General features: G+C 44.1%; 121 protein-coding genes, 1 tRNA gene and 1 pseudogene (2 of these 123 running past the window's edge). 27 read left to right on the top strand and 96 right to left on the bottom strand.

Going from position 1 to position 115343, the window contains the following annotated elements:
- Positions 1-1225: the 3' portion of a tRNA (N6-isopentenyl adenosine(37)-C2)-methylthiotransferase MiaB gene (gene miaB, locus Q7U10_09850; protein MDO8282904.1), read on the top strand. The gene continues 77 nt to the left of window position 1, outside the view; the window shows 1225 of its 1302 coding nt (coding positions 78-1302); the start codon falls outside the window, past its left edge; its stop codon occupies positions 1223-1225.
- 362 nt (positions 1226-1587) lie between these two features.
- Here the strand turns inward: miaB and Q7U10_09845 are convergent, their stop codons facing one another.
- From Q7U10_09845 to Q7U10_09790, 12 genes and pseudogenes are all read right to left on the bottom strand, one after another.
- Positions 1588-2781, bottom strand: a complete 1194-nt coding sequence (locus Q7U10_09845; protein MDO8282903.1) for a hypothetical protein — start codon at positions 2779-2781, stop codon at positions 1588-1590.
- Between the two features lie 104 nt (positions 2782-2885).
- Positions 2886-4940, bottom strand: coding sequence for a phenylalanine--tRNA ligase subunit beta (pheT, locus tag Q7U10_09840; protein MDO8282902.1), 2055 nt, complete (start codon positions 4938-4940; stop codon positions 2886-2888).
- 4 nt (positions 4941-4944) lie between these two features.
- Positions 4945-5961 carry a phenylalanine--tRNA ligase subunit alpha gene (gene pheS, locus Q7U10_09835; protein ID MDO8282901.1) on the bottom strand — a complete coding sequence of 339 codons (1017 nt, stop codon included), beginning with the start codon at positions 5959-5961 and terminating at the stop codon, positions 4945-4947.
- Entirely contained in the window at positions 5958-6311 is a 354-nt protein-coding gene (gene rplT, locus Q7U10_09830) for a 50S ribosomal protein L20 (protein ID MDO8282900.1), read from the bottom strand. The genes pheS and rplT overlap by 4 nt, the downstream gene beginning before the upstream one ends.
- 190 nt (positions 6312-6501) lie before the next feature.
- On the bottom strand, positions 6502-6696 hold the full coding sequence (gene rpmI, locus Q7U10_09825; protein MDO8282899.1) for a 50S ribosomal protein L35: 195 nt from the start codon (positions 6694-6696) through the stop codon (positions 6502-6504).
- Between the two features lie 30 nt (positions 6697-6726).
- On the bottom strand, positions 6727-7260 hold the full coding sequence (gene infC, locus Q7U10_09820; GenBank protein MDO8282898.1) for a translation initiation factor IF-3: 534 nt from the start codon (positions 7258-7260) through the stop codon (positions 6727-6729).
- A pseudogene (gene thrS, locus Q7U10_09815) lies at positions 7247-8968 on the bottom strand (threonine--tRNA ligase). The gene infC and the pseudogene thrS overlap by 14 nt, the downstream one beginning before the upstream one ends.
- Positions 8969-9022: 54 nt before the next feature.
- Positions 9023-9097: transfer RNA gene (locus Q7U10_09810), tRNA-Val, on the bottom strand.
- Between the two features lie 80 nt (positions 9098-9177).
- Entirely contained in the window at positions 9178-9357 is a 180-nt protein-coding gene (locus tag Q7U10_09805; GenBank protein ID MDO8282897.1) for a rubredoxin, read from the bottom strand.
- 29 nt (positions 9358-9386) lie between these two features.
- On the bottom strand, positions 9387-10175 hold the full coding sequence (locus tag Q7U10_09800; protein MDO8282896.1) for a 6-carboxyhexanoate--CoA ligase: 789 nt from the start codon (positions 10173-10175) through the stop codon (positions 9387-9389).
- Entirely contained in the window at positions 10175-11134 is a 960-nt protein-coding gene (gene bioB, locus Q7U10_09795; GenBank protein ID MDO8282895.1) for a biotin synthase BioB, read from the bottom strand. Before bioB ends, Q7U10_09800 begins: the two co-directional genes overlap by 1 nt.
- Before the next feature lie 66 nt (positions 11135-11200).
- On the bottom strand, positions 11201-11485 hold the full coding sequence (locus tag Q7U10_09790; GenBank protein ID MDO8282894.1) for an acylphosphatase: 285 nt from the start codon (positions 11483-11485) through the stop codon (positions 11201-11203).
- A 134-nt stretch (positions 11486-11619) separates the two neighbouring features.
- Here Q7U10_09790 and Q7U10_09785 point away from each other — a divergent pair, with 134 nt between their 5' ends.
- The 5 genes from Q7U10_09785 to Q7U10_09765 all read left to right on the top strand — a co-directional run bounded on the left by Q7U10_09785 (position 11620) and on the right by Q7U10_09765 (position 14115).
- A complete protein-coding gene (locus tag Q7U10_09785; protein MDO8282893.1) occupies positions 11620-12012 on the top strand; it encodes a Fur family transcriptional regulator in 393 nt (130 codons plus the stop codon).
- A 93-nt stretch (positions 12013-12105) separates the two neighbouring features.
- Positions 12106-12480: a class II SORL domain-containing protein gene (locus Q7U10_09780; GenBank protein ID MDO8282892.1), complete on the top strand. Its 375-nt coding sequence runs from the start codon at positions 12106-12108 to the stop codon at positions 12478-12480.
- Between the two features lie 27 nt (positions 12481-12507).
- Positions 12508-13722 (top strand): FprA family A-type flavoprotein, encoded by a 1215-nt coding sequence (locus Q7U10_09775; GenBank protein ID MDO8282891.1) that lies wholly within the window; start codon positions 12508-12510, stop codon positions 13720-13722.
- 19 nt (positions 13723-13741) lie between these two features.
- Positions 13742-13873, top strand: coding sequence for a rubredoxin (locus Q7U10_09770; protein ID MDO8282890.1), 132 nt, complete (start codon positions 13742-13744; stop codon positions 13871-13873).
- Positions 13874-13890: 17 nt separating this feature from the next.
- Positions 13891-14115 carry a NifU family protein gene (locus Q7U10_09765; protein ID MDO8282889.1) on the top strand — a complete coding sequence of 75 codons (225 nt, stop codon included), beginning with the start codon at positions 13891-13893 and terminating at the stop codon, positions 14113-14115.
- Positions 14116-14138: 23 nt separating this feature from the next.
- Here Q7U10_09765 and Q7U10_09760 read toward each other — a convergent pair whose 3' ends face one another.
- The 10 genes from Q7U10_09760 to Q7U10_09715 all read right to left on the bottom strand — a co-directional run bounded on the left by Q7U10_09760 (position 14139) and on the right by Q7U10_09715 (position 23039).
- Complete coding sequence (locus Q7U10_09760; protein MDO8282888.1) at positions 14139-14978, bottom strand: MBL fold metallo-hydrolase; 840 nt, start codon at positions 14976-14978, stop codon at positions 14139-14141.
- A 9-nt stretch (positions 14979-14987) separates the two neighbouring features.
- Positions 14988-15839 carry a 2-oxoacid:ferredoxin oxidoreductase subunit beta gene (locus tag Q7U10_09755; protein ID MDO8282887.1) on the bottom strand — a complete coding sequence of 284 codons (852 nt, stop codon included), beginning with the start codon at positions 15837-15839 and terminating at the stop codon, positions 14988-14990.
- Positions 15817-17544, bottom strand: coding sequence for a 2-oxoacid:acceptor oxidoreductase subunit alpha (locus Q7U10_09750; protein MDO8282886.1), 1728 nt, complete (start codon positions 17542-17544; stop codon positions 15817-15819). The genes Q7U10_09755 and Q7U10_09750 overlap by 23 nt, the downstream gene beginning before the upstream one ends.
- An 8-nt stretch (positions 17545-17552) precedes the next feature.
- Entirely contained in the window at positions 17553-18008 is a 456-nt protein-coding gene (locus Q7U10_09745) for a ferritin family protein (GenBank protein ID MDO8282885.1), read from the bottom strand.
- A 31-nt stretch (positions 18009-18039) separates the two neighbouring features.
- Positions 18040-18528, bottom strand: a complete 489-nt coding sequence (locus Q7U10_09740; protein MDO8282884.1) for a ferritin family protein — start codon at positions 18526-18528, stop codon at positions 18040-18042.
- Between the two features lie 18 nt (positions 18529-18546).
- On the bottom strand, positions 18547-19182 hold the full coding sequence (locus Q7U10_09735; protein ID MDO8282883.1) for a nitroreductase family protein: 636 nt from the start codon (positions 19180-19182) through the stop codon (positions 18547-18549).
- Between the two features lie 112 nt (positions 19183-19294).
- Positions 19295-20002, bottom strand: a complete 708-nt coding sequence (locus Q7U10_09730) for an ABC transporter ATP-binding protein (GenBank protein ID MDO8282882.1) — start codon at positions 20000-20002, stop codon at positions 19295-19297.
- The gene (locus Q7U10_09725; GenBank protein MDO8282881.1) at positions 19995-20783 is read right to left on the bottom strand and encodes an ABC transporter ATP-binding protein; all 789 of its coding nucleotides are present in this window, start codon (positions 20781-20783) and stop codon (positions 19995-19997) included. The genes Q7U10_09730 and Q7U10_09725 overlap by 8 nt, the downstream gene beginning before the upstream one ends.
- 131 nt (positions 20784-20914) lie before the next feature.
- On the bottom strand, positions 20915-22126 hold the full coding sequence (locus tag Q7U10_09720; protein ID MDO8282880.1) for a branched-chain amino acid ABC transporter permease: 1212 nt from the start codon (positions 22124-22126) through the stop codon (positions 20915-20917).
- A gap of 10 nt (positions 22127-22136) precedes the next feature.
- Positions 22137-23039: a branched-chain amino acid ABC transporter permease LivH gene (locus Q7U10_09715; GenBank protein ID MDO8282879.1), complete on the bottom strand. Its 903-nt coding sequence runs from the start codon at positions 23037-23039 to the stop codon at positions 22137-22139.
- A 269-nt stretch (positions 23040-23308) separates the two neighbouring features.
- Here Q7U10_09715 and Q7U10_09710 point away from each other — a divergent pair, with 269 nt between their 5' ends.
- A complete protein-coding gene (locus tag Q7U10_09710) occupies positions 23309-23668 on the top strand; it encodes an endonuclease domain-containing protein (protein MDO8282878.1) in 360 nt (119 codons plus the stop codon).
- Positions 23669-23832: 164 nt separating this feature from the next.
- Positions 23833-24576, top strand: coding sequence for a radical SAM protein (locus Q7U10_09705; GenBank protein MDO8282877.1), 744 nt, complete (start codon positions 23833-23835; stop codon positions 24574-24576).
- Between the two features lie 26 nt (positions 24577-24602).
- Here the strand turns inward: Q7U10_09705 and Q7U10_09700 are convergent, their stop codons facing one another.
- Positions 24603-25118 (bottom strand): ORF6N domain-containing protein, encoded by a 516-nt coding sequence (locus tag Q7U10_09700; protein MDO8282876.1) that lies wholly within the window; start codon positions 25116-25118, stop codon positions 24603-24605.
- A 234-nt stretch (positions 25119-25352) separates the two neighbouring features.
- Here Q7U10_09700 and Q7U10_09695 point away from each other — a divergent pair, with 234 nt between their 5' ends.
- The 4 genes from Q7U10_09695 to Q7U10_09680 all read left to right on the top strand — a co-directional run bounded on the left by Q7U10_09695 (position 25353) and on the right by Q7U10_09680 (position 28969).
- Positions 25353-25859, top strand: a complete 507-nt coding sequence (locus Q7U10_09695) for an ORF6N domain-containing protein (protein ID MDO8282875.1) — start codon at positions 25353-25355, stop codon at positions 25857-25859.
- 166 nt (positions 25860-26025) lie between these two features.
- Positions 26026-27171 carry a DNA (cytosine-5-)-methyltransferase gene (gene dcm, locus Q7U10_09690; GenBank protein MDO8282874.1) on the top strand — a complete coding sequence of 382 codons (1146 nt, stop codon included), beginning with the start codon at positions 26026-26028 and terminating at the stop codon, positions 27169-27171.
- Between the two features lie 17 nt (positions 27172-27188).
- The gene (gene vsr, locus Q7U10_09685; protein ID MDO8282873.1) at positions 27189-27647 is read left to right on the top strand and encodes a DNA mismatch endonuclease Vsr; all 459 of its coding nucleotides are present in this window, start codon (positions 27189-27191) and stop codon (positions 27645-27647) included.
- Positions 27647-28969: an MvaI/BcnI family restriction endonuclease gene (locus Q7U10_09680; protein ID MDO8282872.1), complete on the top strand. Its 1323-nt coding sequence runs from the start codon at positions 27647-27649 to the stop codon at positions 28967-28969. Before vsr ends, Q7U10_09680 begins: the two co-directional genes overlap by 1 nt.
- A 90-nt stretch (positions 28970-29059) precedes the next feature.
- Here Q7U10_09680 and Q7U10_09675 read toward each other — a convergent pair whose 3' ends face one another.
- Positions 29060-29239, bottom strand: coding sequence for a ribbon-helix-helix domain-containing protein (locus Q7U10_09675; protein ID MDO8282871.1), 180 nt, complete (start codon positions 29237-29239; stop codon positions 29060-29062).
- A gap of 123 nt (positions 29240-29362) precedes the next feature.
- Between Q7U10_09675 and Q7U10_09670 the strand changes: the two genes are divergently transcribed.
- The 3 genes from Q7U10_09670 (at position 29363) to Q7U10_09660 (ending at position 30316) form a co-directional block, all read left to right on the top strand.
- The gene (locus Q7U10_09670) at positions 29363-29572 is read left to right on the top strand and encodes a hypothetical protein (GenBank protein MDO8282870.1); all 210 of its coding nucleotides are present in this window, start codon (positions 29363-29365) and stop codon (positions 29570-29572) included.
- A gap of 173 nt (positions 29573-29745) precedes the next feature.
- On the top strand, positions 29746-29970 hold the full coding sequence (locus tag Q7U10_09665) for a DUF433 domain-containing protein (GenBank protein ID MDO8282869.1): 225 nt from the start codon (positions 29746-29748) through the stop codon (positions 29968-29970).
- Positions 29960-30316 carry a DUF5615 family PIN-like protein gene (locus Q7U10_09660; GenBank protein ID MDO8282868.1) on the top strand — a complete coding sequence of 119 codons (357 nt, stop codon included), beginning with the start codon at positions 29960-29962 and terminating at the stop codon, positions 30314-30316. Before Q7U10_09665 ends, Q7U10_09660 begins: the two co-directional genes overlap by 11 nt.
- Before the next feature lie 6 nt (positions 30317-30322).
- On the opposite strand, the gene Q7U10_09655 is transcribed toward Q7U10_09660, so the two are convergent.
- Entirely contained in the window at positions 30323-31441 is a 1119-nt protein-coding gene (locus tag Q7U10_09655) for a branched-chain amino acid ABC transporter substrate-binding protein (protein ID MDO8282867.1), read from the bottom strand.
- A gap of 126 nt (positions 31442-31567) precedes the next feature.
- Between Q7U10_09655 and crcB the strand changes: the two genes are divergently transcribed.
- Together crcB and Q7U10_09645 are read left to right on the top strand one after the other, a co-directional pair.
- Positions 31568-31945 (top strand): fluoride efflux transporter CrcB, encoded by a 378-nt coding sequence (gene crcB, locus Q7U10_09650; GenBank protein ID MDO8282866.1) that lies wholly within the window; start codon positions 31568-31570, stop codon positions 31943-31945.
- Between the two features lie 11 nt (positions 31946-31956).
- The gene (locus Q7U10_09645; GenBank protein ID MDO8282865.1) at positions 31957-32298 is read left to right on the top strand and encodes a DUF190 domain-containing protein; all 342 of its coding nucleotides are present in this window, start codon (positions 31957-31959) and stop codon (positions 32296-32298) included.
- A 7-nt stretch (positions 32299-32305) separates the two neighbouring features.
- On the opposite strand, the gene Q7U10_09640 is transcribed toward Q7U10_09645, so the two are convergent.
- The 15 genes from Q7U10_09640 to rpiB form a co-directional block, all read right to left on the bottom strand.
- A complete protein-coding gene (locus Q7U10_09640) occupies positions 32306-32800 on the bottom strand; it encodes a CvpA family protein (GenBank protein ID MDO8282864.1) in 495 nt (164 codons plus the stop codon).
- Between the two features lie 15 nt (positions 32801-32815).
- Positions 32816-33439, bottom strand: coding sequence for a thiamine phosphate synthase (thiE, locus tag Q7U10_09635; protein MDO8282863.1), 624 nt, complete (start codon positions 33437-33439; stop codon positions 32816-32818).
- A complete protein-coding gene (gene accC, locus Q7U10_09630) occupies positions 33420-34808 on the bottom strand; it encodes an acetyl-CoA carboxylase biotin carboxylase subunit (GenBank protein MDO8282862.1) in 1389 nt (462 codons plus the stop codon). Before accC ends, thiE begins: the two co-directional genes overlap by 20 nt.
- Complete coding sequence (accB, locus tag Q7U10_09625; GenBank protein MDO8282861.1) at positions 34805-35257, bottom strand: acetyl-CoA carboxylase biotin carboxyl carrier protein; 453 nt, start codon at positions 35255-35257, stop codon at positions 34805-34807. The genes accC and accB overlap by 4 nt, the downstream gene beginning before the upstream one ends.
- The gene (efp, locus tag Q7U10_09620; GenBank protein ID MDO8282860.1) at positions 35257-35817 is read right to left on the bottom strand and encodes an elongation factor P; all 561 of its coding nucleotides are present in this window, start codon (positions 35815-35817) and stop codon (positions 35257-35259) included. The genes accB and efp overlap by 1 nt, the downstream gene beginning before the upstream one ends.
- 10 nt (positions 35818-35827) lie before the next feature.
- Positions 35828-36889 (bottom strand): Xaa-Pro peptidase family protein, encoded by a 1062-nt coding sequence (locus Q7U10_09615; GenBank protein MDO8282859.1) that lies wholly within the window; start codon positions 36887-36889, stop codon positions 35828-35830.
- On the bottom strand, positions 36867-37313 hold the full coding sequence (gene aroQ / locus Q7U10_09610) for a type II 3-dehydroquinate dehydratase (protein MDO8282858.1): 447 nt from the start codon (positions 37311-37313) through the stop codon (positions 36867-36869). Before aroQ ends, Q7U10_09615 begins: the two co-directional genes overlap by 23 nt.
- Entirely contained in the window at positions 37310-38485 is a 1176-nt protein-coding gene (gene coaBC / locus Q7U10_09605; GenBank protein MDO8282857.1) for a bifunctional phosphopantothenoylcysteine decarboxylase/phosphopantothenate--cysteine ligase CoaBC, read from the bottom strand. The genes aroQ and coaBC overlap by 4 nt, the downstream gene beginning before the upstream one ends.
- Positions 38485-38880: a DNA-directed RNA polymerase subunit omega gene (rpoZ, locus tag Q7U10_09600; protein ID MDO8282856.1), complete on the bottom strand. Its 396-nt coding sequence runs from the start codon at positions 38878-38880 to the stop codon at positions 38485-38487. Before rpoZ ends, coaBC begins: the two co-directional genes overlap by 1 nt.
- 31 nt (positions 38881-38911) lie before the next feature.
- Positions 38912-39541: a guanylate kinase gene (gene gmk, locus Q7U10_09595; GenBank protein ID MDO8282855.1), complete on the bottom strand. Its 630-nt coding sequence runs from the start codon at positions 39539-39541 to the stop codon at positions 38912-38914.
- A 12-nt stretch (positions 39542-39553) separates the two neighbouring features.
- On the bottom strand, positions 39554-40405 hold the full coding sequence (locus Q7U10_09590) for a YicC/YloC family endoribonuclease (GenBank protein MDO8282854.1): 852 nt from the start codon (positions 40403-40405) through the stop codon (positions 39554-39556).
- Positions 40406-40511: 106 nt separating this feature from the next.
- Positions 40512-42950 carry an ATP-dependent Clp protease ATP-binding subunit gene (locus tag Q7U10_09585; GenBank protein MDO8282853.1) on the bottom strand — a complete coding sequence of 813 codons (2439 nt, stop codon included), beginning with the start codon at positions 42948-42950 and terminating at the stop codon, positions 40512-40514.
- Positions 42951-43050: 100 nt separating this feature from the next.
- A complete protein-coding gene (nrdR, locus tag Q7U10_09580; protein MDO8282852.1) occupies positions 43051-43506 on the bottom strand; it encodes a transcriptional regulator NrdR in 456 nt (151 codons plus the stop codon).
- A 32-nt stretch (positions 43507-43538) separates the two neighbouring features.
- The gene (gene glyA / locus Q7U10_09575; GenBank protein MDO8282851.1) at positions 43539-44798 is read right to left on the bottom strand and encodes a serine hydroxymethyltransferase; all 1260 of its coding nucleotides are present in this window, start codon (positions 44796-44798) and stop codon (positions 43539-43541) included.
- On the bottom strand, positions 44789-45241 hold the full coding sequence (rpiB, locus tag Q7U10_09570; protein MDO8282850.1) for a ribose 5-phosphate isomerase B: 453 nt from the start codon (positions 45239-45241) through the stop codon (positions 44789-44791). The genes glyA and rpiB overlap by 10 nt, the downstream gene beginning before the upstream one ends.
- A gap of 146 nt (positions 45242-45387) precedes the next feature.
- Between rpiB and coaE the strand changes: the two genes are divergently transcribed.
- The 3 genes from coaE to Q7U10_09555 all read left to right on the top strand — a co-directional run bounded on the left by coaE (position 45388) and on the right by Q7U10_09555 (position 46792).
- A complete protein-coding gene (coaE, locus tag Q7U10_09565) occupies positions 45388-45933 on the top strand; it encodes a dephospho-CoA kinase (GenBank protein MDO8282849.1) in 546 nt (181 codons plus the stop codon).
- A 140-nt stretch (positions 45934-46073) separates the two neighbouring features.
- Positions 46074-46433, top strand: a complete 360-nt coding sequence (locus Q7U10_09560) for a type II toxin-antitoxin system RelE/ParE family toxin (GenBank protein ID MDO8282848.1) — start codon at positions 46074-46076, stop codon at positions 46431-46433.
- A complete protein-coding gene (locus Q7U10_09555; protein ID MDO8282847.1) occupies positions 46430-46792 on the top strand; it encodes a helix-turn-helix transcriptional regulator in 363 nt (120 codons plus the stop codon). Before Q7U10_09560 ends, Q7U10_09555 begins: the two co-directional genes overlap by 4 nt.
- Before the next feature lie 14 nt (positions 46793-46806).
- Here Q7U10_09555 and Q7U10_09550 read toward each other — a convergent pair whose 3' ends face one another.
- The 25 genes from Q7U10_09550 to Q7U10_09430 form a co-directional block, all read right to left on the bottom strand.
- Positions 46807-47718: a PfkB family carbohydrate kinase gene (locus tag Q7U10_09550; GenBank protein ID MDO8282846.1), complete on the bottom strand. Its 912-nt coding sequence runs from the start codon at positions 47716-47718 to the stop codon at positions 46807-46809.
- Between the two features lie 18 nt (positions 47719-47736).
- The gene (locus Q7U10_09545) at positions 47737-48774 is read right to left on the bottom strand and encodes a zinc-dependent dehydrogenase (GenBank protein ID MDO8282845.1); all 1038 of its coding nucleotides are present in this window, start codon (positions 48772-48774) and stop codon (positions 47737-47739) included.
- A 7-nt stretch (positions 48775-48781) separates the two neighbouring features.
- Entirely contained in the window at positions 48782-49573 is a 792-nt protein-coding gene (gene lsrF / locus Q7U10_09540; protein ID MDO8282844.1) for a 3-hydroxy-5-phosphonooxypentane-2,4-dione thiolase, read from the bottom strand.
- 23 nt (positions 49574-49596) lie between these two features.
- Positions 49597-50400, bottom strand: a complete 804-nt coding sequence (locus tag Q7U10_09535) for a YkgJ family cysteine cluster protein (protein MDO8282843.1) — start codon at positions 50398-50400, stop codon at positions 49597-49599.
- A gap of 51 nt (positions 50401-50451) precedes the next feature.
- Positions 50452-51255 carry an AmmeMemoRadiSam system protein B gene (amrB, locus tag Q7U10_09530; protein MDO8282842.1) on the bottom strand — a complete coding sequence of 268 codons (804 nt, stop codon included), beginning with the start codon at positions 51253-51255 and terminating at the stop codon, positions 50452-50454.
- Between the two features lie 30 nt (positions 51256-51285).
- Positions 51286-52650: a replicative DNA helicase gene (gene dnaB / locus Q7U10_09525; GenBank protein ID MDO8282841.1), complete on the bottom strand. Its 1365-nt coding sequence runs from the start codon at positions 52648-52650 to the stop codon at positions 51286-51288.
- Positions 52651-53100 carry a 50S ribosomal protein L9 gene (gene rplI / locus Q7U10_09520; GenBank protein ID MDO8282840.1) on the bottom strand — a complete coding sequence of 150 codons (450 nt, stop codon included), beginning with the start codon at positions 53098-53100 and terminating at the stop codon, positions 52651-52653.
- Between the two features lie 102 nt (positions 53101-53202).
- The gene (locus Q7U10_09515; GenBank protein MDO8282839.1) at positions 53203-54156 is read right to left on the bottom strand and encodes a transposase; all 954 of its coding nucleotides are present in this window, start codon (positions 54154-54156) and stop codon (positions 53203-53205) included.
- Between the two features lie 96 nt (positions 54157-54252).
- On the bottom strand, positions 54253-55401 hold the full coding sequence (locus Q7U10_09510; GenBank protein ID MDO8282838.1) for a WD40 repeat domain-containing protein: 1149 nt from the start codon (positions 55399-55401) through the stop codon (positions 54253-54255).
- 21 nt (positions 55402-55422) lie between these two features.
- Positions 55423-61182, bottom strand: coding sequence for a toxin TcdB middle/N-terminal domain-containing protein (locus Q7U10_09505; GenBank protein ID MDO8282837.1), 5760 nt, complete (start codon positions 61180-61182; stop codon positions 55423-55425).
- Between the two features lie 139 nt (positions 61183-61321).
- Positions 61322-62416, bottom strand: coding sequence for a hypothetical protein (locus Q7U10_09500; protein ID MDO8282836.1), 1095 nt, complete (start codon positions 62414-62416; stop codon positions 61322-61324).
- A gap of 25 nt (positions 62417-62441) precedes the next feature.
- Positions 62442-63161, bottom strand: a complete 720-nt coding sequence (locus Q7U10_09495) for a hypothetical protein (GenBank protein MDO8282835.1) — start codon at positions 63159-63161, stop codon at positions 62442-62444.
- A gap of 264 nt (positions 63162-63425) precedes the next feature.
- Positions 63426-64784, bottom strand: a complete 1359-nt coding sequence (locus Q7U10_09490; GenBank protein MDO8282834.1) for an FAD-linked oxidase C-terminal domain-containing protein — start codon at positions 64782-64784, stop codon at positions 63426-63428.
- A gap of 49 nt (positions 64785-64833) precedes the next feature.
- Positions 64834-65322, bottom strand: coding sequence for a hypothetical protein (locus Q7U10_09485; GenBank protein ID MDO8282833.1), 489 nt, complete (start codon positions 65320-65322; stop codon positions 64834-64836).
- Between the two features lie 94 nt (positions 65323-65416).
- On the bottom strand, positions 65417-68932 hold the full coding sequence (gene smc, locus Q7U10_09480) for a chromosome segregation protein SMC (protein MDO8282832.1): 3516 nt from the start codon (positions 68930-68932) through the stop codon (positions 65417-65419).
- 299 nt (positions 68933-69231) lie between these two features.
- Complete coding sequence (locus Q7U10_09475) at positions 69232-69327, bottom strand: aurora kinase A-interacting protein (protein MDO8282831.1); 96 nt, start codon at positions 69325-69327, stop codon at positions 69232-69234.
- Between the two features lie 131 nt (positions 69328-69458).
- Complete coding sequence (gene fusA / locus Q7U10_09470) at positions 69459-71534, bottom strand: elongation factor G (GenBank protein MDO8282830.1); 2076 nt, start codon at positions 71532-71534, stop codon at positions 69459-69461.
- Positions 71535-71586: 52 nt separating this feature from the next.
- Positions 71587-72018 (bottom strand): SoxR reducing system RseC family protein, encoded by a 432-nt coding sequence (locus Q7U10_09465; protein MDO8282829.1) that lies wholly within the window; start codon positions 72016-72018, stop codon positions 71587-71589.
- Positions 72019-72022: 4 nt separating this feature from the next.
- The gene (gene cimA, locus Q7U10_09460; protein MDO8282828.1) at positions 72023-73582 is read right to left on the bottom strand and encodes a citramalate synthase; all 1560 of its coding nucleotides are present in this window, start codon (positions 73580-73582) and stop codon (positions 72023-72025) included.
- Between the two features lie 42 nt (positions 73583-73624).
- A complete protein-coding gene (locus tag Q7U10_09455) occupies positions 73625-74842 on the bottom strand; it encodes an aspartate kinase (GenBank protein MDO8282827.1) in 1218 nt (405 codons plus the stop codon).
- Positions 74833-76059 (bottom strand): cofactor-independent phosphoglycerate mutase, encoded by a 1227-nt coding sequence (locus Q7U10_09450; protein ID MDO8282826.1) that lies wholly within the window; start codon positions 76057-76059, stop codon positions 74833-74835. The genes Q7U10_09455 and Q7U10_09450 overlap by 10 nt, the downstream gene beginning before the upstream one ends.
- Before the next feature lie 108 nt (positions 76060-76167).
- Positions 76168-76518 (bottom strand): hypothetical protein, encoded by a 351-nt coding sequence (locus Q7U10_09445; GenBank protein MDO8282825.1) that lies wholly within the window; start codon positions 76516-76518, stop codon positions 76168-76170.
- 122 nt (positions 76519-76640) lie between these two features.
- On the bottom strand, positions 76641-77531 hold the full coding sequence (locus tag Q7U10_09440; protein MDO8282824.1) for a hypothetical protein: 891 nt from the start codon (positions 77529-77531) through the stop codon (positions 76641-76643).
- A 290-nt stretch (positions 77532-77821) separates the two neighbouring features.
- Positions 77822-78178, bottom strand: coding sequence for an endonuclease domain-containing protein (locus tag Q7U10_09435; GenBank protein ID MDO8282823.1), 357 nt, complete (start codon positions 78176-78178; stop codon positions 77822-77824).
- 45 nt (positions 78179-78223) lie between these two features.
- Positions 78224-78613 carry a hypothetical protein gene (locus Q7U10_09430; GenBank protein ID MDO8282822.1) on the bottom strand — a complete coding sequence of 130 codons (390 nt, stop codon included), beginning with the start codon at positions 78611-78613 and terminating at the stop codon, positions 78224-78226.
- Positions 78614-78894: 281 nt separating this feature from the next.
- Here Q7U10_09430 and Q7U10_09425 point away from each other — a divergent pair, with 281 nt between their 5' ends.
- The gene (locus Q7U10_09425) at positions 78895-79101 is read left to right on the top strand and encodes a hypothetical protein (GenBank protein ID MDO8282821.1); all 207 of its coding nucleotides are present in this window, start codon (positions 78895-78897) and stop codon (positions 79099-79101) included.
- Positions 79102-79119: 18 nt separating this feature from the next.
- Here Q7U10_09425 and Q7U10_09420 read toward each other — a convergent pair whose 3' ends face one another.
- The 12 genes from Q7U10_09420 to bioD all read right to left on the bottom strand — a co-directional run bounded on the left by Q7U10_09420 (position 79120) and on the right by bioD (position 91664).
- Positions 79120-82071, bottom strand: a complete 2952-nt coding sequence (locus Q7U10_09420) for a DUF748 domain-containing protein (GenBank protein ID MDO8282820.1) — start codon at positions 82069-82071, stop codon at positions 79120-79122.
- A gap of 111 nt (positions 82072-82182) precedes the next feature.
- Positions 82183-83283, bottom strand: coding sequence for a redox-regulated ATPase YchF (ychF, locus tag Q7U10_09415; GenBank protein MDO8282819.1), 1101 nt, complete (start codon positions 83281-83283; stop codon positions 82183-82185).
- A gap of 139 nt (positions 83284-83422) precedes the next feature.
- Positions 83423-84490, bottom strand: coding sequence for a threonine synthase (thrC, locus tag Q7U10_09410; protein MDO8282818.1), 1068 nt, complete (start codon positions 84488-84490; stop codon positions 83423-83425).
- Positions 84491-84492: 2 nt separating this feature from the next.
- Positions 84493-84729, bottom strand: coding sequence for an NIL domain-containing protein (locus Q7U10_09405; GenBank protein MDO8282817.1), 237 nt, complete (start codon positions 84727-84729; stop codon positions 84493-84495).
- 55 nt (positions 84730-84784) lie between these two features.
- Positions 84785-85060: a MoaD/ThiS family protein gene (locus tag Q7U10_09400; protein ID MDO8282816.1), complete on the bottom strand. Its 276-nt coding sequence runs from the start codon at positions 85058-85060 to the stop codon at positions 84785-84787.
- 23 nt (positions 85061-85083) lie between these two features.
- A complete protein-coding gene (gene thrC / locus Q7U10_09395; protein ID MDO8282815.1) occupies positions 85084-86331 on the bottom strand; it encodes a threonine synthase in 1248 nt (415 codons plus the stop codon).
- A gap of 17 nt (positions 86332-86348) precedes the next feature.
- Positions 86349-87149, bottom strand: a complete 801-nt coding sequence (moeB, locus tag Q7U10_09390; GenBank protein MDO8282814.1) for a molybdopterin-synthase adenylyltransferase MoeB — start codon at positions 87147-87149, stop codon at positions 86349-86351.
- On the bottom strand, positions 87149-87397 hold the full coding sequence (locus tag Q7U10_09385) for a sulfurtransferase TusA family protein (protein MDO8282813.1): 249 nt from the start codon (positions 87395-87397) through the stop codon (positions 87149-87151). The genes moeB and Q7U10_09385 overlap by 1 nt, the downstream gene beginning before the upstream one ends.
- Positions 87398-88708 carry a homoserine dehydrogenase gene (locus Q7U10_09380; GenBank protein ID MDO8282812.1) on the bottom strand — a complete coding sequence of 437 codons (1311 nt, stop codon included), beginning with the start codon at positions 88706-88708 and terminating at the stop codon, positions 87398-87400.
- A gap of 146 nt (positions 88709-88854) precedes the next feature.
- A complete protein-coding gene (locus tag Q7U10_09375) occupies positions 88855-90030 on the bottom strand; it encodes an aminotransferase class I/II-fold pyridoxal phosphate-dependent enzyme (protein MDO8282811.1) in 1176 nt (391 codons plus the stop codon).
- A 63-nt stretch (positions 90031-90093) separates the two neighbouring features.
- On the bottom strand, positions 90094-90939 hold the full coding sequence (gene lipA / locus Q7U10_09370; protein MDO8282810.1) for a lipoyl synthase: 846 nt from the start codon (positions 90937-90939) through the stop codon (positions 90094-90096).
- An 11-nt stretch (positions 90940-90950) separates the two neighbouring features.
- A complete protein-coding gene (gene bioD, locus Q7U10_09365) occupies positions 90951-91664 on the bottom strand; it encodes a dethiobiotin synthase (GenBank protein ID MDO8282809.1) in 714 nt (237 codons plus the stop codon).
- 118 nt (positions 91665-91782) lie between these two features.
- Between bioD and Q7U10_09360 the strand changes: the two genes are divergently transcribed.
- Together Q7U10_09360 and Q7U10_09355 are read left to right on the top strand one after the other, a co-directional pair.
- A complete protein-coding gene (locus Q7U10_09360; protein MDO8282808.1) occupies positions 91783-92166 on the top strand; it encodes a YkgJ family cysteine cluster protein in 384 nt (127 codons plus the stop codon).
- Between the two features lie 226 nt (positions 92167-92392).
- Positions 92393-92722: a PilZ domain-containing protein gene (locus Q7U10_09355; protein MDO8282807.1), complete on the top strand. Its 330-nt coding sequence runs from the start codon at positions 92393-92395 to the stop codon at positions 92720-92722.
- Position 92723: 1 nt separating this feature from the next.
- Here the strand turns inward: Q7U10_09355 and bioF are convergent, their stop codons facing one another.
- Both bioF and Q7U10_09345 read right to left on the bottom strand, forming a co-directional pair.
- Positions 92724-93905 (bottom strand): 8-amino-7-oxononanoate synthase, encoded by a 1182-nt coding sequence (bioF, locus tag Q7U10_09350; protein ID MDO8282806.1) that lies wholly within the window; start codon positions 93903-93905, stop codon positions 92724-92726.
- Entirely contained in the window at positions 93886-94530 is a 645-nt protein-coding gene (locus tag Q7U10_09345) for a radical SAM protein (protein MDO8282805.1), read from the bottom strand. The genes bioF and Q7U10_09345 overlap by 20 nt, the downstream gene beginning before the upstream one ends.
- A 100-nt stretch (positions 94531-94630) precedes the next feature.
- Here Q7U10_09345 and Q7U10_09340 point away from each other — a divergent pair, with 100 nt between their 5' ends.
- The 3 genes from Q7U10_09340 to Q7U10_09330 are packed head-to-tail and all read left to right on the top strand — an operon-like array spanning position 94631 to position 97004.
- Entirely contained in the window at positions 94631-95911 is a 1281-nt protein-coding gene (locus Q7U10_09340; GenBank protein ID MDO8282804.1) for a nodulation protein NfeD, read from the top strand.
- A 43-nt stretch (positions 95912-95954) separates the two neighbouring features.
- A complete protein-coding gene (locus Q7U10_09335; GenBank protein MDO8282803.1) occupies positions 95955-96722 on the top strand; it encodes a slipin family protein in 768 nt (255 codons plus the stop codon).
- Positions 96723-96758: 36 nt separating this feature from the next.
- On the top strand, positions 96759-97004 hold the full coding sequence (locus tag Q7U10_09330) for a PGPGW domain-containing protein (protein MDO8282802.1): 246 nt from the start codon (positions 96759-96761) through the stop codon (positions 97002-97004).
- A 14-nt stretch (positions 97005-97018) separates the two neighbouring features.
- Here the strand turns inward: Q7U10_09330 and Q7U10_09325 are convergent, their stop codons facing one another.
- The 7 genes from Q7U10_09325 to kdsB all read right to left on the bottom strand — a co-directional run bounded on the left by Q7U10_09325 (position 97019) and on the right by kdsB (position 103533).
- Positions 97019-97702 carry a type II CAAX endopeptidase family protein gene (locus tag Q7U10_09325; GenBank protein ID MDO8282801.1) on the bottom strand — a complete coding sequence of 228 codons (684 nt, stop codon included), beginning with the start codon at positions 97700-97702 and terminating at the stop codon, positions 97019-97021.
- A gap of 16 nt (positions 97703-97718) precedes the next feature.
- Positions 97719-99050 (bottom strand): TldD/PmbA family protein, encoded by a 1332-nt coding sequence (locus Q7U10_09320; GenBank protein ID MDO8282800.1) that lies wholly within the window; start codon positions 99048-99050, stop codon positions 97719-97721.
- 72 nt (positions 99051-99122) lie between these two features.
- Positions 99123-99491 (bottom strand): 6-carboxytetrahydropterin synthase QueD, encoded by a 369-nt coding sequence (queD, locus tag Q7U10_09315; GenBank protein MDO8282799.1) that lies wholly within the window; start codon positions 99489-99491, stop codon positions 99123-99125.
- 13 nt (positions 99492-99504) lie between these two features.
- The gene (locus Q7U10_09310) at positions 99505-99783 is read right to left on the bottom strand and encodes a septum formation initiator family protein (protein ID MDO8282798.1); all 279 of its coding nucleotides are present in this window, start codon (positions 99781-99783) and stop codon (positions 99505-99507) included.
- A 59-nt stretch (positions 99784-99842) separates the two neighbouring features.
- On the bottom strand, positions 99843-101117 hold the full coding sequence (gene eno, locus Q7U10_09305; protein ID MDO8282797.1) for a phosphopyruvate hydratase: 1275 nt from the start codon (positions 101115-101117) through the stop codon (positions 99843-99845).
- A complete protein-coding gene (locus Q7U10_09300; GenBank protein ID MDO8282796.1) occupies positions 101114-102793 on the bottom strand; it encodes a CTP synthase in 1680 nt (559 codons plus the stop codon). The genes eno and Q7U10_09300 overlap by 4 nt, the downstream gene beginning before the upstream one ends.
- Positions 102766-103533, bottom strand: a complete 768-nt coding sequence (gene kdsB / locus Q7U10_09295) for a 3-deoxy-manno-octulosonate cytidylyltransferase (protein MDO8282795.1) — start codon at positions 103531-103533, stop codon at positions 102766-102768. The genes Q7U10_09300 and kdsB overlap by 28 nt, the downstream gene beginning before the upstream one ends.
- Before the next feature lie 115 nt (positions 103534-103648).
- Here kdsB and Q7U10_09290 point away from each other — a divergent pair, with 115 nt between their 5' ends.
- Positions 103649-105226: a radical SAM protein gene (locus Q7U10_09290; protein ID MDO8282794.1), complete on the top strand. Its 1578-nt coding sequence runs from the start codon at positions 103649-103651 to the stop codon at positions 105224-105226.
- 2 nt (positions 105227-105228) lie between these two features.
- Here the strand turns inward: Q7U10_09290 and Q7U10_09285 are convergent, their stop codons facing one another.
- The 10 genes from Q7U10_09285 to Q7U10_09240 form a co-directional block, all read right to left on the bottom strand.
- A complete protein-coding gene (locus tag Q7U10_09285) occupies positions 105229-106275 on the bottom strand; it encodes a hypothetical protein (protein ID MDO8282793.1) in 1047 nt (348 codons plus the stop codon).
- 5 nt (positions 106276-106280) lie between these two features.
- Positions 106281-107186 (bottom strand): dihydroorotate dehydrogenase, encoded by a 906-nt coding sequence (locus tag Q7U10_09280; protein ID MDO8282792.1) that lies wholly within the window; start codon positions 107184-107186, stop codon positions 106281-106283.
- On the bottom strand, positions 107186-107956 hold the full coding sequence (locus tag Q7U10_09275; GenBank protein ID MDO8282791.1) for a dihydroorotate dehydrogenase electron transfer subunit: 771 nt from the start codon (positions 107954-107956) through the stop codon (positions 107186-107188). The genes Q7U10_09280 and Q7U10_09275 overlap by 1 nt, the downstream gene beginning before the upstream one ends.
- Positions 107949-108422 (bottom strand): transcription elongation factor GreA, encoded by a 474-nt coding sequence (gene greA, locus Q7U10_09270; GenBank protein ID MDO8282790.1) that lies wholly within the window; start codon positions 108420-108422, stop codon positions 107949-107951. Before greA ends, Q7U10_09275 begins: the two co-directional genes overlap by 8 nt.
- Positions 108423-108498: 76 nt before the next feature.
- Complete coding sequence (carB, locus tag Q7U10_09265) at positions 108499-111744, bottom strand: carbamoyl-phosphate synthase large subunit (protein ID MDO8282789.1); 3246 nt, start codon at positions 111742-111744, stop codon at positions 108499-108501.
- A 1-nt stretch (position 111745) separates the two neighbouring features.
- Positions 111746-111967, bottom strand: coding sequence for a hypothetical protein (locus Q7U10_09260; GenBank protein MDO8282788.1), 222 nt, complete (start codon positions 111965-111967; stop codon positions 111746-111748).
- A 20-nt stretch (positions 111968-111987) separates the two neighbouring features.
- Positions 111988-112365, bottom strand: coding sequence for a hypothetical protein (locus Q7U10_09255; protein MDO8282787.1), 378 nt, complete (start codon positions 112363-112365; stop codon positions 111988-111990).
- Positions 112365-113486 carry a glutamine-hydrolyzing carbamoyl-phosphate synthase small subunit gene (gene carA / locus Q7U10_09250; protein MDO8282786.1) on the bottom strand — a complete coding sequence of 374 codons (1122 nt, stop codon included), beginning with the start codon at positions 113484-113486 and terminating at the stop codon, positions 112365-112367. The genes Q7U10_09255 and carA overlap by 1 nt, the downstream gene beginning before the upstream one ends.
- Complete coding sequence (locus Q7U10_09245) at positions 113477-114751, bottom strand: dihydroorotase (GenBank protein MDO8282785.1); 1275 nt, start codon at positions 114749-114751, stop codon at positions 113477-113479. The genes carA and Q7U10_09245 overlap by 10 nt, the downstream gene beginning before the upstream one ends.
- Positions 114748-115343: the 3' portion of an aspartate carbamoyltransferase catalytic subunit gene (locus tag Q7U10_09240; GenBank protein ID MDO8282784.1), read on the bottom strand. The gene runs 325 nt beyond the window's last position; 596 of the gene's 921 nt are visible here — the last part of the coding sequence; its start codon lies off the right edge, out of view — the gene reads right to left on this strand; its stop codon occupies positions 114748-114750. Before Q7U10_09240 ends, Q7U10_09245 begins: the two co-directional genes overlap by 4 nt.

The raw sequence follows: 115343 nt of genomic DNA, 5'->3' as shown, positions 1-115343 counted from the left end.
CCTGGAATCCGGTTATGTAGAGTCAGATGACGATAGGCAGGCTGATGTAATAGTTTTTAATACCTGCAGCATAAGGCAGAGGGCCGAGCAGAAGTTCTTCAGTGAACTTGGCAGGCTTAAGGATGCAAAAAAACATAATGCAAAACTTAGAATAGCAGTTGCCGGGTGTATCGCAAGGCAGGAAGGTGAAAAGATAATAAAGAGATTTCCTTATGTTGATTATGTATTCGGCCCTGATAATATTGACCGTCTTCAGTCATGGATAAATACAGGGGAGGGGAGGGTATCTGTTGAAGATAATCCTGAATATCACCTGAAGGTTCTCCCAATGAAGAGAGAAGGGGGGGTGAGGGCGTGGGTATCCATTATGTACGGATGCGATAATTTTTGCGCATATTGTGTCGTGCCTTATACACGCGGAAGAGAGAGAAGCAGGCCGGCTGAAGATATAATTAATGAGATCAAAGCACTTTCGGATGATGGTTGTAAAGAGGTTACATTGCTTGGCCAGAATGTGAACTCTTACGGGAAAAGCCTTTCTGCAAGATCTGAGTTTCCTGAACTTCTTGAAAATATCCACTTGATAAGCGGGATTAAAAGGATCAGGTTCGTGACTTCTCACCCAAAAGACCTTTCTGATCGTCTAATTAATGTAATGAGGGATATGCCAAAAATATGTGAGCATCTCCACCTGCCTCTTCAGGCAGGCTCTGATAACATACTTAAACTGATGAACAGAGGTTACACTTTTGATAATTACACACAAAAGATCGAGAGTATAAGGTCAGCTGTCCCTGATATGGCGATAACTACTGATATTATTGCCGGCTTCCCGGGTGAAACAGATGAAGACTTCAAAATGACTATGAAAGCCCTTGAAACCATTGGATTTGACGGCATATATGCATTTAAATATTCAAAGCGTCCTGGCACCAAGGCTGTTGAACTGCCAAGCCACATTGATGAAAATGTGAAATCTGAGAGACTTTTACTGATACAGGAACTTCAGGAGACGATAATATCAGAAAAAAATAAGAGGTTTAAGGGTGAGACTGTTGAGATACTCACAGAGGGCCTTAGCAAGGGTGATGCTGATATGCTTACAGGAAGGACAGCGAAAAACAAGATCGTGAATTATTGTGGGGATAAAGGGGATATTGGGAATCTTGTCCGAATAAAGATCCTTGAGATAAAGCAGCATTCGTTATTTGGAGATAAAATATAACGACAAGCTGGGCAGATAGGGAATAACCTTGATGTAATAGTTGAGAAAACACTTGCAACTACTTGATATACAACTGCAACATTTACTTACTATTTGAAGACCATACAATAGATTGGACTTATGGTAAACCAAAAAGCATTTTCTGATCCCGCTCTCAAGTAAATAAAGCGGGCTAATCGGCACTCCGCCTTTCAATCTAATTAGTATATTTAACCTATTGTATTACAAGCATATTTTATCTGCCTAAATATTGTGCAATCATAGGTAACTTCAGTATAGAAGCCGGTTCGTAGAAGGAGATACCCTTATTAACAACAATTTTCTAACAAGGTATAACTGTGTCTTACGTCTGATAATTTATATTATGTTAAATTATGTATTATCCATCTCTTTGCCTCAAGAACTGAGGAGATATTCCCCTTGAATTGCTCCTCTTCTAATTGGGTTAAAATAACACCTATTTTATGACCTGGTTCTATGCCAAGCATCTCCTGTATTACATCTCCTGACAGTAACGGATTATTTCTGATATATATAAACTCTTTTGCTTTCCTGATCAAAGGTAATATTTGACGCCTCATTATTATTCCTATTAAAACGGCTGCCTCGATTGAGTTTTCACCGGCCTTGTTGAATGCTCTATATAATACAGATTGATCCATCCTTGCAGATGTAGAGATATGAAAAGCTTCAAGTATCCTTTTTAGTGCAACAGCATTGGCTCTGCTGAATTTCAGCATTTTAATAGTAGGATGAGCTTGAGCTAATAACAATGCCAGCCTTATCATAGCAGACCTTGTCATGCCTTGGCTTATCTCAGATTGTAAGTAGTTACTCTCTGTACTTAAAGTATTATTTGACCTATCAAACGTCTTTATCAACCTAATTTTGCTCGATAAAGCATCTTGTTCAATATTCAAGATATGCGATAGCACATTATCATTAATACATATCTGAAGGTGTTTGCCTGCATTTGGATTATTCAAGAGCTTTACAAGTTCATCAGTGATCCTTTCAGGTGCTGTGAATTTTAAGTCTTTTGCAAATTTCTGAAGTTCCCTTCGGGTCTCAGGTGTTATAAAATATCCCAATTGAGCAGCAAACCTGTAAGCCCTGAGCACCCTCAAAGGATCAGATTTAAGATTAAGAGGGTTGATCATCCTGATTTTATTGCTTTTTATATCATTAAGGCCGTTAAAGGGGTCTAATAGGCCACGATTAGGAGACCATGCGATAGTGTTTATCGTGAAATCTCTTCTGGCAAGGTCTTCTTCTATAGGCGCAGTAAGATAATTTATATCAATAACACTCTTATCTTTCAGCACAATCCTGCATGTCAGGCCTTCCTTAAGCAAAATATATGTGCCATTGAACTTTCTTGCCACTTGTCTTGCCAATTTTTCGGCATCACCTTTAAATACAAAATCCCTGTCTTTAGATGTCCTCCCAATTAGAAGATCACGCAGATACCCGCCTACAAGATATAAATGCTTATTGGGCTGTTTGAACAACCATTTATTTACAGGGTCAGAGAGAATTTTCTTTGAAATATCCATTGACTAATAATACCTTCTTTATTAAATGGGGGCAAGCCTGACTACGGATTGGGAGTGATAGATTGTTAATTAATATTAGGATTAGAATGCAGATAGTAAGACTTTTAGCTTCTTAATTCAGCGTCAAGTTCAGACTTGATAAGATCGACTATTCTGGAATGAAGCCTATCCACTTCATCATCGGTCAATGTCTTGATTGAAGAACGATATCTGATCGCAAAGGCAAGGCTCTTTTTATCATTGGGTATAGGTTTACCCTTATAAACATCAAAGAGGGTCATAGAGTCAATAATATCTGATTCAACATTCATTATGACTTTTCTAATGTCAGAAACGGTTGTACTATCATCCACTATCAATGCGGCATCTCTCTCGACATAAGGGAATTTTGGCATCTGTTTATATGTTATCCCTGAAGGAATCGCATCAAGTATCATACTTAAGTCATACAGCTCAGCAATAGTTATGTCGCCTTTTATATCAAATTCCTTTGCAACTCCGGGATGGAGAACTCCCATGCTCCCTACCCTCTCATTACCGATCATAATCGAGCATGACTTTCCGGGATGAAGATATGGCTCAGGCGCGGTTGTTCCATGCTCAAAAGATACATTCTTTAAATTTAAATCAGTCAATATATTTTCAAAGAGACCCTTGATGTCATAAAATCCTTCATGTCTGTTCTCATATATTGATGCAGTCTTTTCTTTGCGGAATACCGCTCCCAGCTGAAGTATCTCTTTAGGCAGTTTATCATCTGAGGAGAGAAAGATCTTTGATATCTCAAAAAACCTTATCATCTTTTCGCCGCGATTCAGGTTTACGCTCACATTATTCAGCAGCGCCGGCACAATGGTAGTCCTCATTGCAGACTCCTCTTTTCTCAGAGGGTTCTTTATATAAACAAGCGCTCGCCTTTTGTCATCAGAAGAAAGCATTATTTTCTCAATTATTTCAGGGCTGAGAAAGCTGTAGTTGATTGCTTCATAATAGCCTGACTGCGCAAAAGATGTTTTCAGTGACCTGACAAACTCCTGGGAACGGTGCTCAGGAGCAGAGCTCATCTGCATTACCGGGAGAGTTGATGGAATATTATCATATCCATATAGCCTTGCTATCTCCTCAATTATATCCACGTCCATGCTCACGTCAGACCTGAAGCTTGGCGGCGTAACGGTAATCACATCACCGGATATCTTCGGATCAAAACCGAGACTCTTAAGTGTCTTTTCAACAAATGCTTTATCTATATCAACGCCGATAAGTGAATTTATCTTCTCAAAGGTGAGCGATATTTCTTCAGGCTTAAACTGTGTCGGATAAATATCAGTTGTTTTGGTTACCTTGCCTCCGGCAAGTTCTGATATCAGCTGTGCTGCCCTGTCCAGAGCGAGCGTTACAGCTTCTTTATCAATGCCCCTCTCAAACCTGTAGGATGACTCAGTCAGGAGGTTAAGCCTTTTTGATGTTCTCCTGATAGAAGAGGGTTTAAAATATGCGCTCTCAAGAAGTATGCTGGATGTTGAATCAGAGACCTCTGTGTTCTTGCCTCCCATAACTCCGGCCACGGCAACGGATTTATTAGCATCGCATATCAGCAGTATCTCATTATGAAGCAGCCTCTCTTCGTCATCAAGTGTGGTAAATTTATGTGCATCGTCAGCCCTCTTAACAACTATCCTGCTTCCTGACAGTTTGTCCAGGTCAAAGGCATGCATAGGCTGCCCTAACTCGAGCAGGACATAGTTTGTTACATCAACAATGTTTGATAAAGGCCTGATGCCGCATGCTTCAAGCCTCTTGACCATCCAGTCCGGGGATGGAGCAGGCTTGACTCCGGTTATAATGCGTGAAGAATATCGATGACAGAGGTCAGGTTCTTCTATCAGGATTTCAGGCCCGTCGCCTTCTTCGCATTCTATCTTTACGGAAACGTCTTTTAATGGCAGTCCGAGTATAGTCGATATTTCCCGGGCAATTCCCCTGATGCTCAGACAGTCCTGTCTGTTCGGGGTTATCCCTATATCAAAGACTGTATCACCTTCAATATTCTCTATCTCCTCGACCTCCAAGCCTGCCATTGTAATGGCATGCGCCAGTTCTTCGGGCGAGATATCAAAGTCAACAAACTCTTTCAGCCAGTTATAAGATGCTTTCATAGTTTTAAAATTGTTCTAAAAACCTTTTATCATTCTCAGGGAAGAGGCGGACATCATCAATGCTGTACTTGAGCATTGCAACGCGCTCTATCCCCATTCCGAAGGCAAAACCTGTGTATTTGTTCGGGTCATAACCTGCCTTTTCATAAACCTTCGGATTGATCATCCCTGCGCCAAGTATCTCAATCCATCCGGTGCTGCTGCATACATTGCATCCTTTTCCTTTACACATTACACATGAGATATCTATCTCAGCGCTCGGCTCTGTAAAAGGGAAGAAGCTCGGCCTAAGCCTGACCTTTGTATTGGGTCCGAATACCCGATGAATGAATAGTTCAAGCACTCCCTTGAGATCGCTCATCCGGATATTCTTGTCTACCATGAATCCTTCAAGCTGATGAAACATGGGGATGTGGCTTACGTCAGAATCGCACCTGTAGACCTTCCCGGGTGCGATTACCCGAAGCGGAGGAGCATTCTTTTCCATTATGCGAACCTGTACAGATGATGTATGGGTTCGCAATACAACATCATCGCTGACATAAAATGTATCCTGCATATCCCTGGCAGGATGATCCTTCGGCATATTCAGTGCTTCGAAATTGTAATAATCCAGCTCTATCTCAGGCCCTTCCTCAACAGTGAAGCCGAGCGTGACGAATATATTTACAATATGATCAAGAACCTGGGTGATCGGGTGAAGATGGCCAAACGGGATATAATTGCCTGGGATGGTTACATCGATCCGTTCACTATTCAGCTTTCTGTTGAGTTCTATTGTGCTGAATGAGTTTTCAAGCTTGCTGAAGAGTTCTTCCAGTTCATTCTTGGTTTCATTGATGACGCGTCCGTATTCGCGTCTCTCATCACTGGGGACTGAACTGATAGCTTTTAATTTTTCGGTGAGTATGCCCTTCTTTCCCAGATATTTTATCTTCAGGGTCTGGAGGGCATTCAGGGTATCGGCTTTTTCTATTTCTTTTATGGCAAGATTCTTTATGGAACCTGTTTCACTTGTCATTCAGCTTTTTTTGTCATCTCAACAAGCTGGGAAAAAGAATTCGGGTCGTGATAGGCCATATCCGCAAGAACTTTTCTGTCCATCTGAACATTAAGCTTCTTGAGGCTGTTCATAAACTGGCCGTAAGTAGATCCCAAAGCCCTGACTGCAGCATTTATTCGTACTATCCACAAAGACCTGAAATCCCGCTTCTTGAGCCTCCTGTCTTTATATGAGTTCAGCAAAGCCCTGTCAACGGCCTGCGTCGCCACCCTGAACAGACGGCTTCTTGCCCCGTAATAGCCTTTGGCCATCTTGAGCACTTTATTTCTTCTTCTGTTAGTTTTAAAACCACCTTTTGCTCTTGGCATGAATCTTTTCCTCCTGCATATACTTAAAAATTATTTGTTATATAAATTGACTGCTTATTATACAGTAAATTATATATTTTTTAAAACAGACAATAGTTATGGAAAAATGACAGATAACATCTATGAATGAAAATATAGATGCATACTGAGGATCCGGCAATTAAACCATTGCTTATCAGCGGTTAAGAAGTTAGTAAGGCAACATCTTTCTAACAGCGTCAAGGTTGGCATCATGAACCATACATCCCTGTCTCAGCTTCTTCTTTGTCTTGGCATTTTTGCATGTCATCATATGACTGGCAAACGCCTTATTTCTCTTAAACTTGCCTGTGCCTGTCTTTCTGAATCTTTTTGCAGCCCCTCTGTGTGTCTTTATTTTTGGCAAAACAGCTTCCTCCTTGGTTTCTGTATAAAATTATTTAGGGGAAAGAACCAGCATCATGCGTCGCCCTTCCATCTTTGCTCTCATTTCAATAATTGCAATATCAGCCAGAGCTGAACATACCTGGTCAAATATGTTCGTTGAAAACTTGGATGCATAAACTATCTCTCTGCCCCTGAACATCATTGATACTTTGACCTTGTTCCCTTCTTCAATGAACTTCCTGGCGTTCTTTATCTTAAATTCAAGGTCGTGCTCGCTTGTCTGAGGCCTGACCTTGATCTCTTTTAATGTGATCGTCTTCTGTTTTGTATGCTTTTTATTCAACTGGTAGAGATACTTGCCATAGTCAAGAATCTTGCATACCGGCGGATTTGTGTTTGGTGAAACCTCAACAAGGTCAAGGTCCTGATCAATCGCGATCTTCATCGCCTCGTTAACACTTAAAAGACCGAGCTGCGTCCCGTCGCTGTCAATCACCATCAGTTCTCTTGCACGAATCCGCCTGTTGATCCTCAAGCCTTTTGTGTCAGCGCCCTTTCTGGTTATTTTATTACCTGCGATCATCCACCTCCATTTTAAGTGTCGACAAAAACCTGTCAAGCGGCATCTCTATAGATCCCTCTTCGGTTCTTTTCCTTATATTTACAGTTTGGTTTTCTAATTCTTTGTCACCTATTATACACAGATACGGTGTTTTTAACATAGTAGCTCTTCTTATCTTATAACCTATCTTTTCATTCTCTGCATCGAGGTCTGCTCTTATCCCTTCTTTAAGCATTGATTTAAGCAGAGTCTTTCCATATTCAATATGCTTTTCGGAAATAATTAAAATAGAGACTTGCACAGGGGCGAGCCACAACGGAAATGCGCCTGCATAGTGTTCTATCAATATGCCGAAGAACCTCTCAAGCGACCCCATCAGGGCGCGGTGGATCATTATGGGCCTGCAATCCTTGTTGTCAGGGCTTCTGTAAGTAACGTCAAGCCTCTCAGGTATATTGAAGTCTACCTGAATGGTGCTGCACTGCCATTCCCTGCCAAGAGAATCTTTCACCTTGATGTCTATTTTAGGGCCGTAAAAAACTCCTTCGCCCGGGTCAATTGTATAGTCAATCCCTCTCCCAGTCAGAGCGTTCTTTAATGCGTTGGTGGATTTTTCCCAACTGGCTTCTCCGCCCACATACTTCTCAGGCCTTGTGGAAAGATAGATGCTGTAATCTGTGAACCCGAATGTCTGAAGTATAAAGAGCGTGAACTCCAGTACCTTCAATACCTCTTCTTCTATCTGGTCCTCTGTGCAGAATATATGAGCATCATCCTGAGTGAATCCCCTGACCCTCAAGAGGCCGTGAAGCACGCCGGAGCGTTCATAACGATATACCGTGCCAAGCTCTGCGTATCTTATCGGCAGCTCTCTGTAGCTGCGCATATGGCTCTTAAAAACAGCAACATGAAATGGGCAGTTCATCGGCTTTATCTCATACTCAAGATTATCTATATCCATAGGCGAGTACATGTTCTCTTTGTAAAAATCAGCATGCCCGGTCTTTTTCCAAAGATCAAGTTTTGCCATATGGGGAGTATATAGAATTTTATAATCTGATCTGATGTGCTCAGCTGTCCAAAAATCTTCAATAGACTTTCTTATGGATGCCCCGCGCGGGTGCCACAGGACAAGCCCTGCGCCGATATCGTCATTCATACTGAAGAGGTCAAGCTCTTTTCCAAGACGCCTGTGATCCCGCTTCTTTACCTCTTCGAGGAAGTCAAGATGTTTCTGCAGTTCATCTTTTGTAAAAAAGGCTGTGCCGTAAATTCTCTGCAGCATCTTCTTTTTTTCGTCACCGCGCCAGTATGCGCCCGCAACAGAAAGGAGCTTGAACGCTTTTATCTTCTTTGTGTAACTGACATGTGGCCCGCGGCAGAGATCAAGAAAGCCGCCCTCCTCATAGACAGTCACGGTTTCATCGTGTATCTCTCCAATGAGTTCAGTCTTGTATATCTCACCCATGCCGGCAAATAACTTCAGAGCCTCATCCTTCGGCATCTCATTCACCTTGAACGGATTGTTAGCCTTGATGATCTCCTTCATCTTCTTCTCGATCAGAGGGAAGTCTTCTTCAGTGAAAGAGTGACTGCAGTCAAAGTCATAGTAAAAGCCGTCAGCAATGGCGGGGCCTATTGCAAGTATCGCATCCGGGAAGAGTTCTTTGACCGCGTGCGCCATAATATGCGAGGTGCTGTGGCGGCAGACTTCCAAAGACTCCTTACTGTCTTCCTGCGGTTCTATGATCTCAAACCTCCATAAGAATAACTGTCTTAAAAATGGTAGGCACGGGCGGTATCGAACCGCCGACCTCTACCGTGTCAAGGTAGCGCTCTCCCCCTGAGCTACGCGCCTGAATAACTATTTAACAAACAAGTGATTATTATACATATGGTTTTAATAAAATAAAAGAAGCGTAACCAAATGTTAGAACACTATGCGAGAGGCTTGAACATATGCTTGCCTGCTCCGCACGACGGGCACTTCCAATCATCAGGCAGATCCTCGAACTTTGTGTCTTTAGGGATACCGCCTTTTCTGTCGCCTTTGTCCGGATTATATATGTATCCGCAATTAAGCTGCTGGCACTGCCACATCTCTTCAGGTTTAGCCATATCGTCTCCTCTCTATCTTTATTAAATTATTAATGATTGCTCAGGATATCACTTATTGTGACGATCCCCCTGCAGCGCATTATTTTATTTATTATAACAGGCATGCTTTGCAAATATAAAATCAGTTCTTTAGTTTTGACACCGTCAACAAAGAAGACCCGGCCGCCATGATCTGCTCCTTTCTTTTTGATGTGGGGCAGTCGAATATATCCATAGCCTGCGGCAGTAACATATCCGGTTGTGTAGCCTGGGTCATCAGAGATACATAACTCTGCTATTATCCCGGGATGATGCTGAACCTTGCTCGCCAGTATAAGCGCCTCCCTGACAGTAGCGTTGTTTATACCGAGCCTGCCGAGCCTTGCTGATAGAGACCTGAATGCGGTATTGGTTATGCCCATCCGGCTTGCCCTTACGCTTTTACCGTTATCCATCAAATGTCTGCCTTCTTTATCAAGAAGGAACGCGCCTGCTTTGACTTCCCCTGAGGTCAGCATGTTAAAGGCTGTTACAACTGCATTTTCAGATATACCAGATGATGACAGAATAACAGCGGCTGCATCTTTTGCGGAATGGGAGTTTAAAGAATTCATTGTGCAAAGAGGCAGGGAAGGAATAGTTTCAACGTCACACTTGACCTTATCAATGCTGATACAGATTTCATCCGGCCGGCCTCTTTCATGAGATAATGCCCTTGCAGAATATTTCTTTACAACCTTATCAATATCCTCTTTTATATATAATCCCTCAGCGCCTGAGATATGACTCCCCTGCTTTGACGCTCTCATCCTTATGCTGTAATATGGACTGCTGGACATTAGATTTTGAGCCCGAGGTCCTTGATCATGCGGATGTCATCATCAGGGTTTCTTCCTGATGTTGTCAGATAATTCCCAAGCAGGAGTCCGTCAGCTCCTGCGGTAAATATAAATGACTGGAGATCTTTCAGCGTCTTGTCTCTGCCTCCGCATACTCTTATACTGCGGTCAGGCAGTATAAGCCTGTATATTGCTATTATCTTTAATGCCTCTGCCGGAGTCATCGGATTAATATCGCCAAGCGGCGTTCCTGATACAGGCGTAAGGAAGTTTATAGGGACACAGTCAACATCAAGGTCTTTCAGTGCGAAAGCCATATCTATCCTGTCCTCCCATGTTTCTCCAAGGCCGAAGATGCCGCCGCTGCATACAGACAGCTTGAGCGTCTTTGCAGCCTGTATGGTCCTTATCTTATCCCAATATGTATGAGTGGTACAGATCTCATTGAAGAACTCTTCGGAGGTCTCAAGATTATGATGGTATCTGTGAAGCCCTGCCTCTTTCAATCTTCTCAGTGCTGTGATATCCAGGAGACCGAGAGTGGCGCAAGGCAGAAGCCCAAGGGTTCTTAATTCATAAACAAAGTAGCATATCTCATCAAGCTCTTTGTCAGAGGGCCTCTTGCCGCTTGTTACGATGCAGAAGCGTTTGACGCCAAGCCTCTTGGCAGCGATGGCTGACTCAAGCAGCTGCTTTTTAGTAAATAGAGGGTACTGATCAACTCCTGTATTGTTATGTACTGACTGCGCGCAGAAGTGGCAATCCTCAGAACATCCGCCGGACTTGGCATTGACAATTGAACAGAGATCAATAGTGTTTCCTATATTTTTGACACGAGCCATATTTGACAGCTCCATTAGTTCATAAACAGAGTCTCCGCTTAACTGAGATAAAAGAAGGGCTATCTCTTTGTCAATACCGCTGTTGGAGTCTCTTTTTTTCAGCAATGTTAGAGGCATGGCATTATTATCCCTTTATCATTTGTCAGAGTCAAACGCAGATACCGCATTATATATTTCTGATTTCTAATATCCATACCATATCTTGAATTCATCAAACTCACCGGCATATTCAGTCCATTTCTCATCAACATCAGATACCCTGGCTCCGGGCGGCCCATCATGACACCACTGCACCGCCTTTTTAACACTATCATGCTCACCCTCAAAGATCGCTTCAACGCTTCCATCCGGAAGGTTCCTGACCCATCCTTCCAAACCAAGTTTGTCAGCAGTCTCTTTTGTAGCTGCACGAAAAAAAACACCCTGAACTAAACCTTTGATATGAACCCTTACCGCACTTTTTTTCACGAATTAATTATAAACCATTTTATATCCTCATTAAAAAGTTATTCATTATATATAGTCCCTTGACTTGATTAATTCGGCTGTGATACTCTTTCTTAGAATCATTATTAACAAATATATTTTCTTGGAGGGAATATATGCAAAAGTATAGATGTTTAGGCATTAAGTTGACTCCGCAGAGGATTGCTATTCTGGATTATCTTAGAGATAATACCAGCCATCCTTCAGCTGAAGATATATATAAAATAGTCTTGAAAAATTTCCCTACCATGTCTTTTGCTACTGTTTACAACTCTCTTGAGGCCATGAAGAAGAGTAATTGCATTAATGAACTGAATATCGACCCAGCAAAGAAGAGATATGACCCTAATATGTCACCGCATCATCATTTGATATGTAAAAACTGTAATCTGATCCATGATGTCCACAAGGATTTTGACCTGTCACTGCCTGCTTCAATGAAGATGGGCTTTGAACTCAGCGGCAATCATATTGAGTTTTACGGATTGTGTGAGAAGTGCCGGGCTTAATCAGGCGATAATATTTTGATCATTTTGTTTGCTGCATTGAATGATCTGTGATAAAGTCTTAGGGTAAATTCAAATTATTTAACGGAGGATAACATGTCTGAAAAAGGAATATTTTGCGGGATAAACCAGCCAAAGGATGCTGCAAATCTGACAGAAGGTGAGAGGAAACATATACCTGTGATCGAGTGTCCTGACAAGGTCAAGTCAGGCCAGCCGTTCCAGGTAAAGATCAAGGTAGGCGAGATACCTCATGTTTCAGAAGAGGGACATCATATACAGTGGATCGAGGTCAAGTCCGGAGAGAGTACTTATGCAAGGGTTGAGCTTACCCCTGCCCTTTCAAAGGCTGAGGCAACAGTAACGCTTGTTAAGGCAGGCAAGCACAGGACGAGCACACTAAGAGTTGTCGAGCGCTGTAACCTGCATGGGATGTGGGAAGCAAAGAAAGAGATAACTGTAGAAGATTAAGGTCAAGTTAAATATGCTGGAGGTTAGATGAAGGCGATAGAGATCAAGCCGGACATTTTCTGGGTAGGGGCAGTTGACTGGGCTGTTAGGGATTTCCATGGTTATGTGACACCGAGAGGCACGTCATATAATAATTATTTAATTAATGATGAGCAGCTCACTCTGGTTGATACTGTAAAGCATGACTTCTCATCTGTCACAGTTGAAAACATCAAGAGCGTAGCAGAGCCTTCAAAGATCGTTAATATTGTTGTCAATCATATTGAGCCTGACCATGCAAGCTCTCTCGGCGATATAATGAAGCTGACCCCTGACGCTAACATCTACATTACTGAAAAAGGCAAAAAGGGATTAGACAGGCATTTTGATATTTCAAAGTGGAAGATCAACATTGTCAAGACCGGCGATACGCTGAAAACGGGAAAATACACCCTCACCTTTCTTGAGACACCGATGCTTCACTGGCCTGATTCAATGATGACATATGTAAATGAGGCAAAACTTCTTTTCAGCCAGGATGCCTTCGGCCAGCACATCGCTTCATCGGCAAGGTTTGATGATGATTTCTCAACCTGCGCGTCTGTAAGTGAACTTGAGGACTCGGTTATCGAATACTATGCAAATATATTGATGCCGTTCGGCCCGCTTATCAAGAGCAAACTTGCGGAGGTTCAAAAGCTTGGGCTTCAGATAGATATGATCGCGCCTGACCACGGCGTGATCTGGAGGCGGAACCCCGGCAAGGTGATTAACATGTACCTTGATATGGCAAATGGCAAGTCAGACCTTAGCGTGGCTATAATCTATGACACTATGTGGCACAGCACTGCTGAGATGACCCTGCCGATATCACAGGGAATCCTGGACGAGGGGGTTGACTGCAAGGTCATAAAACTCCGCGCTACGCCCATGAGCGTTGCCATAAAGGAGTTCTGGAAGTCACGCGGGTGTCTTATCGGCAGCCCTACCCTGAATAATATTCTCTTTCCTTCAGTTGCAGAGTTCCTTACCCATTTGAGAGGATTGCGTCCAAAGAACCGGATCGCCGGCGCATTCGGGAGTTTTGGATGGGGCGGCGGCGCTGTTAAGAACGCTTATGAGGAGTTTGGAAAGATGGGGCTCGAAACCTTTGAGCCCGGGGTACAGGTTAATTACAAGCCTGATCCAGAAGATGAAAAAAAGTGCTATGAGTTCGGCAGAGAGTTTGCAAAAAAAGTAAAAGAATATCATTTGAAATTTTAATATCATAAAGGAGAAGACTATGTGGAAATGCACTATTTGCGGTTATGAGTATGACGATGCAGCTGAGGGGACTCCGTTTGAAGAACTTCCAGACGACTGGAAGTGCCCTGTCTGCAATGCGCCTAAAGAGGCTTTTGAAAAGATCAGTTAATTACTATCCTGAATATAATGACTGAAGAAACTTCTGAGGACAAGACAAGAAGAGAAGTATCAGAGGTCATAAAGAGCCTTCAATGGCTCATGGATAAACATGACGGCTATTTTGCATTAGGCGACATCAATGGCAATGAAGTCGCTATCCACTGTTCCGGTGTCTGCACAACCTGCGATACCAAATGCATAGAAGAAGCGATCAAAGAAAAACTGCCGCACCTGAAAATAATATTCCGTTAGTCTCTGTATCCAACACGGCTTCTTTATAAAACTATCTCCATGCCGGGATATGCAGCAAAGCATTTCAGGCCTGAGTTGTTTTCGAGAATTATCTGCTGGCAGTCTTTAACAATACCATCAAGCTCATCGTCTGACCTGTCCTGATTATGATGGAAGAGGCCGAACATCTTTGCGTTTGACCCAATAGCAAGCTTGAGCGCGTCTTTGTACGTGGAATGGCCGAATCCTCTTGTCTTTTTATATTCCTCTTCAGTATATTCAGAATCATGCAGCAGGAGATCTGCATCTCTGGAGAAATGGAGATAATCCTCATACCCAAGCCCTCCGGGATGATTAAATGTGAATTCATTATCTGTAAGGAATACGAAAGACTTTCCATCCTCCTCTATCCTGTAACCGACCCCGAGGTTCGGGTGGCTGAGCTTTATGCGGCTTATCTTTGCCGATCCGATATGAAGATCACGTTCATATACTTTAGTGAAGCTGATATTTGCGGCAAGGTCTTTAAAGCAGACAGGGAAAAAAGGCGGCCTCATCGTCTTTGACAGGAACCTGTGCATGTCAGCCTGCGCGGTTGGGAACCCGTACAGTTTTATCTGAGATTTTTTTAAATATATCGGCTTGAAGAAAGGGAAGCCGAGCATATGGTCCCAATGCGAATGCGTAAAGATGATATTATACTTGCGGCGGCCTTCATTCAAAAACCTGTTGCCTAACCTTCTGATTCCGGTGCCTGCATCTATGATTATAACCTCATCATCTTTTGTCCTGACCTCAATACAGGTTGAATCGCCTCCATATTTCAGATACTCTTTTCCCGAAACAGGGATTGAGCCCCTGGCACCCCAGCATCTTATTATCATTTAAATCCTCTAATAAAATTCTTTTAACGCGGCTTCCAATTTTGACAAATCAAAGGATTGATTTACAAGAGGGCTTTCTTTAATGACTGGTATCATATCTTCATAAGTATGGCGGTTATTCCTGTATATTATTCCAAGCGGTATTTTATCACCCCACTCAAGCGACCTTTCAAACGCCTTTAATCTGTCCTCAGGATTGTATTCAGGCTCAATGTGGTAGACCCTTTCACCATACCATTTATATGTATTAACTTTATTAAAAGAAACACAGGGTTGGAGTATATCAACTAAAGCGAAACCTTTATGATGGACAGCCTCCTTTATCAGGCCTTTAAGATGCTCTGAATCGCCTGCATATCCTCTTGCTACAAAGCTGCAATCCAGCGCCACGCCGAGCGCCATCGGGTTAAGCTGAGATGAGAATACTCCGAACGGCTGGTTCTTTGTCTTTGTGCCCTCGCCTGTTGTAGGGGACGCCTGCCCCTTTGTTAATCCATATACCTGGTTGTCATGCACAAAGAGCTTCACATTCACATTTCTTCTTATGGCATGAAGCAGATGATTGCCGCCCTCTCCATAGCAGTCGCCGTCGCCTGCAACCGCCATGACTATCATCTCATGATTCGCAAGCCTGATGCCTGTCGCAACCGGAAGCGTCCGGCCGTGAAGCCCGTTAAAGGTATTGCACTTAGTGTAATGAGGAAACTTCGCTGCCTGTCCTATTCCAGAGACAATAGTGAATTGATGTGGCTCTATGCCCATCTCCACCATGGCCTCATTAAATGACCTGAGGATATTAAAGTTGCCGCATCCCGGGCACCATGCCGGTGTCTGTCCCTTATAATCTTCTAATGTGGGCATTCACCTCTCCTAAAAGTCCGTCTAAAGTAAAAGGCCTTCCATCGTACTTCTTTATCTCATTCTCAAAAAAGATATAGCCGGTCTCCGCCTTTATGAGACGCGCAAACTGGCAGGTTGCATTGTTCTCAATACATATCGCCAGTTTAGAATTATTCAATAAGCTCAAATAATTTAATTTCTTCTCCAAAGGAAATGGATATATCTCGCTGAAATGAAGCATTGCTATGCGTTTTTCGTTTGAAAGAATATCGACCACCTCTTTTATCACACCATATGTTGAGCCCCATCCTACAAGCAGAATATCAGGCTCTTTATCACCGTACAGAAGAGGCGGAGATATCTCTTCTCTTATCAATGGCATTTTTTTAAAGAGCCTCTTCTCTACCATCTTGTTCCTCGTCTCCGCATTCTCTGTGATATGTCCGTCTTCATCATGCTCATCGCTGTCTGTAACAACAAGATGCCTTGAAGCTCCGGGAACCGCAAGAGGAGATATCCCGCTGTCTGTAAAGGCATGCCTGCGGTACTCAGGCAGTTTCGTAAGCTCATCACCGCGCAGCCTGCGGTCAACATATTTGATCTTGTCAGAAGCAAAACTGTCATATGTCCATTGAGTATCAGCAAGATACTGATCAGTAATAACAAATGCAGGGACCTGATATTTTTCAGAAAGTTCAAACGCCTTGTTCGTGAGATAAAATGCCTGTTCGGGTGTACCCGGAGCAAAGACTATTTTGGGGAATTCCCCGTGTCCGCTATGAAGAAGAAAGAGAAGGTCAGCCTGTTCTGTCCTTGTAGGAAGCCCTGTCGCAGGCCCGGGCCTCTGTCCAAGCGCAATGACTATCGGTGTTTCAGTCATGCCGGCAAGCGAGACGCCCTCCTGCATCAGGGCAAAGCCGCCGCCTGAAGTCCCTGTCATAGCTCTCACGCCTGCAAACGATGCCCCAAGCGCCATATTGATGGCAGAAATCTCATCTTCAGCCTGCTCGACAATGATTCCGTACTCTTCCTCTTTATCGGCAATATAGTTCATGATGCCTGTTGCCGGCGTCATAGGATAGGCAGAATAAAATTTACATCCTGAAGCTATAGCCCCCAAGCCTATAGCTTCTGTACCGTTGATGAGCATCTTCTTATTTGACGGTTCCGTTATTGTGAATGAACATTTAGCGCATTTGTTTTTTGTATACTCATGGCCTGCAGCTGCAGCCTTAATATTCCCGCTGATTATCTCATCGCCCTTTGTTCTAAAATCTTCCTTAATTAATCCGATAAGAATTTCAGTCTCAATGCCGAGCATACCAAGCACAGCGCCTGTCGCTGCGGTATTGAGCATGATCTTATTGCCGCCATGCTCTAAAGCAAGATCAGAGAATGGAACGTCAAGGAAATACGGCTCATTATGTTTTTGCTTGTGAAATGAGGAGTCATATATAATGATCCCGTTTACGGTAAGCTCTGTCTCATGGCGGAGAATGCTCTCTGTATCAAACGCAACAAGTATATCAACCTTCTCTCTGATAGCTGAAACAGGTTTGTCTGAAAACCTTATCTGGTAAAAATTGTGCCCGCCCCTTACGCGGGACTCATAGTCCTGATGGGTGAAGACATGATAGCCGGACCTGGAGAGGGCCTTTGCCAAAGAGCCGCCGATGGTCTGTATCCCCTGCCCTGCCTCTCCGCCTATCTTTATTGTGTAGTCCATTATTGAAATTATCTCATCATCTGAGAGATCTGTTTTATGTGGGACTTCTCTTCGTTAATAATTTCGTCAACCACCTTCCACTCTATCACAAGGTCTCGCATGCTGTAAAAATAAAGAAGCGTCTCTTTTTCAAAGAACATTGCATGGCGCAGGGCATCATTGCCTGTCTTAATATTCTGCAGTGACGGCAGCGCTTTTTTACTTCCAAGAAAGAACTCAGACTCAACTATGGCTCTAAGATAGTGCGACGCTTCATCCCAGTCAACAAGGCTCTTGGTAGAGATCTGACCTTTCAGGCCGATAAAGACCTGCTCATGCTTAAGTTCCTGCCCCGCCAGCAGTTCAAAAAGCCCGCAGAGCTTACCATCATCTCTGAACTTTTCAGCCAGAGTTGTATAAAACTCATATCCGAGCTTCTCTGTCTGTATTGCCTGCTCAACTATCTCCTGAATCGAATATTTCATTATCTTCCTCCTATATATATAATTAAAACAACTATCCTTCAATAATGCCCTGCTCATCCCACAAGAACCAATTCCCGGTATCAAGCAGAAATGAGTATGTTTCTGCAAAGATGTCATAATGATGCGCCTCTTCAACGATCAGCCTTTCAAACAAAGATCTCTCCAGATCTGACCCTGCTCCGAGTTTTGCCTTCCTGTAGAACTCTATCCCATCCTTCTCCATCTGCATGGCAATTTTAAAAGCCTCAAGTTCATCATCAGTCGCTTTGACCCTCTGCATCATCTCGTCCTTCATGGCCTCGAAGATAGTCCTGATATTATCTTTGGGATTAACATCTTCTATAATGATGTCCTCGCCTTTAAATATTTTGGAAAGCATCAGCAGATGCCTTTTTTCATCTTCTGCAACTGACAGGAACATCTTCTCCCCGACCGGCGAAGATGTCCTTGCCGCTGCCTCCTTATAAAAATTGATCGCGTCAGTCTCCATCTTAATTGCTATCTGAACAGCTTTCATCATTCCTCCGGTTTTTAAGGTTTACGATTTATAGGATTCAAAACCTGTGAACTCGTCGATATCCCGCCTGAACGCCCTTGGGAGAAGGGTTATACCTGACTTTAAATTTCCAACAGCAATCAGCATTGGGATTATCTTGTCTTCAGGAATGCCGAACTCCTTCTTTACCGCCTCCCCGTCAAAACCATCCATGGGATGCGTCTCAAGCCCAAGCCCTTTAGCCGCCAACATAATGTTCATCCCGAATAGAGCGGCATTCTTTGCGGCAAAGATCTTTCTCGTGATACTGTCAACATCACCATAAAGATTCTTCATCATCCCAAGATATGTCTCGCGCATCTCAGGCTTCATAAATCCAAGCTCCTGCCAGCTGTCAAGCACCCTGCCGCTGTTATCCTCTACAGCATTCGGGTCTGCGATGATTATGAGGACAGCTGACGCCTCCTCAACCTTGGGCTGGTCAAAGGCGCACTTTCTTAAAGTCTTTTTCCTTTCAGCATTTTTCACTACCACAACCCGCCAGGGCTGGAGGTTGAATGAGGACGGTGAAAGGTTTGCCAGCGCAATGAGTTCCCTGAGCTTTGCTTCTGAAATATCCTGACCAGGTTCAAAAAAGTTGATCGAGCGTCTTTCCTTGATCGCCTGAAGTATATCCATCTTATTCCTCCTCGCATATGCTAAGCATAATATATTATAGTCTATGGCATATAACTATGATGAAAATCATATAAGGCATTTTATCAGAATTCAGGTGAAAGTCAATTCTGTATTAAAAGCCGAGATATGCCTTTTTTACATCCTCATTTGAAAGCAGTTCACCGGCAGAGCCTTCAAGCACAACCCTGCCGTTCTCCATTACATAGCCTCTGTGAGCTGTCTGAAGCGCGAGGTTTGCATTCTGCTCAACAAGAAATACGGTGGTCCCGTGTTCTTTGTTGATCTTTCGTATGATCTCAAATATCTGCTTTACTATCATTGGAGCAAGCCCGAGCGAAGGCTCATCAAGCAGAAGAAGTTTTGGCCTTGCCATGAGCGCCCTTGCAATTGCGAGCATCTGCTGTTCGCCGCCACTCAGCGTTCCACCTGTTTGATGGCGCCTTGATGTGAGGATCGGAAAGAGATCGAATATGTATTCAAGGTCTTTCTTTATCCCGTCTCTGTCCCTGCGCAAAAAAGCGCCCATGCGCAAATTCTCCATGACGGTCAGCTGCGGGAATATGTGCCGCCCCTCAGGCACCTGTGATATGCCGAGCGACACGATCTTATCAGGGCTCACATTATGAATGGGCTTGCTGAAGAAAAATATCCCGCCTGACCTTGGAGGCACAAGGCCTGAAATGGACATGAGGGCTGTGGTCTTGCCTGCTCCGTTTGCGCCGATGAGGGTTATTATCTCTCCCTCTGAGATATTGATATTGACTCCCTTCAGGGCCTGAATATTTCCGTAAAAGGTGTTTACATCGATCAGCTTAAGCAACGAAATCCTCTCCTAAATATGCCTTTATCACAACAGGGTCATTCCTTATCTCATCAGGAGCGCCCTCGGCTATCTTCTTTCCATAGTCCATGACAACAACACGGTCGGATATGCTCATCACAAGCTTCATATCATGTTCGATAAGGAGGATGGATATGCCCTCTTCGTCCCTGATAGCCTTTATCATATTATCAAGCTCCATTGTCTCACTGCTGTTGAGCCCTGCGGCAGGTTCGTCAAGCAGCAGCAGAAAAGGCTCTGTAGCCAGAGCACGCGCTATCTCAAGCCGCCTCTGCGCGCCGTATGGAAGGTTCTTTGCAGCCTCGTTCACATATGAGTTTAATCCCGTCTTTTCGAGCATTTCATAGCTCTTCCTGACGCTCTCCCTCTCTTCATTCATTGTAGAGCTGCCTCTGAAGAGAGCTCCGATGATCCTTGAATGGGTTCGGCAGTGACGTCCTATCATCACATTCTCAAGTGCTGTCATATTCGGAAAGAGGCGGATATTCTGGAATGTGCGCGCCATGCCAAGCTTTGTAATGATGTTCGGCTTCAGACCGTTGATCTTCTCCCTCTTTTGTTCAGGCGGAGATATGAATATCTCTCCTTCAGATGGCTCATATAATCCGGTTATACAGTTAAAGAATGTTGTCTTGCCGGCTCCGTTAGGGCCGATAAGCGCAAGTATCTCGCCCCTTTTAATATCAAGGTCAAGATGGTCCAGCGCCCTGATCCCGCCGAAATCCATTGTAAGTTTGTTTACTGAAAGCGCGATATCCATTGAATTAATATCCATAACTGTATTCGTGTCATTCCGGCTTGTCCGGAATCTTCCCCTTATTTACATTAAAGATAGATTCCGGACAAGCCGGAATGACAATATTAATAATGAATTAAGTAATATCTACCTTATTAATCTTTTGTCTTATCAAACCTATAAGTGCGCCGCACATTGCTTATTAACCCCTGCGGCCTGAATACCATCATGATGACAAGTACCGCGCCGAAGACGAGCATCCTGTATTCAGAGAATGCCCTCAGATACTCGGGCAGAAGTATAAGTATGAAAGCCGCGGTAATAACCCCGATCATCGAGCCCATGCCGCCGAGCACTACTATGCACAGGATCATCGCTGATTCAAGGAATGTGAAGCTGGCGGGATTGATAAATGTCGTCTTGGCCGCAAATACCACCCCCATCATTCCTGCCCATGTCGCGCCCAAAGCAAATGCCGAGAGCTTTGTCTTTGTCTTGTCTATGCCCATCGCTTGGCACGCCATCTCATCCTCCCGCAAGGCAAGCCATGCCCTGCCAATGCGCGAGTCCGAAAGTCTGTTGACGACGATAACGGTAAAGAGCGCGAGGCAGATCATCAGGAAGTAGATGTATGTTGTCGCTGACTGAAGTGATAAGTCGATGCCGAAGAAAGACGGCCGCGGTATATTCGCGATCCCGCTCGGGCCGAACGAGAATGCGTTCCAGTTCTCAAGAATCAGCCGTATGATCTCGCCGAAGCCGAGTGTCACTATAGCAAGATAATCACCTCTCAGCCGAAGCACAGGGAATCCGAGCAGTATGCCGAAGAGCGCTCCTAATAAAGCCCCCACAGGCAGGACGGTCCAGAAGCCGAGGCCGTAGTGAAGATTTATAAGTGCGTAGCTGTAAGCGCCCACCGCGTAGAACGCCACATATCCAAGGTCAAGCAGTCCTGCAAGCCCGACAACAATATTAAGCCCAAGCCCGAGCACCGCATACATCAGCGCCGTGGTCATTATATTTACCTGATATGCAGAAAAGAGAAATGGAAATGATGCGGTTAATACAATGAGAGAACCGATTGACGGGATAAATAAGGCAGGCCTGCTCTTGAGCTTATGAAATATTGTAATACCTGCCGCCTCTCCTGAGGCTTCATTCTTAATGCCCGCTTCTTTTCTCTTTATCATCCATCTCCATAAAAAAGATAATAAAAAGCTGCCGACGCCGATCAACGCCATATTCCGCCATCTCCACTCAATGACATTCTCAACCGGATTCACGCGTATCACCATGATCGGAAATGTTAGGAAGATGAACCATATTGATGCGAGAAGAGATCTTTTTATTTCAGTGATATTGATCATTAATTTACGCTCAAACCTTTTGCGAACCTGACTTGCCGAGTATCCCAGCCGGCCTGAATATGAGAACCAGAACCAGCAGAGCAAATGCGAATACATCCTCATAGTCGCTTGAGACATACCCTGTTGCAAGGCTCTCGACCCATCCGAGAAAGAAGCCTCCGAGGACAGCCCCCGGGATACTGCCGATGCCGCCGAGCACAGCAGCTGTGAACGCCTTGATGCCGACGATAAATCCTATATTGAAATTTATCTGTCCTATGTGGGATGCGATAAGAACTCCGCCAATCGCGGCAAGTGAAGAGCCGATAATGAATGTTATTGAGATGATCCTGTTCACATCCACGCCGGCAAGCATCGCCATATTTCTGTCCTGCGCAGTCGCGCGCATCGCTATCCCAACCTTCGTATATTTGATGACGAGTGTAAGTATCAGCATGACCACTGTTGTGGTAAGGAGTATGGCAAGCTCTGCAGAGCTGAATATATGCTCGTAATTCTCCATGAATTCAAACTCAGGTATGAGCGACGGAAAAGGGAGAAAGTCTGAGGTCTGGGCAAGGCGCACATAGTTCTGCAGAAATACGGACATCCCTATTGCGCTGATAAGCGGTGACAGCCTGGGCGCGCTGCGGAGAGGTTTGTATGCTATCTTCTCTATGGTAAAACCGTAAGCTGAAGAGTATATGACAGCTGCTGCTGAGGCAAGGACAAGGATGGATACTTCATTAAAGCCTAAGACAGTTAGAACGCTTGCGATGATAAGCGCGGTGAATGCGCCGATCATGTATATCTCGCCATGCGCAAAATTGATCAGCCCGATAATGCCGTACACCATCGTGTACCCGAGAGCGATAAGAGCGTATATGCTGCCGCGTGTCAGCCCCCCGAGCAGAAGCTCAAAAAAGTATTCCATAGCCCCCATACGCCAAAGTTGAATTCAGTATTATATCACGATGTAAATAGGCGGGGATGGTTAATTCATTATCTTGAAAATTTAGTCAGTTATGCTTTTTAATTAAATACATTATCATAACCTCCCCTACCCCTCCTTGGTAAGGAGGGGATTGTATAATTCGCCCCTTTACAAGGGGACCTGCCTGCCGGTAGGCTGGGATACAGAGGGGTGTCGTTAGTTCCTCCCTTTACCAAGGGGAGGTTAGGTGGGGTGTCGTTAGTTTTGTTATGACAAAGCTATTTAATAAATACAATGAGAAGGATAAGCGAAGGCTTCTGAGAAATAATATGCCAAAGGCCGAGGTTGTCCTATGGTCTAAACTTAAGAATAAACAATTAAACGGCTATAAGTTCAGACGCCAATATAGCGTAAATAATTTTGTGGTAGATTTTTATTCGCCAGAACTAAAATTAGCCATAGAGGTTGATGGTGACTCTCATTTCACTGACGGAGCAGATGTTTGTGATAAAGAGAGACAATTAATTATTGAGTCATACGGAATAAAGTTTCTTAGATTTACTAATAGAGAAGTATATGAAAATGTAGATGGTGTCATTGCGACAATGATTGAACATAGTAAAAGATAAATAACCTCCCCTACCCCTCCTTGGTAAGGAGGGGATTAAAATTCGCCCCTTTACAAGGGGAGATATAGAGGGGTGTCGTCAGTTCCTCCCTTTACCAAGGGGAGGTTAGGTGGGGTGTCGTTTGTACCTTACGAGGGGTATCATTTTTTGTTATTCTATAAAAAATGAAGATCAAAGAGATCACCGCAAAGAGTATCCTTTCAAAATCCCAAATCTATGATTACGCCATAAATCCGTATGTCGGATGCGCGCATAACTGCGTTTACTGCTATGCCAAGTTCATGAAGAGGTTTACAGGCCATACCGAACCATGGGGGGATTTTGTTGATGTGAAGATAAACGCGCCTGAGCTTCTGGCTAATGAGATAAAGAAGAAAAAGATCGGCCGGGTATGGATAAGCGGAGTCTGCGATGCTTATCAGCCTCTGGAAAGAAAGTATATGATCACCAAGCAATGCCTTTCCATCCTCGCAGAGAACAACTGGCCTTTTACCATTCAGACCAAATCCCCTCTTGTCCTTCGGGATATTGAGATACTGAAGAGAGCAGGCGATGCCGAGGTCGGCTTCACAATAACCACTGCCGATGACAAGATTAGAAAGATCTTTGAACCCGGTGCCCCGCCCGTGAATAAGAGGATTGAGGCATTAGCTGAACTTCACTCCGCAGGTATCAAGACCTTTGCCATGATAGCGCCGGTCCTGCCGGGTGCCGAAGGGTTGGTCAGTGAATTAAAGGGCAAGGTGGATCATGTGCTGATAGACAGGCTGAACTATCATTACGCTGACAGGTTATACAAAGAACACGGTATGATGTGGGCAATGCAGGATAGTTTCTTCTCAGAGATGGGGAAGGAGTTGATGAAGGGATTTAAAAAAGAAGGAATTGCGTGTCAGGTGCTTTATTGAAGTTGGTTTATATCAGGAAGTAATAATTAATCTTTTCCGAAACCGGCGATCTTCTTATGTTTTATCTTTGGTTCGCTCTTCAGGTGGTTAATGGCCTCGAATATTGTGTATATCGCCTTGTCCTGATTAGTTATCCTATTTTCAAGAATGATCAGCTTGTTGGCTAATTCTTTATGCGTTGAAAGCATATCTCTTAATTTAACAAAGGCACGCATTATCGCTATATTGACATGTATAGCCCTTTTGCTTTTAAGAACAGATGATAGCATAGCAACACCCTGCTCGGTAAATGCAAATGGATGATAACGCCTACCGCCCCAACTTGAGGTCACAAATTGTAACCTCAAGTTTACAAACTCTTGGCTATTAAGCTGAAACATAAAATCATCAGGGAACCTGTCTATATTTCTTTTTACTGCCTGAACCAGTACCTTTGTTTCAACCCCATATAATTTTGCAAGGTCCTGATCCAGCATAACCTTCTGTTTTCGTATCAGATATATTTTCCCCTCAATAAGTTCTACAGGTATCAAATCAGTCATGACTACAATTAAAAACCATAACCGATTGTATTTTTCAAGCTAATAACTTAACCTGTGACTCATTCTTACTTTAAACTATGGAGGATAGTTTCTTCTCGGATATGGGGAAAGAGTTGATGAAGGGATTTAAAAAAGAAGGAATTGCGTGTCAGGTGCTTTATTAAAATGGATAACTGCTGCACAGATTAATTCGTTATCTTGAAATTTTTCGTAATCATAGTTTTTAATTAAACCATGAGCAATATTATCCCTGCTGAGATCATTGAAAAAAAGATTTATCTCATAAGAGAGCATAAAGTTATGCTTGATAAGGATTTGGCAGAGCTTTATGGAGTTGAAACAAGGGCGCTGAATCAGGCTGTCCGCAGAAATATTGACCGTTTTCCTGATGACTTTATGTTTTCTCTTAATAGGGAAGAAATAATGAACTTATCACAATTTGTGATAAGTTCAAATATAAAGCATGCTCCAAATGTCTTTGCATTCACTGAACAAGGCGTTGCCATGCTCTCCAGCGTTCTGAGGAGCAAGCGTGCTGTAGATGTCAATATCGAGATAATGCGGTCTTTTGTCAGGTTAAGAATAGTTCTGTCCCCTCACAAAGAACTCACAAAAAAGATAGATTCCATGGAAAAGAAATATGATGCGCAGTTTAGGGCAGTCTTTGACGCCATACGCCAGCTAATAGCCACTCCGGCTGAAAACGCAAAAAAGATCATAGGATTCGGGAAAGAAGAATAATCCCTCTGATTAGCCATTACCGCCCTTCCCTGTTTTTCTGTTCCCACTTTTGTATGGTATCTAATAATTATCTTTAGTTACAGTATCAACACGTCATATATTTGTAGCTTTACAAAACAATTGTCCTCTGGGTATAATTTGGTATATAACTTTCCCAGAGGTGAAAATGCCGCAGATCCATATAAAGCTTAATCCAAATACACACAAGAAGCTTCTCAAAAAAGCCAAAGAATACAATTACAGCATTCAGGAATTTGTTGAAAAATCAATAATGATGGTTGCAGAAGATAAGGAGCCTTTTTTTGCATTCAGGAATGCGGACAAAGATAACAGAAAATACAGATTTACTTTTATCGACCTGTTTGCAGGGATTGGTGGAATACGAACAGCGTTCGAAGTAAATGGTGGTAAATGTATATTTTCATCAGAATGGGACCGTTGGAGCCAGAAAACATATTTTGAAAATTTTGGAGAATTGCCACATGGCGACATCAATGAAATAAAACCTAATGAAATACCTGATCATGAAATTCTGACTGCTGGCTTTCCCTGTCAGCCTTTTTCAATAGCTGGCGTTTCGAAGAAAAAAAGTCTAGGAAGAGAACACGGATTTAAAGACAAAACTCAGGGCACATTATTTTTTAAAATTGCTGAAATACTTGAGAAAAAGAGGCCTAAGGCATTCATGCTTGAAAATGTAAAAAATTTAAAGGGACATGATGGTGGGAATACTTATAAGATAATAGAAGGAACCCTGAAAGAACTCGGCTATAAAGTTTTTGCTGACATAATTGACGCAAGTTGCTATGTGCCACAACACCGTGAGAGACTGTTTATAGTCGGGTTTGACAGGAAAGTTTTTGGAGATATGCCTAAGTTTAGCTTTCCTGACCCAGTAAGGAAGAGAATTACCTTAAGTGAAATTCTAGAAAAAAAAGTAGACCCTAAATATATTCTTTCTACCAAGTTGTGGCAATATCTCCAAGATTACGCAGAAAAGCACAGACTAAAGGGTAATGGCTTTGGATATGGCATTTGTGACAGAAAATCAGTTGCGCGTACATTGAGTGCCCGATATTATAAAGACGGATCCGAAATACTTATAAAAATCCCAAATTCCAACCCCCGTCGACTTACACCCCGTGAGTGTGCAAGACTTATGGGTTTTGATGACAGTTTTAAAATTCCTGTTTCCGACACACAGGCATATAGACAGTTTGGTAATTCTGTCGCTGTTCCTGTTGTTTCAGCAGTGGCAGGAGAGCTTGTCAAGACCTGCAGCCCCTTCTTATCCAACGGAAAGCCTGCCTGAATAGTTTATAATTATTCATGGCTGACATTGTTGATAAGTCAACCCGTAGCCGGATGATGGCGGGCATTCGGAGTAAAGGCACCAAACATGAATTAGAAATACGGAAAAGACTTTTTGCTCTTGGCTTCAGATACCGTCTTCATGACCGGAGGCTTCCGGGTAAGCCTGACATAGTATTACCGCGTTATAGAGCTGTAATTTTTTTTAATGGCTGTTTTTGGCATGTTCATGACTGCCACCTTTTCAGATGGCCTGCATCAAATAAGGTGTTTTGGATGGGGAAGCTTGAGGGAAACAGAGAGCGAGATGTCGATCATATCGCTACACTGAAAAAGTTTGGTTGGAGAATTCTACTTATATGGGAATGTTCCTATCGCGGCACAAACAAGAATAGAGAAAAGGAATTTGATAAAATTACTGCAAAAGCTATGAAATGGTTAAGATCAAAATCTAAATATCGGGAAATCAGAGGTTGATGCATAAAGATTCTCCAGTTAAACGACTTATTGAGTTGTTTGCGGATAAGGATTGTACCAGAATCCTTGTCAAAAAACTTGCAGACAATGACAACTCAAAAAACCAGGTTTATCTCGGAATGGGATTTGAAGCCATCAATTTTTTTCCTAATATTGAGATTCAGCCCGACAAAAATGGACTTTTCAAGGCGTACCTGCAATTCTCATGGATTGATGCTGCTGGCTATGAATGTTTGGCACCGGAAGCAAAACTTATTTTATACCCCCAATACCCTGAAGTACGGTTTTCTGGGTTTCTGAAAGGTTGTAGTAATGCCCCTTCAAATCTAATGGTACCAAGAATGGCGGGACGTTTATTATTCATAGGGGTCAGGCCTGATGGACAAATCTTTGGTCATGTCGTAGCACCATCTGATAAACTTGCTGTGGACTTTCTTGCTCTTGGTGAATTGCCTCAAGTGGGTGTGTTCAGCGAAATACATATTTCTGGTAGTACTTTTATAGCGGATTCTAAATCGTTACTTTTAAAAGAGCTAAAGCGGATTCACAAAGCAGGTTGGATAGATTCAAAAAGACTTGACAACCAAAAACATATTTTGCCTTGTCTGGCTCCAAACTGTGGCGGGTATACACTTGAAGCAGAACTTGGCATCATCCCTAATGGAATTTCTGACCCTGATTTTCTTGGCTGGGAAGTAAAACAACACCACGTCACCAAATTCGACAAATATGAGAGCGGCATTATGACACTTATGACGCCTGAGCCTAAAGGAGGCTATTACAGAGATGAGGGCGTAGAAGCCTTCATAATCAAGTATGGATACGCTGACAAGGCTGGAAGAGCAGACCGATATAATTTTGGCGGAGTTCACTATGTAGATAAACTGCACCCAACAACTGGCTTAAGTCTTAAACTTCTAGGCTATGATGTTGTGAAAAGAAAAATAATAGATGAAAACGGCTCAGTTGCTCTTGTAAAGAACGGGGACGAAATTGCTGCTGAATGGTTTTTTTCCGATCTTATGAACCACTGGAACAGGAAACACAATCAGGCGGTATATGTCCCATCAATAAAGAGGGATATTCCTCTTCTTCAATATTCTTACGGCAACACTGTAAGACTTTGTGAAGGTACTGATTTCTTAAAACTTCTTGCTGCATTTGCTGACTGTAAAGTATATTATGACCCCGGTATAAAACTTGAAAATGCTTCAGATCCTTCTAAAAAGAAAACAAAACGAAGGAGCCAATTCAGGGTGAAATCCAAAGATATCGCAACGCTATACAAGCTTATAACCCCTTTTGATATAACTTCTATATAGAAAAGCTTGTGCATGCTTTGCTCACACTCTCATTTATTGCAAGATGAAGGACAATTTTGGCTTTGATTGAGTGACGATATTCCAGCCCCCTCAAAGCTCCTTATGCTTTTTTAAGTAGTCAGTAATGGCATCCTCAAGAAGCTTATAAACCTGCGTATTCTTTTTAATTGCCAAAATTTTCAGCTTTTTTGCCAGTTCCTGATCCATCCTAACCCCAAAAACCTTGTTTGCCGTTGAAACGCCTGTTGCAGTCGAGCTTTTTTTGACCATTGGATCGTCCTCCTTTTTTGTTAGATTAATTTAAAAAGATAATCTTGTCAACAAAATAACATGTTGACAAACTATTAAACCATTGTTATCATGTTAACATGCTAACATAAGGGAGGGAAGTCGATGGTCAGTAAAAATAACTATAAGAACTGGAACATAAAAGGCATAGCTGAAAGTGTCATAGAGGAAATCAAAGAAGATGGGGAAGATATTGATGACGTGCTTGATGATTATTTACAGAGAACATACTGGAGTATATACAGCAGAGAAACTAAGGATGCAAGGATAGTTGTGGAGTTAGTAAGAGAGTATATCGAAGCACTGGAAAACTAAGCTGTGTCTTATAACTATTCTTTAAAACTATTCTTCTGACCGTCATCATCGTGATACAGGTTTATTTCTTCCGGCGCGCTTCCTCAGTGCCGTTCCTGAAACGCCATGTCTCCATAAGAGATTGCCATTGTATAGGGAAAGGGGTAAAATAAACACAATCAGGAGGTAATTTTATGATCTACACAGACAGAATAGTATCAGATCAGAAGATTTTGCTTGGCAAACCAGTAATAAAAGGCACAAGGATAACAGTCGAACTCATTTTGAAGAAGCTTTCGGAGGGGATGTCAATCGATGATGTACTCCAGGCGTATCCCCATCTAAAAAAAGAAGACATTCTCGCGGTTCTGTCATATTCAGCAAATGTTATTTCCAGGGAGGAGATAATTGCAGTTTAAGATCCTTGCTGATGAGGATGTTGATTTCCGAATAGTCATTGCGCTGAAAAACAAAGCATTTGATGTATTATCGGTACTTCGGGAATATCAGGGCATATCAGATGAAGAAGTCATTGGGATGGCGAAAAGCTTCAAAGCGATCCTTTTAACGGAAGACAGCGATTTCGGCCATTGGGTATTTGCAAGAAATGAAAAGGATATAAGCGTAATATTCCTGAGATACGAGAGCAGAGATTTAAAAGGTATCACCGATTCATTGATCAAAGTGCTTAACGAACACGGGGCGTCGCTTTATGGCAAATTCGTTGTAATAACAGTTAACAAGATTCGCATCAGAGATGTCTAACCTGCCTTACTTCACTTCCTCATAAACTCCCTTATTCACCTTGTACATCGAGAAGCCGACACCTGCTGCATCACCGCGTTCATCAAAGCGTATCTTCCCGAGTGGTGTATCCACAAACTCAGTTCTCAGCGCTTTTGTGACCGCTGCATAATCTGTGGAGCCTGCCTTTTGTATGGCGTTCATAAGCGCCTGCGTTGCTGCGTAAGCGTTCAGAAAGAAAGCGCCCGGCTCTGTTCCATATGCAGCCTTATGATCGCTGTTCGCCTTTAGCGCGAGCGGGTTCTTTGAGACATCCTTCGGGCCTGTTGCATAAACTCCCTCTGCGTACTGCCCTGCGACCTTGATGAATGTGTCGTCCTTAACCCCGTCGTCAGAGATGAAGTATGTGCTCATCTTCTTCTTTCTCATGAGCGTGATGATCTTTGAAGCCTCAGGGTGGTAGCCTCCGAAGATGACCGCTTCCGCGCCTGAACGCTTTATCTTCTGCACAACAGCGGAATAGTCGACCGCGCCGGGAGTTATGCCTTCATACAGCACGACCTCTGCTTTGCCTGAATCCTCAAGGAACTTCTTTGCGAACTCTGCAAGCCCTTTGCCGTAGTCTCCCTTGTCATGAAGAACTGCTATCTTCTTTACATTGAGCGTATTGAGTGCAAAATCAACCTGAAGTTTTGCCTGCGCGTCATCTGATGCTATAGTGCGGAAGAAGTTCGGATAGTCGCCGCTCTGCGTGAGCGGAGGGTTGGTGGCGGACGGAGACATTAGAACTATCTTTGAATCTCTGTATATCCCGAGCGCAGCCTTTGTGGCGCCGCTGCATATATGTCCCATGACAACATCCGCATGCATTGAGATGAGCTTTGCGGCTGTGTTCGCCGCTATCTCAGGTTTGCACACATCATCCTCGATCAATAGCTCAACCTTTTTATTGAGTATTCCGCCTTTTGCATTTATATCTTTGATAACAAGTTCAGCAGCCTTTACAGAGGGAAGTCCGTATGAAGCGAGATCGCCGCTGTGAGCGCCTGCTATGCCGAGCTTTATGCTTTCTGCGGAATAAGCACTTAAATGAGTGAAAAACAGAACGGCAAGTATAAAAGAAGACCTGATGAAAAGCTTTCTCATAGTGATGATATCTCCTTGTTTTTATTGATTTTAGTAAATAATTATGAAACAGTGAAGGATAAATGTCAAACACTGGAATATAGGTTCTGTTATAATTTTAAAGATTTTTAATTTAGGAGAGCGATAGTGACTAAAATAATTATCGTAGGTTCAGGCGGTTTTCTCGGCTCTGTCGCAAGGTATCTGCTCAGCGGCTGGGTGTATGACGCCATGCCCTTTGCAGGCTTTCCTTTAGGCACGCTTGTGGTCAATGTGCTTGGATGCCTTGTCATAGGGTTTCTCGGCGGGCTTGCTGAGGCAAGAAATGTATTGGGGCCTGATGTCCGCCTCTTTCTCTTTATAGGTTTCCTCGGAGGCTTCACCACCTTCTCGTCATTCGGGCATGAGACGATGGCACTCTTCCGCGATGCTGAAAATGTGAAGGCCTTTGCAAATATAATTTTTCATATTACAATCTGCTTATCCGCAGTCTGGATCGGCAACGCGATATCGCGCGCTATTTAAGGAGGAATGAGATGGAACTTACAGAGACAGGGCATCTGCTGCGTATCTTCATAGGCGAGAGCGACAAGCATGAAGGCATACCGCTTTATGAATGGATTGTCAGGATGGCGCGTGAGAGCGGGATTGCGGGCGCGACAGTGCTTAGAGGGCTGGAAGGATTCGGCGCGCACAGCAGGCTTCATACCGCAAAGATACTGAGGCTTTCAAGCGACCTGCCGATAGTGGTTGAGATAATCGATACCGCTGAAAAGATAGAGGCGTTCCTGCCGATGATAGACGGCGCTGTAAAGGAAGGGCTTGCGACGGTTGAAAAGGTCGGGATCAGATTTTACAGGAGCGGTGAACAACTATAGTTCTTCCCTACTTCTCTTTACTGCCCCTGTACCTGATCTGAAGATTGTCAGGGATGATATCGTTTGCAGCATCAACAACCTTCAGCAGATAAGGAAGTGTCACTGACTTCTTTATTACAGCGCTCTCAGACGCTACGAATGTTGAGATAACCCCAGCGATGACCGAGACTATCAGAAGGCCTTTCAGAAATCCAAGCCCGCCTCCGGCAATGCGGTTTGCCCAGCCTATCCCGATCGTTTCCATAAACTTATCTATCACTTTTGAGCTTAATGCGGCAATGATTATACAGGCGATAAATATAGCGAGAAATATGCCTATTTTTGCCATGCTGTTATCCGGCCCGAAAAAATAGTTTGAGACAGGTTCATACAGCTTAACCGAAAGAAGGTATCCCGCAACAATACCGATGATAGAGAAGACCTGTTTGACAAGGCCTTTGACAAGGCCGAATGCCACAGTGATCCCCATTATTACAAGTACGAATATATCGAATGAGTTCATAGCATTAGTATACGATTATTTTATGACTGATAAGAAGATGTCAATGTTATTTTTCATATCTCCCCTGAGTATGGCTGAACCTACCGCGACCGCATCAGCGCCTGAACTCAATACCTTTGATGCGGTGTCAGATGTGATGCCGCCGATCGCAGCTATGGGAATTGAGATATTTCTTCTGACCTCTTCCAGCATCTTGAGCCCCTTCGGCCTTCCTGCGTCTTTTGTGGATGTGTGGAATATCGGGCCGAAGCCGATATAGTCAGCGCCCTCTTCCTGCGCCTTAACCGCCTGCTTAACCGAATGAGTTGATATGCCGATGATCCTTTTATTGCCTAATATCTTTCTCGCCTCTTTCATAGGCATATCATCCTGACCCAGATGAACCCCGTCTGCATCAACGGCAAGGGCGATGTCTATATAGTCATTGATAATTAATATTGCATTATGACTGCGGGTGAACTTTCTGATCGATGATGCTTCAGCAAATATCTCTTTTTTGCTGAGCTTCTTTTCTCTGAGCTGGATGATTTTCACTCCTGCTGTAAGCGCTTTTTTCGCGATAGCTGAATGTGAGAGGCAGGCGATATCCCTGTCTGAGATGAGGTATAACTTCCGTTCTTTAGTGAAGTTTATCTTCAACAGGGTCAGTGATGATCGGCTTCTTTGGGTTCAGATTCTTCTCAAGGAAATCGGTATTGAAGTTCCCGGCGATGAATTCCGGGTTGTCAAGTATCCTGAGGTGCAGAGGTATCGTCGTCTTGATGCCCTCTACAATAAACTCTTTGAGCGCGTTCCTGAGCTTGTTTATGGCATCAGCCCTGTCCCTGCCGTGGACTATAAGTTTTGCTATGAGCGAATCATAATGAGGCGGCACATTCCAGCCGGTATATGCAGCTGTGTCAACTCTAACACCGCGGCCTCCCGGCGGGATGAAGAGCGTGATCTTGCCCGGTGACGGTATGAACTTTTCAGGGTCTTCGGCATTTATTCTGCACTCGATGCAGTGGCCTGTGAATCTGATGTCAGACTGTTTATAGGAAAGCGGCAGGCCTGCTGCAAGCTTTATCTGTTCTTTAATGATGTCAATGCCGGTCACCATCTCGGTCACGGGATGCTCCACCTGTACCCTTGTATTTATCTCCATGAAGTAGATGCTTCCGTCCTTGTCATAGATAAACTCTATCGTCCCTGCATTTCTGTATTTGAACGCCCTGGCAGCAGCTATTGCAGCATGCCCGAGCTTGGCGGTGAATTCTTTATTGGAAAATATATAAGGCGCCTCTTCAAGAAGCTTCTGATGCCTTCTCTGAATGGAGCAGTCGCGCTCTCCGAGGTGTATTATCTTTCCTTTATTGTCAGCCAGTATCTGAACCTCGATATGCTTCATGTCAGTTATGAACTTCTCGATATAAAGCTCGCCGTTGCCGAATGCCGCGAGCGCTTCTTTCTGCGCGGTATGGAACATCTTTACCACCTCGCTCTCATCATTCACAACACGCATACCCTTGCCGCCGCCGCCTGCTGATGCCTTAATGATTAGCGGGAAACCGATCTTTTTGGCTACTGCAATCGCGTCCTCTTCTGTTACGACAGGACTGTCGCTTCCCGGCACTACAGGGACATTATGCTCCTTCATCAGAGACCTTGCCTTTGCCTTGTCTCCGCCTGCGCGGATATTTTTTGCGGACGGGCCGATGAATGTGATATTTGAGGCGTTGCATGCTTCAACAAATTGCGCATTCTCCGCAAGGAAACCATAGCCCGGATGAATGGCCTCGGAGTCTGTGATCTCTGCTGCGGTTATGATAGCGGGAATATTGAGATAGCTTTGCGCAGAAGACGCGGGGCCTATACATACAGACTCGTCAGCAAGCCTTACATGAAGAGCGTCCCTGTCCACATCAGAGTAAACAGCGGCAGTGCTTATGCCGAGTTCGCGGCAGGTTCTGATTATCCTTACTGCGATCTCGCCCCTGTTAGCTATTAAGACCTTATTGAAGAGTTTCATGAAAGGGGTTCGATGAGAAAGAGTGTCTCGCCGTACTCAACGGACTGGCCGTTCGAAGGGAGTATCTTCTTTATTGTTCCGTTGGTATCGCTCTCTATCTCGTTCATCAGCTTCATGGCTTCAACGATGCAGAGTATCTGGCCTTTTTCAACCTTGCTGCCTACCGTTACGAACGGAGGTGAATCAGGAGATGGAGACGGATAGAAAAATCCCACGATAGGAGATGTTACCGGAACAAGGTTAGATTCCACAGCTGCCGGCGCTACGGGTTTCTCAGGCTCAGGCGCCGCTTGTGTAACCGGCTGCATCATCTGATGTGCAACTCCGGCAGGACGAAGGTGGCTCTCTTTCTTTATCTTGCACTTTGTCCCGTCCTTTTCAAAGGAGAACTCCGTGACGTCCGTATCCTTAAGCAGGTCAATCAGTTTTTTTATCTCATCAAGTTCCATTATTTCACCCTTTCGATATATTCAGATGTCCTTGTGTCCACCCTTATGATATCGCCTTCATTTATATGGAACGGGACCTTTACTACAGCCCCTGTCTCAAGCACTGCGGGCTTGCTGCCTCCGCTTGCCGTGTCGCCTTTAAATCCGGGGTCGGTCTTCTCTATCTTCAGCTCTACAAATAACGGGATATCCACTGTAAGCGGTTCATTTTTGTAATATAGGATCTTGACGGTCATATTCTCTTTTATGAACTTCAGCGCGTCTCCCAGCTGCTCAAGGGTCAGGGGAAACTGTTCATAGCTTTCCGTATCCATGAAGTAATATAAGTTATCCTGCTTATAAAGATACTGCATCGACTTCTCTTCAAGATTGGGCGTATCAACCTTCTCCCCGCCCTTAAAGGATTCCTCAAAGATGCTGCCGGTCTTGAGGTTCTTGACCTTTGTCTTGACGATTGCGCCGCCTCTTCCCATCTTTATATGCTGAAATTCTACTATCTCGTGCGGGGCCCCTTTTATCTCTATCTTGGCCCCTTTTCTGAACTCGCTTGTAGTTATCAATTATTCACCTCTATATTATTCTTAATTTCTTCGGCAGCCCGGTCAACACCTCGGCGCCGCTCTTTGTTACAACAACCATATCCTCTATCCTGACCCCGCCAAAGTCCGGTATATATATCCCCGGTTCTACAGTAAATACCATACCATTTTCCACGGCATCTTTGCTCCGCCATGATACTACAGGTTTTTCATGAATTGCAAGACCGACGCCGTGCCCCGTTGCATGGCCGAAAAAATCATCAAGGTCCTCCTGTTTCATATAGTCCCTTGCTGCTGCGTCAATGGCAGATGACATCACTCCCGGCCCTACAGCTTTGATGGCCCTCTTCTGTGCCTCTAACACAACAGAGTATACAAATCTCTGATTATCAAGATTTTTGCCGTTAAGCAAAACTGTCCTGGACATGTCGGAAAAATACCCTTCACACTCGCCACCCCAGTCAAATACCACCAGGTCACCGGCTTTGAGCCTTCTGTTAGTCGGCCTGGCATGAGGAAATGCAGACATCGGCCCGGATGCCACTATAGCCCCGAATGGAAGTTTTTCGCAGCCTTCGTCCCTCAGATGACCCTCAAGCCGCAGTGCAAGCGCCCTCTCAGTTTCACCTTTTTTGATATGTGGTAAAAGCCTTCTGAATGCCCTTTCAGCCCTTTTTACAGCTATTCTGATATTGTACAGCTCATAGTCTGATTTAATGATCCTAAGTGATTCTACGGTATTACTCAGGGGCTTAAGCTTTATCTTATTCTTCAGAAGTTTTTGATAAAAAGAATATTTCAGGTCGTCCGCTTCAAAACCAAGCGTCTTTATCCCGAACTTGATGCAAAGTGCTTTTATCTCTTTCGGCCTTTCGCTATTTTCAATTATTATCCTGAAGCCCTTAATCTCTTTTGCAGCCTGCTCTTTGTAGCGGAAGTCGGTGACGAAAATGGAATGCTTTTCAGTCAGGATAATAAACGCGGATGAGCCGGAGAAACCGCTGAGGTATCTTACATTGACGAGGTTAGTAATGAGTATCCCGTCAACACAAAGTTTCGGGATAAGCTTTTTAAGAGCTGCCTTGTTTTGCATTTATAATTGATACCGCAGCTCTGAGAGCAAGAAGGTAACTGTTATATCCAAAGCCCGAGATCTGCCCGGCTGCGACAGGTGCGATGAGAGATTTCTGCCTGAACTCCTCGCGGCTGTGGATGTTAGAGAGATGCAGTTCTATCGCAGGAACGTTCACTGCGGCGATAGCATCCCTTATGGCGATACTGGTGTGTGTGTAAGCGGCTGGATTTATGACGATTGCTCCGAACTCTTTTGCGCCCTGAATAATATCAACGATCTCTCCCTCATGGTTTGACTGCCTGATGGAAACCTCAACGCCGAGCTCAGCAGCAAGCGCCCTGAGCATATCGTCTATATCATGAAGCGTCTTTGTGCCGTATATCTCTGATTCACGCTGTCCGAGAAGATTAAGGTTGGGGCCGTGTATAACTAAAACCTTCATTTTGTCTCCCATAACTCCACCATTCTGTTAAGTATCAAATCAGCTATTTCGCTCTTCATCATCTTCGGATAGTCTGCCGCATTGCCGTTTCTGTCTATTATCGTAACAATATTGGTGTCAACATTAAAACCCGCATCCTTTTTTGTAATATCATTAAGAACTATCATATCAAGGTTTTTCTCTTTCAGCTTCTTTTTTGCGCTCACTATATCTTTACTGCTCTCTGCTGCAAAACCAACCAGCATCCGCCGGCCCTTCTTTTTACCGAGCTCCTTAAGGATATCGGGCGACTGCTTTAATTTCAGAGTAGCAAGCTCGCCCTTTTTGATCTTGCTGCTGCTCGCTGCAGAAGGAGTGAAGTCGGAGACAGCTGCGGTCATTATCACAGCATTACATGAACGGAATTTCTTATCGACAATATCTTTCATTTCAGTGGCGCTCCCGGCCTTATAAAAAGATACACCAGCCGGCGGCGTTAAAGAAGAAGGCCCGCTGATAAGCGTCACATCTGCTCCGCGCCTTGATGCTGCGCGCGCTATCTCATAGCCCATCTTGCCGGATGATCTGTTTGAAATAAATCTTACAGGGTCTATAGGCTCTATGGTGGGCCCGGCCGTAACAACTATATTCCTGCCTTTCAGATCTTTGACAGAAAGTTCATTTATCACTGCTTCCACTATATCATCGGGTTCAGACATCCTGCCTACACCCTTATCTCCGCATGCAAGAGCGCCGGATTCAGGCCCGATAAATTTCACTCCAAGGCCGGAAAGATATTTTATATTCTTTTTTACAATGGGGTTGCTGTACATCTTTGAGTTCATGGCAGGCGCAATGAGAACAGGCCCGTCATATGCAAGCAGTATCGTGGTCAGCATATCATCTGCTATGCCGGCAGCGTATTTGCCGATTATGTTTGCAGTAGCAGGAGCGATAAGAAGAAGGTCAGTATCTTCAGGCAGGCTTATATGGCTCAGGGGCTCATCAAAGAGGTCTGAAAATACTTTTTTGCCTGTTACAGACTCAAATGTAAGCGGGGTGATAAAGCGTTCAGATGCCCGGGTCATTACAACATTGACCGAGGCACCTGATTCTATCAGGCGTCTTGCTATCCCGACAGATTTATATGCGGCGATACTGCCTGTGACGCAAAGGAGTATATTTTTCCCCATCAGTCACTATTCTTGCCATCTCCGAAGATCTCTTCAATGACCTTTTTGCTGTCCCTCTCGCCTTTTTCTGTAAGATAAACCTTAAGGTCTTTCTCAAGTTCGGTCAGGTCTTCAGGGAATTTCTCTGTCTCTCTGGATTCCTCAACAGCGCGCTTCTGTTCAAGCTTCTTTGCTTTTTCCTTTGCCTCTACCGCTTCGTCTCCGATAAGGACATTAAGATTGCCGGCAGTTATCTCTTCAATGGCAATGGTTGTTACCTTCTGCGAGTTGGTGTATATTTCGTGCGGCACCCCTTTTGCAAGTTCCTTGGCCCTGATGACTGCTGCAACTACCAGCCTGTAATTCCCCTCTATCTTCGTTTTATCAACATCGATCGGCAATGAAATTATGTCCATTTTTCTCTCCTCTTTCTATAACTGCAGATATTTATTTTGTAATTTTATTTATCCTGCTGAGGTCAGCCCTCTTTGTTCTTAATCTCGAAGAAATAATGATACTTTCGAGTTCTCTTAAGGCATCTGCCAGTTTATCATTGATAATAATGTAATCATACTTATTGTAGCTTGCCATCTCGTCTATCGCCCTTTCAAGGCGCTTTTTTATCTCTTCCTTAGAGTCTGACTTCCGGCCGCTCAGCCTCTCTTTCAGTGCCTTGCTGCTTGGCGGAAGGATAAATATGTAAAAAGCATCCCTGAACTTGCGCCTCATCTGGGCAGCGCCCTGGACATCGATGTCAAGTATTATATCATACCCTTGATTATTTGACTCTTCCAGCTTTTTTATGGAGGTGCCGTAGAGATTTCCATGGACAATCGCCCACTCTGCAAACTCATTATTCTCTATCATCTTCATGAACCTATTTTTCGTCACAAAATGATAGTGAACCTTATCAGCCTCGCCTTTTCTGGGCGGCCTGGTTGTATATGAGACCGAATGCCTGAGCCTCGGGATTCTCTTTAGAAGTTCATAGCAAAGGGTCGTCTTGCCTGCGCCGGACGGAGCAGAGACAATAAAGATATCCCCTTTTTTTTCAGATGCCGTTTTTTTAACGCTCATATCCTCTACCAATTACTGTAAATTCTGTACCTGTTCCCTGATCTTTTCAAGTTCATCCTTCATCTCTACGACAGAGACAGTGATCCCGATATCAGAGCTCTTGGAGCCTATAGTGTTGACCTCTCTGCGAAGTTCCTGTATGACAAAATCCAGTTTTTTCCCGACCGTGTCTCCGGACTTGATTATATCCTTCATATAGTTGAGATGGCTTTTTATCCTGACCGCTTCCTCGGTAATATCAGATCTCTCTGTCAGGATCGCGGCCTCCTGTATCAGGCGGCTCTCATCAAGATGAGCATCTTTCATAATATCCTTCAATCTGTCCCGAAGGCTGCTTACGGCGGTTGTTGTGATCTTCTTTCTCCTGCTCTCGATCCGCAACAGATATTTGTTTATTGTCAGTGTCCTTTTATTAATATCAGCCACAAGGGCCTTCCCCTCCTTGCGCCTGGAGATCTTCAGCTTCTTAAGCGCTGAATGAAGCGCTGAGTTAAAATCAGAGACATTTAATTCAGGATCATCCGATGAAAAAATATCTCTTAAGGTTGTATAAAAGCTCAACCCGACATCATCCTTAAGCTTCAATTCTTTCTTTAATGAGAGCAGGGCTTTTTGATACTCCTGTGCCAGCCTGGTATTTATATGTATCTTCTTATCATTGCCGGAAAGCTTTGAAACATAGATATCAATGCGGCCTCTGTTAAAACTATCCTTTGCAAATTTCCTGATATCAGCGTCAAGGCGGTAAAGATATGAGGGCGCGTTAAAATGGATATCAAGATTTTTATGGTTAACTGAACGCACTTCAACGCTGAAATCGCCTTTTTCAGCGCTGCCGAAACCTGTCATGGATTCTATCTGCATTGAACCTCTCTGTCTTTAATAAAAGACTATAAAATAAAAAGGTAAAACTACCTTAATGAAGATGCTGACACAAAAGATTAATTTCAGGAAAAGTCATCGGGAACAATTAGCTGGATACAAGCTCTTCCACACCGCTCTCAATAAAAACAGGCTTGCCGTCTTCAATAACAACCCTGATATTCTTTAATTCCCTGAATCTTCCCCTGAGGATCTCTTCGGACAGAGGGTCTTCTATATATTTCTGGATCGCCCTTCTCATAGGCCTTGCGCCGTAAGCTGTTTGATAATTATTGTCGATCAGCCACTCTATTGTATCATCGCTCAGCTCTACCGTGATGTCCTGATCAAGAAGCTGCTTATTGAGATCGATCATCAGAAGGTCAACGATCTTTACCAAATGTGCTTTCTCAAGCTGATGAAAGACTACAATATCATCAATGCGGTTCAGGAACTCCGGGTTGAACTTTTGTTTAAGCTCGCTGAGAACTCTATCTTTGATCTCTTTGTATTTATCTTCTGAAGCCGCGTTCTGAAAACCAAGCGGAGTCATGTTGTCGGTGAACCTTGTGCCGACATTAGATGTCATTATTATTATCGTGTGCTTGAAATCAATTTTCCTTCCGAGATTATCAGTAAGCACCCCTTCATCAAGCACCTGCAGAAGCACATTGAAGACATCCGGATGAGCCTTCTCTATCTCGTCAAAGAGTATGACTGAATAGGGCCTCCTCCTTACTGTCTCTGTAAGCTGGCCGCTCTCCTCATATCCTACATATCCCGGAGGCGCGCCTGTAAGCCTGGAGACATTGAACTTCTCCATATATTCAGACATATCAATTTTTATAAGCGCGTTTTCATCATTAAAGAGGAATTTGGCCAAGGACTTGGCAAGCTCTGTCTTGCCCACACCTGTGGGGCCGAGGAAGAAGAAGGAGCCGATAGGACGCTTCCTTGCCTTTAACCCGGCGCGTGAGCGCCTTATCGCCTTTGAAATAACATTAACGGCATCATCTTGCGCGACTATGCTTCTATGAAGCTCTTCCTCCATGCGGAGAAGCTTCTCAGATTCATTCTCTTCAAGCCTGTAAAGCGGGATGCCTGTGATCTTTGATACTGTATATGCGATATCATCCTCATATACGACAGGGATGTCATTCTGCTGGTTCTCACGCCACTTCTCAAGAAGGCTGTCATAGAGTTCCCTTATCCTGTCTTCCTCTTTCTTGGCAGCGGCTCCCTTTTCAAAATCGTGGATCTTAATATACAGCCCCTTCTCTTTATTGACCCTTCTAAGTTCAGATTCAAGCTCCCTGAGCTCAGGAGACATCATGAACATCTTCAGTTTCATTCTTGCCCCTGTCTCGTCAAGAACATCCACAGCCTTATCAGGAAGCGACCTGGCAGTGATGTATCTGTCTGAAAGATTGACACATGCCTTGATAGCCTCATCACTTATTTTTATCTTGTGATGTGATTCGTAATTTTTCTTCAGGCCGTTAAGCATGTCAATGGTTTCTTCAACAGAAGGAGGCTGAACGAATATCGGCTGGAAACGTCTCTCAAATGCGCCGTCCTTTTCAATATATTTTCTGTACTCATCAGATGTTGTTGCGCCGATGCACTGTATCTCGCCGTTTGACAGCGCGGGTTTAAGCATATTGGATGCGTCGACAGAGCCCTCTGCAGCGCCCGCACCCACAAGGGTATGCAGCTCATCGATGAAGAGTATAATGTTATCGGATTGGGTTATCTCCTTCATGAGCAGCTTAAGTCTCTCCTCAAACTGGCCCCTGTATTTGGTGCCTGCTATCAGAGCGCCGAGGTCAAGGCTGATGATCCTCTTGTTATAAAGGTTCTCAGGAACGTCTTTGCTGATTATCCTTTGAGCAAGCCCCTCAACAATAGCGGTCTTTCCTACTCCGGGCTCTCCGATAATAACAGGGTTATTTTTGAGCCTCCTCCCCAATATCTGAAGCACCCTCTCTATCTCGTTGGTTCTGCCGATAACCGGGTCAAGTTTGCCATTTCTTGCGAGCTGGGTCATATCCCTTCCGAACTCGTCAAGCGCGGGTGTCTTGCTCTTCTTTTCCTTGACAGCCTGCTGTGTCCCGCGTATTGAAAGGTTAATGGCCAGCTGGCGGGCTGCAAGAAGATTGGCGCCCAGGCTTCTGAGTATCTTCCCTGCAATGCCCTCATCTTCTCTGATAAGCCCTGTTAAAAGATGTTCGCTTCCGATATAACTGTGGCCCAGAAGACGGGCTTCCTCTACAGCAAGTTCAAGAACCTTTTTTGCACGGGGTGTAAAGGGGATATCACCAAAGGCAAGGATGCTGGAGCTTGTAGGCAGGTTCCGTTCTACTTCGATACGCAGTTCGCCCACGGAAATCCCCATCTTCTTGAGGATAATTAAAGGCAGTCCGTCTTCATCTTTGAGTATGCCTAAGAGAAGGTGTTCGGTTCCGAGATAGTCGTTCTGACGCTTCTCAGCCTCATCCCGAGCATTGATGATTACCTTTCTGCCTTTTTCCGTGAACTTTTCAAACATATATTACCTGTATAAATAATATCTTTATATGATTTTCATTGTCAAGGAAGACGGGATCAAATGATTGATAAAAGCAGCGGTGATATGGGGACAAAAAAGATCATTTATGGAAATAAAGGTCTTTTATCTCTTCCATGAACTCTTTTATATCTTTGAACTGGCGGTAGACCGATGCAAACCGCACATAAGCAACCTCATCTATATCTTTAAGCCCTGTCATTATCTCCTCTCCGATAAGAGAACTCATTATCTCTTTCTCGCCGAGCGCCTGCAGTTTCTTCTCTATCCTTGTTGTAAGCGCTTCCCATTCCTCGACACTGACAGGCCTCTTCTCGCACGCCTTCTCAAGGCCGTGTATTATCTTCTGTCTGTCAAAGGCCTCGCGCCGTCCGTCTTTTTTGACCACAAGCGGAAGTATCTCCTCTATGCGTTCATAACTTGTAAAGCGGCTCGCGCACTTCAGGCATTCCCGCCTGCGCCTAATAACATCGGCCTCTTTGCTTGAACGGGAGTCAATAACCTTGTCTTCGACAAAACCACAGAATGGGCATTTCATAATTTTTTAGTTAAGAGTCCGGAGTTAACCGCTTAAACTTTCAGGTCGCTGTACGCAGGAAACTTTCTGCATAGAGACTTCACTTTATCCCTGACACGCCTGATATTATCTTTGTCATTAGGAGCCTGGAGCACAGCGTCTATCAGGCCCGCGATTATTATCATCTCAGGCTCTTTCATGCCGCGAGTGGTCACAGTAGGAGTCCCGATCCTGATACCGCTTGTTACTGCAGGCGGGAGTTTGTCATGAGGAATCGCATTTTTATTAAGAGTGATACCGGCAAGGTCAAGCGCTGTCTCTGCGTCTTTGCCTGATATCTTCTTGTTAGAAAGGTCAATAAGCATAAGGTGCGTGTCTGTGCCGCCTGATATTATCTTAAAGCCTCTCTCGATCAGGGCTCCGCTTAACTCTTTCGCATTCTTGACTATCTGAATCTGATAGTGCTTAAAGCCCGGAGATAACGCCTCTTTTAAAGCGACCGCTTTTGCAGCAATAACATGCATTAACGGGCCGCCCTGTATGCCCGGGAATACCATCTTGTCTATCTGCTTTGCATACTTCTCTTTGCACATAATAATACCGCCACGCGGCCCTCTGAGGGTTTTGTGAGTGGTAGATGTGACAAAGTCAGCATAAGGAACAGGTGAAGGATGAACTCCTGCCGCAACAAGCCCTGATATATGAGCTATATCAACCATAAAATATGCATTGCACTCTATGGCAATCTTTGACAGCTTCTTAAAATCGATTATCCTTGAGTAGGCGCTGGCGCCGGCTACAATTATCTTCGGCTTGACCTTCTTTGCTATCTTTCTTACCTCATTATAGTTAATGGTTCCGGTCTTTTTGCCGACCCCGTAAGAAGATCCTTCATAAACTATCCCTGAGAAGTTGACATGTGAGCCGTGAGACAAATGGCCGCCGTGGCTGAGGCTCATGCCGAGTATCTTATCTCCCGGCTTTAACATCGCGCAGTATACAGCCATATTAGCCTGCGTGCCTGAATGAGGCTGAACATTAACATGCTCTGCGCCAAAGAGTTCCTTCGCCCTGTTAATGGCAAGTGTTTCAGCAATATCAACGTATTCACATCCGCCGTAATACCGCCTGCCGGGATATCCCTCTGCATATTTATTTGTAAAGACAGTGCCCTGCGCCTCCATGACCGCCCTGCTGGCATAGTTCTCTGAGGCTATCAGTATAAGCTGTTCTTTCTCTCTCCTGATCTCATTAACTATCGCATCGTATATCTCAGAATCGGCCTTTTCCAGTTCAGACAAATTTAACGGCATATCATTTTATCCTCTATCGCTTTTATTTTATCAAGTCTCCTCTGGTGACGACCGCCTTCGAAATCAGTCTGAAACCAGACCCTCACAATCTCAAATGCGGTTTTATTATCCAATGACCTTCCAGGCAGTATCAGCATGTTCGCATCATTATGCAGCCTGCTCATCCTTGCTGAATCAGCGTCATGGCAGAGCGCAGCCCTTATGCCCGGAAATTTATTTGCCACGATCGACATCCCGATACCTGTCCCGCAGATAAGTATCCCTCTTTCTGCCTTGCCGCTTGAGACCATCTCAGCAGCCTTAGCTCCGAAATCAGGATAATCCACTGACTCTTCATCTTTTGTGCCGACATCCTCACAGCTTAATTCAAGTTTATCAAGCGCAGGCAGCAGCGCGTCTTTCAATGTAACTCCGGCATGGTCACAGCCAATTGCAACGATCATCGTTCCCCCTTGGATAATATCTCTTGAAACACCGGCACGAACAACTTACTAAATGACAGGATTTATAGTATTTTTACAGACAAAATATATTATCAGCATCATATATCTAAGTCAAGAATATAGAGAAAATCTGCTATAATCCACTTATGCCTACCATAGGACTGACAGGCGGTTTCGGAACAGGCAAATCAACAGTGCTGAAGCTATTCAAAAAGCTCGGCGCGCATACCGTTGACAGCGATAAACTTGTCGCTGATATTCTCAAACGTCCGGTCATCATCAATAAGCTTGTTAAAATACTCGGCAAAGAGATCACTCAAAAAAGAAACGGCAAACTGATCCTGATAAAAAGCCGTATTGCCAAGATCATCTTTGCAGACCCTGAAAAACGAAAGGCCGTTGAAAATATCATTCATCCTGAAGTGTTGAAAGAGATCAAGGCTATCAGGAAAACAATCTACAGCAAAGACAAATCAGCAACCATCGTCATTGAAGTCCCTCTGCTCTTTGAGACAGGCTTTGATAAGTATTTTGACAAGACAGTAGTCGTGTACTGCAATAGAGAAATTGCAATCAACAGGCTCATGAATAAAGGCTTTTCAAGAGAAGAAATTCTCAAACGTATCCGCGCCCAGATGCCGATCTCAAGAAAAAAGAAGTTGGCTGATTACTCAATTAATAACAATAGCTAACCCCTCCCCTGAATAAGCTGGTTAATTCCTTACCTTGAAAACAGGCCTATGCAGTGCGATATAATGGTATCGCTTTCTAAAATAGCAAATATAACTGCCATATGGTTGCGATTTGAGCATACATCAATATTGATGTTGACATGGATATGAATTTTACGGTAGAATTTTATGAGACAGTGACTGGAGCATGTCCTGTTCGTGATTTCCTGGACGAGTTAAAGGCCACTGATCCGGACGATTTCGCATCAGTGATAGCAGGTCTGGCAAAACTGCGGAACCGGCAGTATCACCGCAAACCATTATGCAAGGCGCTTGGTGATGGGCTGTTTGAACTGCGCCACGTGGGCAAACTCAATACCCGCGTGCTTTGGTTTTTCGTAAAGAATTGCCGGATTGTCGCTGTTCACGGTATTCGCAACAAAGGGCGGACTATTTCTGACCGCGATATTAAAACTGCTACTGACCGGATGCTTGACTGGCGGAATAGAGAGGAGAGATGAAAAAAACAAATTTTGATCGTTACATAGAAGAGCAGATGAAGGATCCCGCATTTGCCGCCCGCTTCAAAGACGCTGGCGAGGCCTGGGATGTTGCGCTGCAGATCACAGCACTCCGCGAGCAAGCCGGGCTTTCACAAAAAGACCTTGCGAAGATACTCAAGACCTCACAACAGCAGATCAGCCGACTGGAATCACCAAACTATGAAGGACACTCACTCAGCGCCCTGCGCCGTGTTGCCGAAGCCCTTCATGCCAAAGTCCGCGTGATATTTGAGCCGGAGAAAAAAGGGAGCGGGATGCGTGTAGCTGAAGCTGGCGTAACGTACCATCCCAAACGCTCTAAAACTAAACGGACATAAAGAAAGATTCCCCTCTACCCTAAATCCTCAAAATGCGTCAGCCTCTTAAACTCTCTGTACCGCGCTTCTATCTCCAGGTAATCAAGCGTCTTGAGCCTGTCAAGACTGAATGATTCGACATTGAACGATGCCATGACGCTGCCGAAGATTATCGCTTTGCGGATGTTTGCAGGTTCAAAGTTCATCGTGTTGGTGAGGTAGCCCATGAAGCCGCCTGCGAAGCTATCGCCTGCGCCTGTGGGATCAAAGACCGCCTCAAGCGGATAAGCAGGAGCTGCGAATATCTCCTTGCCCGTGAACATCAATGCGCCGTGTTCACCGCGTTTTATTACAAGCGTTGTCGGCCCCATCTTCATAATTATGCGTGCGGCTTTAACAAGGTTCGGCTCATTCGCAAGCTGCCTCGCCTCGCCGTCATTGATGAGAAGGATGTTTACGCTCTTAAGCGTTTTAATGAGCGAGTCTTTCTTTCCGCTGATCCAGAAGTTCATTGTGTCGCAGGCAACGAGCGCGGGTTCTTTGACCTGGCTAAGAACATCTCTCTGAAGGTCAGGGTCTATGTTCGCAAGAAAGACGACCTTGCGGTTCCTATAGCTTTCAGGAAGGTTCGGCTTGAAGGATTCAAAGACATTAAGCTGTGTATCAAGCGTCTTTGCCTCATTTAATTCATAACCGTATTCGCCCTTCCACCTGAATGTCTTGCCCTCTTTCCGCTCGATGCCTTCAATATCTATGCCATGGCTCTTTAATGATGTAAGGTGCTTTTCAGGAAAGTCAGTGCCTACAACAGCAACGACTGCGACATCGGTAAAATAGCTTGAGGCGGTTGAGAAGTATGTGGCTGAGCCGCCGAGCGCCTCATCAACTTCGCCGAATGGTGTTTTAACAGCATCAAATGCGACAGAACCTACAACGAGTAATGACATATTATTATCCTCCGAATTTTATTTAGCGCAATTAATGTCCGGCTCAAGAATGACCTTTATAGACTCTTTTGCATCTGCAACAAGACTGAAGCCTTCCTGCGCTTTTTCAAGCGGCAGCCTGTGAGTGATCATGTCGCTGAAAGAGATCCTCTTGCTGCGCATGATATCTATCGCCGCCTCAAGGTCATCAGGCCCTGCGCCGTAAGATGTCATGAGCGTTATCTCATTTCTCCAGAGATCGTTCATAGGAACAGGCACCATCACCTCAGGCTCAGGCACGGCAAAGAAGAGGACCGTCCCTCCCCTCTCTACACATTTGATGCCGTCAAGCGATGCCTGAAGAGCGCCTGCGCAGACAATAACGAGATCAGCAAGATGTCCGTCATTTGCCTCTTTGATGCGGTCATGGATGTTATCTTTGGCATTGAAGACAGCATCAGCGCCGAACCTCTTTGCGGCATTGAGACGATAGTCATTAATATCAGTAGCGAATATTTTTCCTGCTCCGGTTGCTTTGGCAAGCTTTACATGCATCAGCCCTGATATGCCGCTTCCGATAACCAGAACGCTCTTGCCGGGCTTCAGGCCTGCAAGCCTCTGCCCACGCATCACACATGCAAGCGGTTCAATAAAGGTGCCTTCCTCATAGGTCATATCATCAGGCAATACATACACGCCATTTTCAACATTGATCTTTGGAATTCGGATGTACTCGGAAAAACCTCCTGGGTCATAGTTGGTATTGTGAAGAGTATCGCACGCGGTGTGAGCGCCGCTGAGGCAGTACTGGCAAGTATTGCAGGGGACATGATGGGAGACAAAGACCCTCTGCCCGACATTGTAATCATCAACCCCCTCGCCGACCTCTGCGATATAACCGGTAATCTCATGGCCGAGAACTCGCGGAGTCTTCTTTACGCGGTACCATTCCATAACATCGCTTCCGCAGATACCGCTGGCTACGACCCGTACAAGTATCTCACCCCATCCAATCTTTGGGATCGGTATCTCCTGCACCCTGACATCTTTGTTGTTGTAATAAACTGCTACTTTCATCTGAATATTATTTTTTATTCTTTATCTCATTAAAGATATCATTAGCCTCTTTAGGTGTTGCCTTCTTGTGGACAACAGCATGCAGCGCCTTCATCATTGCAAGAGGATATTGATGCTGCCAGACATTTCTGCCGAGGTTGATTCCTATAGCGCCCTTCTGAAGTCCGTCATATACGAACTCCATGACCTCAAGCTCGGTCTCGCATTTAGGCCCGCCTGCCATAACTACCGGAACAGGGCAGCCGTTAATGACCTTGTCAAAATCCTTGCACCAGTATGTCTTGACCACTCTCGCGCCAAGCTCAGCAGCGATCCTGCAGCAGAGGCCGAGATAACGCGCGTCCCTCTTCTCAAGCTCTTTGCCGACTGCGGTAACTGCCATAACAGGGATGCCGAAGTCTTCACACTCATTGACAAGCTGTGCCAGATTTAGAAGCGTCTCTTTCTCGTATGGAGTTCCGACAAATATTGACATTCCGACTGCAGAGACGTTCAAACGGATAATCTCTTCTATGGAAGTTGTGAGCCCCTCATTTGCAAGGTCCTCGCCGACAACACTCGTGCCTCCTGAAACCCTAAGAATGATCGGCTTGGTCTTAACAGGGTCAATAGCATTTCGCAATACACCTCTTGTGACGAAGAGCGCATCTGCATAAGGCAGAAGCGGTTTTATCGTCTCGCCGGGTTTTTCAAGTTTTGATGTAGGCCCCAGAAAATAGCCGTGGTCTATAGGCAAAAAGAAGCAGTGCCCGTCAGGTTTGATTATCTGTGCAAGTCTGTTTCTCATTCCCCAATCCATAACATATCCTCCTTAAGTTTTAATTATTTGTCAGAAGTATTCTTATCTTTAATATTTAAATGTTCGTCCCTGACCTTAAGGGTCTGATCAAGCATCATCACATACTTAATATACATAGCTCCGAATTTGATAAGAGCCACATCATTATTCCTGATATCCTCAACAACAGTTTTATCTATATCAAAGATATCAAGGAATCTGCTTTCAAAGATATATCTTCTGAACCTGTCGAGGTCATAGCTCGCCATATAGAACTGGTGCTGCTTCTTCTCATCAATCCCGGATTCATTGGGAAGGTTCTTTCTCATCTGGATAGACTTCCACTCTCTGTTGACCTCATCATACTTATCAACCTCCTGGTCATTTCTCCAGGAAGCGATAGTCCATTCTTTATCCTCTTCAAAACCCAGGCAGTGCTTCTCATTAATAAAGAAATAAAATTCTTCATCAACAGGCCCGTTCTTACCGTCAACCTTGAGCGTGCCCTGCCCTACAGGATAATAACGGCAGTTTGCCGGCCGGTCTTCATAAACACTGCATCCTTGCTCTGTGACAAAAGGGCACTTTCTCTCTTTGTCATCATTCATCAAAAGCATCGCGTACGGGTGCGATGAACTATCATCTATCTTCATATACGTATGCATTTCCAGAAACTCTTCCGAAGACAGAGCAAGCCTGTTCTTCAGTCTCAGGACATCATAAGGTGTAAGAAGAATCTCTACATTACTGCAGCACTTTGTGAAACATTTGATATCCTTATGGCATCTGAACTTGAATTTAGAATCAAGCGAGAGTTTGGTTTTGACAACATTATCCATTTTTGACATATAAGCCTCCAGCCCGGAGTATCGGGATCATTCAGGAATTTTGTGAAGAGTTTATTTTACTATAACCCCGGCGTATCCTACAACGTTGTTATAATCACCGCTTACATCGCCGGAGGTCATGTACTTTATAAGGCGCGCCTCTTTTGCGCCTAATCTATTGGCTGCGTGAAGCATGGCGGTTACAGGGGCATATCCGCACATTGAGATATTCTCTTTTTTTACGGTCTCATAAAGGCCGTCGGCATCAAGGCTTAATATTTTTTTAATCGCCATACTGTCCTTCCCCTTGGCTGCAGAGGCTTCCTCATAATGGCTCATGTCTGAGCTTGCAATGATCGTGACAGGATAATCAGTCTCAAGTATGGCATCGGCAAGGCTCTCGCCCAACGTCCTGCATGTCGCAGCCGAGTCAGACATAATCGTAATCGGCACAATATTCACCTCTGATGAAAAATGGATGATAAAAGGAAGCTGCACCTCTATCGAGTGTTCCATCGCATGTGCAAGCGTATCTTCTTCAACAAGACTGGAAGCTTTTAAAATTTTCTTTGCAAGGTCCTCGTCTATCTTCAGGCTGCCGGTGGGCATCTGCCATTGACCTGAAGCCATAATAGAGATCGGCGCTCCAAGGCCGGTGTGGTTAGGGCTGAGGATAATGAAGGTCTTGGGGAATTTTATCCTTGAATAAACCGCGCCTGCAACAGCGCCTGAATACATGAGTCCGGCATGCGGAGATACTATGCCGATCGCTTTGACCTTTACTGCGTCATGAACTATATACCCGTTAACTTCTTCTGTGAGATCTGACTGAGATGAGGAGTAAAAACTTCCTGCTACAGCGGGTTTTCTTATCATGATTTAGATGCAAAGCTTATGCAGTTTTACCTAAAGGTTATCAATACCGCTAAAGTCTTTGAATTTTGTGAACTTGTTAATAAATGTAAGCTTTACTACATCTGTAGGGCCGTTTCTCTGTTTGGCTATATCAAGCTCGGCAACACCATGTTCATCAGAGTCTTTTTTATAATAATCATCTCTGTAAATAAAAATGATTATATCCGCATCCTGCTCGATCGCCCCTGACTCTCTGAGGTCTGCGATAACAGGGCGTTTGTTCTCCCTCATCTCACAGCTCCTGTTGAGCTGGCTGAGGACGATAACAGGCACTGAAAGGTCTTTTGCAAGAGCCTTCATTGAACGGGAGATATCTGATATGACCTGTTCCCTTGCGATATGCGTGCCCACACCGCTCATAAGCTGCAGATAGTCAACAATTATAAGAGCTAATCCGTGCTCTTTCTTCAGCCTCCTGCACTTTGCCCTTATATCAATGACCGAGTTAAATGAATCATCAATATATATAGGAGCCTCTGCAAGCCTGCCTGCTGCATTGACAAGCTTTCTGTAATCTTCTTTGCTGTGATAACCGGAGCGGACGCTGCTGGAGCTGACCTCGCCTTCTGAACATATCATTCGTAAGGCAAGCTGTTCTTTAGTCATCTCAAGGCTGAATATGGCAACCGGGGCCTTTTCCTCGATCCCTACATGCGTCGCGATATTAAGACAGAAGGCGGTTTTTCCCATACCCGGACGGGCGCCGACAACGATAAGATCGCCGGGGTTAAAGCCGGTTGTAAGCTTATCAATATCCATGAATCCTGTGGGCAGGCCGGTTATGAGTTCCTTTTTATCATAGAGCCTGTCTACAAGGTCTATCGTATCCTTGAGCACCTCTTTGATATGCACATAAGATTTCCCCGTCTTCTTCTCATTGATGGCGAACATCTTTGTCTCTGCAATATCAATAAGCTCTCCGACATCCTGATCGCCGTCATAGCCCATTGATATGATCTCAGTGGAGGTCTTTATAAGGTTTCTGAAGATAGCCTTCTCTTTGACTATCTTTGCGTGGTATCTGACATTTGCAGCGGTGGGGACTATGCTGACAATGTAGCTTATGTAGGAGGCTCCGCCGACCTCCTTGAGCTGGTTCTGTTTTGTGAGTTGTTCCGTAAGTGTTATGGAATCGATTGGTTCGTCTTTCTCATAGAGGTCCAGCATGGCGCTGTAGATCTTCTTATGAGCATCCTTGTAGAAATCATCTGCCGTAATGAACTCTAAGGCTGAACCGATTGAATCCTTCTCTAACATTATCGCGCCGAGCACAGACTGTTCCGCCTCGATATTCTGAGGAGGCACACGGTCGGAAGGGAATTTTATTATCTTATCGTCCTGAGCGCGTTCAAACATTTATGTTTCTGTTCTTTTGACTTCCAGCTTTATGGTTGTGGTGACATCCTTATAAAGTTTTACAGGCAGTTCATAGGAACCAAGGCGTTTGATAGGCTCAGCGAGAACGATCTTTCTCTTGTCTATTTCAACTCCCTGCTTTAAAACAGCTTCAGCAATATCCGCAGCTGTAACCGCGCCGAAGAGCTTGTCCTCTTCACCGGCCTGTGCCTCTATAGCAACCGATATGGAGGACAGCTTTGTAGCAAGATCCTTCCAGTTCTTAACAACCTTTGCTGCCTTTGACTCGATCTTCTTCTTCTCATGTTCAAACTGCTTGATGTTTTTCGGATTCGCCTCTACCGCAAGGTTTTTGGGTATAAGGTAGTTCCTGCCGTAGCCTTTTGCTACATCAAGCACGGTGCCGATCGTGCCAAGATTCTCAACATCTTCTCTTAAAATAACTTTCATGTCATATCTCCTGTTTATGTGATTTATCTGATCTTTCCAGAAAAGAGTATTAATTATACCCGAGAGAGGGAAAAAATAAAAGAATTGGGAAGATGTATGGGGTCAGACTTGACTATTGACATTTGCCCTATTTTTCTTCAGCATCCTTATCAAAACATCAACATCTTCTTTCATGTCTTCCTTCTCTTTCAGATATCTCGTAACTATGGCAGGGTCTTTTTTGATGAATGCCGCAATCTCGCTGCACTTATATTTATACTCCCTCGCCGCGATCGTCAATATCTTCTTCCCTATTGATATATCCCTCGCCTTGCTCTTCTGCCTTATCTGTTTTAATGTGATCCCGTGAACCTTCTCCACCACTTTTGCTATCTCATCCAACGTGTATTCTCTTTCTCTCTTCTCATGGACAAGCTCAACATCACACATATCCATCACCTTCTCTATAAACCTCTCATCTCCCAATACCCTCTGGTCTGCTATGTTGTAGATGTCATCTTTATCAACTGATATGCCGTCGCCCATATAAGCTCTATAAAGCTTCCTTGCTGCTGTCTTGTCCTCTGAAAACATCCTCAGAACCTGATCGGTATCAACCGGATCACCGCTTACGGCCTTTCCAGCGTAACACTGATGGCTGCTCCAGGGGTATTCATCAGGCCGCTTTGTCATCTCTGCTCTTACAGGATTGAGGTGTATGTATTTGATGAGTGAAAGCAGGTATCCGTCCCTGTCACAGAGTATCGCCTTATACCTCCCCTGAAAGAGATGTCCTACTGTCTTGTATCTCTTGTTGAAATACATTGTATAACTCTGGTTGATTCCCTGAAGTATTTTTGAAAGTGGGAATGACTGTGTCTCGATCAGCAGGTGAAGATGGTTGCTCATCAGAACATATGAATAAAGCAGGAACTTGTAACGCTGTTTGTAGCCGGTAAGGATCTCAAGATATTTAAGGAAGTCATTCTTGCCCTTGAATATCTTCTGCTTCTGATTGCCGCGGATTATTATGTGATAAAATGCGCCGTTAAACTCTATTCTCGGTCTGCGTGCCATGCGGTCAGAATATCAAAATGTGCCTCAAATGTCAATAGTCAAGTCTGACCCCGTTCTGTTCTATAAGGTCTGCGTTAATCTGTCAATAACAAGAAACTAATTAAGGTTTGGTTGTTTCCATTTATCCTCAGGCCATGAACGGACACACCATTTTTCTTGCCATGTTTCTGTTTCGTATAGACAAAGATACCCGTTTTTCTCAAGTGCGAAATATTTACTGTCGGAGCTAAATGCCATTGGATAGATTCCGCATACTGAGGTGGCTCCACTTACATTGCTAAATTCGTGAATCAGTTCTGCTTTGGATAAATCCCATACTTTTACTGTGTAACTGCCTGAGGTTGCAAGCATTTGTCCATCAGGAGATGCTTTTAAATCGTCAGGCCAATAATGATTAGAATCCAAATCTTCTGTTCCCCCATGTGCATTCCATTCTTTAACCTTCTTTTGCTCTGATATTGACCACTTACTTACATATCCATTTGCAAAACCGATATATATATTTTTTTCATCAGAAGAAAATGATGTACTACATAATTCATTCTCCGGTTTTTCCCATTTGGCAATCTCTTTTTTTTCCTTTATGTCCCAAACCGTTACCCATTTATTGATAAGAAGTTTTTGCCACCAGTATCTATGCTCTTCCCATCTGGATAATTCTTGCCATACCATAAGATAACGTCCATTTATACTTAGGACATTCCCTCTTGGAGCACCCCACCAAAATGGATAGTCACTGAGAGGTTTTTTTTGCCTTTCAATAATCTCGCCTGAAATTGCATTATATATAACAGTGTTTTGTGCACCTACAGCAATAACTCTATCATCTTCGTTTGTATATGTAATCGCCTGCGCCCCATAAGGCTCTTCTTCCAACCAAGCGACTCTCCATCTCCATTTTTTATCTTCCAAAGCATAAACTCCTATAGCTTTCCCCAAAAAAGCAACCGCAATAAATTTTCCATCATGACTCAGTGCTATTCGGTTAGCATATTCATATTTGTCCGTGTTAAATTTGTCAATTATTATTCTATCAATCAACTCTCCATTTTCTACTGACCAGAATTTAATACTTCCTTCTGGTTCTGTGTTGCAACTACCTGCTAATAGGGATGAATGTGGCACAAATATTAAATCGTGAAGACAACTACGTAGTTTGAGTTTTACATTCTTTTCATTAGCAATGGATATGCTAATGAAAAGAATAAATAAAACTATAGCCCCTATCAGGATTTTAAGTTTCATTCTAACTATGCCTCTCTTTTATCAATTTACACCTAATAATTTTTTGAGATGGTATCCTCCCAAATCAACGATTCCGTGTAGCACCGGATTAATCGTAATATTAAAATGATCATAATGAAACATTGTTGTTTCACCATATACTCTAATATGTAATGTCCCCCATCTATATGTGAGATTTGCTGTTTTATCTGAATCCCAAGACTGCCTAAGTCCTTCAAATTGATTATTACTTTTACAGAGATTATTTATTCTTTCTAATGTTTGAGGATCAATCTTATTATCTGTTGGATAATCTTTTTGTTTAGGGCCATCTTTTTGCCATTGTTCAATCCCTAATTCTTTCTCAGTATACAATTCTCGATATGTATCACAATCTTTACCAGTCAATTGTGATGCATCATTTTTTGAAATAGACGATAAATCTTTATTTGAACCACCGCCACCAAAAGCACTTGCTATCGCTCCACCTACTACGGTTGCTACTTTAGCTGCACCACTGGCTAATGCTCTTGCTCCTGCTGCCAGCGCTCTGCCTGTAGCGCCTACTGCTGCACGAGTTCCACTTGCAATTGCTCCTACTACCGCCCTTGCGACACTTACCACAGCCCTTGCCACACCTGAGAAGAAACTTCGGACTGCTGAACCTACAGAAGACCAGAAACAATGCCCATCCAAATCCCTTAACACAATTGGATTGTTAATGGCATAAGAATATCTGTTCAGACTCTGCGGATTATACGGTTCCGGCACTATCGTATCCGCTGAAATAAACCTTGCCAGTTTCGGATCATAATACCTTGCCCCGTAGTAATATAACCCTGTCTCTGCGTCATACTCCTTGCCGGTGTATTTGTGCTTCAGATTTACTGAACCTGTCTGTGACTGTATCTCTCCATATGGATAATAGAAGACTTCTTCGACATTAGCTCCTGAAGCATCTGTGATGATGTTGCTGCTTTGCAGATGGTCTGTATGGTAGTAGTTGGTCTCTGTCCCTTTGATATTCACCATCCTCTGTGTGCCGGAGAAGAGGTATTTATTGCAGGTGTCGCCATCCTTGCAGTCATATATCTCGCCTATGTAACGAGTGATATTTTGATATTCTGATGGTATCATCTTTAACACCCTGTTGCCGAAGGCATCGTATTTGGAGACTGTGGCTTTGTCATTGTTAACAATACTCACCGGCATGTTGTTGTAATCATATGTCAGTGTCCTTCCGCCGCCTTCTGTCATATTCCCGTTATCGTCATATACGTATATTTCAGCAGGCATACCGTTTTTTAATATGCTTGTGACAGCATGGACATGATCCGGGTCATCGTATTGATAGTAACCGTATTTGCAATTATACGTCATGTTTCCTATCTTGTCATACTGGTATAACAGTTTGCCTGAATATGAAGGGCTGTCCGCCTCTATCAGCCTGTCAAGGTCATCGTATTTGTAAGTTCTTGTTTTCTGAGGATTCAAGATGTCTGTTATGCTTGTTATATTCCCCACGCTGTCATAATAATACGCAAGATTCATCAGTCCTGTAGAGCCGCTGTTTGTGGTGATGGAGAATAAACGGTTGTTCTGTGGATAATATTGATATACCGTGCTTACTCCATTGCCAAAGGTTATTGAGAGCGGATTACCGATGGCGTTGTAGCTGTCGTAGGTAACATAAGCTTGCATCCCTGATATGATCTCATGGATGTTTCCGTTGCCGTTATAGGTATAATCAACCTCTGTTGTATCAGGATAGATAATCTTCGCAAGCCTTCCCAAAGCATCATATTGCGTCTCTGTAATATATGGCGTTGAGTTATTGATGACCTTTTCGGTTCTGCTTATCTGCCCTGCGACATCGTAGTAAAACTTTGTGCTGTCAATACCGTCTGCCTCTGTTACTGTTGTAAGCCTGCCGATGGGGTTTGTAGAGAACGGTTCATCATATGTATATTCGATAAATGTATAGTCAGGATAAATCTTCCTTGAAAGCCTGTTAATTTCATCATACTCAAAGATTATCTCCTGAAGCTTTGCGTCTTTCTGATATACAAGATTGCCGTTTTTGTCATAGTTGTAATACCAATGCCCCATGTCAGGATCAATCATCTCCCTCTTTCTTGAGAGAGAGTCATATACCATTGTTGTCATGTTATTGTGGGCGTCAATAACCTTTGTTAGATTATTCAGCACGTCATATTCATAACGAGTGGTAGCGTAAAGCGCATATGACGGATTAACACCGTAATATTCTTCTATCTTAACTATCCTGTCAAACACATCCTTTTCAGCAACCTTCTTGTGCCCGTTTGCATCGACATATGTGACCCTGCCTTTGTCATAGCTGATTGATGAGGATGTGCCGTCAGGGTTTAAGGTTTGTGTTAATCTGTCAACAGGATCGTAGTGGTAGGTGGTGTTGTAAACTGTGTCGCTTTGAAAATATGGATTTGACGTTGTAAATTCAAGTCCTTTGCTGTTATATGTTGTATCCACAACAATATTAACCGCTCCTGGGCCTCCGCTCTTTCCCTTGGTTGTTCTTCCAAGCCCGTCAAAATACCTCTCTTTCCATTGTATGAGCGCGCCCAGTTCATCCCGCGCCTCTTCTCTGACATTCTGGGTATATGGATCTCCGTAGTTTTGGTACAGATACTCAACTCTGCCATATGGAGAAGGTGAAGTGACTGTCTTTAATCTTCCGAACTCATCATAACCATAACTTGTTGTATTTCCATTTGGGTCTGTCACTGTAATAACTTTTCCGAACCTGTAATCATAGGTCTTATGGATAGTATGCCCCAGGGTGTTTTGAACTGTTACCGGATATGTGTGAGTCTCTGTATCATAAGTGATGAAAGTTGAAAAGCCTCTGGGATCTGTAATCTCTGTAACATTGCCGTAAGAATCGTATTGCGCATAAACTGTGACAGGATTATTTGTAGGATCTAAATTATTCCACTCTGTTTTTGTCCAAAGGTTTCCTGTCCCGTTTTGATAATATGTATACCATGTCTGGGCGGTGAGCGTTCCCTGATAGTTTTTTATGGAATTATGTTCAGAAAGTGAGACGATCCAGTTCGGGATATCATAATAGTAAGTTATGTTTTCATCCTTGTCATCTTCTGCTATTGTTACATCACCGTGAGAATATTTTCTTGTCATATTCCCATACTCGTCATATTCAAAACTGGTTTGAGAATGTCTTGCGTCAGGTGTGCCGTCATATTCATAGTTGTCTTCCTGTTGAAGATAAGGGAAATCAACTCCTGTATATGGGGATACTGAGTTATGTGTATTTATTACCTCTGAATACTTATTACCTGAAGAATCCTTGATAGTCTGCTTCTCCATAAGGCCTCTATAGATATCATCCTGTTTAAACCATGTCTCAGTGGTAGTGCCGATAGGGTCTGTTGATTTGACATATCCAAAGCCTCTGAACTCTTTATCTTCAGAATCATAGAGTCCGTTTGCATAATCAAATGTTGTGGTTGAAGAGTTCCCTTTTCCGTCACTTACGATAACTGTAGAGACCACCTGTTTTACAAATGGCAGGTATGTGTTGTCATACTGAGTGGACGGAGTATATTGAATTTCTGTAGTTCCACCGAGGCCGTTATTAATGGTTTTAAGAAGATCAGGAAAAGGCCCATCAGATGTATATACATTTAGATGATCCTCAGCCTCAGGAGCAACAATATTATTCACTCTGTCAGGCAGGCCGTCTCCATTCATGTCTCTAATATCCTGAGATATTATATTGTAAGTAGATTGTGTAGTCCGTATATTCATTTCTGGAGAAATATTGGGGGTATGCCACTGGATCGCATTATCACTGAAGCCGCTGCCGGTATTTAGAAATACCATAAGGTAATCACCATCTTTATTTGCATTAGTTGTTACCCTGTCAGGCAGGCCGTCTCCATTCATGTCAAGGATGTTTTGATAAGAGCCTCCTGCTCCTGAACGAACATCCTGGTTCCAGGTGGAATTAACAATAGGGGTGTGCCACTGGATCGCATTATAACTGAAACCGCTGCCGATATTTAGATATACCATTAAATAATCACCACTCATGGACGAATTGCTAGTCACTCTATCCGGCAGGCCGTCTCCATTCATATCGATGATAGTTCTTTTCATGTCATCATTGACAGGCTGGCCCCAGACAGGATTTGTAATAGGAGTGTGCCACTGGATCGCATTATCACTGAAGCCGCTGCTCGTATTCAAATAAACATTAAGATAATCTGCTCCACCGGTAGTAACCTTGTCAGGCAGGCCATCTCCATCCATATCAAAGAAATCAGTAATATCGCTGTTAGGAGCATTCCAATGTATTGAGGAAAGATAACCGTTGCCAGTCTTCATACTAACAGTCAGATAATTTGAAGATGGCGAAGGACTATAAATCATGTCAGGCATGCCATCTCCATTCATATCATATGAAATCTTATCAGTTGAAATTCTGTCCTCGCCATAAAACCCATTCGATATTCTCTCCGGTAAAGCGTCTCCATTTAGGTCGGCGATATTAGCAGGATTAAATATACTCCCCAGACGAGTACCAGAGAGATATGCTATCCCAAAATAATTATACCCGTTATTAAGTTCTGAGTCAGGCAAGTACCATTCAATTTCATTGTTAAAACCTGGAACCATTTCTGAATAAGTAAAGGAAACAGAAGGCAGTACGCCCCCCTGAGTTCCATATAAGGTTACAGAATCAAGCAGCGTACGATATGTGCTTGGGCTGTAGCTGTAATTGATCTCATATTTTCTGGCTAATTGGCCATTGCCATAGACTTCAATTGTTTTTAATCGTTTTGCGGTCTTAACAGAGAAATGAGTTGTGTAAACCTCATATGAATCTGTCCTGGATTCCGTATAAAATTTTACTGAATTGGAAGGGAGCAATCCGGCATTGCCTGTATATTTAATCTCATCAAGATATATCTCCCCTTGATTCTTTGCATAGTGAAATTCCATGTAATTTCCATTTGCATCTACTACCTTGTCAAGACACCACTTAAAGATACGCTGTGAGTTATTAGGGTCATTTTGTCTGGAAGCCAATGATGTACCAAAATAATATTTAGTACCGTCTTTTGCTGTTACAACCCATGAATTAGTTTGAAGGCTATAATAATACCTCAAGAAATCACCTTCAGTCTCTGCTTCGTAGTCATAACTGCCGCCTCCATGATACAAGTCATCCCTGCGCACAAGTTTTGTTGAAGAACCATTAACAGTAAACACAAAATCATTAGTTGTATAATCCAACCCCCATTTGGTCTCTCTCTGAATCGCGCCTACATCAAGCATCCAGCCGACACCCAGCCAGCCGTTTGACTTATCAGAGTTATAATTAAGGGCAAGCTTCGGGGCAATATCATTTCTCCCGGGAGGGACTTCAATGGGGATGCTTGTTGTTGCAGTTCCTGAATTCACCTGAGGAATCATTTTTACCGATGAAAAAGACCCTCCGGTTGATGACGTGAGCATATTTGACGATTCACTTGAGACAGAAGATGCCATGGATGAGGAAGAGAAATCCTGAATTAAAGATCCGTCAACTGTTGATTGTTCATCTGTAGACGTGGTTGTTTGAGCCAGCTTTGTATCTGGAGTTTTTTCAGTCATATTGTCCTGACTTGATACGTCTTTTGTTGGATCAGGCATTTCGTTCAACAGTGCTGCATCATCGGGTAGAGGGATATTAGTGAAGTCCTGCTCTGTCGTTATAGAGTTAGCCGGGGCAGTCACTTCGCTACTGCTATTCATAACAGGTTGAGATGTTGTATCTGTTAATGAGGCGAAAGATATTGCATACATAGAAAATGATATTAATAAAAAACCAATAACAGTAAGATTGATATTCGTAATGTTTTTCATTAATATGCTGTTAGCAATAATCTTATTTTTAAACATGGGTATCTCCTTCCCTATCGCCAACGGAATATGTAAAATTCAATTCCTGATTATCCAGACATACACACTCGCTTCCTCCGAAACCTATTCCTGAGTTATTGCCTAAATTCTGAGAATGAATAGCCACAATATCAACAAAGTTCACATTATTAAGATCTTGTATGCTTACATATGAGATGTTTCTGGCGCCGCGTGGGTCAAGAGACCAGTAACTTCCCGGAGATGTGCTCAGCAGGGTAAGCATTGCTCCTTCAACACCATGTAAGGTAAGACTGTTGAGGATTGTTATGGTTTTCCCAGCTTCAAAATATAAAGTATCGGCAGACAACACCGTCTTGGACAGGTTGTAAAAAACGGTGTTGCCGAGAATATATTGATCCGTTCCCGCAAGAATTACTGTCGAAGTCCCGGCATTAAAAGTGCCTGCATTTACCCAATGGCCTTTGACAGTGATCGTAGATGAAGTTGCCAGAATGGTTCCATCAGTATTGAGCATCAGATAACCATCAACATTAAGTCCATAATTATTAAGATTAAGGGTTCCTCCGGCAACATATATATTGCCTGTAACAGTAAATGCTGTATTAAGCGTAACTGTTCCTGAATATGCCGAACTGATACTGAACAGGGCAATCTCAACACCTGCCAGATCCCATGTCATATCGTCTGAAGATGCATCATTTAAGATTACTTTGTCTCCGTTCTTAGGGATGACGCCTCCTGACCAATTGGAAGGGTTTGATGCTAAATTATCACTGCCTCCTCCTGACCACCTGATTACTTTTGCAATTGCAAGTGATGCCCCTGATATTTTCGTAATGCTTCCTGTGTAACCGGAATATTTTGTAATAGATGCGGTTGTTACATTAAGATCCCAGGTGCAATCTTTTAGAGATGTGTTGTCAAAAACGACGTTGTCTCCATGCTGTGGCGCAACTGCGCCGGACCAGTTAGCAGAATTTGAGGAAAGGTTATCACCGCCTTCCCCGTTCCAGGTAAGAGTGGCTGCGTAAGCGGTTATATGAAATGTAGTAAGAAATATTAGATAAACAAATAGAATGACTATCCATTTTGTTTTATATAGCATCGTAACTCCTTTAAAATGCATAGTCCTATTTATAAACCCAACCACTACTGACGCAAATGTATAATCTACCGTCAGCGCTGTCAACCTTCATACGTCCATACTCTGCCGTCTCATCACAATCACCGGATGGCGGTGTACCGGATGTCAATGCAAGCTGTATATATCCATTGACCTGTAACGCACTTTTAGGATCTGTTTTGCCGATGCCGATATTGCCATTATGGCTGATTGTCAATTTCTCTGTTGGGTCTTCAACCCCATTCGTTGTAGTAAAAACACCTATTCTTGTTCCATGTCCTGGTCCTGTTTGCCAGTCCTCATTTGCAATGAAGTTAATATATGTTTTAGGCATTGTCTCACCATTAATATCATATCCGCCTGCACCGACTCGAAATAAAACGTCACCGTTCATAACAGGTGTATGAGCCCCTTTGCTTCCCCGTGACTTCTTTCCCACAAATGAGGGATACATCCATGTTAGATCACCATATGATTCCATCAGGATTTGGCTGATCCCATTTGCGCTCATCATGGTTCTCATCATAGTAGTGTTTAGGTCTTCAATATGGAAATAAGATGCAGGTGTTAATGTACCCATTCCTATCCTGTTTGTGGTTGAGTTGTAAAAAAACTTACCGTTATCAACATTAAAACTCCCTTCTACTGTAAAGTCCCCATCAGCTGCAAAGGCATTAAAGTTTATTAGTAACATCCCAATCATTAATAAAAATACTTTTCTCTTCATCTGAACCTCCCGAATGTTTATTATTATCAGTTAACTTATAAAACAAAAAAAGCCCCGCATTCACAATGCGGAGCTATCTCTTTAAATAAATAAACCTTCTGCTAAAACCGCTGTTGTAAAACAGTAGTATTGCATTTCGATTATTAATGCGACTCATACTGCCGTTAAAGTTTATAAAATAATACTGATATAAAGCTTCGGCTATAATGTCATGAAAGAAAAACTTTTTCAAGAAACAAAATTGTTGGGAAAAGCGATCCGGAATCAGGCAGACGGGAAGATCTTTCCCGGATTCATAATGCCCCTCGGGTCAAAAACATCCTTAATTGACCTCATTAAACCGATACTTGCGTCAGAAAGCTCCATACGGAGATATTTTGACTTTGTAATGCCTACCCCGTGTTCGCCGGATATTGTGCCGCCCAGTTTCAGTGTCTCCTCAAATATATCTTTAACGGCACGCTGCGCCATCTGATACTCTTCTTTGTTATCTCGGTCGGTCATTATATTCACATGAATGTTACCGTCACCGGCATGGCCGAAGTTCACGATCATTAAGTTATACTTTTCCTCGATCAATTTAATTGACCGGATTATTTGCGGTATTTTAGTTCTCGGCACAACAATGTCTTCATTTATCTTGTCGGGTTTCAGATGATAAAGTGCAGGCGAAAGCGCTTTTCTTGATTCCCAAAGCCGCTCTCTTGCATATGCGCCATCTGCAATACTTACATCTGCTCCCATATTAGCGCATATTGATGCGATCTTGTCAGCATCTTTTCTGACGAGGTCTGAAGATCCGTCCACCTCTATCAGCAGAAGCGCCTCAGAATTCCCGGGCAACCCGACAGGCCTGTAGCTTTCCACAGCCTGTATGGCTCCTGAATCCATAAACTCAAGCGTCCTTGGTATAGTTCCTGATGAGACTATCATTGGAACAGCTTCTGATGCCTTCTCAAGACTGCTGAATGAGCACAGCATAGTAATTACCTCTTCAGGCAGAGGAAGCACCTTTAAAAATATCTTCGTAACCGTGCAAAGCGTTCCCTCAGACCCGACAATAAGCCATGACAGGTCATATCCTACAACGCCTTTGTGGGTCTTCACTCCTGTTGTAATGACCTTACCGTCAGAAAGAACCACTTCAAGCCCAAGCACATAATCCCTTGTCACTCCGTATTTTACCGCCCTCGGCCCGCCTGCATTTTCAGCAACATTCCCTCCTATTGTGCAGAAGTTCATGCTTGTAGGGTCAGGCGGATAAAAAAGCCCTAAAGGCTCAAGCTTGTCCTGAAGGTGCTTATTAATAACCCCGGGCTCAAGAGTTACTACCATATTCCGCTCGTCAATATCGATTATCCTATTCATCCCCTCAAGTGAAATGACCATTGAATCATTCAGAGGTACAGAGCCGCCTGTCATACCTGACCCTGCTCCTCTGGGCACAATGGAAATATTGTTCTCAAAAGCGTAGCGTGCAGCCTTTGAAACCTCTTCAGTATTTAAAGGCCTGACAACCGCGGATGGAAGCCCTTCTTCTTTTGATGCGTCAAAACCGTAACAGAAGAGTTCCTCTGCCTCAGTGCTGACCCTGCCGGGAAGTATGTCTTTAAGGTCTTTCATGGTTTTATCTCAGAAACGAATACAACAGGGGGGTACAAAATTAAATGTATCAGATAACCTCTAAGTCCTGAATCAGCTTCAATAGGTACTTCCTCTCACTCCTGTCGCCCTGAAATGAAATATAGGCTTTTTCAGTTGTCAGGTACAATTCCTCTATATATCCGTCATTATAATCCCTGTTGAATCTGAGCCTTATACATTCCTTGCCTGAGATCTTACACGGACTCTTTTCTACCGTGCCGAGACTCATGTCACAGATGCTACTTGCAGGTTCATAATCCATCTGCCTCAAATAGATAGTAGCCTTAAGTGGATCTTTTAAATATGTAACCTCAACTACATTATTATCGGCCATCCTACCGACAAGGCCCTCGGGTATGGTAACTCTCAAATTATTTAAAACTATGGGCCGGGGATTAGTTATATGCCAGGAATAAGTATATATCTCAAACCCGAAATTATAAAACGTAAAGACTATGAAGAAAACAATCAGCAGCCCTAAAAAAACATACTCGGTCTTTCTGTATACTTTTCGCATTATTACTGAAACCTTTTAATAAAATAGATATAGAAGAATTGATTTATTATAAGTTAAAACTACCTATAAATCGAGAGGTCAATAAAAAGGCGGGTTAAACTATATCAGCCATATGCATAGAAACCACCTTGGAAGAACCTGGCTCCTCCATCGTGACCCCGTAGATATAATCAGCCGCCTCCATTGTGATCCTGTTATGCGTAATGGCTATGAACTGAATATTTTTTGACATCTCGGTCAGCAGTTCGATAAACCTGCCTGTATTTGACTCATCAAGCGGGGCATCGACCTCATCCAGAATACAGACTGGGGTGGGCTTTACCAGAAAGCCTGCAAAAAGCAGTGAAAGCGTTGTCAATGCCTGCTCACCGCCTGAAAGCGCCATGAGGTTCTTGAGTTTCTTGCCCGGGGGCTGCGCCACTATCTCGATACCGGCCTCAAGTATATCATCTTCAGTAAGTATGAGCTCAGCTTTGCCATTGCCGAAGAGGGTTGTAAATACCTCCTTGAACTTCTCATTTAAAGCATCGAATGCATCCCTCAGCCGTTGCTTTGTGCTTTGATTGATCTTTGATATGGTTTCCTCAAGCGCGGTAATTGAGCTCACAACATCATCCTGCTGCTTTGCCATGAACTCATATCTGGTCTTAAGCTCTTCATATTCATCAAGCGTGCCGAGGTTTACCTGTCCTATCTCCTCTATCTTCGCTTTGAGCTGCGGAAGCCTCTCCTCTTCTTCAGGCGTGACCTCACTATCTATCAAAGCATTTTCGATATCGATAGAATACGACTTTCTGATATCCTCTCTGCGATAGTCATATCTCATTGAGGATTCCATCTTCTTCACCTCAACATGGCTGAGCTCCTTTCTTATCACATCAAGCTCGGAAGTATAGGTCTTCTGCTGCCTTTCAAGAAGTTCAACCTCAGCAGTCTTTGCTCCAAGTATCTCCTCGATATTTGAAACCTCGCCCCTGGTCTCTTCTATCTTTATCACCTTTGACATGAGCGCCTCATTGCCCCTGGATATCTCTGCCTCTTTGCGGACTATAGACTCTTCCATGGAATTCCGCTCATTGAGCATTTCAGACTTCTTCTTTTCAATATCCGTTATGGACCTCTCCAGCCTGTCCCGCTCTCTTGTGAAAGAGAGCATCTTTTCATTTATGGATGTCTGATCAAGCTTTACCTGCGTCAGTTCTGAGCGGAGAGCCTCAAGCCTTGTCCTATTTTCGGTGATCGAACCCTGTGCAGACGATATCTTTTCCTCGATAGCATTTTTATCATTTATAAGAAGCTCACAGAAATGATTCTTCTCGGCAAGTGTTTTTTTAAGCGTCTCCTGCTCGCTCCTGCCTTCGTCTGTTTCAATAGAGAGAAACTCAAGCTTTCTCTGGTGCCTTGTGTTTTCTTCATCCATGCCGCTCAGCTTTACCTTCAATTCGTGGCAGTACTTCTCTTTATCGGATATCTCACCGCCGAGCACGATGATATTGTTTTCAATCCGGATGATCTCATCTCTTAATCTTTTAACAAGCCCCTCAGAATCTGCAATTCGTGTTTTTTTATCGGATATATCTTTCTCAAGCTCTTTTATCTGACGCTTTATCTTGAGAACCCCTTTTTCTGTGCCGGCAAATACAATGCCCGAAGGTTCAAGCACCTCACCGTCAAGCGTCACATAATAGGCAGGCGAAGTTCCGGTTCTCCAGCAGGAGAAAGCAGTATCTATATTATCTACGAAGAGAACATCGCTCAAAAGAGCAGACGCGACATTATTGAATTCCTGTTTCACATTAATAAAATCAACAGCCCTTCCGATCACACCTGCGGCTGCGTTAGCATTTGTAGTATCGGCATAAGAAGCCTTCGCCTGGCTGACAGAAATAAAACCGCTTCTCTTGCTCTTCTGTTCTTTAATGTGATTTAAAGCCCTGGCGAGTTCACTATGATCCTGAACTACTGAGGCATTAAGCTTCTCACCGAGGATAGCTTCCAGCGCAATCTCATATTCAGGTGAAGTCTCGAATATGTCAGAGACATGCGAAAGCACTTTAACAATCTCGTCTATCTTGCTCTTCCTTGAATCATATACCTCAGTTAAAGACTCAAGTTTTGAGGCAAGTGCGGCAAAATCCTCTCTGTCTTTGTAGAGTAGGGCCTCACTTGATGAAAGCTCCTCTTTTTTAATGCTCAAGTCATTTATCAGTTTTTGCTTATCTTCTGTCATGACCTTGAGCAGTTCACCTGCTTCATTAAATTTATTCCTTGTATCGTTTATAACATCTTCAAGTGAGACGAGATTATCCTTGACAGAACTGATATCCTCGGAATTCTTCTCAGTCTTCAGGTTAAGGTTTTCAATAGTAACTAAGATACGGCTTATCTCGTTTCTTATGGCGCTTATCTCTTCTGCCTTGGAAAAAAGCCCTCTCCTTTCTGATTCAAGAGACCTCTCTGATTCAGTGATATCACGCTGCACCAATTGGAAGATATTATTTTTTTCTTCCAAGACTGTATTCAGTCTTAAAAGGCTCTCACTTATTGCTGCGCTCTCCTTCTCAATGTTTTCAAGGTTCGCAAGAGCCTCTTCTTTTATAGACAGGGATTCTTTATCCCTGACAGCCAGATGCCCTATCCTGTCCTTGAGATTTTCGCAGTCCCTTTTGAGCAGTGCTATCTCGCCTTCGCTCTCTGTGACTTCCTTTTCCAGCAGATAAAATCTCGACCTTGCCTCACCAAGCATCTTTTCAGTGTCAGTACATGAACGTTTCTTCTCTTCTATAAGAGCTTCGGAAGAATGAAGCCTTGCGGCAACCTCTGCGTCTTTTGCATTAAGATCATTCTCGGATGAGGCAAGCGCGGTAAGTTCTGTTCTGAGAGAATCCATGTCCCTTTTGCCTATCTTAAGATCTATCTGCTTCATCTCTTCAAATAGTTTTTTATATCTCTCAGCCTTTTTTGCGTGCCTGTCTATAGAGCCTATCTGCCTCTTAATCTCGCTTATGATATCTGAGAGCCTCTGGAGGTTGGATTTGGATGAGTCCAGCTTTCTTATAGCCTCGGCCTTTCTCGCCTTATACTTCATGACCCCGGCAACTTCCTCAATAAGAAACCTGCGGTCCTGAGGCTTGGAATTGAGGATGTGATTTATCCTGCCCTGCTCCAATATGGAATATGCCTTGAGTTCAAGCCCTGTATCAAGAAGTATGTCCTTGATATCCTTAAGCCTGCATGGGACTTTATTGAGGAGGTAATCGCTCTCGCCTGACCTGTAGAGCCTGCGGGAGACGCTTATCTCACGGGAACCTGAACCGTTATTGCCATCAGCATCAGAAGGCTGCTCGTCAATGCCTGAGAGAACAAGTGTGACCTCTGCCATACCCTTGCTCTTTTTATTGGCTGAACCAAAGAAGATGACATCTTCCATGGTGCCGCCCCTGAGGCTCTTTGCGCTCTGCTCACCAAGAACCCATTTGAAAGCATCCACCACATTGCTCTTGCCGCATCCATTGGGCCCTACGATAGAGGTAATGCCGGGATGCAGATCTATCACGGTCTTGTCGCAGAAAGATTTAAATCCTATTATTTCAATTCGTTCGACGTGCATTTTATAAAAGATACAAAGCAGCTGCCTGACTATGGTTCAAACAGGGATTCAATATCACTATATAATGAGGTGATAAATTAAGTAATACTATATATTAAACAGCTCCATACTATCAAGCAATTTCTGAAGCATACTGAACATACAGAAAATGCAAAAAAAGGGGACAGTAAACTGTCCCCTTTTAGAACAAACGCATATCAATCAATTTAATATAATTTTATATATTAAAAAATTTATACAATATGTAAGGAAAAGCTGATTATAAATCAAGCTCAAATACAAGCCGTATATCGCGATTATTATTTGTTTCTTCTCTGGTGCTTGGTTCTCTTGAGCAGCTTTCTGTGTTTATGCTTGCTCATCTTCTTTTTGCGCCATTTCATTACGTTTCCCAATATCTACCTCCTTTTAAAATATAGAAAAATATGCTTTATATTACATACGGATAAACTTAGTTAATTCTAAAACGACTTATATTTTGCAGATTTATATAAATAATATCAACTACCTGATAAAAAAAATGACTTTACTGCCCTTCTTTCTTCTCCTCAATTATCTTTTTTGCTATATGCTCAGGGACTTCATCATAATGAGACGGGGACATCGTATATACGCCGCGGCCGCTTGTTATTGCGTTAAGCTGGTTCGCATATGTAAGCATCTCAGACACAGGCACAAGCGCCACAACCTTCTGGTTATCGCCTGACTGCTCAACTCCCTGCACCTTGCCGCGCTTGGTATTGAGGTCGCCCATTATGCTCCCGAGATATTCATCAGGCACAGTGATCTCAACCTTTACTATAGGCTCAAGCAGGACAGGCCTTGCATCCTGAACAGCTTTTTTTATGGCAAAAGAGCCTGCAATTTTAAATGCCATCTCTGACGAGTCAACTGAATGATAAGACCCGTCATATACAGAGGCGCTCAGGTCGACCATTGGATAACCCGCATATAAGCCTTGAGCCATCGCCTCAATTATCCCCTTCTCTACAGCCGGGATGTACGACCTTGGAATAGACCCGCCTACGACATTATTGATAAACTCAAAACCTGCCCCTCTCGGCAACGGCTCTATCCTGACCCAGCAGTCTCCGAACTGTCCCTTGCCGCCTGACTGTTTCTTGTATTTGCCCTGCGCATCCGCAGATGTTCTTATCGTCTCGCGGTAAGCTATCTTCGGAGCTTTCATAATAACTTCTGTGCCGAACTTTCTTTTTAGTTTTTCAAGTATGACCTCAAGGTGAACCTGCCCCATGCCGGAAAGGATCATATCCTTTGTCTCTGCATCTCTCGTGAATTTAAGCGTGGGGTCTTCCTCAAGCAGCCTGTGAATACCAGTGCTCACTTTATCCTCATCCCCTCTGCTCTTGGGTTCGATCGCATAAGAGATCATCGGTTCCGTAAATTTTATCGGATCAAAAATAACAGGCTTGGACACATCGCAAAGAGTATCTCCTGTCAATGTGCTTTTAAGCTTGGCAACCGCAGCAATGCCGCCGGGACCTACGTCCTGAGCAGGTATATGATTCTTGCCCTGAAGATAAAATACGCTTCCTAACTTTTCTTTAACATCATGCGTTGAATTATAGACAGTTGTATCAGCCTTGAGTGAACCGGAATAAACCCTGAAGAGCGTCAGCTTGCCTGCGAACGGGTCTGCAATAGTCTTGAAGACTCGGACTGCCAGCGGCCCGCCTTCATTGATCTTTATGATAACTTCCTCTCCGGTCTTTTGATCCTTAGCCTTCACAGGGCCAAGCGCAGCTTTTTCAGCAGGTGAAGGGAGGGTCTTTACTGCGGCATCAAGAAGCTGAGACATGCCGATATTCAATGTTGAAGACCCGCAGAAAACAGGAACTAATTTACCGGTCAATACACCATTCTTTAAACCCTTATTGATCTCATCTGATGAGAGTTCTTCACCTTCCAGATACTTTTCAAGCAGAGAGTCATCCGACTCTGCGACACGCTCAATAAGCCTTGTCCTGAATTCCTCTGACTGAGACTTTAATTCTTCAGGTATCTCTTCCTCAAATATAGAACCGCCCTTGAATTTTAAGGCTTTCATATTTACGACATCAATGATTCCTTCAAAACCAGGGCCGGCACCGATAGGAATGTTCAGAGGAACAACTGAGACGTCGTATGCTTTTTCAACACTGCTGACCGCGCTTGCGAAATCAGCATTATCCCTGTCCATCTTGCTTATGAATACCAGGCGCGGCAATTTATAACTGTCAGCGCATTTCCAGACCTGCTCATTCTCTGCCTTGACTCCTGTCAAAGCGCTGACAACCGCAATCACTCCGTCAGCAACGCTCAGGCACGCCTTGGAGTCTTCGATAAAATTTATATACCCCGGTGTATCTATGATATTTAACCTGCAGCCCTGCCAGTCGCAGAATGCCAAAGCTGATGATATAGAGATGGTCCGGCTGATCTCCTCAGGTTCGTAATCTGTTGTAGTGGTGCCGTCCTCGATCCTGCCTATCCTGGGGATTGCCTTTGCGGTAAAAAGGAGTGCATCGGTCATGGTGGTCTTTCCAGCCCTGCCGCCGCCGATTACAGCGATATTTCTGATCTTGTCAGTATCAAAGCTCATATATTACCTCCTAATGAATTAAGAATAAATATTATAAGTTGATGACAATAAGTTAAGAGACGATCTCACTAATGACAGGTTTATATTCAGTCTTTGTCTCTGCTTTCCTGCTGTATACTTTGGCAAATAAAAATGCGAGCAAAAATGCGCTGAAACCAAATATGGCTGCACACAGGTCTGAATCAAAAGATGAAAAGAATTTTTCACCGATGTTCTTGCCGATAACAGCCCCTGCTATAAGCGCTATCATGGGAAAACCGTAAACAAGCATGGTGCCTTTCAGATAGGTCATGGACTGTATCGAAACTTTTACGGTTTGGCCGGCCTCGGCCTGAACAGGGTTTAACGCTTCTATCTCCATGCCTTCCTGAGTTGTAGCGCATGTTCCTGTCGCGGTACAGCCTTCACAGGAGCCCCTCTTCTGAACAAGAACTGTTGCCGTTATCCCTTCAGTCCTGATCACTACGCCGGTCTCTTCGATCATAAGATTATCCCTTCAAAAGTTTATACTCAATACTGTCTGCAAGCGCCTGCCATGAAGCCTCGATAATATTCTCAGACACTCCGACAGTCCCCCACTTATGGTCTTTATCGCATGACTCGATAAGTACCCTTACCTTGGCAGAAGTTCCAACTCCCGCAGCCAAGACCCTTACTTTGTAATCTATAAGTTTAACTTCATTAAGCGCAGGATATTTATTTTTAAGCGCCTTTCTTAATGCGTTATCCAATGCATTGACCGGGCCGTTGCCGTTTGCTGCAGTATATATCTCCTCGCCCTTCACAGACAGATGAACAGTGGCCTCGCTGAATGCATCATCAGATACTTTAAATTCATCTATAACACGAATAGCGATAAGGTCAAAGAATTTTCTGTGTAGGCTGAGCTTCTTCTTCATCAAAAGCTCAAGCGAAGCCTCAGCACCCTCGAATTGAAAACCCTGGTTCTCCAGGTCTTTCACTTCCTTAACTATCTCAGCTACCAAAGGCGAATCAGGGTCGAGCCTGAGATTGAACTCCTTTGCCTTTCTTAAGACATTGCTCTTCCCGCCAAGGTCAGAGACAAGGATACGCTGATAATTGCCTACAAGTTCAGGCTTGATATGCTCATAAGTGTCAGAATGTCTTTGGATCGCGCTGACATGAATACCGCCTTTATGAGCAAAAGCGCTGTCTCCAACATAGGGCTGTCTCTTGAAATGTCTAAGGTTAGATATCTCTGAGACGTACCTTGAGACTACCTTTAATTTCTTTAAATTAGAGGCAGTTATACAGGAATAGTTAAGCTTTAACCTTATGTTTGGAATAATGGAGACAAGGTTGGCATTTCCGCATCTTTCACCAAGGCCGTTCATCGTGCCCTGCACTTGAGATGCGCCAAGCTGTAATGCGATGATGGAATTCGCCACAGCACATTCCGAATCATTATGAGCGTGAATGCCTACAGGCACCTTAAAGTTCTTGAGCACAACCTTTACGATCTCACCGAGATCATGCGGCAGCATTCCGCCGTTCGTATCGCAAAGCACAAGACAATCTGCGCCGCCTTCTACAGCAGCCTTAAGCGACAGCAATGCATACTCAGGGTTTGCCTTGTAGCCGTCAAAGAAGTGCTCTGCGTCAAAAAAGACCTTTGAAACTCTCTTCTTCAGATAAGAGACCGAATTGCTGATAAGGTCGAGATTTGCCTGCTTGGATATCTTTAAAGCATGCGACACATGAAAGTCCCACGACTTTCCGAAGATCGTGATGACAGGGGTGCCTGATTTTAAAAGGGCAATGATATTAGGATCGTTCGATGCTTTTTTTAACGCGTGATGTGTGGAGCCGAAAGCAGTAAGCTCGGAGTTCTTAAGTTTAAGCTTCTTTGCCTTCTGAAAAAATTCAGCGTCTCTCGGGCTTGAGCCGGGCCAACCGCCTTCGATAAAATGAAGGCCGAGGTCATCAAGCTTCTCTGTTATGCGCAGTTTGTCTTCAACTGAAAAAGAGATATCCTCAGACTGTGCGCCGTCCCTCAGGGTTGTATCATACAGTTCGATCTTACGCATAAGTTATTTTAATCCAATCAATCAGAAAATTGAAGATAATTATTATCCGGCAAGTTCAAAAGCATCATGAAGGGTCTGGACCGCTGTGCCTATCTTATCGATATCAATGATACAGGATATCTTTATCTCGGATGTGCTGATCATCATTATGTTAATACCCTGCTTTGACAGTACATCGAACATCTTTGCAGCCACGCCGATATGCGACTGCATGCCGACTCCCACAATAGAGACCTTTGCTACATCGGCATTCATGGTCACGCCTTTGGCTCCAAGCGCTTCAGAGACCTTTGCTGTCACATCAGACGCCTTTTTGCTGTCTGCCTTTGATACTGTAAAAGATATGTCAGTCGCATGCGTCTCTGTGCTGACGTTCTGAACGATCATATCAATAACAATATTTGCGTCTGCAAGGGCTTTAAATACCTTTGCCGCTATACCGGGCTTATCCGGCACGCCGAATATAGTCACTCGTGTCTGATTCTTGTCAGCTGTAACTCCTGATATTACTGTCTTCTCCATATCTTTATCCTCCATTGTAACAAGGGTTCCCGGAATATTATTAAAGCTTGAGCGAACAACAAGCGGCACATTGAACTTCTTTGCAAACTCTACTGAGCGGTTATGAAGAACCTTTGCGCCGAGGCTTGCCATCTCAAGCATCTCATCATAAGATATCTTTTCCAGCTTTCTTGCGTCTTTGACCAATCTCGGGTCTGTAGTATAGACACCGTCAACATCCGTGTATATCTCACACAGGTCAGCCTTGAGCGCGGCGGCTATCGCAACGGCAGTTGTATCAGAACCGCCCCTGCCGAGTGTGGTGACGTCAGATAATTCATTTATACCCTGAAATCCTGCAACCACAGGTATAACACCTTCACTAATGGCAGCCTCAAGCCTTCCAGCGTCAATGCTCTCTATCATCGCCTTTGTGTGGGAGCTGTCTGTCAGAATGCCGACCTGCCTGCCTGTAAAGCTCATCGAGGTGAATCCCAGTTCCTGTATCGCCATAGCTGTTAGCGCGCTTGTTATCCTCTCACCGGATGAGAGGAGCAGGTCCATCTCTCTCTCAACAGGATAATCAGAAATCTCATGGGCGAATCTCTCAAGCTTGTCTGTCTCTCCTGCCATAGCAGATACAACCACAACAACCTGGTTGCCTTCCTTTGCAGTTGCAACAACTCTCTCTGCAACAGCCTTTATCCTCTCTGTGTTCGCAACTGATGTGCCTCCGTATTTCTGAACTATTAATGCCAATCCCCACCTCCAATAAAATAATCCATCAGCGTGTATCCCTTATCAATATTTATAATATTTTTCAATCCGCAGATCTTTTCTGAGAAGGCTTTTACCTTCGCGCCAGAAGAGATTTCTTTATCACTTCTGTATATTACAAACGGCACAGGCTCATCAGAATGTGTTCTTATGCTGATAGGCGTCGGGTGGTCAGGCAGCAGAAGTATGCTGAAGTCTTTAAACCTCTTCATGCCTTTAATAATATTCCCGACAACCTTAAGATCAAAGTCCTCTATAGCATGTATCTTTGCATTCATATCTCCGTTATGTCCTGCCTCATCAGGCGCCTCAACATGCAGGTAGACAAAGTCAACGCTCTTTAAAGCCTTCAACGCAGCCCTCGCTTTGCCCTCGTAATTCGTATCAAGATAACCTGTCGCGCCCCTGACATTCAGAATATCAAAGCCCGCAAGCTTGCCTAAACCCTTTGTAAGATCCACCGCTGATATCATTGCGCCCTTCAGCCCGTACTTGGATTTGAATGTTGGAATCGGTATCTTCCTGCCCTGCCCCCAGAACCAGATGCTGCTTGCAGGTGATAGCCCCTTCTTCACCCTGGCAAGGTTGACAGGATGCGACATAAGGATATCTGTTGAAGCTCCAATGAGTTCTTTAATAATTTTGCTGCCATCACCTTTCGGAAGATATCCTGAGACATTCTTCCCTGTAATATCATGAGGCGGCGTGCACTTTATCTTATCCTTGCCGTTCCTCCATATCATGAGATGCCTGTAGCTCATGCCGGGATAAAATTTGATGTCTTTACTGCCGAGCCTCTTGTTTATCTCCTGTATAAGAAGCGTTGCCTCTTTTGTTGAGATATGGCCTGCGCTGTAATCCTTCATCACTGACGATGAACTGTTAATTGAATCAGACAACGTGACAAGGTTGCACCTGAATGCCACATCCTTAGGCCCGAGCTTTATCCCTCTGTAAGCAGCCTCAACAGGCGCCCTGCCGCTGTAATATTTCTTCGGGTCATATCCGAGTATGGATAAGTTAGCAACATCAGAGCCCGGCTCAAAACCTTTTGGAACGGTCCTGACCTTACCGACAAGGCCTTCAGAGGCGAGCTTGTCCATATTCGGAGTGCGCGCATATTGAAGGCAGGTCTTATTGCCAAGCTTCTTCAAAGGCCTTCCAGCCATGCCATCGCCTAATAGAATTATATATTTCATATTCATAACCTTAAGTTTGAGTTTATATAATAATATATATACAGGAAATAATAAATGGATGCCGGGAGTCTTTAATTAGAGATTAAAACAGAAAGAAGAATCTTTTTGTTAGCCGCGCCGGTAAGCCTTTTCTGCCTCTTTCAGGACACTGACCGCTTCATATGATGAACTGCATGGGGTCAGTTTTATTATGATGGCATCAAGGGGATGGTCTACTTTAGATTGCTTCTTATCCATGAACATTGAGATCATCTTTGCATATGGGTCTTTGCCATCTGTTTTGCCAGCGTTAAATTCCCATATCGTCTTGTAAGGGATGATGCCTGCCAGCAGTTTTATTATCTTAATACTTGGCTCCGGCACATTAGCTATGGATATGAGAATGCGTTCTCTGCTCTTGAACTTTATCTGGCAGAAACATACCTTGTCGGTGTTCTTGTACGCGATGACTTTTGTCATGCGTTATTTTAACAAAGGTGGGGAGGTTTTTTGAATGGGAGAAGTGGGAGATAGCAGATAGTTAATTTTGTGGAAGTTGTGAGCAAGGTTGAGGTTCAAATATCAATAGTCAACCTACCGACTTATCCAATTAGTTTCTTTAATTTGTCCTTGGTCAAAAACATATTTTGAAGTTGCAGTTTGCCGTCCTCCAATTGACTAATTCTAATTCCGGAGATATTTATTTGTTTACTGCCATCAGGTCGGATTGATAATGGAGTCTCAAAGATAAAACTGAGCAATCGATTACGAGAAGGATGAAGATCTCCTAGTTGGTACATATTTGTAGATGTCGGAAGTGGGCTCGGCTGATAACCGAGATAATCTGCTATCGATTCAATCAATTTGTGCACCTCATCAAATCCAACACGTAAAACACTTATCCCACATATCTCCTTATCAAACGTAAAACTCTTTTTCGATTTTTCCTTGGGATTATCCGGAAATAATAGCAATACTTTCTTTGCCGGTTGTAATTGCAAGAAGACACGATCAGAAATGCCGGTAAAATGCTGATCGAGTATTCTATAATCTCGAATTGAAGCACCACCTGAATTCCAATAATCACATAATAAATTCTTTACTTCATTAGGAAGACCGTATTTTTCTATTTTCTTAATTGTATCGTTGATACTAGAAGGTAAGCTTATTTTAAGACTTTTGCTTATAAGACTGACAGTAACATCTTGCATTATCCTTAAAGTTGAGAGTAATGGTGAGATTTCGTTCTGTAGTTCAACTAAACTTTGCGAGTTGAAGACAATTCTGTCTTCCATACAATTTAATTGATTTTCGAATAATTCGAATTCTCGTACACAATTGAGTTGAGTTTGTTCAATTTTTAAAATACTTATAACTGCAGAAGTCCCTCGGCTAAGTAGTAGAGAAACATCATCTGCAAATTCTGTAGAACTCTTCCAAGATGATGTTCTCTGAAATAAACCTCTTGAATTAAGAAGATCTGCTAAGTACATAAGAGCTGTTAGGATTAGACCTAACTATTGATATTCGAAACATTTATCAGCATAAACTGAAAAAAACAATTAGTTTCTTTGAGAATTAATTAACATACTATAGCTACCCACAATTATTGTGTCAACAGGATTTTCATTCCTTTATCATCTCTTCCTAAAACCAACCGCAGCGATGATCAATCCCATCCATTCATCCCCCCTCTTAGGCTAAGAGGGGGACAGGGGGAGTTACTTAAATCAATAACCCCTCCTAACCTCCCCTTAAACTAAGAGGAGGAACTGAAAAGGAGTTATGATATCATCTCCGCCATCTTCCTCAAAACACTCTGCATATCAAGCAACACCTCATGATTCCAAAAACGCATTACTTTAATTCCGTGAGCTTTAAGATATTCAGTCCGAGCTGCATCATATTCTTTGTTATCAATTTGATTATGCTGACCACCGTCCAGTTCTACAGCTACCTTTACGGATGGAGAGTAGAAATCTAAGATGTAAGGCCCGATGCTGTATTGCCTTACAAATCTTAATCCTGAAAATCGCTTGTTCCGCACCTGCTCCCAGAATGCCTTCTCAGCGTCGGTTTGGTCACGCCTCAAATCTCTTCGCCTCTGCTTCAGTATCGGGTCATTCCGTAGAAAACTCATAACGCCCCCTCACCCCCTCTTACTCTTAAGAGGGGGAATAAATCATCACTTCCTAAACCCTAATCCGGCAATAACCAAACCTATCAACGGAGTCAGTGAAACAACCCCAAGAAGTATACGCCAAAGAATATCGGAAGTGTTAAATGCAAAAAAGGCGGTTCCTGCGCTCAGCCCTAAGGCGAAGACAATCCAGAGGAATATCTTTATCAGGCAAAACGATCTCCATCCCCACCCTTCCGCATAACTGATCTCATCCACTGCAATGAGCATTCCCGTGAGGACACCGAGTGCGCCGAGTGATGTACCGATGAGCAGTCCGACATGCGGGCCGTCAGTCACCGGCACATGTTTGATAAAGGTTGGAAAGAATTCAGGGATGACTATGGCTGTGGAGATTCCGGCACAGAATATGGAAACCTGTCGCTCGATCAGCATGATGAACTATCATAAACACGCACTGTTTCTTTTTCAAGAACTTTTTGCTTTATCTTTATCTCAGAGAAGTTTATAATTCCTTAAGTGATTCCAATTTCTTAAAAAGGAGGTGGAGAAGAGATGGGAGACAAAGGTGGAAAGAAGGATAAGGATAAAGCAGCAAAACAAACTAAAAACAAAAAAGAAGTAAAGAAGAAAAAATAACCGATTAAAATTGCCGCAAAGAATATCTCAACTTATTTCTTTTGCGGCAATTTTATTTCCTTGAAGCAAAGGAGTTCATGGGAAGCACAGCATATATAATCTGGATGATATTCTTCAGCTCGGTCGGTATGAGCTACATGGTATACGGGAGAAGACAGAAGCTGGAGATAGCTTTCATATCCGGCCTTATCCTATGTATCTTTCCATATTTTGTCACTAATATCTTTCTTATGATACTCATCGGAGCGGCCTGTATGGCACTTCCATTTTTCATAAAGTTTTGACCTACGGTCAACAAGAGATCATTTCAAACGAAAATCAACGCGGCTGTTCTTTACATTTTCTTTCTTCTCAGGCAGAAGCTCCTTTGGCTCAATAAGAAATATCCTCTCGCCCTCGACCTTCTCTGACTTAAGCAGATGATCTTTTATCGCAAGCGCGCGCTGGCCTGCTAACAACCGCAGGTCGCTCTCCTTCACCTCGATATGCGTAAGCATGAGCTTCTCCATCTCAGGGACAGGGAGGTCCTTTGCCATGCCTATGACATTCCTTGGTTTGGGAAACTTTTCATCTTTATATGCCTTCCTGAGGTACTTCTCATATTCATCCGGCAGGATTGTCACATCATCAACCTGCACGGCCGTTTCACCCTTTTTGATCATATCCTTCAGCTTCTGGCTCTTGAGCTTCTTGTTAAAGATATACTGTCTCAGCCCTTCCATATCATTCTCAGTATCCACATGGCCTTCTATCTCCATCCTGATCGACGGGCGTTCGTATAAAGCCTTTATGACTGTATCGATCTTTTTAAGGGCATCCTCACTTAACGCATGGCTGCCGTACTCGAATTCGACATAACTCAGCTCATCACCTCCGCCGAAGATAGCGCCGAGCAAAGCAAAAGGCGAAGTAGCAGCCTTAACAATGAGGTTAAGGAGTATTTTAATAACGATCCTGAAGACACTGAACTCAGGATCATCAATTGAGCCTGTGACCGGCACATCAAGCTTTATCGCTCCGCTCCGGTCCTTTAGAAGCGCGATAGCAAGGCTGACCGGCAGCTTTACAGCATCCGGGCTTTCGACGCTCTCGCCAAGTGTCAGCTGGTCTATAAAGACATTGTTCTGTGAGTCGAGCTGCTTCTTCACGATCAGATACCTCAGGTCCAAAGTGAGTTTCCCCTTCTGGATCGCATATCCGAGATACTTGCCTGAGTAAGGAGTGACAGGGCTGAGGTCCATATCCCTGAACGAGACCGTCAGGTCAAGAAAGAGGTCATCCCTGAGAGGATTTATCTTGCCTTTGATCTCAAGAGGCGAATAATTTTCAAACTTGCCTTTGAGGTCGACTTCGCCTGCGGAATCTTCCTTTGAAGAAAAGCCGGATATGCGGCCTCCCATCTCTGAAAGGTTCGCCGTATAGTTGGGCTTTATAAAGCGGTCTGAAAAATTAATAGCGCCGCCCTGAAGCGTGATCTTGCCGACCTTTATCGGGATCTTATTTGCCGCAGGAGCAGTATCTGTCTTCTGTAACTTCTCATCTTTTGGAACTTCGGATTTAGCAGCCACATCAGAAGGAGCCTGCACGACTATCTTCTGAAGATTAAGAGTGCCGTCTTCATTAACTATAATTTTCGAATAGAAATCCGTTAGGGATATCTCATTTACGCTTAGCGCAAGCGGCTCAAGCTTTACATCTATACCGCCAAAATAGAGCGACTTCCATTTCAGAAGATCCTCTGTATTTATTGAATCTACTGAAGCGAAATCAGTGACCATGGCCTTACCTTTATAAGATGCTGAAAGCCCTTTTTCAGGTGAATACTCTAACAGCGCCGTGCCTGAGACTGAAAGATTGCCGCTCGTGAGAAGTATAGCTATCCTGTCAGCATAATAAGGATGAAGTGAAGGGATATCAGCATCCTTAAGTTCAAATTTAACATCAGCCTCCATCGGTGCTGTCGAAAAAATACCTGATGTATTCAAACTCCCTTTCTTAGCGAGATTGAGTGAGAGGGAATCGATTGATGTCTTATTGCCGGGTTCAGTGCTGAATCCGCTCACTTTCAGGTCTATCTTTTTGATATCAGTTTTAAATGAAGGATTTGGCACAAGGTCTGTAAATGATACTGATCCGTTGCTGAGCATGACCTCGTCAGTACTTAATACAAACGAAGTGCCGGGAGATGAATCTTCTTTCTTGCTTTTATCTTCCGGTATCAGGCTGAGGATGTTGATCTTATTGTCACTGCTGCGTATCAATGTCAATGAAGGAGAATCTACAGTTATCCCTGCAATATGGATTTTGCGCGAGAAAATATCAGACCTGGCTATCTGTATATCAGCTCGCGGCATGCTGAAGATATGGTTTCCAGTAAGGTCATTCACCTGAATATCCTTGAACGAGACCGTTCCTTCAACATTGAGTGAGGGCTCACTTTTTGAATACTGAATGTAAGACAAACTGCTTATTGCGTCCATTGATCCCGACTGAAGATTGAAGTTCATATCAAACGGGACATAGGCTAGATAGTAGGGGATATTCAGATCCTTTACATTTATATCAAAAACAGTTTCAAGCGAATCCTTGTATGGTTTTGTTTTGCCGTTAAATACAAAAGGAGTTCCGTTTAAGGTCCCTGTCAGGGACGGCTGGACATATGTGTCAACGTAATAAGGCAGGTTTGAAAAGAACGGTATCATCAGAGAAAGGTTCTTAATCGCGTGTTCTGTCTTTTTTGGACTGTCTATGAAATCTACCGCACCGCTCACGACCTGAATATTGTTGAGAGAAAAACGTAGAGGCTGCTTATCAGCTATTTTGTTATCCGCTTTAGGAGGAGTAAGGAGGTCAGAGAAGTTATAGACTGCCCCATCATTGTGAACGATATGCACATAAGGATTGGTAAGCCTGATCTCATCTACAATAAGCCCGCGTTTAACAACAGAAACGCCTTGGACATTAACAAAGAGATCATCAAAAGAGATAAAGGCAGCGGAACCATCCCTCTCCTTTATTCTAAATCCCTTGATCTCGGCAGTGAGCGCAAATGGATTGATCTTGATCTTTTCAATAGTAACTTCACGGTGAAGCTGTTCAGAGAGCTTTTTTACTGCGAACCATTTCAAGAGAGGCGGGGCGATGAAGAATCCGGCAACAGTGAATATTATCAGGGATAGGGCAATGCCGATTGCGATACGTTTTAATGTGAATGCCTTGAGGATATTCTTCTTTTGATTGATTTCAGTAGCCATTATTCAGTATCCGCTTTTTTAAAATTATATGCCATTAAAAGACAAAAGAATAGAGCAGTCATATGCCCTATTCTTTGAAATAATTATATGGCAGATTAAAAGGAATGCTGATCAAACGTTGAAGAGGAAATGCATGACATCGCCGTTGCAGACGACATACTCCTTGCCTTCTGTGCGGAGCTTGCCTGCTGTCCTTGCGCCTGCTTCGCCTTCATGCTCAATAAAATTCTCATAGGCAATGACCTCAGCGCGTATAAAGCCGCGTTCAAAATCATTATGAATTACAGCAGCAGCCTTTGGAGCCTTCCATCCGCGCTCGATAGTCCATGCGCGGACCTCTTTGACGCCGGCTGTAAAATAACTTATCAGACCGAGCGCGTGATAACCGTGGTGGATGATCTGGCTGAGCCCGCCTTCAGATACGCCGAGAGCATCGAGAAATTCATCGCGCTCCTCATCGCTCATCCCGGACATCTCTTCTTCGATCTTTGCGCATATCTTTACAGAATGTGCATTCTGCTCAGCGGCAAACATGTGAACCGCCTTAACATGATCGTTATCCTCTGCAAGGCCTTCTTCATCGACATTGGCAGCGTATATCACAGGCTTTAAAGAGATAAGCCGCACATCTTTGATCATCTCCATAAAGGCATCGGATTCACGTTCGCTGAAGCTGATTGCAGGCTTGCCTGTGTTCAGATGATCGAGCGTTCTCTTTGCCACATCAAGCAGCGGCTGAACTTTCTTATCAAATTTTGCCTGTTTATCAAGGCGTGATATCTTGTTCTCAAGCGCCTGAATATCGGCAAGCACCAGCTCTGTGTTTATGACCTCGATATCACGCAGAGGATTAACAGTGCCGTCAACGTGTATTATCGATTCGCTCTCAAAACATCTCACTACATGTACGATCGCCGAGGTCTCTCTTATATGCGAAAGGAACTGATTGCCGAGGCCCTCACCTTTTGATGCTCCTCTTACAAGACCGGCAATGTCAGTGAACTCCACGATAGCGTTCTGTACTCTTTCAGGATTTACAATGTCTGATAAATGATCCAGCCGCTTGTCAGGAACCGCAACTATCGCCTTGTTAGGTTCTATGGTGCAGAAAGGGTAATTTGCAGCAGCTGCATTTTGCGCCTTTGTAAGCGCGTTAAAGAGTGTCGATTTTCCAACATTCGGAAGTCCGACGATACCTATACTTAAAGCCATGATGATCTCCTGTTAATAATCTATATATTCAGGCCAATAACATGGCCGATGCTGCCTGATACACAAAAAATTCATAACATGCCGGCAGATATTGATGCAGTTACAAAAGAGTGAAAAGAAGGTAATAGTTAGAAGCGGGCTATATACAACAACCTCTTAATGCGTCCTCTATCGCAGAGATATCAGCCTTGACCTTTATCGGTGGCTCAGAGAGCTTAATTGCATTATCCGGATCCTTGAGTCCGTTGCCTGTCAGAGTACAGACGACTGTGCCGCCTTTAGAGAAATAGCCTTGATTGGAAAGCTTAATTACTCCTGCAAGAGATGCAGCTGATGCAGGCTCGCAGAAAATGCCTTCCCTTGACGCGATGAACTGATATGCCTGAAGGATCTCATCATCGGTAACAGAATCGATCACGCCTCCGGATTCATCCCTCGCATTCTCAGCGCCTTTCCAGCTGGCAGGATTGCCTATCCTGATGGCAGTAGCTATTGTTTCAGGTTTCTCAACCGGGTGCCCGAGTACGATAGGCGCAGCTCCGGCAGCCTGAAAGCCGAGCATCTTCGGCAGTGAAGAGCTTATACCTGCTTCTTTATACTCTTTGTATCCTTTCCAGTAAGCTGTAATATTGCCTGCATTCCCAACAGGCAGTGCGTGGAAGACGGGAGCGAAGCCAAGCTGGTCGCAGACCTCAAACGCCGCTGTCTTCTGCCCCTCTATCCTGAAAGGGTTAATTGAATTCACAAGTGAAATTGGATGCCTTTTTACGATCTCCTTAACAATATTAAGCGCCTCATCAAAGTTGCCGTCAACCTGGATTACCATAGAGCCGTGTATCATCGCCTGAGCCAGCTTGCCCATGGCTATCTTGCCTTCAGGAATAAGAACGATACATGATATATCAGCCTTTGCAGAGTATGCCGCGGCAGAGGCGGATGTGTTGCCGGTTGAAGCGCAGATAACAGCCTTTGTCCCTTCTTCAACAGCCTTGGTTATTGCAAGGGTCATGCCGCGGTCTTTAAAGGAGCCGCTCGGGTTAGAGCCCTCAAATTTAAAATAAAGTTCTATGTCAGCGTTAACAACCTCATTTATGCGAGATGCCTTGATGAGAGGCGTATTGCCCTCATTAAGTGTAATGACAGGCGTGCTGTCAGTTACAGGCAGAAATTTTCTATAGCTCTCGATCAATCCGGGCCAGGGCTTCATACTCATTCTACGATATCACCCTCGACAAGCTCCACATCAATGCCTTGCTCCCTGAGATACGCAATTCCATTACTGAGGTCATTTTCTTCACCATTAAGCTCAAGCACCATCTCGCCAACGGTATCAGTGACCCTTGCCCTTCTTATGCTGGGCATTATATTGAAATCCTTAGCCATCATAAATATCACCGGCTCCTGAATCAGGTGCTGCGGGAATGTCAACCTAACCCTTCTCTTCATTATTCAACCTCCGATAAAATCGATCACACAGATAAAAAGTCCTGAGTAATAATTATTAGAACCCTCCTGCTATCGCAGGGACTATAGAGACCTCATCTCCATCTTTGACTAATGTCTCTTCATTGCTCATGAACCTGATATCTTCTTCATTGACATAGATATTCACAAACCTTCTGATCTTATCGCCCTCGCATATCCTCTCTGCGATGCCGCTGTACTTCTGATCAAGGTCTTTTATAAGTGATATTACAGTTCCTGCTTCACCATCTACCGTTTCCTGCCCCTGCGTCAGCCTCTGAAGCGGTACAGGTATCATTACTTTAACAGACATTTATATTACCTCCCGTTATACGATTACTTTTTTGAACCAGAGTTTATCTTCTCAAGAACCTCTTCAAAAGCGCCAAGCTTGGGCTTTATATAATGCGGCTCAACTGTCTTTCCTATCAATGCTTCCTGTGTCTTCAAACCGTTGCCTGTAATGCAGAGAACAGTTACATCATCCTTCTTTATATGGCCGCTCTTAATAAGCTTTATGGCAGACGCAAGTGTGACGCCTCCTGCGGTCTCGGCAAAGACACCTTCAGTTCTTGCCATTAGCTTGATAGCCTCAACTATTTCATCATCAGATACGTCTTCCCCATAACCGCCGCTCTCTTTTATTACCTGTGTTGCGTAGAAGCCGTCAGCAGGATTGCCGATCGCAAGTGATTTTGCGATCGTATCAGGCTTAACAGGTTTTATAACATCGATACCTGCCTTGATGGCGGTCACGATAGGCGAACATCCTGTTGCCTGCGCGCTGAAGACCTTTGTCTTCATCTCATCAATAAGACCTATCTTCTTCATCTCTTTAAAGCTCTTCCATATCTTTGTCATGAGGGAACCGCTGGCGCACGGCACAACAACCGCGTCAGGAGCCTTCCAGCCTAACTGTTCGATTATCTCATACCCCTGAGACTTGGAGCCCTCAGCGTAGAACGGCCTTATGTTGATATTGACAAATGCCCAGCGATATTTATTGGCAACCTCGCTGCAGAGCCTGTTTACCTCGTCATAATTTCCATCAACCGCGATGAGGTTCGGCTCATACACAAGTGAAGCTATGATCTTGCTCTTTTCAAGGCTTGCGGGTATAAAGACGAACCTCTTGAATCCTGCCATTGCACCGTGCGCAGAGACTGAATGCGCAAGGTTGCCTGTAGATGCGCATGCAACGGTATCGAACCCGAACTCCTTTGCCTTGGCAAGAGCCACAGCAACAACCCTGTCCTTGAATGAAAGAGTAGGATGAGCAACTGTATCGTCTTTAAGATAGAGCGACTTAAGGCCAAGATGCGCCGCAAGGTTATCAGCCTTTATAAGAGGCGTATATCCTGTATGTAATGCTGTAGTCGGCTCTCCCTCAATAGGAAGAAGCTCCCTGTAGCGCCAGAGATTTTGAGGCCTTGACTCTATCAGCTCTCTGGTCAGCGTATTTTTTATGCCGTCATAGTCATAGACAACTTCAAGAGGCCCGAAACAGAATTCGCACACATATATAGGGTCTACGTTGTATTCTCTTCCACACTCCCTGCATTTAAGCCCTTTAACAAAACTCATAATTTCACCTTATCTATCTATATTGAACAGTATTCTTCTTCACAGTCTTTTAATTCAGTAATGGTCGGGTTCGCGCCGCATACCTTGCAGTCCGGATTCTTGGGCACCTTCACCTTTCTGAAGTTTACACCAAGCGCATCATATATCAAAAGCTGGTTCATCAACGGTTTGCCCTTGCCGAGTATAAGCTTAAGCACCTCGGTCGCCTGTAATGCGCCTATCACTCCCGGAAGGACTCCAAGCACGCCTGCCTCCTGGCATGAAGGAACAAGTCCCGGCGGAGGCGCTTCTTCAAACAGGCAGCGGTAGCAGTGCCCTTCTCCCGGCATTATTGTAGTCACCTGCCCTTCAAATCTCAGTATGGCTCCGCTGACAAGCGGTTTCCCGGTCATTACACATGCATCGTTTATCAGATACCTGGTGGGGAAGTTATCCGTACCGTCAATAATAATATCATAGTCAGCTATGATGCCGAGAATATTTTTGCTGTTCAGCCTCTCTTTTATAGTGACAACATTCACATCAGGGTTAAGCCCCTCAAATGTCCTCTTGCAAGAGTCTGCTTTATTTACTCCAAGCGTACTGACGCTGTGGGCGATCTGCCTCTGGAGGTTGCTGAGTTCAACCAGGTCATTATCTACCATTGCTATTGTGCCGACTCCGGCAGCTGCAAGATAGTAACCCACCGGGCAGCCGAGCCCGCCTGCGCCTGCTATCAATACCTTTGCGGCAGATATCTTCTTCTGCCCCTTGCCGCCGACCTCCGGCAGAATTATGTGCCTGCTGTACCTGTTTAATTGCTCTTCTGTGAAATCCATTAATCCTCTACCTCTTTCCTTACGAAAACGACCCAATCTTTATCATCTATCTTTTCCACACTGATAACATTATGCCCGTAATTGATCATGGCCTTTGGAATACTGACGGCAGCCTCAGGGTAATCAAGAATTATGCGAAGCACCTGCCCCACCTCAATATCCTCCATGGCAAGTTTTGACTTCACAAGGGTGTAAGGACAGAAAACGCCTCTTATATCGAGATGTTTATCAGCCTTTATTTCTCCCACCTATTCCTCTTCGCCCTCAACTCTTATAAATACCGTCTTTTCAGCAACACTGGAGAGTTTATTGATCTCCCTCAGCGCCTTTGCCATATCCTTTTCCCTTGCCTTATGGGTCATCATGACAACCGGCACAGCCTTCTTCTCCCTGCTCTTCTGTATCATGGATCTGATACTTATATTATGTTTACCCAGGATACCGGATATCCGTGAAAGGACACCGGGTTTATCCAATGCGGTCAATCTCAGATAGTATGATGTATAGACATCGTCCATATTCTTAAAGGTAACACCAGGATTCTCAGGCATACCCAATCCCTGTATCCTCTGCTGAGAACAGTTCTTGATGCCTCTTGCTATATCAATTATATCGCTGACAACTGCATTGCCCGTGGGCATCTCTCCCGCACCTCTGCCGTAGTACAAACCGGGGCCTGCCGCCTCGCTCTCAATATATACAGCATTAAGCACACCATTGACATTTGAAATGAGATAGTCCTTCGGCAGCATTGTCGGATGCACCCTTACCTCGACCTCGTTTCCTGACTGTTTGGCTATGGCAAGAAGTTTTATCTTGTAGCCGAATTCAGTTGCGAACTGGATATCTATCGGAGCAATGCCTGTTATGCCCTCTGTATATATCTTCTTAAATGAAAATGGAAGCCCGAAACAGAGCGAAGCAAGTATCGCTATCTTGTGGGCCGAGTCAATCCCTTCAATATCAAATGTCGGGTCTGCCTCTGCATATCCAAGCGCCTTTGCCTCATTGAGCGCGGTTGTGAAATCCATACCCTCATAGGTCATCTTTGAAAGAATATAGTTTGCTGTACCGTTGATTATCCCGTATATCGATTTGATCCTGTCGCCTGCCATTGACTCGCGCACAACCTTGATAATAGGTATGGCGCCTGCAACCGCTGCCTCAAAGCCAAGGGCTACTTTATACTTCTTTGCGGCATTAAACAGAAGCCGGCCTTCAGTCGCAAGCAACGCCTTATTGGCTGTGACAACATGCTTGGAATTCTTCAAGGCATTAAGAACGAATTCCTTTGCAGGATGAATTCCTCCTATAAGCTCGACAACTATATCTATCTCAGGGTTGTTAATAACAGCTGAAACATTATTAACGAGCATCCCTTTGGGAAGCTTCAATCCCCTGTCCTTCTTAATATCAAGATCAGCTATTCTCTTAAGCCTGACAGGAAAACCTATTCTTCTCTCGATCTCCCTGGCCTGATTTAGAAGGATACGAGCTGTTCCTGTGCCTACAGTGCCGAAGCCTATTATGCCGACATTTATTTCTGATCTATCCGTCATAACCCATTGATCCTTTTGTATAGACTATATCTTAATTAAATATTGGAAGTAGTATTATGCGATAACCCTTGAAATTTATTCAAGAGTTGACGGCAAAGTAGTAGAGAGATTATTGAAAACTGGAGAGCGGCAGAATGTCTGCGGCTTTAACCTGAACCCAACGCCTTCTTAATGCCTCTTGTTGCCTGTCTTATTCTATGTTCGTTCTCAACAAGCGCGAATCTGACAAAACCTTCGCCTGCCTGGCCGAAACCTATTCCCGGAGAGACGGCAACTCCAGCCTCTTTTAAGAGAAACTTTGTAAACTCAAGAGAACCCATGCTCTTGAATTCATCTGGTATTTCAGCCCATGCAAACATGGTAGCCTTCGGAGGCTCTATGTGCCATCCCGCAGCATTCAGCCCCTGAATAAGCACATCCCTTCTGTGTTCATAAGTCTTTGCAATTTCAGTTACACAGCTCTGGTCACCCCTTAATGCGATAATGCTCGCTATCTGTATCGGCTGGAACATTCCATAATCCAGATAGCTCTTTATGGTAGTCAGCGCTCCTACTACCTCGGGATTCCCAACACAGAACCCGACTCTCCAGCCCGCCATGGAATAGCTCTTTGTGAGTGAGAAAAATTCCACGCCCACATCCTTCGCGCCCTTTGCCTGCATAAAGCTCGGCGCTTTATAGCCGTCAAAAACAAGGTCGGCATAAGCGAAATCATGGATCACGATAATATTGTTCTCTTTCGCAAAATCGACGATCTTCTCAAAGAACGGCAGCTCAGTGCACGCGGTGGTCGGATTGTGCGGAAAGTTTATGAGCAGCACCTTGGGCCTCGGCCAGGCAGATTTAAAAGCATCTTCCATGCTCTTGAAGAAGTCAATATCTTTTTGAACAGGTATGCTTCTCACATCACCCCCGGCAAGTATAAAACTATATGGATGGATCGGATAAGCAGGCGCCGGCGTAAGCACGAGGTCTCCGGGCTCGATTATCGCATATGCAAGATGAGAGAGGCCCTCTTTTGAGCCTATAGTGACAACAACCTCGGTCTCATGATCAAGGTCAACATCAAAACGCCTCTTATACCATTCAGCCATTGCAAGCCTTAACTGCGTGATGCCTTTAGAAGCTGAATACCTGTGGTTCTTCGGATTCAGAGATGCTTCACAAAGCTTGTCAACAATGTGCTTTGGTGTCGGGAGGTCAGGGTTGCCCATTCCGAGGTCGATGATGTCCTCCCCCCTTCTTCTTGCCTCCATCTTGATCTTGTTTACAATTGCAAAGACATAAGGCGGAAGGCGTTTGACTCTATTGAACTCGTACATGTAATTAACCCGTTTAAAATTTTAAGTTATAAGTTAAATGTTGAAAAACAGATTTCGTTATGTTTACTTTTTGATCTCATTATACATTTCATCAGCATTCATAGAGCTTCGTGTCAAAGGCGATGAAGCAACCGCCTTAAATCCCATCTCAAGCCCGATCTTTTTATACTGCTCAAAAATCTCAGGCCTCACATATTCTACAACAGCCGGATTATCTCTGCCAGGCCTTAAGTACTGCCCTATGGTCAGGAAGTCACAGTTGACGCTTCTAAGATCCTCCATGAGAGATATTACTTCCGCCCCTTTCTCTCCGAGCCCCAGCATTATACCGGATTTTGTCCTGATCTCAGGATGAAAAGTCTTGGATGATTTTAACACATTCAGAGAAATTGAGTAATCAGCCATTTGCCTTATTTCAGCATAGAGCCTGGGGACAGTCTCAAGGTTATGATTATATACATCAGGCCCTGCGTCAAGAACCGTCTTCAACGAAGCAGCATCACCTCTGAAATCAGGTGTGAGCACCTCGATCTTTATCCCCTTTATCTTTCTTCTTAACGAATAGATGGTTGCGGCAAACTGGGCTGCGCCTCCATCAGAAAGGTCATCTCTTGTAACAGAGGTCACTACAACAAATCTCAGTCCAAGCGCATGTGCAGCGTCAGCTACCTTCTCCGGCTCATCACTATCCGGAGGGTATGGGATCACGGATTCAACAGCGCAAAAAGAGCAGTTCCTTGTGCACCTGTCACCAAGGATCATGAATGTCGCCACATCACGGGAAAAACACTTGCCCTGATTAGGGCACCTTGCTTCTTCGCATACTGTTGAGACGCCATGATCTCTCAGTATCTTCTTGGTCCTGTGCATTCCGGACATCGGCACCTTTATCCACTCAGGATGACGCATTACCATAGATGTTAACCTGTACAGGATTCTCTGTTTAACAATATATTGTTCACAATATTCCTGAATGTTTTCTTCATTAAGACAGACTCTGCCTTTGCAGCAAATGGGACTTCACCGAGTATATCCGCCTTGCCGATACTTCTGATCATATTAGGGTTGGAAGAGACAGACGCATCTTTTGCAGCTTTCATAGAATGATTAAGAATCACACCTATGACGTTGATGCCTACATCCCTTGCGGCTTTTAATGTGAGAAGCGTATGGTTTATGGTTCCAAGCCCAGGACGTGCGACTATTATAAGAGGAATGTCCATATCCTTAATGAGATCTATGAAGAGATACTTTTTATATAGCGGCACCATCATGCCGCCGGAACCTTCCACAATTGTGAAATCATATTTTTTTCTAAGCATGTTATAGCCGGCGATGATCTTCTTCTTGCTTATAACTGCGTTATCTTTCTCAGCCGAAGCAGAAGGTGCAAGAGCATGTCTGAACCTGTACGGATTCACGGTATCAAGTGGTTCGTTGAGCCCTGAAGCCTCTAAAAGTTTAAGCGCATCAGCAGGCACTAAAAGACCGCCTCTCGTTGCGCAGCCGGTCTCAGCAGGCTTCATGGGACAGGACCTGTAACCCATCGCATTCAATGAACGCAGAATGCCTGCTGTTACAAAGGTCTTGCCTACTCCGGTGTCAGTGCCGGTTATGAATAATCCTCTTCCCATCAGCTCTTAATATTAACTCCCGAAGCAGTGTGATTTTAGACACAATATAATACAATATTGACAACACCCATAAATATAAGTAGATTAGTTTCTCATTATTAGTACAGCACAGATCATTATGGCTAAAGATAACAAAATAATAAAATCAAAAGTTAAGGCAGCTGACAAAGACAGCAGTATATGCATCAAATGCACATCACTCTGCTGCATGGATCTCACATATACAATTACAAGGCCCAGGACAAGGGCTGATATAGATGAGCTTAAGTGGGACCTTCAGTATGACATTGTTAACGTATACATCAAAAACAAAAGGTGGTATGAGACATTCAAAGGAAAGTGTATGTATCTTGCCGTTGATAATCTATGCATGATATATGACAAGCGTCCTAAAAAGTGCAGAGACCACCTGCCCCCGGCATGTGAAAAATTCGGTGATTATTATGATGTCCTGATAACAACTCCTGAAGAACTCGAAAAACACCTCAAAAAATCAACGTAAACTTGCCTGCGACATTATTTGCACTAAAATGCCTATTTTTTAAGCATCATTCTACATATTGTGTGTCATTTCGCACACAAATGTATTTTTATAAACACAGAGCCAAAGATATGATTTATCTTAAACAACCCATAACATCTTGTAAAATATTGATATATTGCAAGATTAGATTCCTGGCACATAACTTGCTTTATACTACTTACTATTGATTTAAAGTTAAATATTAATGGAAAAAAGAGAATCTAAAAGAATCAGCCTGAGTGTAGATGCTGAGGTAACAACCAGAGGCAACTCATATTCTGTCTCTGTTGAAAATATCTCTCAGCGAGGTATGTGTCTGGTCGCCCCGACTTCTGCAACAGTTGAAGACTTCATTCCGGGCTCAACATTAGGAATTAATTTCAAAGCGCCTACCGGTGAAAAGATATCACAGCACTGCGAGATAAAGTGGCTGAGGATAGATGCCGAACCGCTTATAGGCCTGATATACAATATCGGACTGCAAGCAATCGCGCCTCCCCCGATATACAATGAAGTTTACATGAATCTTTTATAGATCATAATCCTGCTTTGTTTCGTATTTCACCCAGTATTTTAATCAAATTCACAATATCACCTTCATCATGCCCTGCTGTAACAGAGAACCTTATTCTGCATCTTCCTTCAGGAACGGTCGGCGGCCTTACCGGAAGGGCTAATATTTTATTTTTATAAAGTTCCGCTGATATCTCAAGTGTATCTTTTATCTCTCCTGTAAGGATTGGGATTATCGGGGTTTCAGAGCCAAGTAATTTAAACCCTATACCTTCAAGTCCTTTCCTGAGCCTGTCTGAATTATTTAACAGCCTCGCCCTTAGATCTCCTGAATCAGAAGCAACAATATCAATAGCTGTTATAGCTGCTTCGGCAATCGCAGGCGGAAGTGACGTAGAGAAGATAAAACTCCTTGCGGTGTTGATAAGGTAATCTATCAGTTCCTGAGGTCCGGCGACAAAGGCGCCAAAACATCCGAGCGCCTTGCTGAGCGTTCCCATCTGAATGATCTCATCATTATCAATACCAAAATACTCAAGCCCGCCCTTCCCGTTCTTGCCAAGGACTCCGGTAGCGTGGGCATCATCAACCATCAGCAGTGCTTCATACTGTTTACTCAAGTATGAGATATCCTTCAGCGGAGCAATATCTCCATCCATGCTGAATACTGAATCAGTAACTATCAATCTCTTCCTAATCTTACTACCTGCGGCAGATGCGCTTAAAAGACTTTCGAGATGGCCGATATCCTTATGCCTGTATATCTTCACCTCAGCCTTTGAAAGCCTAATCCCGTCTATTATGCTTGCGTGATTCAGCTCGTCACTGAAGATCACAGAATCTGAATTCGTTATAGCAGGAATAATCCCTGTATTTGCGGCATATCCCGTATTAAAGAGAAGCGCAGCTTCTGTCCCTTTAAACCTGGCGATACGATCTTCAAGTCTTTTGTGCGGGAGATAAGTGCCGGAAAGGAGGCGTGATGAACCTGAACCGAAACCATACACCCTGACAGCATCGGCAAGGGCATTAATTATTTCAGGACGGCAAGATAAATTCAGGTAATCATTAGATGCGAAATTAATGAACGGCTCGCCGTCTATTATGACCTTTGAGCCGTGAGATGAATCAAGACAGATGAGTTTCCTTAAGAGACCCCTGCCTTCAAGGTCTTTCAGCGCGCTCTCAAACTCCTTCATGCTCATCTTGAGCCCATATATATTTATGGAGCTGAAGCTGGAACCTTACAGCAAGTTTATCCTTTAATATCCAGGTTGCCAGAGCCTTGGGTTCAAGCATTCCGTATGCAGGTGAAAAGAGTATGTTCTGAAATTTATCCAGCAGATTATGCTCGGCAATGAAATCCCTTGCCCAGATATAATCAGCTTCATCAAGTATGACAAACTTAAGTTCATCCGTCTTCTTCAGAAGCAGGAAGTTTTTGTAGTTGATCCTCTTACTCATGCCGCTTCCGGGAGTTTTGACATCCATGATTATTCTTAGCCTGTCGTCCAGGCACCCGATACATATGGAACCGTTAGTTTCAATAAGAACGGTATAGCCTTTATCCAAAAGCGTCTTTATAAGAGGAGGCGTATCAGCCTGAAGAAGCGGCTCCCCTCCGGTAAACTCAACGAGCTTAGCCCCGTACTCCTCTATCTTTGAGATTATCTCGTTATCAGAAAGCTCTTTACCGTCGTAACGTGCATAATTCGTGTCACAGTAGGCACACTTGAGGTTGCAGCCTGAGAGCCTGACGAAGGTACAGGGAAGCCCGGCATATGTGGATTCGCCCTGAATACTTTTGAATATTTCATTAACCTTGATCATGAGATTGATATATAATAGCACAATATTCCTGAACTTCGATCAGCAATATAGGCATCTGATACAATTGACAGACACATTCAAATAACTTATTATTTTGCAAATGGCCAGAAAATTTTATCTTACATTCCTTGCACTTGCAGTATTATTAATTTCCCCAGTCATAGCATCCGCTGATGTGATGGTGATCAAGGCTGTAGGCGTGGTAAACCCGGTTATGTCGGAGTTCATATCAAAGAGCATTGATGAGGCAGCCGAGACATCCAGCCTTCTTGTGATACAGCTTGATACGCCAGGCGGGCTTGATACCTCTATGCGATCCATAGTCCAGAAGATCAAAGCCAGCGCGGTCCCGATAGTTGTCTATGTTTCTCCGGGCGGAGCACGCGCAGCATCAGCAGGTGTATTCATAACTCTTTCAGCACATATAGCAGCAATGGCAACAAGCACCAATATAGGCGCTGCCCATCCCGTAAGTGTCGGTGAGAAGATGGATGAGACCACATCAAAAAAGGCAGAGAACGATGCTGCTGCATATATTAAATCAATAGCTGAAAGCAGAGGAAGGAACGCAGAATGGGCAGAAAAAGCAGTAAGGGAGAGCGTCTCTATAACAGAGACAGACGCGTTACAATCCAACGTCATCGATCTTATAGCGCCTGATTTACAAACACTGCTGAATGATATTGACGGCAGAAAGGTAATTACATCGAAAGGCGAAACAGTCATTAGATCTTCCGGCCAGAAGATTACATACAAAGAGAGAAGTTCAAGTATGAAGATACTGGACTTTATAAGCGACCCGAGCGTGGCTTACATACTTATGATGCTCGGATTCTACGGCATATTCTTTGAGATGACAAACCCCGGCGCCCTATTCCCCGGTGTATTCGGCTCAATATCCCTGATACTCGCATTCTACTCCTTCCAGACCCTGCCTGTTAATTACGCAGGGGTATTACTTATCCTCCTCGCTGTCATCCTATTTATCCTTGAGATAAAGATCATCTCTTATGGCATACTTACTATCGGAGGCGTGATATCAATGTTGATAGGCTCAATAATGCTTTTTGATTCAACACAGCCGTTCTTCAGGCTTTCTTTAAAGGTCATTCTGCCTGCTGTCATTATTACAGTTCTCTTCTTCACACTGACAGCATCACTTGCTTTTAAGGCCCACAGAAGAAAACCTGCCACAGGCAAAGAAGAATTAATAGACAGCGAAGGAGAGGCAAGGACTGACATACATGAAGCAGGAAGGGTATTTATCCATGGAGAATTATGGAACGCATGGAGCGATGAACCGATAAAGAAAGGTGAAAGAGTAATCGTAGATGCGGTAGAGAATCTGAAATTAAAGGTACACTTAAAAACAGAAAGTTAAGAGTTAAGAAATCCAATCAATAACAATATAAAAGGAGGATAAAATGTTTCAGCTTCCAATGGGATTAATAGCGGGTCTTGTTTTAATAATCTATTTTTTATCAAGCGCGATACGCATACTTCGGGAATATGAGAGAGGTGTCGTATTCAGGCTCGGCAGAATTATCCCGGTAAAAGGTCCCGGCCTGATAATACTTTGGCCTTTGCTTGATAAGCTGGTCAGGGTAGACCTGCGTACAATAACATTCGATGTGCCGGCGCAGGACATAATAACTAAAGACAACATATCTGTTAAAGTCAATGCCGTTGTATATTTCAGGGTTATTGACCCGACAAAAGCTATCACCGCTGTTGAAGATTTTCACTATGCCACATCACAGATATCACAGACAACCTTAAGAAGCGTGCTTGGGCAGAGTTCCCTCGACGACCTGCTTGCCAAAAGAGACGAACTGAATGCTGATCTGCAGAAGATAATTGACGAACAGACCGAGCCGTGGGGCATTAAAGTCTCTATCGTTGAGGTAAAGAACGTTGATCTGCCACCGGAAATGCAGAGGGCAATCGCAAAGCAGGCTGAAGCTGAGAGGGAACGCAGGGCGAAGGTCATTCACGCAGAAGGTGAATTCCAGGCATCACAAAAACTCGCCGATGCCGCAGCAATTATCTCATCACAGCCTGCAGCATTGCAGTTAAGGTTTCTCCAGACTCTCACTGAGATAGCGACAGAGAAGAACTCAACGATAGTGCTGCCTATTCCCATAGATCTGATAGAGCCTTTTTTAAAGAGAATAAAAAAAGAGGTTGAGTAGGCAGTTAGGCGAGATTTGTTTTAAACTATATTCATCATGAAACATCTCGTCATCAAAACATACAAACAGGCAAGACGCATCGTCATGGTCGTGGTCGGTTTCACCGTAGTCCTTCTTGGAATCATAATGCTAGTAACGCCAGGGCCCGGCCTCGTCGCCATAGTCGCGGGACTCGCAATGCTGGGCACTGAGTTTCTATGGGCAAGAAGATTACTCAAAAGATTCGGCGACGGAGCAAATAATATTAAGAACTCGGTATTTAATAATAAGAAGAAAGTCTGATACAGTTTTCTCCCTTAAATAAATTTAAATACAGCCTTGGGAATAACTCCGGCAAAGTCGATGAAGTTGATGGCGAAGTGAGCTAACATGATGGCAGGCAGAGACCGCGTTCTCAGATATGCCGTCATGAAAACCGCGCCGATAATTGATGTTATAACTATGGCGTGGAGGCCGAGGCTCCAGTGGATTAGGCCGAAAGCAGCTGAAGAAATAACGACTATAGCAAACGGATTCTCTGTGTACCTGCTGATGAAGGTGTGCATGAAACCGCGGAAGATGAGTTCTTCAAATATCCCCACCATTAATAGTCCAAGCGTAAGGTCTATCCAATCCCAGGCAGGGTTTGTGATAGCCGGCATACCGCCGAGCGGAGAGTATCCGGGGAGATTCGCTATTAACTGATACCCATTTTGATCGATCACTGTACCTACGAGCGCCACGATCAGAAATGCAATCAAAAATGACGGCACTGATTGAGTTGTCAGCCCGAACTCCGAGGCCCGCATTTTCTTTTTAGAGATCAACCAAAGCGTGACAAGGAAGGGGAAAAGCTTTACACCGGCATAGTCTATAAACAACCAAAGGTGCCAGTCTTTGACAAAGATACTCGCGAAATCGTTCAGATAGAACGGACTGACCAATAAGAAGAAAGCCATGATGTAAAGCGGGGTTTTTCTCTTTGCTACATCTTCTATCATGGAAAACACCAACTCCTCAGGCGCTTATATCCATCTCGCCTATCAACAAACTCGGAGAACCTATCCTGCCGTAGAACTCAAGGTCGCTGCCGACCTGCTCAACCATCTTGAACATGTCGAGGATATTGCCAGATATGACCGCCTCTTTAAACGGATAGGCCATCTGCCCAGCTTCGATCATGAGCCCTGATATCCCGATGGAGAAATCTCCTGAAACAGGGTTTGCCATATGCACGCCCATGACGCTGGTGATAAGAATGCCTTTTGACAGAGAGCTGATAATAGTTGCCTTATCATTGCCGTTCTTCTCTGGCTCTATATACAAGTTGGTAATGCCGACTCCGGGGAGCCCTTTTGAAGAAGACCTTACTGCATTTCCTGTAGACGCAACGTTCTCTTTTTTTGCGGTATAGGTGTTATGAATGAAACCATTGAGCACACCTTCGGATATGAGAACTTTCTTTTGCGCAGGCACGCCTTCATCATCTGTTAGTGAAGAGCCTATGCCCCACGGCAGCAGTCCGTCGTCAATAATATTTACCTGAGAGGATGCGACTGTCTTTCCTGACTTGCCTCCAAAGAAAGACCTCTGCTTCTGAACAGCATCAGCAGAAAAAGAAGCGCTGAGCACTTCCAGAAATTCCACAGCGATATCAGGAGGCAGAACTATCGGGAGCTTCATAGCTGTAATTCTTCTTGAGCCTAAAAGTTCAAGCGCTCTCTTTGCAGCATTGACAGCAACCGGCATGACCTGCAGGTCAGCCGCCCTCCTCTTGACTGAATAATCAGATCCGACCTGACTGTCTCCGCTTTCGTTCTCAGCAAAGGCAACTATCTGCGCTGAGATATGGCTGCTTTGATATGAAATACTTACGCCATTGGAATTGACGATAGCGGTTTTATAAACACCGGAACTTACACCGGCCTTTCTAACTCTCTTCACATACTTGTCATATGATAGAGAAGATTCTTCTAAAGATATTGCGAGCCTGATCAGCTCTGCTTCACTTATACCTGCAATGGCGCTGTCAAATACAGGCACATCAGACGGCGCAAGCATCTGCGGGATGACATTATAGATATCCTCTGCTGACCAGCGCGACCCCTCTATCGCCTCATCAATGACCTTATCAGCAACAGAAATATCGGTTGTGAAAGAAAACCCGAGCCTTCCGTTCTTTATGACCCTGACAGCGACAGCTGCATCCAGTGACGCCTCAAGCGCATCGACCTCGCCATCCTTTACCTCAACAGAGATCCCTTTGCCTGAGCTTACAAACGCCTCTGCGGAATCAGCGCCTTTGCTTAATGCTTTTTTTACGATATCTTCGGCTAAATTCAGGTCCATGATATTTAAGGGCGTTAAGATATTACAGTAGTTAGATGAAGCGAATCATACGAAATGCAAAGCTGATACCTTCTACTCAAAATATGTTGCGGAACATGTCTCGGATTCCCACACTGTGACTGATGTGCAGGATACGCCCTTGTCCTCGATCTTCTTGCTGATAGAGTCGTAAAGCCATTTAGCGATGTTTTCTGAAGAAGGGTTGATCTCGGTAAAAGGGAATATCTGATTAAGGTCAGTGTGGTCAAGGGACATTATCACCTCATTGGAGATATCCTTTAATTTATGGAAATCAATTGCCAGGCCTATCTCATTAAGGTAAGCTGAAGAAACCGTGACCTGCACCCTCCAGTTATGGCCATGCATGGATTCACATTTCCCCTTGTATCCCCTTAACTGATGTGCTGCTGCAAACTGTGATTCTACTGTAAGTTCGTACATATATTATCTCTCTTCAATGATCTTCATTAAACTTAAAAATAAGTTCTCCCTCTTTTGTAAGCCCCTGCCCCCTTGCTATCTCCTCAACGTTTTCAGGATTCCTCTTCAATACCTCAACCTGCTGCCGGATCTCGTTATTCTGCTTTTCGATCCTGCTGTTCTCAGCCATGATCTGGCCTTTATCAGACTGCAGCTTTCTGTATCTAAGTATTCCCTTTTCACTAAAAATGAGGCTGAGCGTAAGACAGATCAAGACCAGTATCGCGAACGTAAACATAACGATCTGTCTCATCTTTCTATTCTGGGTAACCTGATTTCTGCGTACGCTTCGCATATTAAATAATATATCTTTTAGCTTAAATTGTAAAAAACTTTCTTCCCACTGTAAACAGCGGAGCTGCCCAATTCTTCTTCGATCCTCAGCAGCCTGTTATATTTGGCTATCCTGTCTGTCCTTGATAAAGAGCCTGTCTTGATCTGGCCGGTATTGCACGCAACACAAAGGTCAGCAAGCGTTGTATCCTCTGTCTCGCCGGACCTGTGTGAAACAACCGCTGTATATCCCGCCCTCTTTGCCGTCTCAATGGTCTCAAGCGTCTCAGTAAGCGTCCCGATCTGATTAAGCTTGATCAGTATGGAATTAGCTACGCCTTTCTTAATACCGTCAGATAATATCTCCTTGTTGGTTACAAAGAGGTCATCGCCTACGATCTGAACCTTATCGCCGAGCCTTTCCGTCATCTTCTTCCAGCCGGACCAGTCATCCTCTGAGAGGCCGTCCTCTATGGATATGATAGGATATTTTTTTACAAGTTTTTCATATGTGCTGATCATTTCATCTGAAGTGAGAGACTTGCCTTCAAAATTGTATTTACCGTTTTTGCAGAATTCAGAAGAGGCGCAATCAAGGGCAAGAAAGACATCCTTGCCTGCCGCATACCCCGCGTTAGAGATAGCCTTTATTATCAGGCTGCATGCTTCTTCATTGCTCTTCAGGTTTGGAGCAAAACCTCCTTCATCACCGACAGATACGCTCAGGCCCTTTGACTTCAGCAGGCTCTTGAGGCTGTGAAATATCTCAGCACCCATTCTCAACGCTTCCCTGAAGTTCGGCGCGCCGACCGGCATTATCATGAACTCCTGAATATCAAGGTTGTTATCAGCATGTGCTCCGCCGTTAAGTATGTTCATCATGGGCACAGGAAGTTCCTTTGCATTCACTCCGCCGATATACTTGTAAAGCGGCAGGCCCGCATCCATGGCAGCAGCCTTTGCAATTGCAAGAGAGACCCCGAGTATGGCATTGGCGCCGAGCTTCTTCTTGCTCTTTGTGCCGTCCAGTTTGATCATAAGATCATCCAGATACGCCTGCTCGTCTGCGTCAGCTCCAAGGATATGCGGCGCTATCTTTTCATTGACATTCTTAACAGCCTTTCTGACACCCAATCCTGAATAGCGTTTTTCATTATCACGCAGTTCAATCGCCTCTTTCTGCCCTGTTGAAGCGCCGGAGGGAACTGAAGCCCTTCCATATGCGCTGCTCTCAAGAACCACATCAACCTCGACAGTAGGATTTCCCCTGCTGTCAAGTATCTCCCTTGCAAATATTTCAGCTATCTCGCTCACTCAGACACCTCCGATTTCTTAATTTGTTTGTCTGTGAAAAGAAGTTTCCTGCCCTTGTAAGCAGCCTCAATAAATGAGCTGAATACAGGATGGGGAGCAAGAGGCCGCGACTTGAACTCAGGATGGAACTGGCAAGCAAAAAACCATGGATGGTCCTTTATCTCAACAGTTTCAACCAGCTCCTTGTCCGGACTCGTCCCGCTGACCATAAGCCCTTTCTTCAAAAATGTCTCTTTATATTTGTTATTAAATTCATATCTGTGCCTGTGCCTTTCAGATATCTCTTTTTGCCCGTAAGCATTTATTGCTATTGTATCATCCTCAAGCACGCAGGGGTATGCGCCAAGTCTCATCGTACCGCCCTTATCAGAAGACATATCCCTCTTCTGGATCGTCTTTGTCCTGAAATCATACCATTCTGACATCAGGTATATGACAGGATAAGGCGTCTCTTTATTGAATTCAGTGCTGTTTGCCCCCTGCATCCCGCATACATTACGCGCAAATTCTATCACGGCACAGTGCAGGCCGAGACAGATGCCGAAGAATGGTATCTTCTTCTCCCTTGCGTACCTCACAGCCTCTATTTTGCCCTCAATGCCCCTGTCTCCAAAACCTCCGGGGACCAAAATAGCATCTATATCAACAAGTATCCTATCAACACCGTTCTTCTCTATATCTTCAGCATCAATATAAAGTATATCCACCTTGACATTATTAGCGATGCCGCCATGGATGAGAGCCTCGTTAAGGCTCTTGTATGAATCTTTAAGCCCGACATATTTGCCGACTATCGCGATCGTAACCGTGTCCTCAGGGTTCTTCAGTTTCTCAATTACATCCTGCCATTTGGAGATATCAGGCTCTTTGGCATTCAGGGAGAGTTTATTGTTGATCAGACGATCAAGCCCCTCTTCTTTAAGCGCGAGAGGCACTTCGTATATAGATTCAACATCCATGGCTGTGATGACAGAGTCAATATCAACATTGCAATGAAGTGCTATCTTCTTCTTGAAATGCTCTGAAAGCAGCCTGTCGGTACGGCAGAGAAGAATATCAGGCTGAATACCGATGGCCCTAAGTTCCTTAACGCTGTGCTGGGTGGGTTTTGACTTCAGTTCACCTGAAGTTGGAATGAAAGGCACAAGGGTAAGATGAATATAAATTACATTCTCTTTTCCGGCATCATACCTGAACTGCCTTATGGCCTCAAGAAAAGGCAGGCTCTCAATGTCGCCGATAGTCCCGCCGATCTCAACAATGACCACATCATAATCACCGGATACAGCCTTTATATAATTCTTGATCTCATCTGTTATATGAGGCACGACCTGGACAGTCTCACCCAGATAATCCCCCCTTCTCTCCTTCTGGATCACATTATTGTAGATCCTTCCGGTGGTGCAGTTGTTCGTCTGCTTCATCCTTGTTGATGTAAATCTTTCATAATGCCCAAGGTCAAGATCGGTCTCTGCTCCGTCATCGGTTACAAAGACCTCGCCGTGTTGGAACGGACTTAAAGTGCCGGGGTCAACATTGATATAAGGGTCAAGTTTCTGGATAGTCACCCTGAGCCCCCTTGCCTCAAGAAGCGCGCCGACTGCTGAAGCAGCGATACCCTTGCCGAGCGATGAAACCACCCCGCCTGTTATAAAGATATATTTTGTCTTAGCCATTCTTCCGCCCTCTTAAGATCGTCAGCCGTATCAATACCAAGTGTGTCATATATCGTCTCCTTAACCTTTATCTTCATTCCTGAGTTAAGCGCCCTGAGCTGCTCAAGCCGTTCGATCATCTCTATAGAGGATTCACCCAGCCCGGTAAATTTAAAAAGATCCGTTTTTTTGAATGCATAAATCCCTATGTGTTTATATATCGAAATACTGCCCGACATCCTGATACTATCAAGCCCGGCCCACTCATCCCTGTGATACGGGATTGGCGACCTTGAGAAATAAAGGGCAAAGCCGTCATCGTCCATAACAACCTTCACAACATGAGGCGAAAGCACCTCCTGGATATCTGTGATCTTTTTTGCGAGAGTGCCGATAGAAGCCCTGCTATCCTTGAGCATCATCTCCACAAGGCTGTCTATCATCACCGGCCTTATGAAAGGCTCGTCACCCTGAACATTCACAACAATATCACACTCTAAACCTGCGGCCGCCTCTGCAACCCTGTCTGTGCCTGTGGCATGGGTCCCGGAGGTCATCAAGGCTTCGCCGCCAAACCCTGTTACAGTATCATAAATCCTTTTGTCGTCAGTCGCAACATATGTCTTGCTTACAAGCCCTGCCCTTACAGTCTGTTCATATACATGCTGAATTATTGGTTTTCCATTAAGCAGGGCAAGGGGTTTTCCGGGGAAGCGGGTTGCGTTGAAACGCGCCGGGACTATCGCAACCACTTTTTGCATGTATTAGTTTACACTTTCAAATACAAAATGTAAATTACTAATTTACCTCTTCTCATAGCGCCTGTTGATGATAAATTGATAGACTTTTTTAGCGTTAACTGATAGTATCTATGCGATGAAACTGCTCCTGCTTTCAGTACAATCAAATGCCTACCTTACAGGCCTGAAATATCTGGCTGCCAATGCTATTGCAAACAGCCATGATACGCAGATACTGCACCTGCCGGGATATTTTGAAGAGAGTCTCGATCCTGAGGTTGAGAAGTTCATTAAGGACTTCAACCCTGACCTGATAGGCATAAGCCTCATGTCAATTGAGTTCTACCCCACTATAAACCTGACCCGCCTTCTCCGCGAAAAGTTTAAGACACCCATAATCTGGGGCGGTGTGCATTCTGTTATCAAACCGGATGAATGCATTAAACACGCTGATTATGTATGCTGCGGTGAGGGAGAGAGGGCGATTGTATCGCTGCTGAATCATTTAAAAGACAAAGGAAGAGATATCCCGCCTGCGATCCCGAATATCTGGATGAATCATAACGGGGATATAATCAAGCAGCCCCCATCTTTGCCTGAGATAGAACTTGACAGCCTCCCGATCCAGGAATATCTTCCAAAGGATTTTTACGTTTTGCACGAAGGCAAGATATTCAACTATTCAAAAAATCCCCGCCTCTTCCGCAAACACGCTCTGTACGGCGGAACATGCCACATGATGATAACCACCAGGGGATGCCCGTTTAATTGCGGCTACTGCGCCAATTCATATCTCAGCAAGGTATACGGCAGAAAGATCAGAGAGAGGTCTGTTGAAAACTGCATGACAGAATTGAAGGAGATAAAGAAAGACCCCTATGTTCTCTATATAAACTTTGAGGACGATTGCTTCTTTTCTCACAGCAAAGAATGGATAAGTGAATTCTGCAGAGAGTACAAGGAGCATATAAACCTGCCGTTCATGGTTCGTGCCATCCCGACATTGCTTGACAGGGAAAAGCTGGCGATACTTGACAAGGCTGCCCTGAGCTGGATAATCATGGGGGTGCAATCAGGAAGCGACAGGGTGAATTTAGAGGTCTACAACAGAAGCATTAAATTTGAGACGGTCAGAAAGGCCGCAGAGATGCTTACTGAATTCAGGGTTGTCCCGTATTATGAGATGATAACCGACAACCCTTATGAGAGTGAAAAGGATTCTATGGAGACTATTGCCGCAATGTCCAGCCTCAAGAAGCCATATACTATCTCTCTATCGCATCTCACATTCTTCCCCGGCACCCCGCTGACAGAGAAGGCTATTGATGACGGCATTGCCGACCCTGATGCATATCTTCAAAGGTATATGGTCGATATAGACAAGACATATTTCAACAAGCTCCTGAGCATGACACCATACATCCCGAGCTGGGTGGTCAGGTTCCTTAACAAGCCTGATGCATCAAGAACTACGGTACACATTCTTTCACTGAAGACACTGCATTTTATCGTTAAGAGAAGCGTTGAGCCGGTAATTTATTTGTACCTGATAATGAGGTCACTCGATTACAATATCATCTGGACTTTACGCACCATAAAAGGAAACTGGAGATCAGCTGTCTCAAAATTCATATCAAACTACCTCGGAAAGAACGACCTGAAGTACGGAAGAAAGCTTACATCTTTTAAGGATAAAGAGATCGGGAAGTTATAATCCTATTGCCCCATGCCGGAGTAAAGCCCTATTATCTTCCTGCCTAAATCCTCTGCATCAGGCTTTGAAGATGCGGCTTCATCCTTTATGAGTAAAGTATTGAACAGATAAGAACATGTGTCAGAGACATCTCCTTCTTTAACCAATGAGAGGCTTACAGGAAAGAATACCTGGCCGGCAGAAGTTTCAGGCTTTCTTACGCATACAGCTATGCCGTCGAAAAGTGTCTTTCCGTCACAACTCAAGGGCCTGATGACCATATCGGCAGAGGCATAAGCAAGCGAGAGCATCCTGTGATTACTATAATCGATAAAAAGAATATTATCCGGCATCCTCTTTCCCGTGTCCTTGATAACGTGCTCAAGTTTGGAAGAGAACTTCTCGGAAAAAGATACGGCGATACCTGTATCAGGATCAAGATACTTCTTCAATAAAATATCGAGAATATCAAAAGACAAGGACGGGAACCTTGTGTTGGAAAAGAGTACGGCCTTCTTTTTGGATCTCATCTTCTCCAACTGTGCCGTCTCATTGCTGCTCAAGCCTGACGGTATCTGAATAAATGAGGGTATCATCTCAAATTTCTCTCTGGACTTGTAATGAATGGAAGCGACCTCATATGTATGTTTGTCACCGCAGATAACACGGTTTGAAAGTGAGAAAGAGAGGTGAATAAGCATCTGGCCGCCCATCTTGCTCCTGAGCTGGCCGAAGACTGAGAAGAGCTCGGGGTGCAAGGTAATGAAGGTCCTGCTTAACATAAACCTGCCGAGAAAGATAGCAGTGAACATCTTCATCAGGCCGGGACGTGTGTATCCTTTGGTCAGAAAATGTACCGCATCTTTCCCCAATCCATAACGTAAAACCTTCAATATAAAACCCAAATAATTCCTGTTATCAACAAACCCCTTCTCAATGGAAGGATTATCTGAAATATTAATGACCGAACACTCATGCCCTTCAGCAGTCAATCTATTATAGAGAGAAAGATTGTGCAGACTCTCCTCTTCATACGGAGGGGCGAAATTACCTATAAGAAGTATCTTCATGGCGACTATCTCAATGAACCTGTAAGGTCACTGACTTTATCTATGCCCATATCTGACATATACTTTTCTATCCCCTCAAGAACATTCATCGAAGCAAGAGGTGTGACGAAATTTCCTGTGCCGACTGCAATGGCACTTGCACCGGCAATAAGGAATTCAATGGCATCTTCAGCAGAGATGATCCCGCCCATGCCGATGATCGGTATCTTCACCGCCTTTGAGCATTGCCATACCATTCTGACAGCTACAGGTTTTATCGCAGGCCCTGAAAGCCCTCCGGTTATATTGGCAAGCTTCGGCCGTCTTGTCCTGATATCTATCGCCATCCCGACAAGGGTATTGATCAGGGATAATGCATCAGCGCCTGCATCCTCTGCGACCTTTGCCATATAAGCGATATCAGTCACATTTGGTGAGAGCTTAACTATTAGAGGAAGTGTTGTCGCCTTTCTTACAGCGCTGACAACATTGGAAGTGACATTGGGGTCTGTGCCGAATACGCTCCAGCCTGCCTCTTTATTAGGGCATGAAATATTCATCTCAAGCGCGTGTATGCCTTCATGAGACGACAGCTTCTCTGCTGCCTGAACATATTCATCTATCGAGTCACCGAAGAAATTAACAATTACAGCGGTATCCTGCTTCCTTAAAAAAGGAAGCTTTCTGCTGATGAATTCATCTATCCCTATATTCTGAAGCCCGATGGCATTCAGCATGCCTGAGGGAGTTTCAACTATGCGGGGCGGAGGATTGCCCTGCTTTGGCTTGAGTGAAAGCCCCTTTACTACAATAGCGCCGAGCCTGCTGACATCGAAATATTCAGCAAACTCATCTCCATAACCAAACGTCCCGGATGCAGTCATGACCGGGTTCTTGAGCCTTAATTTTCCTATATTAACCGTCAGGTCCATTACCAGATAATCTCCTCTGAAGAAAAGACCGGCCCCTCTTTGCAGACACGCTTATAACCATTACGGGTTTGAACAACACAGCCGAGGCATGTACCGATACCGCATGCCATATTCTCTTCAAGAGACATAAAAGCAAATATTTTATATTTACCCGCAAGCCCAGCTAAAGCAGCGAACATAGGCTTTGGCCCGCATGAATAAATTATGTAATCATCAGACGGATTGGTGTTTAGAAAATCACCTATGTCATTTACGATATTGCCCATCTTTCCGGATGAACCGTCATCTGTGGAGATCACAGGATCTATACCAAGAGCCCTGAACTCATCTATGCAGAGAAGTTCTTTCTCAGTTCTCGCACCATAAAAAAGATGCGGCTTACGGCCTGAGAATATATCAGCCAAAGCAAGTATAGGAGCAACACCCATGCCTCCTGCCGCAAAGATCATCCTTGCATCTTTCTTAATATCTTGAGGAAAGCCGTTACCTAGCGGGCCGAGCACTTCCATCACATCTCCGGGCTTCTTCCCTTTTAATATCTTAGTCGCCTTTCCGACAACCCTGTAGAGTATCTGAATATCTCCATTGATAAATCTGTGCAGGCTGAAAGGGCGTTTAAGAAGAGGATCAAGGCTATCATCAACAGAGAGCATAAAGAATTGTCCGGGTTGGGGAATGCTGATATCTTTCAGGGGATGGAGTGTCAGAAGATAATGATTTTCTGTTAAAGGCTTATTCTCTTTTATCGATGCCTTAAATATCTCACTCAAAGGTAATCTCAATAACTTCGTATTCAATCGTTCTTGTAGGAGTTGTTACTGTAGCTATATCGCCTATAGCTTTCCCTATAAGGGATCTGGCAACAGGAGAGTTTATGGATATCCTCCCGGCCTTTATATCGATCTCATCAGATCCGACAAGGCAGAATATCTTCTCACTGCCTGTTTCGGTATCAGAGAGTCTGACCTTCGCGCCGAATGCGATGGTGTCCTGCGATATCTTTGAAGGGTCGATAACATTCGCATGAGTTATCTTTCCCTGAAGCTCCATTATCCGCCCTTCGATAAAGCTCTGCTTCTCCTTGGCTGCGTGATACTCCGCGTTCTCAGAGAGATCGCCATGAGCCCTCGCAATCTTGATCTGCATCGTGATTGCCGGCCGCTCAACTGTGATAAGCTTCTCAAGCTCCTCTTTAAGCTTCTTGTGCCCTGTTGGTGTCATTGGTATTTTTTGCATAATAAAATTCTAACAATACCCGGAGTACAATGTAAACCCCGGGACATGGCGGTATTATTCTAACGAAATAGAGAGATCACTTTTTATGATAGCTCTGTATAGACCTTATGTTGACATGCTCTTTCAAAACCGCCTCTATGGCGTTCACAGCAGCGGCAGCGCCTGAAACTGTTGTCGTGTACGGCACTCTCTGCAATAAGGCGTTCTCCCTGATATAGAAAGAGTCTTTGTGCGCTTTTTCACCGGAGACTGTATTTATTACAAAACTGATCTTATCATTCTTTATCAGGTCTACTATGTTCGGACGCCCCTCAGTCACCTTGTTTATTGTCTCAACCTCAAGCCCGCTCTCTCTGAAATATTCAGAGGTGCCCTTTGTTGCGACGAGTGTGAACTTCATCTCAATAAGTTTTTTCGCAAGAGAAAGCAGCGCGGGTTTATCCTTGTCCTTTACGCTAATGAATACCTTTCCGCTTTTAGGCATCGTATTTCTTGATGATGCCTGCGCCTTTGAATATGCCCTGCCGAAATCTTCATCAATGCCCATGGCCTCGCCGGTTGATTTCATCTCAGGCCCGAGAAGTGTATCCACACCTGCAAACCTGTCAAACGGGAATACCGCCTCTTTTACAGCTGTATGTGATATCTCTGCCTCAGATGTGATGCCAAGCTCCTTTAATGTCCTGCCGACCATGACCTTTGCAGCTACTTTGGCAAGGGGAATGCCTGTAGCCTTGCTGACGAACGGGATCGTACGTGATGCCCTCGGATTGACCTCGAGTATATATATATCATCATCTTTAACCGCGTACTGAATATTCATCAGGCCCAATACCTTCAATTCCTTTGCAAGCGACCTTGTGTGATCCTTGATCTCATCAATGATCTTTTTGGAAAGTGAATGCGGAGGGATGGAACACGCTGAATCACCTGAATGAATGCCGGCCTCTTCAATATGCTCCATGACCCCGCCGATAATCACATCAGTTCCGTCACATATTGCGTCAACATCAACTTCAACAGCGTCCTGAAGATATCTGTCAATAAGCACCGGATGCTCAGGAGATGCCTTGACCGCCCTTTTCATGTAATCCCTCAGATTGTCTTCATCGTAAACTATCTCCATCGCCCTTCCGCCAAGAACATAAGAAGGCCTGACCATTACCGGATAATCGATAAATGCCGCAATCTTTACTGCCTCATCAACTGACTTCGCAGTTCCGCTCTCAGGCTGCTTGAGATTGAGTTTATGAAGAACCTCTTTGAACCTCTCCCTGTCCTCTGCCATATCTATCGAATCAGGCGAGGTGCCGAGTATCCTTACACCTGCCCTCTCAAGAGGGACAGCAAGCTTAAGCGGGGTCTGCCCGCCAAACTGTACAAAGACGCCTTCAGGTTTTTCTTTATCAATGATATTCAGAACATCTTCAAGAGTGAGCGGCTCAAAATATAACTTGTCAGCTGTATCATAATCCGTGCTCACAGTCTCTGGATTGCAGTTCACCATGATAGTCTCATAACCGAGTTCCTTAAGCGCGAAGACAGCATGAACGCAGCAGTAGTCAAACTCAATGCCCTGCCCTATCCTGTTCGGCCCGCTCCCGAGTATAATGACCTTCTTCCGATCAGTAGGGTTTGCCTCGCATGCAGCCGCGGTAGTTAAGAGTGTAGAGTTGTAAAATGGTTTTTCATATGTTGAATAAAGATACGGAGTATACGCCTTAAACTCAGCAGCGCATGTATCAACTAATTTATAAACAGGCTCTATCTTCTTCTTTTTGCGCAGATCCCTAACCGACTTTTCATCTGCATTCAGCAGAGATGCGATCCTTTTGTCAGACATGCCGTATTCTTTTGCCTCACGTAAAATCTCATCCGGTATTAATTCAAGATTTTGAGTGCCGAGTGCAGAGATCTTTTCCTCCATCTCAACGATCTGTTTTATGTTATAAAGAAACCATGGATCTATTCCGGTAAGCTTAAAGACATCATCAATACTGAAGCCGAGCCTGAATGATTGAGCCACATACCAAATACGGTCAGCCTTGGGCACCTTAAGCCTTGCGCTTATATCATCTTTGCTGATATCAACCTTCTCAAAACCATAACTGTCTATCTCCATGCTCCTGAGCGCCTTGTTCAAAGACTCTTTGAATGTCCTGCCGATAGACATCGCCTCGCCTACTGATTTCATCTGCGTGGTCAGTGTATCGTCAGCCTCTGGAAACTTCTCAAACGCAAACCTCGGGAACTTCACAACCACATAATCTATTGAAGGTTCAAATGATGCCGGCGTCTCTCTGGTGATATCATTCGGTATCTCATCAAGTGTCAGTCCGACAGCAAGTTTGGCAGCTATCTTGGCTATTGGGAAACCTGTTGCCTTTGACGCAAGTGCTGAGCTTCTTGAAACCCTCGGATTCATCTCTATAACGGTCATGCGGCCGTTCTCAGGATTCAGCGCGAACTGTATGTTCGAACCGCCGGTGTCCACTCCGATCTCCCTGATAATATCGACAGAGGCATCCCTCATCCTCTGGTATTCCTTATCAGTCAATGTCTGCGCCGGAGCAACCGTGATTGAATCACCTGTATGAACACCCATGGGATCGAGATTCTCAATAGAACATATGATCACCACATTGTCCTTGCAGTCACGCATGACCTCAAGCTCAAACTCTTTCCACCCTATTATAGATTCCTCTATCAGCACCTGATGAACAGGGCTGAGCTCAAGCGCCCTCTGGAGGTTCAGTTTATACTCCTCAATATTATAAGCAACGCTTCCGCCTGTGCCGCCAAGGGTGAAGGAAGGCCTTATGATCGCCGGGAAGCCTATATCTTCCACAAGCGACATCCCAGACTCAAGAGATGTAACAATAGCGCCCTTCGGAACATCAAGCCCTATCTTCTCCATCGCCTTTTTAAACTCTTCCCTGTCTTCAGCCTTTTTAATGGCAGGCAGTTTTGCGCCTATCAGTTCTACATTATATTTTTCGAGTATCCCCTTTTCTGAAAGCTCTACCGCAAGGTTGAGCGCAGTCTGTCCGCCCATTGTAGGAAGAAGCGCGTCAGGGCGTTCCTTTGCGATAATAAGTTCAAGGATGTCTGTATTCAAGGGTTCGATATATGTCACATCCGATATCTCAGGGTCTGTCATGATAGTCGCGGGGTTGGAGTTTACCAGAATAACTTCATAACCCTCGCTGCGCAGGGCGCGGCATGCCTGTGTGCCTGAGTAATCAAACTCGCATGCCTGTCCTATGATGATCGGGCCTGAACCTATCAGAAGTATCTTTTTTATATCTGTTCTCTTTGGCATGTTAACTCACTTTCCCCTCTATAAAATCCTGTATCTCTTTTATCGGCATATCAGGTGCGTCTCCATCAAAAATCCTTTGAGCATAAATAAGGCGTTCAGTTCCATCTGTCAGTTTCAGAGAGAGCGTAACAAAATCAGCCTCATCTCCAATCCCCGGCACAACACTTCCATGCTGCCTTGAAATCTTTTCAACAAACATGGCAGCATCACGATCTTCCGGCATGATCAACTTACTGCCGGCCTCTACTGTTCTAATATTTGAAAAAGAGATATCCTCTGTCCTGTCTCTGAAAACACCAGAGACAGAGATCGTAACTTTTTTTTTACATTGTCAAAAACAGCCTTAAGTTCTTTCTCCCTGAAGATGAACTTTCTAAACAATACAAACTGGATCATGAATAAAATTATCAGGCTTATATAATAGATGACTGTCATCTCAATATTGAACGCAAGAACCGCGTATATAGACCCGCAAACAGCCATCGCTGAGAGCATTGAAGCGAACTCATGATTGTAAATCCCCTCATGAAGCACACTGCCTTTATCTGCAATGAATGAAGGCGTCATAAAGATAAGCTGCCCATCCATTTTTCTTAATGAATACTGGGAATTGACTGACATCAGCTAAACTCCTCCATCATCTTTCTGAACCTGTTGAATATATAACCTGAATCATTCGGGCCCGGAGCCGCCTCGGGGTGATACTGGGAGGACATTATTGGCAACTCAACATGCCTGAGCCCTTCCTCTGTTCCGTCATAAAGATTCTTGTGAGTCAATATCATCTGGCCTTTAAGGCTCTCAAAATCAACACAGTAGTTATGGTTCTGCGCTGTTATCTCCACCTTCCCTGTCGAGAGATCCATGACAGGATGATTGCCGCCATGATGGCCGAATTTAAGTTTATAAGTCTTTCCACCAAGTGCAAGGCCGAGGATCTGATGTCCAAGACAGATACCGAATATTGGTTTCTTGCCTAAAAGTTTTTTGGTATTCTCAATCGCGTATTTGACAGTCTCAGGATCACCCGGGCCGTTGCTGAGCAAAATCCCGTCAGCCTGCTCTATCAACTCTTCCGCAGGCGTTATTGCGGGAACAACAGTAACATCAAAACCGATATCATACAGATGCCTAAGAATATTTCTCTTCACACCGAAATCATAGACAAAGACTTTGCGCCGCTTTTTTTGTTCTGCTGCTGGCTGCTGCTTTCCCCATCTCCAGAGTGGTTCATCCCACTTATAAATACTCTTCGCTGAGACTTCCATTACAAAATCAAAAGAAGAGATATTCGGATACTTCCTTACCTTCTCCAGAAGGCTTGCGGGGTCAGCATCAACAGAAGATATAATTCCATTCTGAAGTCCGTTATCTCTTATGTGCTGAGTAAGAGCTCTGGTATCAATGCCTTCAATTCCGACAATATTGTTTTCGCTCAGATAGCTGTTGAGGCTTTTATTCGAACGCCAGTTGCTCGGGAAATCAACGCTCTCCTTGACGATAAAACCCGCGGCCTTCACAGAGCCTGATTCAACATCTTCAGGATTAACTCCGTAATTGCCTATCTGCGGATAGGTCATTACAACTATCTGGCCTTTATAAGATGGATCAGTGAGTATCTCCTGATAACCTGTCATTGATGTATTAAAGACCACTTCGCCGTATGTCTCGCCTACAGCGCCAAAACCGCGGCCTTCAAAGATCGTCCCGTCTGATAAAACTAAAAATGCCTTTACTCCCATTCCTGCACCTTTCCCATTGTTATGGTCTTCATGACCACGCCATTCAATTCCCAGCCGTTAAACGGAGTATTTTTACCCTTAGATAAAAACTTGGCTGAATCTATTTTATATGTTCTGTTAAGATCAACGATAGTGATATCGGCATCAGCGCCCTCTGCCAATGTCCCCTTGTTGATTCTCATTATTTTAGAAGGTGTTACAGACATCATGGTAATAAGCTGCATCAGGTCAATTACCTTCTCATTTACAAGCCTGAGGCCTAAAGAAAATGCGGTCTCCAGCCCTGAGATACCAAACGCGGCCTTATCAAATTCACAGTTCTTCTCATCATAATGATGAGGCGCATGGTCTGTCGCTATCACATCTATCGTGCCGTCTTTAAGCCCTTCCTTTATCGCTTGAACATCTGCGGCAGTCCTTATCGGCGGATTGACCTTGAAATTCGTGTCATATCCGTTCAGGGATTCATCAGTCAGCGTAAAATAATGAGGGCATGTCTCAGCGGTCAGGTTAATGCCGCGTGACTTTGCGTCGCGGATCATACTGACCGACCCGCGTGAGGACACATGGGCTATATGCAGTCTGCCGCCTGTCAGTTCGCATAGAGCGATGTCCCTTGCAACCATGACCTCTTCGGCAGCTCTGGGTATCCCGTGCAGGCCGAGGGTAGTTGACATAAGGCCTTCATTCATCACTCCGCCTTCAGAAAGCATCAGGTCCTCGCAATGAGCAATAACAGGCACATCAAATATTCTCGAGTACTCAAGCGCCCTTCTCATGATAAGGCTGTTCATCACAGGCCTTCCGTCATCAGAGAACGCAACGCATCCAACATTTATAAGCGCTTCAAGTTCAGTAAGTGTTTCTCCGCTCTGACCCTTTGTAATAGCAGCGATCGGATAAACCGAGCATGAACCTTCTTTAGCCGCCTTCTTCAAAATAAATTCAGCAACTGATATGGTGTCATTCACAGGGTTCGTATTCGGCATGCAGCATACACTCGTAAAACCGCCGCGCGCAGCAGCCATCGTTCCTGTACTTATAGTTTCCTTGTATTCGAACCCCGGCTCCCTGAGATGGGTATGCATATCAACAAACCCCGGCATGACGATACAGTCTGAAGCATCGATTACCTTATCAGCCTTTGGACCTTTGCCCTTTGAGTAGATACCTTTAATCTTCTTCCCTTCAATAAGTATGTCCTTATTGGAAGAGATATTCTGCGAAGGGTCTATTAACTTGCCATTTATTATCAATATGCTCATTGCTTAACTCCTGAAAGAAGATAGAGAACAGCCATCCTGACAGCGATGCCGTTTGTCACCTGCTCAAGTATAACTGACTGCGGCCCGTCCGCAACATCTGAAGCTATCTCAACGCCTCTGTTCATGGGGCCGGGATGCATTACTATAGCATCTTTTTTCGCAAGCTTAAGCCTCTCGCGTGTAAGCCCGTAGAGGTTAAAGTATTCTTTTAAGGATGGAAGATATCCCTTGCTCTGCCTCTCAAGCTGAAGCCTCAATGCCATGACAACATCAGCTCCTTTCAGCCCCTCATCAATAGAGTGAAAAACATCAACCCCGACCTTATCCAACTCCGCAGGCATAAGAGTCGGAGGGCATATGACCCTCACCCTTGCTCCGAGTTTTATCAAAGCGTAGATGTTCGACTTGGCAACCCTGCTGTGAGCGATGTCGCCTATTATCGCGACCTCAAGGCCTTTGATATCTTTTTTATAAGACTGAATAGTGAACATATCAAGAAGCGCCTGCGTAGGATGTTCATTTGAACCGTCTCCGGCATTGATCACTGAGATGTTGAGAAATTTACTGAGATAGTGAGGCACGCCTGAAGAAG

Source organism: Thermodesulfovibrionia bacterium (assembly GCA_030646035.1).
Classification (GTDB): domain Bacteria; phylum Nitrospirota; class Thermodesulfovibrionia; order UBA6902; family UBA6902; genus JACQZG01.
Note: the sequence above shows the minus strand (reverse complement) of the source record. Positions and strands in the feature narration are given on the sequence as shown.

What these genes read in the sequence shown, in the direction of transcription:
- Q7U10_09845 (MDO8282903.1), bottom strand. Translation starts at nt 2,781, where the DNA reads ATGGATATTTCAAAGAAAATTCTCTCTGACCCTGTAAATAAATGGTTG.
- pheT (MDO8282902.1), bottom strand. Translation starts at nt 4,940, where the DNA reads ATGAAAGCATCTTATAACTGGCTGAAAGAGTTTGTTGACTTTGATATC.
- pheS (MDO8282901.1), bottom strand. Translation starts at nt 5,961, where the DNA reads ATGACAAGTGAAACAGGTTCCATAAAGAATCTTGCCATAAAAGAAATA.
- rplT (MDO8282900.1), bottom strand. Translation starts at nt 6,311, where the DNA reads ATGCCAAGAGCAAAAGGTGGTTTTAAAACTAACAGAAGAAGAAATAAA.
- infC (MDO8282898.1), bottom strand. Translation starts at nt 7,260, where the DNA reads ATGATCGCAGGTAATAAAATAACCAGAAAGGGCGCTGACACAAAAGGC.
- Q7U10_09805 (MDO8282897.1), bottom strand. Translation starts at nt 9,357, where the DNA reads ATGGCTAAACCTGAAGAGATGTGGCAGTGCCAGCAGCTTAATTGCGGA.
- Q7U10_09800 (MDO8282896.1), bottom strand. Translation starts at nt 10,175, where the DNA reads ATGTCCAGCAGTCCATATTACAGCATAAGGATGAGAGCGTCAAAGCAG.
- bioB (MDO8282895.1), bottom strand. Translation starts at nt 11,134, where the DNA reads ATGCCTCTAACATTGCTGAAAAAAAGAGACTCCAACAGCGGTATTGAC.
- Q7U10_09785 (MDO8282893.1), top strand. Translation starts at nt 11,620, where the DNA reads ATGCAAAAGTATAGATGTTTAGGCATTAAGTTGACTCCGCAGAGGATT.
- Q7U10_09780 (MDO8282892.1), top strand. Translation starts at nt 12,106, where the DNA reads ATGTCTGAAAAAGGAATATTTTGCGGGATAAACCAGCCAAAGGATGCT.
- Q7U10_09775 (MDO8282891.1), top strand. Translation starts at nt 12,508, where the DNA reads ATGAAGGCGATAGAGATCAAGCCGGACATTTTCTGGGTAGGGGCAGTT.
- Q7U10_09770 (MDO8282890.1), top strand. Translation starts at nt 13,742, where the DNA reads ATGTGGAAATGCACTATTTGCGGTTATGAGTATGACGATGCAGCTGAG.
- Q7U10_09765 (MDO8282889.1), top strand. Translation starts at nt 13,891, where the DNA reads ATGACTGAAGAAACTTCTGAGGACAAGACAAGAAGAGAAGTATCAGAG.
- Q7U10_09760 (MDO8282888.1), bottom strand. Translation starts at nt 14,978, where the DNA reads ATGATAATAAGATGCTGGGGTGCCAGGGGCTCAATCCCTGTTTCGGGA.
- Q7U10_09755 (MDO8282887.1), bottom strand. Translation starts at nt 15,839, where the DNA reads ATGCCCACATTAGAAGATTATAAGGGACAGACACCGGCATGGTGCCCG.
- Q7U10_09750 (MDO8282886.1), bottom strand. Translation starts at nt 17,544, where the DNA reads ATGGACTACACAATAAAGATAGGCGGAGAGGCAGGGCAGGGGATACAG.
- Q7U10_09745 (MDO8282885.1), bottom strand. Translation starts at nt 18,008, where the DNA reads ATGAAATATTCGATTCAGGAGATAGTTGAGCAGGCAATACAGACAGAG.
- Q7U10_09740 (MDO8282884.1), bottom strand. Translation starts at nt 18,528, where the DNA reads ATGATGAAAGCTGTTCAGATAGCAATTAAGATGGAGACTGACGCGATC.
- Q7U10_09735 (MDO8282883.1), bottom strand. Translation starts at nt 19,182, where the DNA reads ATGGATATACTTCAGGCGATCAAGGAAAGACGCTCGATCAACTTTTTT.
- Q7U10_09725 (MDO8282881.1), bottom strand. Translation starts at nt 20,783, where the DNA reads ATGGATATCGCGCTTTCAGTAAACAAACTTACAATGGATTTCGGCGGG.
- Q7U10_09720 (MDO8282880.1), bottom strand. Translation starts at nt 22,126, where the DNA reads ATGATCAATATCACTGAAATAAAAAGATCTCTTCTCGCATCAATATGG.
- Q7U10_09715 (MDO8282879.1), bottom strand. Translation starts at nt 23,039, where the DNA reads ATGGAATACTTTTTTGAGCTTCTGCTCGGGGGGCTGACACGCGGCAGC.
- Q7U10_09710 (MDO8282878.1), top strand. Translation starts at nt 23,309, where the DNA reads ATGACAAAGCTATTTAATAAATACAATGAGAAGGATAAGCGAAGGCTT.
- Q7U10_09705 (MDO8282877.1), top strand. Translation starts at nt 23,833, where the DNA reads ATGAAGATCAAAGAGATCACCGCAAAGAGTATCCTTTCAAAATCCCAA.
- Q7U10_09700 (MDO8282876.1), bottom strand. Translation starts at nt 25,118, where the DNA reads ATGACTGATTTGATACCTGTAGAACTTATTGAGGGGAAAATATATCTG.
- Q7U10_09695 (MDO8282875.1), top strand. Translation starts at nt 25,353, where the DNA reads ATGAGCAATATTATCCCTGCTGAGATCATTGAAAAAAAGATTTATCTC.
- dcm (MDO8282874.1), top strand. Translation starts at nt 26,026, where the DNA reads ATGCCGCAGATCCATATAAAGCTTAATCCAAATACACACAAGAAGCTT.
- vsr (MDO8282873.1), top strand. Translation starts at nt 27,189, where the DNA reads ATGGCTGACATTGTTGATAAGTCAACCCGTAGCCGGATGATGGCGGGC.
- Q7U10_09680 (MDO8282872.1), top strand. Translation starts at nt 27,647, where the DNA reads ATGCATAAAGATTCTCCAGTTAAACGACTTATTGAGTTGTTTGCGGAT.
- Q7U10_09675 (MDO8282871.1), bottom strand. Translation starts at nt 29,239, where the DNA reads ATGGTCAAAAAAAGCTCGACTGCAACAGGCGTTTCAACGGCAAACAAG.
- Q7U10_09670 (MDO8282870.1), top strand. Translation starts at nt 29,363, where the DNA reads ATGGTCAGTAAAAATAACTATAAGAACTGGAACATAAAAGGCATAGCT.
- Q7U10_09665 (MDO8282869.1), top strand. Translation starts at nt 29,746, where the DNA reads ATGATCTACACAGACAGAATAGTATCAGATCAGAAGATTTTGCTTGGC.
- Q7U10_09655 (MDO8282867.1), bottom strand. Translation starts at nt 31,441, where the DNA reads ATGAGAAAGCTTTTCATCAGGTCTTCTTTTATACTTGCCGTTCTGTTT.
- Q7U10_09645 (MDO8282865.1), top strand. Translation starts at nt 31,957, where the DNA reads ATGGAACTTACAGAGACAGGGCATCTGCTGCGTATCTTCATAGGCGAG.
- Q7U10_09640 (MDO8282864.1), bottom strand. Translation starts at nt 32,800, where the DNA reads ATGAACTCATTCGATATATTCGTACTTGTAATAATGGGGATCACTGTG.
- accC (MDO8282862.1), bottom strand. Translation starts at nt 34,808, where the DNA reads ATGAAACTCTTCAATAAGGTCTTAATAGCTAACAGGGGCGAGATCGCA.
- accB (MDO8282861.1), bottom strand. Translation starts at nt 35,257, where the DNA reads ATGGAACTTGATGAGATAAAAAAACTGATTGACCTGCTTAAGGATACG.
- Q7U10_09615 (MDO8282859.1), bottom strand. Translation starts at nt 36,889, where the DNA reads ATGCAAAACAAGGCAGCTCTTAAAAAGCTTATCCCGAAACTTTGTGTT.
- aroQ (MDO8282858.1), bottom strand. Translation starts at nt 37,313, where the DNA reads ATGAAGGTTTTAGTTATACACGGCCCCAACCTTAATCTTCTCGGACAG.
- coaBC (MDO8282857.1), bottom strand. Translation starts at nt 38,485, where the DNA reads ATGGGGAAAAATATACTCCTTTGCGTCACAGGCAGTATCGCCGCATAT.
- rpoZ (MDO8282856.1), bottom strand. Translation starts at nt 38,880, where the DNA reads ATGGACATAATTTCATTGCCGATCGATGTTGATAAAACGAAGATAGAG.
- gmk (MDO8282855.1), bottom strand. Translation starts at nt 39,541, where the DNA reads ATGAGCGTTAAAAAAACGGCATCTGAAAAAAAAGGGGATATCTTTATT.
- Q7U10_09590 (MDO8282854.1), bottom strand. Translation starts at nt 40,405, where the DNA reads ATGCAGATAGAATCCATGACAGGTTTCGGCAGCGCTGAAAAAGGCGAT.
- Q7U10_09585 (MDO8282853.1), bottom strand. Translation starts at nt 42,950, where the DNA reads ATGTTTGAAAAGTTCACGGAAAAAGGCAGAAAGGTAATCATCAATGCT.
- nrdR (MDO8282852.1), bottom strand. Translation starts at nt 43,506, where the DNA reads ATGAAATGCCCATTCTGTGGTTTTGTCGAAGACAAGGTTATTGACTCC.
- glyA (MDO8282851.1), bottom strand. Translation starts at nt 44,798, where the DNA reads ATGCCGTTAAATTTGTCTGAACTGGAAAAGGCCGATTCTGAGATATAC.
- rpiB (MDO8282850.1), bottom strand. Translation starts at nt 45,241, where the DNA reads ATGATCGTTGCAATTGGCTGTGACCATGCCGGAGTTACATTGAAAGAC.
- coaE (MDO8282849.1), top strand. Translation starts at nt 45,388, where the DNA reads ATGCCTACCATAGGACTGACAGGCGGTTTCGGAACAGGCAAATCAACA.
- Q7U10_09560 (MDO8282848.1), top strand. Translation starts at nt 46,074, where the DNA reads ATGGATATGAATTTTACGGTAGAATTTTATGAGACAGTGACTGGAGCA.
- Q7U10_09555 (MDO8282847.1), top strand. Translation starts at nt 46,430, where the DNA reads ATGAAAAAAACAAATTTTGATCGTTACATAGAAGAGCAGATGAAGGAT.
- Q7U10_09550 (MDO8282846.1), bottom strand. Translation starts at nt 47,718, where the DNA reads ATGTCATTACTCGTTGTAGGTTCTGTCGCATTTGATGCTGTTAAAACA.
- Q7U10_09545 (MDO8282845.1), bottom strand. Translation starts at nt 48,774, where the DNA reads ATGAAAGTAGCAGTTTATTACAACAACAAAGATGTCAGGGTGCAGGAG.
- lsrF (MDO8282844.1), bottom strand. Translation starts at nt 49,573, where the DNA reads ATGGATTGGGGAATGAGAAACAGACTTGCACAGATAATCAAACCTGAC.
- Q7U10_09535 (MDO8282843.1), bottom strand. Translation starts at nt 50,400, where the DNA reads ATGTCAAAAATGGATAATGTTGTCAAAACCAAACTCTCGCTTGATTCT.
- amrB (MDO8282842.1), bottom strand. Translation starts at nt 51,255, where the DNA reads ATGATAAGAAAACCCGCTGTAGCAGGAAGTTTTTACTCCTCATCTCAG.
- dnaB (MDO8282841.1), bottom strand. Translation starts at nt 52,650, where the DNA reads ATGTTTGAACGCGCTCAGGACGATAAGATAATAAAATTCCCTTCCGAC.
- rplI (MDO8282840.1), bottom strand. Translation starts at nt 53,100, where the DNA reads ATGAAAGTTATTTTAAGAGAAGATGTTGAGAATCTTGGCACGATCGGC.
- Q7U10_09515 (MDO8282839.1), bottom strand. Translation starts at nt 54,156, where the DNA reads ATGGCACGCAGACCGAGAATAGAGTTTAACGGCGCATTTTATCACATA.
- Q7U10_09510 (MDO8282838.1), bottom strand. Translation starts at nt 55,401, where the DNA reads ATGAAACTTAAAATCCTGATAGGGGCTATAGTTTTATTTATTCTTTTC.
- Q7U10_09505 (MDO8282837.1), bottom strand. Translation starts at nt 61,182, where the DNA reads ATGAATAGCAGTAGCGAAGTGACTGCCCCGGCTAACTCTATAACGACA.
- Q7U10_09500 (MDO8282836.1), bottom strand. Translation starts at nt 62,416, where the DNA reads ATGCTATATAAAACAAAATGGATAGTCATTCTATTTGTTTATCTAATA.
- Q7U10_09495 (MDO8282835.1), bottom strand. Translation starts at nt 63,161, where the DNA reads ATGAAGAGAAAAGTATTTTTATTAATGATTGGGATGTTACTAATAAAC.
- Q7U10_09490 (MDO8282834.1), bottom strand. Translation starts at nt 64,784, where the DNA reads ATGAAAGACCTTAAAGACATACTTCCCGGCAGGGTCAGCACTGAGGCA.
- Q7U10_09485 (MDO8282833.1), bottom strand. Translation starts at nt 65,322, where the DNA reads ATGCGAAAAGTATACAGAAAGACCGAGTATGTTTTTTTAGGGCTGCTG.
- smc (MDO8282832.1), bottom strand. Translation starts at nt 68,932, where the DNA reads ATGCACGTCGAACGAATTGAAATAATAGGATTTAAATCTTTCTGCGAC.
- fusA (MDO8282830.1), bottom strand. Translation starts at nt 71,534, where the DNA reads ATGAGCTTTGATACTGACAAGATCAGAAATATCGCTGTAATCGGCGGC.
- Q7U10_09465 (MDO8282829.1), bottom strand. Translation starts at nt 72,018, where the DNA reads ATGATCGAAGAGACCGGCGTAGTGATCAGGACTGAAGGGATAACGGCA.
- cimA (MDO8282828.1), bottom strand. Translation starts at nt 73,582, where the DNA reads ATGCGTAAGATCGAACTGTATGATACAACCCTGAGGGACGGCGCACAG.
- Q7U10_09450 (MDO8282826.1), bottom strand. Translation starts at nt 76,059, where the DNA reads ATGAAATATATAATTCTATTAGGCGATGGCATGGCTGGAAGGCCTTTG.
- Q7U10_09445 (MDO8282825.1), bottom strand. Translation starts at nt 76,518, where the DNA reads ATGACAAAAGTCATCGCGTACAAGAACACCGACAAGGTATGTTTCTGC.
- Q7U10_09440 (MDO8282824.1), bottom strand. Translation starts at nt 77,531, where the DNA reads ATGTACTTAGCAGATCTTCTTAATTCAAGAGGTTTATTTCAGAGAACA.
- Q7U10_09435 (MDO8282823.1), bottom strand. Translation starts at nt 78,178, where the DNA reads ATGAGTTTTCTACGGAATGACCCGATACTGAAGCAGAGGCGAAGAGAT.
- Q7U10_09430 (MDO8282822.1), bottom strand. Translation starts at nt 78,613, where the DNA reads ATGCTGATCGAGCGACAGGTTTCCATATTCTGTGCCGGAATCTCCACA.
- Q7U10_09425 (MDO8282821.1), top strand. Translation starts at nt 78,895, where the DNA reads ATGGGAAGCACAGCATATATAATCTGGATGATATTCTTCAGCTCGGTC.
- Q7U10_09420 (MDO8282820.1), bottom strand. Translation starts at nt 82,071, where the DNA reads ATGGCTACTGAAATCAATCAAAAGAAGAATATCCTCAAGGCATTCACA.
- ychF (MDO8282819.1), bottom strand. Translation starts at nt 83,283, where the DNA reads ATGGCTTTAAGTATAGGTATCGTCGGACTTCCGAATGTTGGAAAATCG.
- thrC (MDO8282818.1), bottom strand. Translation starts at nt 84,490, where the DNA reads ATGAAGCCCTGGCCCGGATTGATCGAGAGCTATAGAAAATTTCTGCCT.
- Q7U10_09405 (MDO8282817.1), bottom strand. Translation starts at nt 84,729, where the DNA reads ATGAAGAGAAGGGTTAGGTTGACATTCCCGCAGCACCTGATTCAGGAG.
- Q7U10_09400 (MDO8282816.1), bottom strand. Translation starts at nt 85,060, where the DNA reads ATGTCTGTTAAAGTAATGATACCTGTACCGCTTCAGAGGCTGACGCAG.
- thrC (MDO8282815.1), bottom strand. Translation starts at nt 86,331, where the DNA reads ATGAGTTTTGTTAAAGGGCTTAAATGCAGGGAGTGTGGAAGAGAATAC.
- moeB (MDO8282814.1), bottom strand. Translation starts at nt 87,149, where the DNA reads ATGGATTTCACAGAAGAGCAATTAAACAGGTACAGCAGGCACATAATT.
- Q7U10_09380 (MDO8282812.1), bottom strand. Translation starts at nt 88,708, where the DNA reads ATGACGGATAGATCAGAAATAAATGTCGGCATAATAGGCTTCGGCACT.
- Q7U10_09375 (MDO8282811.1), bottom strand. Translation starts at nt 90,030, where the DNA reads ATGTACGAGTTCAATAGAGTCAAACGCCTTCCGCCTTATGTCTTTGCA.
- lipA (MDO8282810.1), bottom strand. Translation starts at nt 90,939, where the DNA reads ATGCGTCATCCTGAGTGGATAAAGGTGCCGATGTCCGGAATGCACAGG.
- bioD (MDO8282809.1), bottom strand. Translation starts at nt 91,664, where the DNA reads ATGGGAAGAGGATTATTCATAACCGGCACTGACACCGGAGTAGGCAAG.
- Q7U10_09360 (MDO8282808.1), top strand. Translation starts at nt 91,783, where the DNA reads ATGGCTAAAGATAACAAAATAATAAAATCAAAAGTTAAGGCAGCTGAC.
- Q7U10_09355 (MDO8282807.1), top strand. Translation starts at nt 92,393, where the DNA reads ATGGAAAAAAGAGAATCTAAAAGAATCAGCCTGAGTGTAGATGCTGAG.
- bioF (MDO8282806.1), bottom strand. Translation starts at nt 93,905, where the DNA reads ATGAGCATGAAGGAGTTTGAGAGCGCGCTGAAAGACCTTGAAGGCAGG.
- Q7U10_09345 (MDO8282805.1), bottom strand. Translation starts at nt 94,530, where the DNA reads ATGATCAAGGTTAATGAAATATTCAAAAGTATTCAGGGCGAATCCACA.
- Q7U10_09340 (MDO8282804.1), top strand. Translation starts at nt 94,631, where the DNA reads ATGGCCAGAAAATTTTATCTTACATTCCTTGCACTTGCAGTATTATTA.
- Q7U10_09335 (MDO8282803.1), top strand. Translation starts at nt 95,955, where the DNA reads ATGTTTCAGCTTCCAATGGGATTAATAGCGGGTCTTGTTTTAATAATC.
- Q7U10_09330 (MDO8282802.1), top strand. Translation starts at nt 96,759, where the DNA reads ATGAAACATCTCGTCATCAAAACATACAAACAGGCAAGACGCATCGTC.
- Q7U10_09325 (MDO8282801.1), bottom strand. Translation starts at nt 97,702, where the DNA reads ATGATAGAAGATGTAGCAAAGAGAAAAACCCCGCTTTACATCATGGCT.
- Q7U10_09320 (MDO8282800.1), bottom strand. Translation starts at nt 99,050, where the DNA reads ATGGACCTGAATTTAGCCGAAGATATCGTAAAAAAAGCATTAAGCAAA.
- queD (MDO8282799.1), bottom strand. Translation starts at nt 99,491, where the DNA reads ATGTACGAACTTACAGTAGAATCACAGTTTGCAGCAGCACATCAGTTA.
- Q7U10_09310 (MDO8282798.1), bottom strand. Translation starts at nt 99,783, where the DNA reads ATGAGACAGATCGTTATGTTTACGTTCGCGATACTGGTCTTGATCTGT.
- Q7U10_09300 (MDO8282796.1), bottom strand. Translation starts at nt 102,793, where the DNA reads ATGGCTAAGACAAAATATATCTTTATAACAGGCGGGGTGGTTTCATCG.
- kdsB (MDO8282795.1), bottom strand. Translation starts at nt 103,533, where the DNA reads ATGCAAAAAGTGGTTGCGATAGTCCCGGCGCGTTTCAACGCAACCCGC.
- Q7U10_09290 (MDO8282794.1), top strand. Translation starts at nt 103,649, where the DNA reads ATGAAACTGCTCCTGCTTTCAGTACAATCAAATGCCTACCTTACAGGC.
- Q7U10_09285 (MDO8282793.1), bottom strand. Translation starts at nt 106,275, where the DNA reads ATGAAGATACTTCTTATAGGTAATTTCGCCCCTCCGTATGAAGAGGAG.
- Q7U10_09280 (MDO8282792.1), bottom strand. Translation starts at nt 107,186, where the DNA reads ATGGACCTGACGGTTAATATAGGAAAATTAAGGCTCAAGAACCCGGTC.
- greA (MDO8282790.1), bottom strand. Translation starts at nt 108,422, where the DNA reads ATGCAAAAAATACCAATGACACCAACAGGGCACAAGAAGCTTAAAGAG.
- carB (MDO8282789.1), bottom strand. Translation starts at nt 111,744, where the DNA reads ATGCCAAAGAGAACAGATATAAAAAAGATACTTCTGATAGGTTCAGGC.
- Q7U10_09260 (MDO8282788.1), bottom strand. Translation starts at nt 111,967, where the DNA reads ATGCCGGAAGATCGTGATGCTGCCATGTTTGTTGAAAAGATTTCAAGG.
- Q7U10_09255 (MDO8282787.1), bottom strand. Translation starts at nt 112,365, where the DNA reads ATGTCAGTCAATTCCCAGTATTCATTAAGAAAAATGGATGGGCAGCTT.
- carA (MDO8282786.1), bottom strand. Translation starts at nt 113,486, where the DNA reads ATGGGAGTAAAGGCATTTTTAGTTTTATCAGACGGGACGATCTTTGAA.
- Q7U10_09245 (MDO8282785.1), bottom strand. Translation starts at nt 114,751, where the DNA reads ATGAGCATATTGATAATAAATGGCAAGTTAATAGACCCTTCGCAGAAT.